This window comes from Serinicoccus sediminis (genome assembly GCF_004153545.1).
GTDB lineage: Bacteria > Actinomycetota > Actinomycetes > Actinomycetales > Dermatophilaceae > Ornithinicoccus > Ornithinicoccus sediminis_A.
Window position 1 is genome coordinate 113,959 of record NZ_SDVA01000005.1, and the last position, 102,533, is coordinate 216,491.

At 73.7% G+C, this 102,533-nt stretch carries 104 protein-coding genes, 1 tRNA gene, 1 pseudogene and 1 riboswitch (1 of these 107 running past the window's edge); of the genes and pseudogenes, 39 read left to right on the forward strand and 67 right to left on the reverse strand.

All coding sequences use genetic code 11. The features are described from left to right. From EUS26_RS06445 to EUS26_RS06460, 4 genes are all read left to right on the forward strand, one after another. On the forward strand, window positions 1-240 hold the 3' portion of the coding sequence (locus EUS26_RS06445) for a bifunctional nuclease family protein (RefSeq protein WP_130012355.1). Its footprint begins 258 nt before the window's first position; 240 of the gene's 498 nt are visible here — the last part of the coding sequence; the start codon falls outside the window, past its left edge; its stop codon occupies window positions 238-240. Between the two features lie 103 nt (window positions 241-343). Further along, the gene (locus tag EUS26_RS06450; protein ID WP_130012356.1) at window positions 344-937 is read left to right on the forward strand and encodes a MerR family transcriptional regulator; all 594 of its coding nucleotides are present in this window, start codon (window positions 344-346) and stop codon (window positions 935-937) included. A 59-nt stretch (window positions 938-996) separates the two neighbouring features. After that, window positions 997-1,092, forward strand: a riboswitch (glycine riboswitch). Window positions 1,093-1,175: 83 nt separating this feature from the next. Then, window positions 1,176-4,079 carry an aminomethyl-transferring glycine dehydrogenase gene (gene gcvP, locus EUS26_RS06455; RefSeq protein ID WP_130012357.1) on the forward strand — a complete coding sequence of 968 codons (2,904 nt, stop codon included), beginning with the start codon at window positions 1,176-1,178 and terminating at the stop codon, window positions 4,077-4,079. 115 nt (window positions 4,080-4,194) lie between these two features. After that, complete coding sequence (locus EUS26_RS06460; protein WP_130012358.1) at window positions 4,195-5,733, forward strand: glutamate-cysteine ligase family protein; 1,539 nt, start codon at window positions 4,195-4,197, stop codon at window positions 5,731-5,733. Here EUS26_RS06460 and EUS26_RS06465 read toward each other — a convergent pair. Continuing rightward, on the reverse strand, window positions 5,730-6,353 hold the full coding sequence (locus EUS26_RS06465; protein ID WP_130012359.1) for a histidine phosphatase family protein: 624 nt from the start codon (window positions 6,351-6,353) through the stop codon (window positions 5,730-5,732). The two genes, EUS26_RS06460 and EUS26_RS06465, sit on opposite strands and share 4 nt — an antisense overlap. Window positions 6,354-6,371: 18 nt before the next feature. Between EUS26_RS06465 and EUS26_RS06470 the strand changes: the two genes are divergently transcribed. Together EUS26_RS06470 and EUS26_RS06475 are read left to right on the forward strand one after the other, a co-directional pair. Next, window positions 6,372-6,803, forward strand: coding sequence for an OsmC family protein (locus EUS26_RS06470; RefSeq protein WP_130012360.1), 432 nt, complete (start codon window positions 6,372-6,374; stop codon window positions 6,801-6,803). Window positions 6,804-6,817: 14 nt separating this feature from the next. After that, window positions 6,818-8,098: an APC family permease gene (locus EUS26_RS06475; RefSeq protein WP_130012361.1), complete on the forward strand. Its 1,281-nt coding sequence runs from the start codon at window positions 6,818-6,820 to the stop codon at window positions 8,096-8,098. Here EUS26_RS06475 and EUS26_RS06480 read toward each other — a convergent pair. Beyond that, window positions 8,006-8,725 (reverse strand): DUF421 domain-containing protein, encoded by a 720-nt coding sequence (locus tag EUS26_RS06480; protein ID WP_165368525.1) that lies wholly within the window; start codon window positions 8,723-8,725, stop codon window positions 8,006-8,008. The two genes, EUS26_RS06475 and EUS26_RS06480, sit on opposite strands and share 93 nt — an antisense overlap. Window positions 8,726-8,798: 73 nt before the next feature. Between EUS26_RS06480 and EUS26_RS06485 the strand changes: the two genes are divergently transcribed. The 3 genes from EUS26_RS06485 (at window position 8,799) to EUS26_RS06495 (ending at window position 11,361) form a co-directional block, all read left to right on the forward strand. Continuing rightward, window positions 8,799-9,806, forward strand: coding sequence for a GNAT family N-acetyltransferase (locus EUS26_RS06485; protein WP_130012363.1), 1,008 nt, complete (start codon window positions 8,799-8,801; stop codon window positions 9,804-9,806). Window positions 9,807-9,861: 55 nt separating this feature from the next. Further along, window positions 9,862-10,674, forward strand: a complete 813-nt coding sequence (locus EUS26_RS06490; protein WP_130012364.1) for an alpha/beta fold hydrolase — start codon at window positions 9,862-9,864, stop codon at window positions 10,672-10,674. Window positions 10,675-10,740: 66 nt separating this feature from the next. After that, the gene (locus EUS26_RS06495; protein WP_130012365.1) at window positions 10,741-11,361 is read left to right on the forward strand and encodes an L-threonylcarbamoyladenylate synthase; all 621 of its coding nucleotides are present in this window, start codon (window positions 10,741-10,743) and stop codon (window positions 11,359-11,361) included. Window positions 11,362-11,416: 55 nt separating this feature from the next. On the opposite strand, the gene EUS26_RS06500 is transcribed toward EUS26_RS06495, so the two are convergent. After that, window positions 11,417-11,674 carry a metal-sensitive transcriptional regulator gene (locus EUS26_RS06500; protein ID WP_130012366.1) on the reverse strand — a complete coding sequence of 86 codons (258 nt, stop codon included), beginning with the start codon at window positions 11,672-11,674 and terminating at the stop codon, window positions 11,417-11,419. 133 nt (window positions 11,675-11,807) lie between these two features. On the opposite strand from EUS26_RS06500, the gene EUS26_RS06505 reads away from it, so the two are divergent. Beyond that, window positions 11,808-13,169: an MBL fold metallo-hydrolase gene (locus tag EUS26_RS06505; RefSeq protein WP_130012367.1), complete on the forward strand. Its 1,362-nt coding sequence runs from the start codon at window positions 11,808-11,810 to the stop codon at window positions 13,167-13,169. Window positions 13,170-13,290: 121 nt separating this feature from the next. Beyond that, window positions 13,291-13,914: a rhodanese-like domain-containing protein gene (locus tag EUS26_RS06510; protein ID WP_130012368.1), complete on the forward strand. Its 624-nt coding sequence runs from the start codon at window positions 13,291-13,293 to the stop codon at window positions 13,912-13,914. A gap of 73 nt (window positions 13,915-13,987) precedes the next feature. On the opposite strand, the gene EUS26_RS06515 is transcribed toward EUS26_RS06510, so the two are convergent. From EUS26_RS06515 to EUS26_RS06530, 4 genes are all read right to left on the reverse strand, one after another. Next, on the reverse strand, window positions 13,988-14,317 hold the full coding sequence (locus EUS26_RS06515) for a hypothetical protein (RefSeq protein WP_130012369.1): 330 nt from the start codon (window positions 14,315-14,317) through the stop codon (window positions 13,988-13,990). Window positions 14,318-14,395: 78 nt separating this feature from the next. Then, window positions 14,396-15,547 (reverse strand): methyltransferase domain-containing protein, encoded by a 1,152-nt coding sequence (locus EUS26_RS06520; RefSeq protein WP_130012370.1) that lies wholly within the window; start codon window positions 15,545-15,547, stop codon window positions 14,396-14,398. Between the two features lie 38 nt (window positions 15,548-15,585). After that, window positions 15,586-16,104, reverse strand: coding sequence for a hypothetical protein (locus tag EUS26_RS06525; protein WP_130012371.1), 519 nt, complete (start codon window positions 16,102-16,104; stop codon window positions 15,586-15,588). Between the two features lie 61 nt (window positions 16,105-16,165). Beyond that, on the reverse strand, window positions 16,166-16,564 hold the full coding sequence (locus tag EUS26_RS06530) for an HIT family protein (RefSeq protein WP_130012372.1): 399 nt from the start codon (window positions 16,562-16,564) through the stop codon (window positions 16,166-16,168). Between the two features lie 58 nt (window positions 16,565-16,622). On the opposite strand from EUS26_RS06530, the gene EUS26_RS06535 reads away from it, so the two are divergent. Beyond that, complete coding sequence (locus EUS26_RS06535) at window positions 16,623-17,333, forward strand: alpha/beta fold hydrolase (RefSeq protein WP_130012374.1); 711 nt, start codon at window positions 16,623-16,625, stop codon at window positions 17,331-17,333. 137 nt (window positions 17,334-17,470) lie between these two features. On the opposite strand, the gene EUS26_RS06540 is transcribed toward EUS26_RS06535, so the two are convergent. Then, window positions 17,471-17,875, reverse strand: a complete 405-nt coding sequence (locus EUS26_RS06540; protein ID WP_130012376.1) for a cupin domain-containing protein — start codon at window positions 17,873-17,875, stop codon at window positions 17,471-17,473. Between the two features lie 96 nt (window positions 17,876-17,971). Between EUS26_RS06540 and EUS26_RS06545 the strand changes: the two genes are divergently transcribed. From EUS26_RS06545 to EUS26_RS06560, 4 genes are all read left to right on the forward strand, one after another. Beyond that, complete coding sequence (locus EUS26_RS06545) at window positions 17,972-19,075, forward strand: YihY/virulence factor BrkB family protein (protein WP_238148836.1); 1,104 nt, start codon at window positions 17,972-17,974, stop codon at window positions 19,073-19,075. A gap of 9 nt (window positions 19,076-19,084) precedes the next feature. After that, a complete protein-coding gene (cls, locus tag EUS26_RS06550) occupies window positions 19,085-20,563 on the forward strand; it encodes a cardiolipin synthase (protein ID WP_130012378.1) in 1,479 nt (492 codons plus the stop codon). 80 nt (window positions 20,564-20,643) lie between these two features. After that, window positions 20,644-21,468: an aldo/keto reductase gene (locus EUS26_RS06555; RefSeq protein WP_130012380.1), complete on the forward strand. Its 825-nt coding sequence runs from the start codon at window positions 20,644-20,646 to the stop codon at window positions 21,466-21,468. 106 nt (window positions 21,469-21,574) lie between these two features. Beyond that, window positions 21,575-21,934, forward strand: a complete 360-nt coding sequence (locus EUS26_RS06560; protein WP_130012382.1) for a single-stranded DNA-binding protein — start codon at window positions 21,575-21,577, stop codon at window positions 21,932-21,934. A 1-nt stretch (window position 21,935) separates the two neighbouring features. Here EUS26_RS06560 and EUS26_RS06565 read toward each other — a convergent pair whose 3' ends face one another. Next, window positions 21,936-22,994 carry an acyltransferase gene (locus EUS26_RS06565; RefSeq protein WP_130012384.1) on the reverse strand — a complete coding sequence of 353 codons (1,059 nt, stop codon included), beginning with the start codon at window positions 22,992-22,994 and terminating at the stop codon, window positions 21,936-21,938. Between the two features lie 140 nt (window positions 22,995-23,134). Here EUS26_RS06565 and EUS26_RS06570 point away from each other — a divergent pair, with 140 nt between their 5' ends. Next, a complete protein-coding gene (locus EUS26_RS06570; protein WP_130012386.1) occupies window positions 23,135-24,016 on the forward strand; it encodes a D-hexose-6-phosphate mutarotase in 882 nt (293 codons plus the stop codon). After that, the gene (locus EUS26_RS06575; protein WP_130012388.1) at window positions 24,013-25,509 is read left to right on the forward strand and encodes an AI-2E family transporter; all 1,497 of its coding nucleotides are present in this window, start codon (window positions 24,013-24,015) and stop codon (window positions 25,507-25,509) included. The genes EUS26_RS06570 and EUS26_RS06575 overlap by 4 nt, the downstream gene beginning before the upstream one ends. 68 nt (window positions 25,510-25,577) lie before the next feature. Here the strand turns inward: EUS26_RS06575 and EUS26_RS06580 are convergent, their stop codons facing one another. Then, window positions 25,578-25,760: a CsbD family protein gene (locus tag EUS26_RS06580; RefSeq protein ID WP_130012390.1), complete on the reverse strand. Its 183-nt coding sequence runs from the start codon at window positions 25,758-25,760 to the stop codon at window positions 25,578-25,580. 120 nt (window positions 25,761-25,880) lie between these two features. Here EUS26_RS06580 and EUS26_RS06585 point away from each other — a divergent pair, with 120 nt between their 5' ends. Further along, window positions 25,881-27,269, forward strand: a complete 1,389-nt coding sequence (locus tag EUS26_RS06585; protein ID WP_130012392.1) for an MFS transporter — start codon at window positions 25,881-25,883, stop codon at window positions 27,267-27,269. Window positions 27,270-27,352: 83 nt separating this feature from the next. Here EUS26_RS06585 and EUS26_RS06590 read toward each other — a convergent pair whose 3' ends face one another. From EUS26_RS06590 to lnt, 4 genes are all read right to left on the reverse strand, one after another. After that, the gene (locus EUS26_RS06590) at window positions 27,353-27,712 is read right to left on the reverse strand and encodes an RNA polymerase-binding protein RbpA (RefSeq protein ID WP_130012394.1); all 360 of its coding nucleotides are present in this window, start codon (window positions 27,710-27,712) and stop codon (window positions 27,353-27,355) included. A 220-nt stretch (window positions 27,713-27,932) separates the two neighbouring features. Then, complete coding sequence (locus EUS26_RS06595) at window positions 27,933-28,481, reverse strand: FxsA family protein (RefSeq protein ID WP_130012396.1); 549 nt, start codon at window positions 28,479-28,481, stop codon at window positions 27,933-27,935. Continuing rightward, a complete protein-coding gene (locus tag EUS26_RS06600) occupies window positions 28,478-29,278 on the reverse strand; it encodes a polyprenol monophosphomannose synthase (protein WP_130012398.1) in 801 nt (266 codons plus the stop codon). The genes EUS26_RS06595 and EUS26_RS06600 overlap by 4 nt, the downstream gene beginning before the upstream one ends. 9 nt (window positions 29,279-29,287) lie before the next feature. Beyond that, window positions 29,288-30,808: an apolipoprotein N-acyltransferase gene (gene lnt / locus EUS26_RS06605; protein ID WP_130012400.1), complete on the reverse strand. Its 1,521-nt coding sequence runs from the start codon at window positions 30,806-30,808 to the stop codon at window positions 29,288-29,290. A 441-nt stretch (window positions 30,809-31,249) separates the two neighbouring features. Here lnt and EUS26_RS06610 point away from each other — a divergent pair, with 441 nt between their 5' ends. Both EUS26_RS06610 and ybaK read left to right on the forward strand, forming a co-directional pair. Beyond that, window positions 31,250-32,722: a KamA family radical SAM protein gene (locus tag EUS26_RS06610; RefSeq protein ID WP_130012402.1), complete on the forward strand. Its 1,473-nt coding sequence runs from the start codon at window positions 31,250-31,252 to the stop codon at window positions 32,720-32,722. Between the two features lie 123 nt (window positions 32,723-32,845). Next, window positions 32,846-33,343 (forward strand): Cys-tRNA(Pro) deacylase, encoded by a 498-nt coding sequence (gene ybaK, locus EUS26_RS06615; protein ID WP_130012404.1) that lies wholly within the window; start codon window positions 32,846-32,848, stop codon window positions 33,341-33,343. A gap of 45 nt (window positions 33,344-33,388) precedes the next feature. Here ybaK and EUS26_RS06620 read toward each other — a convergent pair whose 3' ends face one another. Next, the gene (locus EUS26_RS06620) at window positions 33,389-33,853 is read right to left on the reverse strand and encodes an Lrp/AsnC family transcriptional regulator (protein WP_130012406.1); all 465 of its coding nucleotides are present in this window, start codon (window positions 33,851-33,853) and stop codon (window positions 33,389-33,391) included. 10 nt (window positions 33,854-33,863) lie between these two features. Continuing rightward, entirely contained in the window at window positions 33,864-34,091 is a 228-nt protein-coding gene (locus EUS26_RS06625) for a hypothetical protein (protein ID WP_130012408.1), read from the reverse strand. Between the two features lie 36 nt (window positions 34,092-34,127). Here EUS26_RS06625 and EUS26_RS06630 point away from each other — a divergent pair, with 36 nt between their 5' ends. Further along, the gene (locus tag EUS26_RS06630; RefSeq protein WP_130012410.1) at window positions 34,128-35,087 is read left to right on the forward strand and encodes a 5'-3' exonuclease; all 960 of its coding nucleotides are present in this window, start codon (window positions 34,128-34,130) and stop codon (window positions 35,085-35,087) included. Between the two features lie 63 nt (window positions 35,088-35,150). Next, window positions 35,151-35,777, forward strand: coding sequence for a phosphatase PAP2 family protein (locus EUS26_RS06635; protein ID WP_130012412.1), 627 nt, complete (start codon window positions 35,151-35,153; stop codon window positions 35,775-35,777). 30 nt (window positions 35,778-35,807) lie between these two features. On the opposite strand, the gene EUS26_RS06640 is transcribed toward EUS26_RS06635, so the two are convergent. The 7 genes from EUS26_RS06640 to EUS26_RS06670 form a co-directional block, all read right to left on the reverse strand. Further along, window positions 35,808-37,013 carry an acetyl-CoA C-acetyltransferase gene (locus EUS26_RS06640; protein WP_130012414.1) on the reverse strand — a complete coding sequence of 402 codons (1,206 nt, stop codon included), beginning with the start codon at window positions 37,011-37,013 and terminating at the stop codon, window positions 35,808-35,810. Window positions 37,014-37,186: 173 nt separating this feature from the next. Then, window positions 37,187-40,138, reverse strand: a complete 2,952-nt coding sequence (locus EUS26_RS06645) for a DEAD/DEAH box helicase (protein ID WP_130012416.1) — start codon at window positions 40,136-40,138, stop codon at window positions 37,187-37,189. A 15-nt stretch (window positions 40,139-40,153) separates the two neighbouring features. Further along, on the reverse strand, window positions 40,154-41,041 hold the full coding sequence (locus tag EUS26_RS06650; protein WP_130012418.1) for a diacylglycerol/lipid kinase family protein: 888 nt from the start codon (window positions 41,039-41,041) through the stop codon (window positions 40,154-40,156). Then, window positions 41,038-41,814: a twin-arginine translocase subunit TatC gene (gene tatC / locus EUS26_RS06655; RefSeq protein ID WP_130012420.1), complete on the reverse strand. Its 777-nt coding sequence runs from the start codon at window positions 41,812-41,814 to the stop codon at window positions 41,038-41,040. The genes EUS26_RS06650 and tatC overlap by 4 nt, the downstream gene beginning before the upstream one ends. Window positions 41,815-41,892: 78 nt before the next feature. Next, window positions 41,893-42,183 carry a Sec-independent protein translocase subunit TatA gene (tatA, locus tag EUS26_RS06660; RefSeq protein ID WP_130012421.1) on the reverse strand — a complete coding sequence of 97 codons (291 nt, stop codon included), beginning with the start codon at window positions 42,181-42,183 and terminating at the stop codon, window positions 41,893-41,895. Between the two features lie 97 nt (window positions 42,184-42,280). Next, window positions 42,281-43,246, reverse strand: a complete 966-nt coding sequence (locus EUS26_RS06665; protein WP_130012423.1) for a helix-turn-helix transcriptional regulator — start codon at window positions 43,244-43,246, stop codon at window positions 42,281-42,283. Beyond that, a complete protein-coding gene (locus EUS26_RS06670; RefSeq protein WP_130012425.1) occupies window positions 43,246-44,262 on the reverse strand; it encodes a helix-turn-helix transcriptional regulator in 1,017 nt (338 codons plus the stop codon). The genes EUS26_RS06665 and EUS26_RS06670 overlap by 1 nt, the downstream gene beginning before the upstream one ends. A 57-nt stretch (window positions 44,263-44,319) precedes the next feature. Here EUS26_RS06670 and EUS26_RS06675 point away from each other — a divergent pair, with 57 nt between their 5' ends. Together EUS26_RS06675 and EUS26_RS06680 are read left to right on the forward strand one after the other, a co-directional pair. Continuing rightward, on the forward strand, window positions 44,320-45,561 hold the full coding sequence (locus EUS26_RS06675) for a DUF3866 family protein (protein ID WP_130012427.1): 1,242 nt from the start codon (window positions 44,320-44,322) through the stop codon (window positions 45,559-45,561). A 368-nt stretch (window positions 45,562-45,929) separates the two neighbouring features. Beyond that, the gene (locus EUS26_RS06680; protein WP_130012429.1) at window positions 45,930-47,282 is read left to right on the forward strand and encodes a cation:proton antiporter; all 1,353 of its coding nucleotides are present in this window, start codon (window positions 45,930-45,932) and stop codon (window positions 47,280-47,282) included. A gap of 144 nt (window positions 47,283-47,426) precedes the next feature. On the opposite strand, the gene EUS26_RS06685 is transcribed toward EUS26_RS06680, so the two are convergent. From EUS26_RS06685 to EUS26_RS06730, 10 genes are all read right to left on the reverse strand, one after another. Next, entirely contained in the window at window positions 47,427-47,825 is a 399-nt protein-coding gene (locus EUS26_RS06685; protein ID WP_130012431.1) for an FKBP-type peptidyl-prolyl cis-trans isomerase, read from the reverse strand. Window positions 47,826-48,008: 183 nt separating this feature from the next. Continuing rightward, window positions 48,009-49,055: an FKBP-type peptidyl-prolyl cis-trans isomerase gene (locus tag EUS26_RS06690; RefSeq protein WP_165368526.1), complete on the reverse strand. Its 1,047-nt coding sequence runs from the start codon at window positions 49,053-49,055 to the stop codon at window positions 48,009-48,011. A gap of 40 nt (window positions 49,056-49,095) precedes the next feature. Then, entirely contained in the window at window positions 49,096-50,487 is a 1,392-nt protein-coding gene (gene pafA, locus EUS26_RS06695) for a Pup--protein ligase (RefSeq protein ID WP_420329993.1), read from the reverse strand. A 25-nt stretch (window positions 50,488-50,512) separates the two neighbouring features. Continuing rightward, window positions 50,513-50,728, reverse strand: a complete 216-nt coding sequence (locus EUS26_RS06700; RefSeq protein ID WP_420329994.1) for a ubiquitin-like protein Pup — start codon at window positions 50,726-50,728, stop codon at window positions 50,513-50,515. Window positions 50,729-50,733: 5 nt separating this feature from the next. After that, the gene (dop, locus tag EUS26_RS06705) at window positions 50,734-52,269 is read right to left on the reverse strand and encodes a depupylase/deamidase Dop (RefSeq protein WP_130012552.1); all 1,536 of its coding nucleotides are present in this window, start codon (window positions 52,267-52,269) and stop codon (window positions 50,734-50,736) included. Between the two features lie 32 nt (window positions 52,270-52,301). Then, on the reverse strand, window positions 52,302-54,329 hold the full coding sequence (locus tag EUS26_RS06710) for an MFS transporter (protein WP_130012438.1): 2,028 nt from the start codon (window positions 54,327-54,329) through the stop codon (window positions 52,302-52,304). A gap of 3 nt (window positions 54,330-54,332) precedes the next feature. After that, window positions 54,333-54,674 carry a DUF3054 domain-containing protein gene (locus tag EUS26_RS06715; RefSeq protein WP_202865074.1) on the reverse strand — a complete coding sequence of 114 codons (342 nt, stop codon included), beginning with the start codon at window positions 54,672-54,674 and terminating at the stop codon, window positions 54,333-54,335. Window positions 54,675-54,679: 5 nt separating this feature from the next. Further along, the gene (gene arc / locus EUS26_RS06720) at window positions 54,680-56,320 is read right to left on the reverse strand and encodes a proteasome ATPase (RefSeq protein ID WP_130012441.1); all 1,641 of its coding nucleotides are present in this window, start codon (window positions 56,318-56,320) and stop codon (window positions 54,680-54,682) included. Further along, window positions 56,317-57,339: a tRNA (adenine-N1)-methyltransferase gene (locus tag EUS26_RS06725; RefSeq protein ID WP_238148837.1), complete on the reverse strand. Its 1,023-nt coding sequence runs from the start codon at window positions 57,337-57,339 to the stop codon at window positions 56,317-56,319. Before EUS26_RS06725 ends, arc begins: the two co-directional genes overlap by 4 nt. Window positions 57,340-57,348: 9 nt before the next feature. Further along, window positions 57,349-58,449 carry a site-2 protease family protein gene (locus EUS26_RS06730; RefSeq protein WP_130012443.1) on the reverse strand — a complete coding sequence of 367 codons (1,101 nt, stop codon included), beginning with the start codon at window positions 58,447-58,449 and terminating at the stop codon, window positions 57,349-57,351. A 24-nt stretch (window positions 58,450-58,473) separates the two neighbouring features. On the opposite strand from EUS26_RS06730, the gene EUS26_RS06735 reads away from it, so the two are divergent. Then, a complete protein-coding gene (locus EUS26_RS06735) occupies window positions 58,474-59,301 on the forward strand; it encodes a RecB family exonuclease (RefSeq protein WP_130012445.1) in 828 nt (275 codons plus the stop codon). On the opposite strand, the gene EUS26_RS06740 is transcribed toward EUS26_RS06735, so the two are convergent. Beyond that, window positions 59,287-60,144 carry a PAC2 family protein gene (locus EUS26_RS06740; RefSeq protein WP_130012447.1) on the reverse strand — a complete coding sequence of 286 codons (858 nt, stop codon included), beginning with the start codon at window positions 60,142-60,144 and terminating at the stop codon, window positions 59,287-59,289. The two genes, EUS26_RS06735 and EUS26_RS06740, sit on opposite strands and share 15 nt — an antisense overlap. Window positions 60,145-60,236: 92 nt before the next feature. Between EUS26_RS06740 and EUS26_RS06745 the strand changes: the two genes are divergently transcribed. Next, window positions 60,237-60,974 carry an HAD family hydrolase gene (locus EUS26_RS06745; RefSeq protein ID WP_238148838.1) on the forward strand — a complete coding sequence of 246 codons (738 nt, stop codon included), beginning with the start codon at window positions 60,237-60,239 and terminating at the stop codon, window positions 60,972-60,974. On the opposite strand, the gene mshC is transcribed toward EUS26_RS06745, so the two are convergent. From mshC to EUS26_RS16900, 6 genes are read right to left on the reverse strand one after another with little or no spacing between them, the layout of a single operon-like run. Continuing rightward, window positions 60,924-62,201: a cysteine--1-D-myo-inosityl 2-amino-2-deoxy-alpha-D-glucopyranoside ligase gene (gene mshC / locus EUS26_RS06750; protein ID WP_130012449.1), complete on the reverse strand. Its 1,278-nt coding sequence runs from the start codon at window positions 62,199-62,201 to the stop codon at window positions 60,924-60,926. The two genes, EUS26_RS06745 and mshC, sit on opposite strands and share 51 nt — an antisense overlap. A gap of 58 nt (window positions 62,202-62,259) precedes the next feature. Continuing rightward, window positions 62,260-63,084, reverse strand: coding sequence for an SCO1664 family protein (locus EUS26_RS06755; protein ID WP_130012451.1), 825 nt, complete (start codon window positions 63,082-63,084; stop codon window positions 62,260-62,262). Between the two features lies 1 nt (window position 63,085). Continuing rightward, a complete protein-coding gene (locus EUS26_RS06760; protein ID WP_130012453.1) occupies window positions 63,086-63,646 on the reverse strand; it encodes a DUF3090 family protein in 561 nt (186 codons plus the stop codon). A 5-nt stretch (window positions 63,647-63,651) separates the two neighbouring features. Next, window positions 63,652-64,389: an MSMEG_4193 family putative phosphomutase gene (locus tag EUS26_RS06765; RefSeq protein WP_130012455.1), complete on the reverse strand. Its 738-nt coding sequence runs from the start codon at window positions 64,387-64,389 to the stop codon at window positions 63,652-63,654. Further along, window positions 64,389-65,438 (reverse strand): LLM class F420-dependent oxidoreductase, encoded by a 1,050-nt coding sequence (locus tag EUS26_RS06770; protein ID WP_130012457.1) that lies wholly within the window; start codon window positions 65,436-65,438, stop codon window positions 64,389-64,391. Before EUS26_RS06770 ends, EUS26_RS06765 begins: the two co-directional genes overlap by 1 nt. A 3-nt stretch (window positions 65,439-65,441) precedes the next feature. Then, a complete protein-coding gene (locus EUS26_RS16900) occupies window positions 65,442-65,819 on the reverse strand; it encodes a hypothetical protein (protein WP_165368527.1) in 378 nt (125 codons plus the stop codon). Window positions 65,820-65,899: 80 nt separating this feature from the next. On the opposite strand from EUS26_RS16900, the gene EUS26_RS06775 reads away from it, so the two are divergent. Beyond that, window positions 65,900-66,085 carry a DUF5703 family protein gene (locus EUS26_RS06775; RefSeq protein ID WP_130012459.1) on the forward strand — a complete coding sequence of 62 codons (186 nt, stop codon included), beginning with the start codon at window positions 65,900-65,902 and terminating at the stop codon, window positions 66,083-66,085. A 75-nt stretch (window positions 66,086-66,160) separates the two neighbouring features. Here the strand turns inward: EUS26_RS06775 and EUS26_RS06780 are convergent, their stop codons facing one another. The 9 genes from EUS26_RS06780 to EUS26_RS06820 form a co-directional block, all read right to left on the reverse strand. After that, a complete protein-coding gene (locus EUS26_RS06780) occupies window positions 66,161-67,513 on the reverse strand; it encodes a M20/M25/M40 family metallo-hydrolase (protein ID WP_130012460.1) in 1,353 nt (450 codons plus the stop codon). Window positions 67,514-67,597: 84 nt separating this feature from the next. Beyond that, window positions 67,598-68,068, reverse strand: a complete 471-nt coding sequence (locus tag EUS26_RS06785) for a YdeI/OmpD-associated family protein (protein ID WP_130012462.1) — start codon at window positions 68,066-68,068, stop codon at window positions 67,598-67,600. Continuing rightward, window positions 68,065-68,394: a hypothetical protein gene (locus EUS26_RS06790; RefSeq protein ID WP_130012464.1), complete on the reverse strand. Its 330-nt coding sequence runs from the start codon at window positions 68,392-68,394 to the stop codon at window positions 68,065-68,067. The genes EUS26_RS06785 and EUS26_RS06790 overlap by 4 nt, the downstream gene beginning before the upstream one ends. Then, window positions 68,391-68,840, reverse strand: a complete 450-nt coding sequence (locus tag EUS26_RS06795; RefSeq protein ID WP_238148839.1) for an SRPBCC family protein — start codon at window positions 68,838-68,840, stop codon at window positions 68,391-68,393. The genes EUS26_RS06790 and EUS26_RS06795 overlap by 4 nt, the downstream gene beginning before the upstream one ends. Before the next feature lie 3 nt (window positions 68,841-68,843). After that, complete coding sequence (locus tag EUS26_RS06800) at window positions 68,844-69,698, reverse strand: FAD binding domain-containing protein (protein WP_130012466.1); 855 nt, start codon at window positions 69,696-69,698, stop codon at window positions 68,844-68,846. Then, the gene (locus tag EUS26_RS06805; protein ID WP_130012468.1) at window positions 69,695-72,211 is read right to left on the reverse strand and encodes a xanthine dehydrogenase family protein molybdopterin-binding subunit; all 2,517 of its coding nucleotides are present in this window, start codon (window positions 72,209-72,211) and stop codon (window positions 69,695-69,697) included. Before EUS26_RS06805 ends, EUS26_RS06800 begins: the two co-directional genes overlap by 4 nt. Beyond that, window positions 72,208-72,690, reverse strand: a complete 483-nt coding sequence (locus EUS26_RS06810) for a (2Fe-2S)-binding protein (RefSeq protein ID WP_130012470.1) — start codon at window positions 72,688-72,690, stop codon at window positions 72,208-72,210. Before EUS26_RS06810 ends, EUS26_RS06805 begins: the two co-directional genes overlap by 4 nt. Before the next feature lie 111 nt (window positions 72,691-72,801). Next, window positions 72,802-73,938: an XdhC family protein gene (locus EUS26_RS06815; RefSeq protein WP_130012472.1), complete on the reverse strand. Its 1,137-nt coding sequence runs from the start codon at window positions 73,936-73,938 to the stop codon at window positions 72,802-72,804. Between the two features lie 32 nt (window positions 73,939-73,970). After that, window positions 73,971-74,477 (reverse strand): DUF6328 family protein, encoded by a 507-nt coding sequence (locus EUS26_RS06820; RefSeq protein ID WP_130012474.1) that lies wholly within the window; start codon window positions 74,475-74,477, stop codon window positions 73,971-73,973. A gap of 264 nt (window positions 74,478-74,741) precedes the next feature. Here EUS26_RS06820 and EUS26_RS06825 point away from each other — a divergent pair, with 264 nt between their 5' ends. Beyond that, complete coding sequence (locus EUS26_RS06825; protein ID WP_130012476.1) at window positions 74,742-76,388, forward strand: M48 family metalloprotease; 1,647 nt, start codon at window positions 74,742-74,744, stop codon at window positions 76,386-76,388. A 2-nt stretch (window positions 76,389-76,390) separates the two neighbouring features. Here EUS26_RS06825 and EUS26_RS06830 read toward each other — a convergent pair whose 3' ends face one another. Then, window positions 76,391-77,506: a vWA domain-containing protein gene (locus EUS26_RS06830; RefSeq protein WP_130012478.1), complete on the reverse strand. Its 1,116-nt coding sequence runs from the start codon at window positions 77,504-77,506 to the stop codon at window positions 76,391-76,393. A 10-nt stretch (window positions 77,507-77,516) separates the two neighbouring features. Then, complete coding sequence (locus EUS26_RS06835; RefSeq protein WP_130012480.1) at window positions 77,517-78,413, reverse strand: AAA family ATPase; 897 nt, start codon at window positions 78,411-78,413, stop codon at window positions 77,517-77,519. A 68-nt stretch (window positions 78,414-78,481) separates the two neighbouring features. On the opposite strand from EUS26_RS06835, the gene EUS26_RS06840 reads away from it, so the two are divergent. Then, window positions 78,482-78,835: a GntR family transcriptional regulator gene (locus tag EUS26_RS06840; RefSeq protein WP_130012482.1), complete on the forward strand. Its 354-nt coding sequence runs from the start codon at window positions 78,482-78,484 to the stop codon at window positions 78,833-78,835. Between the two features lie 46 nt (window positions 78,836-78,881). Here the strand turns inward: EUS26_RS06840 and EUS26_RS06845 are convergent, their stop codons facing one another. Together EUS26_RS06845 and EUS26_RS06850 are read right to left on the reverse strand one after the other, a co-directional pair. Next, window positions 78,882-79,379 (reverse strand): GNAT family N-acetyltransferase, encoded by a 498-nt coding sequence (locus EUS26_RS06845; protein ID WP_130012484.1) that lies wholly within the window; start codon window positions 79,377-79,379, stop codon window positions 78,882-78,884. After that, entirely contained in the window at window positions 79,376-79,981 is a 606-nt protein-coding gene (locus EUS26_RS06850; RefSeq protein ID WP_130012486.1) for a nucleotidyltransferase family protein, read from the reverse strand. The genes EUS26_RS06845 and EUS26_RS06850 overlap by 4 nt, the downstream gene beginning before the upstream one ends. A 39-nt stretch (window positions 79,982-80,020) precedes the next feature. Between EUS26_RS06850 and EUS26_RS06855 the strand changes: the two genes are divergently transcribed. From EUS26_RS06855 to EUS26_RS06865, 3 genes are read left to right on the forward strand one after another with little or no spacing between them, the layout of a single operon-like run. Beyond that, on the forward strand, window positions 80,021-80,389 hold the full coding sequence (locus tag EUS26_RS06855; RefSeq protein ID WP_130012487.1) for a pyridoxamine 5'-phosphate oxidase family protein: 369 nt from the start codon (window positions 80,021-80,023) through the stop codon (window positions 80,387-80,389). After that, window positions 80,386-80,991 (forward strand): pentapeptide repeat-containing protein, encoded by a 606-nt coding sequence (locus EUS26_RS06860; protein ID WP_130012488.1) that lies wholly within the window; start codon window positions 80,386-80,388, stop codon window positions 80,989-80,991. The genes EUS26_RS06855 and EUS26_RS06860 overlap by 4 nt, the downstream gene beginning before the upstream one ends. A 54-nt stretch (window positions 80,992-81,045) precedes the next feature. Then, window positions 81,046-81,828 (forward strand): alpha/beta hydrolase, encoded by a 783-nt coding sequence (locus tag EUS26_RS06865; RefSeq protein WP_130012489.1) that lies wholly within the window; start codon window positions 81,046-81,048, stop codon window positions 81,826-81,828. 76 nt (window positions 81,829-81,904) lie between these two features. Here the strand turns inward: EUS26_RS06865 and EUS26_RS06870 are convergent, their stop codons facing one another. Further along, window positions 81,905-83,593 carry an ABC1 kinase family protein gene (locus EUS26_RS06870; protein WP_130012491.1) on the reverse strand — a complete coding sequence of 563 codons (1,689 nt, stop codon included), beginning with the start codon at window positions 83,591-83,593 and terminating at the stop codon, window positions 81,905-81,907. Window positions 83,594-83,802: 209 nt separating this feature from the next. Between EUS26_RS06870 and EUS26_RS06875 the strand changes: the two genes are divergently transcribed. Continuing rightward, on the forward strand, window positions 83,803-84,171 hold the full coding sequence (locus EUS26_RS06875) for a VOC family protein (RefSeq protein WP_130012493.1): 369 nt from the start codon (window positions 83,803-83,805) through the stop codon (window positions 84,169-84,171). Window positions 84,172-84,204: 33 nt separating this feature from the next. Here the strand turns inward: EUS26_RS06875 and EUS26_RS06880 are convergent, their stop codons facing one another. The 7 genes from EUS26_RS06880 to EUS26_RS06910 all read right to left on the reverse strand — a co-directional run bounded on the left by EUS26_RS06880 (window position 84,205) and on the right by EUS26_RS06910 (window position 92,238). Then, a complete protein-coding gene (locus EUS26_RS06880) occupies window positions 84,205-84,666 on the reverse strand; it encodes a response regulator (protein ID WP_130012495.1) in 462 nt (153 codons plus the stop codon). Between the two features lie 54 nt (window positions 84,667-84,720). Next, window positions 84,721-86,067 carry a sensor histidine kinase gene (locus EUS26_RS06885; protein ID WP_130012497.1) on the reverse strand — a complete coding sequence of 449 codons (1,347 nt, stop codon included), beginning with the start codon at window positions 86,065-86,067 and terminating at the stop codon, window positions 84,721-84,723. Then, on the reverse strand, window positions 86,064-86,747 hold the full coding sequence (locus tag EUS26_RS06890) for a response regulator transcription factor (protein WP_130012499.1): 684 nt from the start codon (window positions 86,745-86,747) through the stop codon (window positions 86,064-86,066). Before EUS26_RS06890 ends, EUS26_RS06885 begins: the two co-directional genes overlap by 4 nt. After that, window positions 86,708-87,622 (reverse strand): AfsR/SARP family transcriptional regulator, encoded by a 915-nt coding sequence (locus tag EUS26_RS06895; protein WP_165368528.1) that lies wholly within the window; start codon window positions 87,620-87,622, stop codon window positions 86,708-86,710. Before EUS26_RS06895 ends, EUS26_RS06890 begins: the two co-directional genes overlap by 40 nt. Window positions 87,623-87,849: 227 nt before the next feature. Further along, complete coding sequence (locus EUS26_RS06900; protein ID WP_130012503.1) at window positions 87,850-90,012, reverse strand: PKD domain-containing protein; 2,163 nt, start codon at window positions 90,010-90,012, stop codon at window positions 87,850-87,852. 70 nt (window positions 90,013-90,082) lie between these two features. Beyond that, entirely contained in the window at window positions 90,083-90,610 is a 528-nt protein-coding gene (gene lepB / locus EUS26_RS06905) for a signal peptidase I (protein ID WP_130012504.1), read from the reverse strand. Next, a complete protein-coding gene (locus EUS26_RS06910) occupies window positions 90,607-92,238 on the reverse strand; it encodes a multicopper oxidase family protein (RefSeq protein ID WP_238148840.1) in 1,632 nt (543 codons plus the stop codon). Before EUS26_RS06910 ends, lepB begins: the two co-directional genes overlap by 4 nt. 256 nt (window positions 92,239-92,494) lie before the next feature. Between EUS26_RS06910 and EUS26_RS06915 the strand changes: the two genes are divergently transcribed. After that, on the forward strand, window positions 92,495-94,552 hold the full coding sequence (locus EUS26_RS06915) for a bifunctional copper resistance protein CopD/cytochrome c oxidase assembly protein (RefSeq protein WP_165368530.1): 2,058 nt from the start codon (window positions 92,495-92,497) through the stop codon (window positions 94,550-94,552). Here the strand turns inward: EUS26_RS06915 and EUS26_RS06920 are convergent. Both EUS26_RS06920 and EUS26_RS06925 read right to left on the reverse strand, forming a co-directional pair. Beyond that, window positions 94,534-94,617: transfer RNA gene (locus EUS26_RS06920), tRNA-Leu, on the reverse strand. The two genes, EUS26_RS06915 and EUS26_RS06920, sit on opposite strands and share 19 nt — an antisense overlap. 98 nt (window positions 94,618-94,715) lie before the next feature. Next, window positions 94,716-96,125, reverse strand: coding sequence for a DNA polymerase IV (locus EUS26_RS06925; protein ID WP_130012511.1), 1,410 nt, complete (start codon window positions 96,123-96,125; stop codon window positions 94,716-94,718). Window positions 96,126-96,203: 78 nt separating this feature from the next. Here EUS26_RS06925 and EUS26_RS06930 point away from each other — a divergent pair, with 78 nt between their 5' ends. The 3 genes from EUS26_RS06930 (at window position 96,204) to EUS26_RS06940 (ending at window position 98,442) form a co-directional block, all read left to right on the forward strand. Beyond that, window positions 96,204-96,734: a YbhB/YbcL family Raf kinase inhibitor-like protein gene (locus EUS26_RS06930; protein WP_130012513.1), complete on the forward strand. Its 531-nt coding sequence runs from the start codon at window positions 96,204-96,206 to the stop codon at window positions 96,732-96,734. Beyond that, a complete protein-coding gene (locus tag EUS26_RS06935; protein WP_238148841.1) occupies window positions 96,731-97,279 on the forward strand; it encodes a YbaK/EbsC family protein in 549 nt (182 codons plus the stop codon). Before EUS26_RS06930 ends, EUS26_RS06935 begins: the two co-directional genes overlap by 4 nt. A 194-nt stretch (window positions 97,280-97,473) precedes the next feature. Then, entirely contained in the window at window positions 97,474-98,442 is a 969-nt protein-coding gene (locus EUS26_RS06940; protein ID WP_130012515.1) for a bile acid:sodium symporter family protein, read from the forward strand. 241 nt (window positions 98,443-98,683) lie between these two features. On the opposite strand, the gene EUS26_RS06945 is transcribed toward EUS26_RS06940, so the two are convergent. The 4 genes from EUS26_RS06945 to EUS26_RS06960 form a co-directional block, all read right to left on the reverse strand. Next, window positions 98,684-99,409, reverse strand: a complete 726-nt coding sequence (locus tag EUS26_RS06945; protein ID WP_130012517.1) for an NYN domain-containing protein — start codon at window positions 99,407-99,409, stop codon at window positions 98,684-98,686. A gap of 89 nt (window positions 99,410-99,498) precedes the next feature. Further along, window positions 99,499-100,338 carry a TrmH family RNA methyltransferase gene (locus EUS26_RS06950; RefSeq protein ID WP_130012519.1) on the reverse strand — a complete coding sequence of 280 codons (840 nt, stop codon included), beginning with the start codon at window positions 100,336-100,338 and terminating at the stop codon, window positions 99,499-99,501. Beyond that, window positions 100,335-101,099: a sulfite exporter TauE/SafE family protein gene (locus EUS26_RS06955; RefSeq protein WP_130012521.1), complete on the reverse strand. Its 765-nt coding sequence runs from the start codon at window positions 101,097-101,099 to the stop codon at window positions 100,335-100,337. Before EUS26_RS06955 ends, EUS26_RS06950 begins: the two co-directional genes overlap by 4 nt. Further along, complete coding sequence (locus EUS26_RS06960; protein ID WP_238148842.1) at window positions 101,096-101,956, reverse strand: ABC transporter ATP-binding protein; 861 nt, start codon at window positions 101,954-101,956, stop codon at window positions 101,096-101,098. Before EUS26_RS06960 ends, EUS26_RS06955 begins: the two co-directional genes overlap by 4 nt. 44 nt (window positions 101,957-102,000) lie before the next feature. Between EUS26_RS06960 and EUS26_RS06965 the strand changes: the two are divergent. After that, a pseudogene (locus tag EUS26_RS06965) lies at window positions 102,001-102,533 on the forward strand (hypothetical protein); the annotation flags it as partial.

A 102,533-nucleotide genomic window follows, 5' to 3' on the forward strand; every position in this document is an offset into this window, starting at 1 on the left:
GCCGAGCTGCACTTCGACGGTGAGACCGTGCTGTCCGCCCGACCTTCCGACGCCATCGCGCTGGCGCTGCGGTCCGCCACCCCGATCCTGACCACCGAGGAGCTGCTCGATGACGTCGGCGTGACGATGGCGGTCGAGGAGGAGGACGAGGTCGAGCGGTTCCGCGAGTTCCTCGACGAGGTGTCGGCCGAGGACTTCGAGTCGCCGGGGGAGTCGGGACCGGACGAGGGTCAGGCCTGATGTCCCGGCGTGGCGTCGTTGACCGGGGGACCCCCTGCGCATACCGTCGACCCGTGCCCACGCGGCACGTCAGTCACACGAGCCACACACGCGAGGAGGACCGGTGAACGCTGGAGCAGACGCGCCGGGCGGGTCGAGCGGACGTCCGGCAGAGCAGTCGGTCGCCTCGCAGGGTCTGCTGTTCACCGAGGACACCGCCGCGCTGGACGACGGCATCGGCTACCGCGGGCCCACGGTGTGCGGCGCCGCCGGCGTCACCTACCGCCAGCTGGACTACTGGGCCCGCACCGGGCTCCTGGAGCCCTCGGTGCGCAACCCCTCCGGCTCGGGCACCCAGCGGCTCTACAGCTTCCGCGACATCCTCGTGCTCAAGATCATCAAGCGGCTGCTCGACACCGGGGTCTCGCTGCAGCAGATCCGGGTCGCGGTCACGGCCCTGCGGGAGCGGGGCGTCCAGGACCTGGCGCACATCACCCTCATGAGTGACGGCGCCAGCGTCTACGAGTGCACCAGCGACGACGAGGTCATCGACCTGGTCCGTGGCGGCCAGGGCGTCTTCGGGATCGCCGTCGGCAGCGTCTGGCGGGAGGTCGAGGGCCAGCTCGCGCAGCTGCCCAGCGAGCGGGCCGACGTCGTGGTCGGGGAGCACCCGGACGACGAGCTCTCGGCGCGGCGCAAGGCCCGCAAGACCTCCTGACGGCACGGCCGCTCCGAGGCGTCGTGGCCGCGCCCACCCTGCTAGATTGAGGCTGCTGACGACGTCGCGTGGGAGAGTCCTCTCCGCACTGCGGTGAGGCGCCGAAGGGGCATACTCCCCACCAAGCTCTCAGGCGCCGGGACCACGCGGAGCAGGCGACTCTGGAACGTCCCGTCCCGCGGGGCCGGCAGAGGGGGAGGTGCCAGCGCAGGCCCGAGCCCGAAGGAGCCGTCCGTCCATGAGCCACCACTCGCCCGACTTCGTCGCCCGTCACGTCGGTCCCCGCCCCGAGGACGTCGAGCGCATGCTCGAGGTCGTCGGCTACGACAGCCTCCAGGCCCTGGTCGAGGCGGCCACCCCCGAGGGGATCCGCGGGGCGGCGCCCCTCGCGATCGAGGCGGCACCCAGCGAGCAGGCGGTCATCGCCGAGCTGCGCGACCTGGCGAGCCGGAACACCGTGGTCACCCCGATGATCGGCCTCGGCTACTACGGCACCCAGACCCCGCCGGTGGTCCTGCGCAACATCCTGGAGAACCCGGCGTGGTACACCGCCTACACCCCGTACCAGCCGGAGATCTCCCAGGGCCGGCTGGAGGCGCTGCTCAACTTCCAGACCGTGGTCACCGACCTGACCGGCCTGGCCGTGGCCGGCGCGTCGATGCTCGACGAGGGCACGGCCGCCGCCGAGGCCATGGCGCTCATGCGCCGGTCCAGCAAGGCGGCCAAGGACGCGGTGCTGCTGCTCGACGAGCACGTCTTCCCGCAGACCGAGGCGGTGGTCCGGGCCCGCGCCGAGGCCATCGGGTGGACGGTCGTCACGGCCGACGTGACCGGCATCGAGGACGTCGAGGGCCTACGCTCGGCGGCCGGCGGCCAGGAGGTCTTCGGGCTGCTGGTGCAGTACCCCGGCGCCGACGGCCAGGTCCGGGACGTCGCGGCCGCGGCCGCAGCGGCGCACGAGGCCGGGGCGCTGGTCACCGCGGCCGCCGACCTGCTCGCCCTCACCCTGCTGGCGCCGCCCTCCCGCTGGGGCGCCGACGTGGCCGTCGGCAGCACCCAGCGGCTCGGGGTGCCGCTGGGCTTCGGTGGACCGCACGCCGGCTACCTCGCCGTCCGGGAGGGACTGGAGCGCACGCTGCCGGGTCGCCTCGTCGGGGTGTCCAAGGACGTCGACGGCAAGCCGGCCTACCGCCTCGCCCTGCAGACCCGTGAGCAGCACATCCGGCGGGAGAAGGCCACGTCCAACATCTGCACCGCGCAGGTGCTCCTCGCCGTCATGGCGTCGATGTATGCGGTGTGGCACGGCCCGGAGGGGCTGCGGCGGATCGCGCGACGCGTGCACGCCCAGGCGACCGCCCTCGCCGGGGTGCTGACCGAGGCCGGCCACGAGCTCGCCGGGGACCGCTTCTTCGACACCCTGCAGGTGCGCGTCCCGGGCCGGGCCACGGACGTGCTCGCGGCCGCGCTGGAGCGCGGCATCAACCTGTGGCGGGTCGACGACGACACCGTGCTGCTGTCCGTCGACGAGCTCACCACGACCGACGACCTGCGCGCGGTGGCCGAGGCCTTCGGCGCCGACCCGGGGTCGCTGCCGGACGGTGCCGGCTTCGACGACGACGCCGACGACGCCGACGAGCAGCTGTTCGGCGACCTCTCCCGGACCGGGGACGAGGCATACCTCACCCACCCGGTGTTCTCCCGCCACCGCAGCGAGACCGCCCTGCTGCGCTACCTGCGCACGCTCTCGGACAAGGACTACGCCCTGGACCGGGGCATGATCCCGCTGGGCTCGTGCACCATGAAGCTCAACCCGACCACGGCCATGGAGTCCGTCACCTGGCCGGAGTTCGGCTCGCTGCACCCCTTCGCCCCGGCCGACCAGAGCGCGGGCTACCGCGAGCTCATCGACCAGCTGTGCGGCTGGCTGGAGGAGATCACCGGCTACGACCGGGTGTCCCTGCAGCCCAACGCCGGCGCCCAGGGCGAGTTCGCCGGGCTGCTCGCCATCCGGCAGTACCACCTGGCCAACGGCGACGACCAGCGCACGGTCTGCCTCATCCCGGCCAGCGCGCACGGCACCAACGCGGCCAGCGCGGTCATGGCCGGCCTCAAGGTGGTGGTCGTCAAGAGCACCGACACCGGCGAGATCGACCTCGAGGACCTGCGCGCCAAGATCGAGACCCACCGGGACCAGCTCGCCGGCATCATGGTGACCTACCCCTCGACGCACGGCGTCTACGAGGACACCATCACCGAGCTCTGCGAGCTGGTGCACGAGGCGGGGGGCCAGGTCTACGTCGACGGGGCCAACCTCAACGCGCTCCTGGGCATCGCCAAGCCGGGCGAGTTCGGCGGCGACGTCAGCCACCTCAACCTGCACAAGACCTTCACCATCCCGCACGGCGGCGGCGGTCCCGGGGTCGGTCCGGTCGCGGTGCGCGAGCACCTGGCGCCCTACCTGCCCAACCACCCCTTCGACGCCCAGGCCGGCCCGGAGAGCGGCCCCGGGCCGATCTCCGCGGCGCCCTTCGGCTCGGCCGGCATCCTGCAGATCCCGTGGGCCTACATCCGGCTCATGGGTGGCGAGGGGCTCACCCGGTCCGGGCAGGTGGCGGTGCTGTCGGCCAACTACGTCGCCCGACGGCTCGACGAGCACTTCCCCGTGCTCTACACCGGCGACCACGGGCTGGTGGCGCACGAGTGCATCCTCGACCTGCGCGGGCTGACCAAGTCCACCGGCGTCACCGTCGACGACGTCGCCAAGCGGCTCATCGACTACGGCTTCCACGCCCCCACGATGTCCTTCCCCGTCGCGGGCACCCTCATGGTGGAGCCGACCGAGTCCGAGGACCTCGCCGAGATCGACCGCTTCGTCGACGCCATGATCGCCATCCGGCGCGAGATGGACGAGGCGGCGCGGTCCGAGGGCGGCGTCGAGGCCAGCGCGCTGCGCGGGGCCCCGCACACCGCGCTGTCGCTGGCGGGGGAGTGGGACGCCTCCTACGACCGGATGACCGCCGCCTACCCGGAGGGCGTCGACCCCGACCGCAAGTACTGGCCGCCGGTGCGCCGCATCGACGGCGTCTACGGCGACCGCAACCTGGTGTGCTCGTGCCCGCCGCCGGAGGACTTCGAGGCCTGAGCCGCAGGGGGCTGCGCCCCCGGGCACCCCGTCGGGGCCACGCCCCGGACCCGGCCACCCGCGCGGTCGTCGCTGGTGGTGGTCATGCGCGCCCCGGTGTGTGAGGATTCAGCGCATGGGCCAAGAGGTGAGTCACAGCGAGTTCACGCGGGAGCAGCGGCTGGCGTTCCGGGCCAAGGTCCGCGACGACCTGGACTGCTTCGAGCAGATGCTGGAGGGCAGCCGGTTCGACTTCACCCGTCCGCAGATGGGGCTGGAGATCGAGCTGAACCTCGTCGACGACACCTCGCTGGACCCGGCTCTGCGCAACCGGGAGGTGCTGGCCGACATCGGCGAGGGCGACTTCCAGACCGAGGTGGGCCGCTACAACATCGAGCTCAACGTCCCGCCCCGGCCGATGGCCGGCGACCAGGCCGTGCGCCTGGAGCGCTGGCTGTCCCAGTCGCTGCGGCGCGCGGGTGACGCGGCCCGCGGTCACGACTGCCGGGTCGCCTCGGTGGGCATCGTCCCCACGCTGGAGGCCGAGCTCTTCGACCAGCCGTGGCTGTCCGACGGGGTGCGCTACACCGCGCTCAACGACTCCCTCATCCGGGAGCGGGGCGAGGGCCTCGAGCTGGAGATCGAGGGCCCCACGGGGGAGCGCGTGGACAGCTACCACGACACCATCGGCCCGCTGTCCGGGTGCACCTCGGTGCAGCTGCACCAGCAGGTGACGCCGCTCGACTTCCCCGTCTACTGGAACGCCGCGACGGTCATCAGCAGCCTGCAGATCGCGGTCGGCGCCAACTCGCCCTACCTCTTCGGGCGCCGGCTGTGGGCCGAGACCCGGATCCCGTTGTTCACCCAGATGACTGACACCCGGTCCATCGAGCTCAAGCACCAGGGGGTCCGGCCGCGCGCCTACTTCGGCCGCAACTGGATCACCTCGATCTTCGACCTGTTCGAGGAGAACGTCCGCTCCTTCCCGGCGCTGCTGCCGGAGAGGTCGGACGAGGACGCCAAGGCGGTGCTCGCCGCCGGCGGGGTGCCGCACCTGTCCGACCTCAAGCTGCACAACGGCACGGTATGGCGCTGGAACCGGCCCATCTACGACACCACCCAGGGTGTCCCGCACCTGCGGGTGGAGAACCGGGTGCTGCCGGCCGGCCCCACCGCGGTCGACACGGTGGCCAACGCCTGCTTCTACTACGGGCTGCTGGAGTCCTTCACGACCAGCGGCCGGCCGATCTGGACCAAGATGTCCTTCGCCGACGCCGACCGCAACTTCCGTGAGGCCGCCAAGCACGGCATCTCCGCCACCCAGGTCTGGCCGGGTCTGGGCACCATGCGAGCGGTCGACCTCGTCGCCGACCACCTGCTGTCGGTCGCCGACGACGGACTGGCCGCGCTGGGCCTGCGCCGTGAGGTCCGCAGCCACTACCTGTCGATCATCGAGGGCCGCTGCCGGGCCCAGACCAACGGCGCCAGCTGGCAGGTGGCCGTCACCCAGGCGTACGAGGCCGCAGGCCACTCCCGGCGGGAGGCGCTGCACGCCATGTTCGGCCACTACCTGGACCACTCCGAGGAGAACACCCCGGTCCACACCTGGGAGGTGCCCGAGGTGGAGGCGCGATCGGTCGACGACCTGGAGGACGCTGCCGGGCGCTCCGCCTAACGGCGGTTCCAGGCCTCCACGGTCGGCTGCTCACGGTGGTGACCCAGGATGGCCAGCGACCCGACCTCGAAGGTGAGGTGCTGGCCGAACCGCGGGGCCTGACGCAGGTAGACGCTGGTGAGGATGCGCAGCGCGTGCCCGTGGCCCACCAGGGCCACGTCGCCGTCGAAGAGGTGGGGCCACACCCGCTCCAGGACCACGCTGGCCCGCCCGGCGACCTGCTCCACGGTCTCGCCGGGGGTGTCGCCGGGGACGACGCCGTGGTGGAAGACGTTCCACCGGTAGCCCAGCTCCCGGCGGATGTCCGGGGTGCTGCGCCCCTCGTAGCCGCCGTAGTCCCACTCCTTGAGGTCCTCGTCGATCTCGTCGACGCGGAGGCCGGCCAGCTCGGCGGTGTGCCGTGCGCGCTGCAGCGGTGAGCAGCGGACGTGGGCGAAGGTGAGCCCGGCCAGCACCTTCTGCAGCCCCGCGGCGGCCTGCTCGCCCTCCGGGAGCAGGGGCAGGTCGGTGAGGCCGGTGTGCTGCCCGGAGCGGGACCACTCGGTCTCCCCGTGCCGGATGAGCACGAGGCGGTGCGGAGGGATGGCAGGGCCGGGGATCTCGCTGGTGGGGTCGTCCATTCCTGGCACACTACCCACATGCCTGACGACGCATACCGCTCCGTGTCCCTCACCCGCACCGGTCCCGGCCAGTTCGAGGCGGTGAACGCCCGGGGCGGCTCGATCCCGGTGGGGATGGGCGCCGGTGAGGACGGCACGGCGTTCTCCCCGGTCGAGCTGCTCCTCGTCGCGGTGGCCGGGTGCTCGGGGATCGACATCGACCTGCTGACCTCTCGCAAGGCCGAGCCCACGGCGTTCGCGGTGACGGCCGGGGCGGAGAAGCTGCGGGACGAGGAGGGCAACCACCTCGGCCCGGTCACGGTGACCGTGGAGGTCACCTTCCCGGAGGGGGAGGACGGGCAGGCAGCCCGGGACCGGCTGCCGGACGCGGTCGCGAAGTCCCGGGACCGGCTGTGCACCGTCTCCCGGACGGTCGCCCTGCCGACCCGGGTCGACTTCGAGATCCGCTGAGCGCGACCGGCGGGATGCCGACGCCCCGTCCCGGGCCCGAGGCCCCAGGTGGCCCGGACCGGCTGCTGCGGACGCTGACGGCGGGCGACGCGGTCACCGTCGGCCTCGGCGCCATGCTGGGGGCCGGGGTCTTCGCCGTGTGGGGCCCGGCGGCACAGGCCGCCGGGCCGGCGCTGCTGCTCGCCGTGCTGCTGGCCGGTGGGGTCGCCGCCTGCAACGCCCTGTCCTCCGCGGCCCTCGCGGCGCGCCACCCCGCGGCGGGCGGCGCCTACGTCTACGGGCGGGAGCGGCTGGGCCCGCTGTGGGGCTACCTCGCCGGGTGGTCGTTCGTCGTGGGCAAGACCGCCTCGTGCGCCGCCATGGCGATGACCGCGGCCGCCTACCTCGCCCCGGGGCGCGAGCGGCTCGCGGCGGTCGGTGCCGTCCTCACGGTCACCGCGCTCAACCTGGCCGGGGTGCAGCGCTCGGCCCGGGTGACCAGGGTCCTGGTGGCCGTGGTGCTGGCCACCCTGCTGGTGGTCGTCGCCGCCACCCTCGCCCGGCCCGGGTCGACGGTCCAGGCGGGGGTCCCTCCGGCGGTGGGCGGCGACCTCCTCGGCCTGCTGCAGGGGGCCGGACTGTTCTTCTTCGCCTTCGCCGGGTATGCCCGCATCGCCACCCTGGGGGAGGAGGTGCGGGACCCGGCGCGCACCATCCCCCGGGCGGTCGTGGTGTCGCTGTCGGTGGTGCTGCTGACCTACCTGCTCGTCGCGGTGGCCCTGCTGCACGGGCTCGGCCTGCCGGCGCTGTCCGGGGCGACGGCACCCCTGGCCGAGCTGGCCGCCGCGATCGTGCCCGGGCAGGGGTCGTGGGTCGTGCGGGTGGTCGCCGGTCTGGCCGCGCTCGGGGCCCTGCTCAACCTGCTGCTCGGCATCTCGCGCACCACGGTGGCGATGGCGAGGGACGGCCACCTGCCGCGGCCGCTGGCCCGGCTGTCGGGTCCGCGCCGGGTGCCGCGGGCCGCGGAGCTCGCGGTCGGCGGGGTGCTCGTCGTGGTGGTCCTCGTCGCCGACCTGCGCGGTGCCATCGCCTTCTCCAGCTTCGGGGTCCTGCTCTACTACGCGGTGGCCAACGCCAGCGCCCTCACGCTGCGGGGGCGCTGGCGCGGGGCGCCGTGGGTGCCCGCGCTCGGCCTCGCGGGCTGCCTCACCCTGGCCAGCGCGCTACCGGGAGCCGCCGTCGCCGGAGGGCTGGCCGTCCTCGCCCTGGGGCTGGTCGGCTACGCCCTGACCCGGCGACGGGACGCTGCGCGGTGAGGAGCCCGTGGTGGGCTCGGAGGGGTGCGCGGCCCGAGGCTGCTCGGCCGGCCCGGTGTGCAGGTGGCCGGCGCTGCGCAGGTGCTCCTGCACGCGGTGGGCGCCCTTGACGCCGAGCAGCGCCCTGGGGTGGATCGCCTGGCCCGCCCGCACCACGGAGATCTGCCCGTTGGGCTCGAGGACGACGAGGGCGACCTGGGTGAGGTGGCTGACCCCGGCCTGGCGCAGGGCGCTCCACAGCATGGGGGTCGTCAGCCCGTAGGTGCGCATCGTGTCGGTCTGCACCTTGCCGGCGACGACGAGCACGGCGGCGCGCGCGCGGGACTGCTCGTCGAGCTGGGGGAGCGGCAGCCGGCGCAGGTTGCGGAAGAGCACCTCCAGGGTGGCCAGGGTGCCGAGCGCGATGAGCCCGCCGGTGAGAGTGGGCACGTGGCCCATGGTGGAGCGGCCCACGATGGCGCCGAGGACGGTGACGATGGCGAGGTCGAGGCTGCGCGGGCTGGAGTAGAGCCGCTGGCCCCAGAGCCGGAGCACCGCGCCGAAGACGAAGTAGATCGTCACCGTGCTGAGCACCACGGCGATCGCCCCGGCGGGGGTGATGCCGATGTAGTGCCACAGGTCGCGCATGGCACACATCGTGGCAGACGGTGTCCCGACAAACCGGTGGAGGTCGGTCGGCGCCGTCGGGCAGGCTAGGACCATGGACGAGCGCACCGAGCCGGGCACGGCATACCGATGGAGCAGGCTGACCGAGGACGACGCCCCGGCCTGGTCCGACCTGGTCAACCACCTGGCCGTGGTCGACGGCACCGAGGAGTTCCTGTCCGCGGAGGACCTGGTCGAGGAGCTGCGCTCACCCGGTCACGACCCGGCCACGGACTCCTGGGCGGTCTGGCAGGAGGACGCCATGGTCGCCTACGGCGTCGCCCTGGCGCCGCCGACCACCGACCACGAGGGCACGGCCCGGGGCATCGTGAGCGGGGGCGTCCACGCCGATCACCGGGGCCGGGGGCTCGGGAGCGCCCTGCTGGACCGGCTGGAGCCGCGCGCCACCGAGCTGGTGGGGGAGCGGCACCCGGGCGCACCGGCCTACCTCACCGCCTCCGGTGGGCGGCAGGGCTCCACCTCCCAGCAGCTGCTCAGCGACCGCGGGTATGCCGTGGTCCGCTGGTTCAACCTGCTGGGGCGGCCGGTGACCGACGGCCCGGCGGTGCCGCAGCTCGAGGGCGTGGAGCTGCGTGCCCCCCGACCCGAGGACGAGGAGGCGGTGCGGCTGGCGCACAACGCGGCCTTCCGCGACCACTGGGGGTCCGGCCCGTCGGCCCCCGAGCACTGGCACGAGCACTGGACCTCGCGCAGCGCGCGTCCCGCCGTCTCGACCCTGGTCTGGGGCCGGGGCGGGGAGCTCGACGGTCAGGTGCTGGCCTACGTCATGGTCGGGCAGTGGGTGGAGCGGGAGGCCTACGTCACCATCCTCGGCACCGTCCCGCAGGCCCGGGGGCGGGGCATCGCCGCTGCCGCGCTGGCCCGGACCATCGCGGAGGCCGAGCGCAGCGGCGACTTCGACGTCATCGAGCTCGACGTCGACTCCGACAGCCTCACCGGGGCCACCCGCCTCTACGAGCGGCTCGGCTTCGTGCAGAAGCACAGCACCTGCGCGATGCGCCGGACCGTGCCGCAGACCGTGGAGCGGCGCCAGGCGGGGTGATCGGCCGGGCGGAGGTGCCGACCGGCCCGGGGGGCGGGCGGCCTAGGCTGGTGTGGTGAGCTCCGCACCCGTCGCCTCCCCCGGCCCGCTCGCCCAGACCGTCGTCGGCGAGAGCGGCCCGACGGTGGTCTTCTGCCACGGGCTGCTCGGCCGTGGGCGCAACTTCACCGGCATCGCCAAGGCGCTGCAGCCGGACTTCCGGTGCGTCCTGCTCGACATGCCCGACCACGGCCGGTCCCCGTGGACCGAGCGCATCGACTACGCCACCGCGGCGGCGATGCTGGTCGAGCAGCTGCAGGTGCTGGCCGCCGACGGTCCGGTGCACCTCGTCGGTCACTCGATGGGGGGCAAGACCGCGATGACCGCCGCCCTCAGCTCACCCGAGCTCGTCGACCGGCTCGTGGTGGTCGACATCAGCCCCACCGGGGCGGGCGAGGTGAGCGAGTTCGAGCACCTCATCTCCTCCCTGCTGGCCATCGACCTGGGGTCGATCTCCTCGCACGGGCAGGCGGACGCCGAGCTGGCCGAGGCGGTCGACTCGCGCATGCTGCGCGGCTTCCTGCTGCAGAACCTGCGCCGCGACCCGCAGACCCACGCCTTCGGGTGGCAGCCGAACCTCGAGGTGCTCCTGCGTGACCTCGGCAGCATCACCGGGGACGTCCCGCACGAGGGCCGCACCTTCGACGGGCCGGTGCTGTGGGTCGGCGGGAGCGAGTCCCCCTACATCAGCAGCGAGCAGGAGGGGCCGATGCGCGCGCTCTTCCCGCGCACCGTCCAGGTCACCATCAAGGGCGCCGGGCACTGGGTGCACTCCGAGCAGCCGCAGGCGTTCACGGCCACGCTGCGGCACTTCCTGCGCGCCGGCTGACGGCCGACGCCGGCCGGTGGCACCGAGGGGCTGCCGCGCAGGCCTTTAGGTGGCTAGAGTCGGACGATGGCACGCTTCCTCGACATCCACCCGGTCGACCCGCAGCCCCGCCTCGTCCGGCAGGTGGCCCAGGTGCTGAACGAGGGCGGGCTCGTCGCCTTCCCCACCGACGCCTGCTACAGCCTCGGCGCCCGCCTGGACGACCCGGACGCCAAGGCGCGGATCGTCTCCGTCCGCCAGCTCGACGACCGCCACCACTTCACCCTGATGTGCGCGGACTTCTCCCACCTGGGCCAGTTCGTGCAGCTGGACAACACCGTCTTCCGGGCGGTGAAGGCGGCCACCCCGGGGTGCTACACCTTCATCCTGCCGGCGACCAAGGAGGTCCCCCGGCGGCTCCTGCACCCCAAGAAGAAGACGGTCGGGGTCCGCATCCCCGACCACCCCATCTGCCGTGCCCTGCTCTCGGAGATGGGGGAGCCGTTGCTCACCAGCACCCTGCTCATGCCCGGCGAGGACGAGCCGTTGGGCTACGGCTGGGAGGTCAAGGAGCGACTGGACCACCAGGTGGACGTCGTCATCGACGGCGACCAGACCGGCTGCGAGCCGACCACGGTGGTCGACCTGTCCGAGGGCGGCGCCGAGGTGCTCCGCGTGGGCTCGGGGGACCCCACGCCGTTCCGGTGAGCGGGGTGCGGTGCGTCGTGCCGGGCACCGGCCCGCCGCGGCCGCACCCGCGGCGTCAGGCCAGGGAGAGGAAGAGCTTCTCCATCTTCTGGGTGTCGACCTCGCCGTCCTCCTCGACGAGGCACTGGCGCAGGCCGCTGGCGATGATGCTGTAGCCCGCGCGGTCCAGAGCCTTGCTCACCGCGGCGAGCTGGGTGACGACGTCCTCGCAGTCCCGGCCCTCTTCCAGCATGCGGATGACGGCCGCCAGCTGCCCGTGGGCGCGGCGCAGGCGGGTGATCGACGGCTTGACGGTCTCGGGCGCAAGTTCCACCTTCTCAGGGTACCCCTGGGGGCATGCGGGCGTCACATGCTATACCCTGGGGGGTATGCAGTCGTCGACGCCGGCATTTCCGTGCCACGACGACGCCTGCGCGACCACGAGCAGCCACGAGCAAGGAGCAGCGATGCCCACCCCCACGGTTCTTCCGATCGAGACCGCCTCCCTCGGTGACCGCAGCTACCTCGTCCACGACGGCGCGGTGGCCTTCGTCGTCGACCCGCAGCGCGACATCGACCGCGTGCTCGACCTCGCCGAGAGCGAGGGGGTGCGGGTCACCCACGTCTTCGAGACGCACATCCACAACGACTACGTCACCGGTGGCTACCAGCTCGCCCGGCGCACGGGTGCGGCCTACCACGTCAACGGGGACGACCCGGTGGGCTTCGAGCGGGCCCCCATCGGGGACGGCGACCTCGTGGAGGTCTCGCCGACGCTGCGGGTCCGGGCCATCCACACGCCCGGGCACACCTTCACCCACCTGTCCTACGCCCTCGAGGGCGAGGACCCCTACGTCTTCACCGGCGGCTCGCTGCTGTTCGGGTCCACCGGGCGTCCGGACCTGCTCGGCGACGACCACGCCGAGACCCTCGCGCGCCACCAGCACGCCTCGGCCCGCCGGCTGGCGTCGGAGCTGCCCGAGCAGGCCCAGGTCATGCCCACGCACGGCTTCGGCTCGTTCTGCTCGGCCACCCAGGCGCAGGGGGACGCGTCGACCATCGGGCAGGAGCTCGCCCAGAACCCGGTCCTGCGCCAGGACGTGGAGGACTACGTCCGCGAGACCCTCGACGGTCTCGACCTGTTCCCCGCCTACTACGCCCACATGGGGCCGGCCAACGCCAAGGGCCCGGAGGAGGTCAGCCTGGAGCTGCCCGCGCGCGCCGACAAGGAGGTGCTCCGCCAGCGGCTGGAGGCGGGGGAGTGGGTCGTCGACCTGCGCCACCGCCGGGCGTTCTCCGCGGGCCACGTCCCCGGCACCCTCAACATCGGCCTGGACGGCCAGTTCTCGACCTGGCTGGGGTGGATGATCCCGTGGGGGACCCCGCTCACGCTGCTCGGGGACGACGCCGAGCAGGTCGCCCAGGCGCAGCGCGAGCTGGTGCGGATCGGCATCGACGAGCTGGCCGGGCAGAGCACCGGGGAGCCCCGCGACTGGACCGACGCGCCGCTGGCCACGCTGCGGCAGGCGACCTTCGCCGACCTCGCGCAGGTGCGCCACCACCGTCCGGTGGCCGTCCTGGACGTCCGCAACCCCAAGGAGTACGCCGCCGGCCACGTCGACGGAGCGGTCAACATCCCGCTGGGCCAGCTGGCCCGACGTCTCGCCGAGGTGCCGGAGGGCGAGGTCTGGGTGCACTGCGCCGGCGGCTACCGTGCCTCCGTCGGGGCCTCGGTCGTCGCCGCCTCCGGACGCCCGACCGTGGCGATCGACGACGCCTTCGACCAGGCCCGGACCTGCGGGCTGCCCGTCACCGAGGCGGACGCCTGAGCCGACCCCGGGCCGGCTCGCCGGTCCGCCGGCACCACCCCTGTCCCACCACCGTGGCCGACACGGCCGCCCGCAGCACGTCCATGTCCCGCACGACCACCGACCTCAGAGGAGACTCTCCATGACCAGCACGCCCACGCGTACCCCCGCCCACCCCGTCGAGATCGGCGCCGCCGAGCTGCGGGCCTGGCTCGCGGGCGGGTCCGCCCCCCGCGTCCTCGACGTCCGCACCCCCGGCGAGTTCGCCGCCGGGCACGTGCCGGGCTCCTACAACATCCCGCTCGCCACGCTGACCGAGCACGCGCGGTCGGTCGCCGACCACCTCGACCAGGACGTCGTCCTGGTCTGCCGGTCGGGAGCCCGCGCCTCCGCGGCCGCCCAGGCGCTGGCGGGCACCGGCAGCGAGGGGATGCACGTGCTGACCGGGGGGATGCAGGCGTGGAGCGGTGCCGGCGGCGAGGTCGCCGAGACCTCCGGCCCCTGGGACCTGGAGCGTCAGGTGCGCCTCGTCGCCGGAGGCGTCGTGCTGACCTCGGTCCTCGCCAGCACCCTGGTGCCCGGGGCCAAGTGGGTCGCCGCCGGCATCGGCGGGGGGCTGACGTTCGCGGCGCTCAGCAACACCTGCGCCATGGGCCAGGCCCTCATGCGGATGCCGTGGAACCGCGGCGGTCGCCGCCAGCTCGAGGGTGCCCTGCGCGGGTTGTCCGAGCGGTCGAACGCCTCCGTCGGCGCTCCGCAGGGCTGACGGGACGCGGACCGGGCCCCGGGCCGGCCGGCCGTGGGCCGACCGGGCGCCCGCCCGTCGTGCCCGCGGACGGTCAGTCGCGGTCCCAGGTGAGGCTGTCGGCCCCGTCGCCGAGCTCGACCTCGACCTCGCCCTCGATGTAGGTGCGGCGCTCCTCGGTCGGCGCATCGACCTCGAACAGCAGCCCGGCGGCCTGCTCGCCCTCGCCCTCGCGCACCGTGATGCGGACCTGGCCGCCGTCCCGGAACGGGACGGTGTAGCCGTCCTGCTCGCGCAGCGACCCCCGGTGCATCTGCGAGCGCTCCATGTAGTCCTCCAGCCGCTGCTCCGGCTGCTCGACCGCGAGGAAGGCCGCGCTGCGCTCGTGGCCGGAGGGGGAGACGGCCTCAAAGGTGTTCGGCATCGGTCTGGCACTTCCTCGTCGTCGGGGGATGTCGCGGGTGACCATCATGGCAGAGGAGGGTCACGCGCGCCGGGACCCTCAGCGGCGGCGCTGCAGCAGCAGCGCGACCTCGTGGTGCCGGGTCTGGGGGAACATGTCGAACAGCCGGGCGTGCCGCACCGCGTAGGACGGCATCCGCGCCAGGTCCCGGGCCAGGCTGGACGCCGCGCAGCTGGAGTAGACGAGGTGCGGGACCCCGGAGGACTCCACCCAGTCCGCCAGGTCGGGGCCGATGCCGCGCCGGGGCGGGTTGACCACGAGCACGTCCGGCCGGTCGGCCGGTCCGGAGGCCCGGGCATACCGGGTCGCGTCGGCGGTGACGAAGGTGGTGTCCTCGGCCCGGCCCTGCAGGGCGGGGTCCTCCCGGCTGCGCCGGGCGCTGCGGACGGCCTCGGCGGACTGCTCGACCCCGACGACCGCACGCCCCGGGGCCGAGGTGTGCAGCGCGAAGCCGCCCACGCCGCAGTAGAGGTCCCAGACCCGCCCGGGACGCAGCCCGTCGACCCAGGCGGCGACCTGCCGGTAGAGCTCGGCGGCGACCTGGGTGTTGGTCTGGAAGAAGCTGCGGGTGCCCAGGTGCAGGGTCAGCCCGGCCACCGGCATGGGCAGGGTGGCGTCCGCCGTCAGCACCTCCTCGGCCTCGCCCTCGAGCACGGCCTTGTGCTCGGGCTGCAGGTTGACGCTCGCCACCCGCAGCCGAGGGCCGGTCCGCCCGCCCAGCCCGTCGACGAGGTCGCCGACGCGTCGCCGCTGGCCGGGGGAGCGGAGCACGAACCGGGCCATCAGCTCGCCCGCGGGGGAGTGGGTGAGGAGCACGTGCTTGAGCTCGCCCTGCCGCGTCGGCACGTCGTAGGGCGTGAGCCCGGACGCCGGCAGCCGGTCGGCGAGGTCCAGGACGGCGGCGTGCAGCCCCTGCTCGTAGAGGCCGCAGTGGCGCAGGTCCACGCCTCGCCCGGCGGCGTCGAGGATGCCGACGGTCGGTGCCCCCTTGCGGCCGCCGACGACCAGCTTCGCCTTGTTGCGGAACCCGGACTCCCGGCTGGGTGCCGCGTCGGACCAGCACCCGGGTGCGACCCAGGGCGCGAGGGTGGCGGCCACGGCGTCCTGCTTGCCGGCCAGCTGGGCGGCGTAGGGCTCGCCCATGAGGGTGCAGGAGCGGCAGACGCCGGCGTCGTAGTAGTCGCACTGCACCGCGCCAGCCTAGGGGAGCGGCGCGGCGGCGGTGCCCGTCAGGGACGACCGGCGGTGCGCAGGCTGTCCACCGAGAGGCGGCCGGCGCCGGTGAAGGCCAGCGGCAGGGTGAGCCCGACGAAGAGGAGGGCGCTCTGCGCCGTGAGGTGCTCCCCGTCGACGAGCAGGGCCCGGTCGGTCCCGAGGAAGACGGCCAGCGCCCACACCGTGGCCAGGAGCGCGGCGAGCAGGAAACCGGCGGGGCGGGTGAAGAGGCCGACCACGACGAGCACGGGGAGCGCGACCAGGCCGACCATGACGCCCCAGGCCACGACGTCGGGCGCCGCGGAGCCCACCAGGCTGTCCGAGACCTGCGCGGTGAAGGCACCCATGTCGGTGGCCGCGCGGGCCCCGAGCAGGACGAGGGGCAGGGTGGCCAGCCGCAGCAGCAGCAGCCCGAAGTCCAGCCCGCGCCCGTGCGCCTCGACCGGACCGGTGAGGGCGTAGTCCTCGTCCCACGGGTCGTCCACCTCGCGGTGGTAGTCGCCGGCGGGGTCGTGCTCGGCCGGTCCGGTCATCTGCCCACTGTGTCAGGCGAGGGGGAGGCTCAGGTGTGTGCCGGCGGCGTGTCCCCGGAACTCAGCGGCGGGCGAGCGCCTCGCGCAGCGACGCGGCGTCGGCGGCGAGGTCCTCCTGGGCGCGGGGTCCCTTGCGGCCGAGGTCGAAGTCGGCGGGGTCGGAGGTGGGGAAGACGTGCACGTGGGCGTGGGGCACCTCGAAGCCCTGCACGATGACGCCCACGCGCTCGGCTCCGAACACCTGCCGCTGCGCCCGCCCGATGCGCGCCGCGACCTGCATCAGGTGGCCGACGGTCTCGTCGGGCAGGTCGACCCAGTGGTCGACCTCGGCGCGGGGCACGACGAGCGCGTGCCCGGGTGTCAGGGGCTCGATGTCGAGGAAGACGGCGCACACCTCGTCGGTCCAGACGACGTGCCCGGGGATCTCGCCCTCGATGATCTGGCTGAAGACCGTGCTCATGCCCCCACCCTAGGCTCGCGGACGGCGCCTGTCCGGGGCACGCGGCATACTCGCTGCCATGACGACGCAGATGGTGCTGGTGCCCGGGTTCTGGTTGGGGGAGTGGGCGTGGGAGGAGGTGGCGCGCTCCCTCGCCGGTCGGGGGTATGCCGTGGACGCGCTGACCCTGCCCGGCCAGGGGTTCGAGGACCCGAACCGGACGGTGGTGACCCCGCAGGACCAGGCCGACGCCATCATCGCCGCGCTCGACCCGTCGGCGCGGCGCCGCGTGCTGGCGGTGCACAGCGGGGCGGCCATCCCCGGGACCCTGGTCCTCGACCAGCGGCCCGACCTCGTCGACCACATGGTCTGGGTCGACACCGCGCCCTCGGCCGACGGCACGGCCATGGACGCTGACTTCTCCGCCGACGTCCTGCGGCTGGAGGACCGCTGGGACGACGAGCTCGCGGGCGGGTCGATGCGTGACCTCACCGACGAGCAGCTCGCCACCTTCCGGGAGCGTGCGGTGCCCGAGCCGGGGCTGGTGGTCAGCACCCCGGTGCGGCTGACCGACGACGCCCGCCACGACGTGCCGTCCACGGTCGTCTGCACCTCGTTCCCGGCCAGCGACTTCCGGTCCTACGCCGAGCAGGGCGTCGACTTCCTCAAGGCGCTGCCCGACTACCGGGCGCTCACCTACGTCGACCTGCCCACCGGGCACTGGCCGATGTGGTCGCGCCCGGAGGAGCTGGCGGACCTGCTGGACGAGGTCGGCCGCGGCGACCGTTGAGCGGACACCGCAGCGGGTCTGGGGAGCCCGGTGCGGATGCCGTGGCACGGGCTGCACGACGCTGACTTGACATAATGTGACTTATCGGCGTTTCTCACGGAAGTCGAGAGAGGCAGGCGAGGGCGGCCGGTCGGTGCTCAGGGACGCCCTGCCGCGGGCCCGTCGACGTTGACCGTCGGTGACCCGGTGCCGCACCGCACGACCACCGCGCGCGACGGCTCGTCACCGGGGTTGGACTCGCGGTGCACGGCGCCGGCGGGCACCCGCACGAAGTCGCCCGGGCCGGCCTCGACGACGTCCCGGCCGTCGGGCCCGGACTCCAGCCGGAAGGTGCCCGCGACGATGTAGAGCGTCGTCTCGTGCTCGCCGTGGTGGTGCCAGCCGGTGACCGCGCCCGGCTCGGTGTCCACCGTGCCGGTCCACATCCCGTCGGCGTGCTCGGCCATCCGCCGGCTCATCCCCGGCGTGGGGTCGGCGGGTCGCAGCGCGCTGTCGACGATGTGGCGGCACGGCTCGGCGGAACGGTCCTCCTGCTGGCGCATGGTGCCATTCGACCCGGCCGGCGGCCCGCTGTCCACCCAGGGTGCGCGGTATACCGTGTGGTCCCGCAGGTGCGGACGGGCAGCGAGGAGCGACGGGTGGCGGAGGTCCAGGAGGACGGCGTCGAGCGCAACCTCTTCTGGCGCGCCATCCACCGGGTCGACACCTCCCGGCCGGTCCGGGCCTTCGTCCGCTACCTGCTGGTGCGGGGCAACCTGTCCGCCGGCGGGGTCACCATCTCCGCGCTGGTCTCCCTCACCGCGCTGGTGACGATCGGGGTCAACGGGTTCCGCGCGGTCCTGGGGCGTCAGCCCGAGCTCTTCGACCGGGTGGTCATGGCCATCAACACCGCCTTCCCCGGGCTCGTGGACGACGGCAGCAACGGCGGCATCATCGACCCGGACCGGCTCGTCCTGGAACGGTCGCTCACCCTGGCCACCCTCGTCTCCATCCCGGTCCTGCTGTGGACCGCCACCAATGTCATGACCGGGCTGCGCAACAGCATCCGGTCCATGTTCGGGCTGACCGGGGCCCCGCTGCGCCCGTTCCGCGGCAAGGGCTGGGACGCGGTGGGCATCCTGCTGCTGAGCCTGGCGGTGCTGCTCTCCTCGGCCCTGCTCAGCGGGTCCGCGGTGCTGGCCCGGGCGGTGCTCGGCGAGCTCGAGGTCAGTCGCGGGACGAGCGGGTTCCTCATCCGGGTGGCGGCGGTCCTCGTGGCCTTCCTGGTGGACGCGGTGGTGTTCTACCTCCTCTTCCGGGTGACCGCCAAGGTGCGGATGCCCTCCCCCGACTGGTGGAAGGGGGCGCTGCTGGGGGCGGCCGGCTGGGGCGTCCTGCGGCTGGCCGGCACCCAGGTCATCGGCGCCTGGGACAACCCGATCTTCGCCTCCTTCGCCGTCCTGGCCACCCTCATCGTGTGGATCAACCTCGGGCTGCGCTGGGTGCTGTTCACGGCCGCGTGGACCGCCAACCCCCCGCACACCAACCTGCCGGTCGTGCCCACCGAGGTGCACGCGCGGGAGACGCCGAACTACGTCACCCAGACCGCTCCGCACACCCTGGACTGGCCGCACCACGAGGTCACCGGCACCCTCATCCCGCACAACGGGATCGCCGGGGACGTCGCCGGCGTCGAGGCGGACGCCGAGCCGTCGGGACAACCACCGGCCACGCTCCAGCGGGACGCAGCCGACACCCCCTAGACTCCGGCCATGGACGGGCCCACCGCCACGGCGTACACGATCTCCGCGGTCCTCCTGGTCGTGGAGTACGGCCTGAAGATCTGGGCCATCGGCACCGTGCCGGAGAACCGGCGCCCGGGCGCGTCGTCGGCGTGGCTGCTGCTCATCCTCTTCATCCCGGTCCTCGGGTTCCCGCTCTACTTCCTCATCGGCAGCAAGGTCGTCGCCGGGCGCCGCCACGACATCCAACGGCGGGCCAACCAGCTCCTGGCCGACCACGCCGACACCCTGCCGGACCTTCCCCAGATCCAGCCCGAGGAGGACCTCGCCTCGATCGTCCGGATGAACCGGCGGCTGACCGGGCTGTCCTGCGTCAGCGGGTCGTGCGACGGGGTCTACCCGGGCACCGCGGACTTCTTCGCCGCGATGGCGGCCGCGGTGGACGAGGCCCGGGACTTCGTCTTCGTCGAGTTCTACATCGTCGCGTGGGACGAGAGCACCGACGTCCTGTTCGCCGCGCTGGAGCGGGCCGCCGGGCGCGGGGTCGAGGTCCGGCTGCTGCTGGACCAGCTCGGCTCGCGCAAGTACCCCGGTCGCCGACAGCTGGGCGCCCGGATGGAGGCCGCGGGCATCACCTGGCACTACATGATGCCGCTGAACCTCTGGCGCGGTCAGTGGCAGCGCCCGGACCTGCGCAACCACCGCAAGCTGCTCGTCGTCGACGGGCGGGTCGGGTTCGTCGGCTCCCACAACCTCATCGACCCGGCCTACGGCAGCGAGAAGAACGCGCGGATGGGTCGGGCCTGGAGCGACGTGTCGGTCCAGGTCAGCGGTGACGTGGTGCAGCAGGTCTCCGCCGTCTTCATCACCGACTGGTTCACCGAGACCGGGGAGAACCTCAGCCTGGACCGGGACCGCTACCTGCCCGACCAGCCCGACCTCGTGCCCGGCGGGGCGGCCCACGCCATGCAGCTCGTACCGTCCGGGCCCGGCTTCCCCACCGAGCCCAACTGGCGCCAGTTCGTGTCCCTCATCCACATGGCGCGCGAGCGGGTGGCCATCACCAGCCCCTACTTCGTCCCGGACGAGGCCCTGCTGGCGGCGATCACCAGCGCGGTCTACCGGGGCGTGCGGGTGGAGCTGTTCGTCGGCGAGGAGGCCGACCAGTTCCTCGTCGGGCACGCCCAGCGCTCCTACTACCAGGTGCTGCTCGAGGCGGGTGTCGTCATCCACCTCTACCCGGCCCCCACGGTGCTGCACGGCAAGTACCTCACCGTGGACGACCGGGTGGCCGTCATCGGCTCCAGCAACATGGACTTCCGGTCGTTCGCGCTGACCTACGAGGTCATGCTGCTCGCCTTCGGCGGCGACCTCGTCCACCGGCTGCAGGAGGTCGACGAGGTCTACCGGGCGGCCTCCCGGGTGCTCACCCTCGAGGAGTGGTCGGGGCGGTCGTGGCGCCAGCGCTACGTCGACAACGTCTGCCGGCTCACCTCGGCGCTCATGTGACCCCGGGCGGGCCCGCACCACGCGGCGCTCCCCCGGCCCCACCGGCTGCGGGCCGGCGCCGGGACGCCTAGCGTGAGGGGATGCATACCCTCCCTGACGGCAGCACGCTCCCCCACGTCGGTTTCGGCACCTACCCCCTGCGCGGCGAGGAGGGCATCCAGGCGATGGTCTCGGCCCTCGAGGCCGGGTACCGCTACCTCGACACGGCGGTCAACTACGAGAACGAGCGCGAGGTCGGGGAGGCGCTGCGGCGCAGCGGGGTGCCCCGCGCGGAGGTCCTCGTCGCCACGAAGATCCCCGGCCGGGCGCACGAGCACGACGCGGCGGTCACCTCGGTCGAGCAGTCGCTGGAGCGGCTCGGGCTGGAGCAGGTCGACGTCGCGCTGGTGCACTGGCCCAACCCGTCGCAGGGCCGCTACGTCGAGGCCGTGCAGGCCCTGGTGGAGTGCCGGGACCGTGGGCTGGTCCGGTGGGTCGGCACCAGCAACTACACGGCCGCCCACCTGCACGAGGTCATCGACGCCACCGGGGAGGCGCCGGTGCTCAACCAGGTGGAGTGCCACCCCCTCTTCCCGCAGTCCGACCTGCTGGCGGTGCACGAGGAGCTCGGCGTCCTCACCCAGGCGTGGAGCCCGCTGGGCAAGCGGCAGGCGCAGTACGACGCGGAGGCGGTGGCCGGCCCCGCCGGACGGCTCGGCGTCTCCCCCGCCCAGGTCATCCTGCGGTGGCACCTGCAGCGCGGGGTGATGCCGTTGCCGAAGTCCGGCACGCCCGAGCGTCAGCGGGCCAACCTGGACGTGCTCGACCTCGAGCTCACCGAGCAGGAGGTCGAGGCGATCACCGCGCTGGGCCGCCCGGACGGGCGGCTCTTCGGCGGCGACCCGGAGGTCCACGAGGAGATGTGAGGCGGCGGGCCCCGCCCGCGTCCACACCCTCCCGTCGGGAGCCGGTCCGTCCACAGATCGGTCGCGGCCCCTCCCCCACGGGCCTGCGGCCGCCCAGGGTGGTCCCATGACGACCGAAGCGGCGGCACCGGCCAACGAGGTGCACCTGCGCGGACGCGTCAGCGGTGTCCCCACCGAGCGCGAGCTGCCGAGCGGCGACGTCCTGGTGCAGCTGCGGGTCGTCGTCCCGCGGCCGCGGCGACGCGGCCGAGGGGGCGCGGCGGGGTCGGCGCAGCGGGTCGACACCATCGAGGTGTCCTGCTGGACCGCCCGGACCAGGGCGGCCGCGTTGCGCCTCACGGACGGCGTCGGCGTCGAGGTGACCGGTGCCCTGCGCCGGCGCTTCTTCCGGACCGGCGCGGGGGCCGCCTCCCGCTACGACGTGGAGGCGGCCGCCCTGCGTGGGGTACGGGTGCCGGAGCCGTGACTCACAGCACCCGCCGGACCACCGGGACCCGCCGCCCGGCCAGCACCAGCCCGGTCGTCACGACCGCCACCGTGAGGAAGCGCCCCACGAGGACCGGCCACGGCGCCACGGGAGGGCCGAGCACGCCGGTGTCGGTGCCGACGAGCAGGACGAGGAAGTGCAGGGCGAAGATGCCCAGGGTGGCCCGCCCCACCGGGTCCACCACGGCCATGACGCGGCTCGACGACAGCGGTGACAGGGGCCCCCCGGGAGCGAGGAGGGCCTGCGCCAGCAGGTAGACCGCGACGGACAGCAGCGCCACCGAGGGCGAGTAGTAGTGCGCCCCCGCCCAGTCCTGCAGCCAGCCCGGAGCCGCCGGGTTCTCCCACTGCCAGGTCAGCAGCACCGACAGGGCGGCCACCAGGAGCACCAGGACGGGGACGACGCGAGGGGGCACCCGCACGCCGCGCAGGCCCCAGCCGAGCAGGTAGGCACCCAGGTAGGGCAGCCACCACGTCCACGCGGAGTGGGTCACCCCGACCGCTTCGCCACCGGGCCCCAGCGGCCAGAGGGACAGGAGGGGCACGGCATACGCCGCGGCCCCGGCCACGATCCACGAGCGCCGCCCGGTCCGCCCCAGCCACGGCACGAGGAGGGGCGTCAGCAGCGACAGGCCGAGGACGATCCACAGGAAGTACAGGTGCGGGGCGACCTCTCCCGTCAGGGCGCGGTGCACGGCGTCGACCGGCCCCTGCCACGACCCGCGACGGGTGAGCGCGAGGTAGGCCACGTAGACGAGGTTCCACACCACGACCGCGGGCAGCAGCCGCGCGACGCGTCGGCGCAGGAACTCCCTGTCCCCCGGGTACCGGCCCGGGTCCAGCGCCAGCGCCCCCGACACCATGACGAAGACCGGCACCACCCACAGCAGCGGCAGGTCCAGGGCCCGGGCGACCCACCCGTCTACCGGGTCCACCTCGCCCCGTGCCCCGGCGGTCGCGGTCGCCCCGACGGTGTGGATGAGGACCACGCCGTAGACCGCGGCGCACCGCAGCCAGCTGATCCACGCCGTGTCCTCCACGGGGCCACCCTCTCACCGCGGCACGGGCGGACCCCGCGGGCGAGCGGCGGGCCGCGCCGCCCGGCGTCGCGTCCCGGCGTTGGCCCGGCCCTGGCGGACCGTGGGGCACCGCGCCCGTGCCGCGCCGTAGCCTGTGGGGTATGCCTCCCCCCATGTCGCCGGACCCGAGGACCGCCGAGCGGGGCGCCTCCCGACTGGTCGCCCACGACGTCGGTGCGCACCTCGCGACCTGGGACGTCGACGGACGGCCGGTCGTCTGGTGCAGCGACCGTGCCGTCCTGGACGGCAGCCGGCCGATCCGGGGCGGGGTGCCGGTGTGCTTCCCCTGGTTCGCCTCCGGACCCGACGGGGACCTCTCCCCCAGCCACGGCGTCGCGCGGACCGCGACCTGGCGCCAGGCTGACGCCCACGGCACCGAGGTGTGGGCCTGGACGCTGACCGACGAGGACGTCGCCGGTGACCCCGGCACGGAGCACCTGCCGGGCCCGTTCCGGCTGCGGTATGCCGTGTCCCTGCCGACCGACGCGGCGCACCCGAGCCTGCGGCTGGCCCTGGAGGTGGCCAACCCCGCCGAGCAGCCGCTGCCGGTGGAGGTCGCGCTGCACACCTACCTCGCCGTGCAGGACGTCCGCCGGGTCGAGGTGGTCGGCCTCGACGGTGCGGACTACCTCGACAAGACGACCGGTAGGCGCCGGCGCCAGGACGGGCCGCTGCGGGTCGACGGTCCGACCGACGCCGTGCTCGACTCCCCCGGCCGACCCCACGTCGAGGTCGTCGACTCAGGCCGGCGGCTGGTGGTGCAGGCCGAGGGCTCCACGCAGACCGTGGTGTGGAACCCCGGGCCTGAGCAGGCCGCGACCATGGACGACCTGCGGGACGACGCCTGGCGCGAGTTCGTCTGCGTCGAGACCGCGGCGACCGGCGACCGTCGGCTGCGCCTGGAGCCGGGCGCCACGCACACGCTGGCGTGCACCCTCACGGTCCTCGACGGGGCACCGCCCGTCGGGAGGACGGGACGATGACCCAGGACCCCGGGACCCCCGCCGAGGACGCGCCCTCCCTCGACGCCGACCCGGGCGCCCATCCGGACCAGGACGGTCCCGCGGCGGAGGGCCCCGCGGCCGACCCACTCGCAGCGGCCGGACCCGCCGGAGGGGCGCGCGAGGAGGTACCGGAGGCACCGCCGACGGTCGACCGGGGTGACCTCATCCTCCAGGGGCTGCGCAGCGCGGCGGCCTGGTCCTGGCGGTTCCTGCTGGTCGTGGCGGCCCTCGCGGTCATCCTCTACCTGCTCGGCCGGGTGTGGGTGGGCGTGCTGCCGATCATCCTCGCGCTCATCGTCAGCTCGGTGCTGTGGCCGCTCGTCCGCTGGCTGCGCCGGCACCGCTGGCCGGCCGGGCTGGCCGCCGCCACCGTGCTCATCACGGCGCTGGGCATCTTCGGCGGGATCGTCGCGGCCATCGCGCCCGGGGTCGGCAGCCAGCTCCGGCAGGTCGTTGACAACGTCACCGCCGGTGCCGACATCGTCCTGGAGTGGCTCTCCGGGCCTCCGGTGAACCTGCAGAGCGAGCAGCTGGACGACTACGTCGCCCGCGCCACGGAGTGGATGGAGTCCCGGGCGAGCACCCTCGCCGAGGGCGCCTTGTCGACGCTCACGACCGTCGGGTCGATCCTGGTCACCACCGTGCTCGTGCTCGTGCTCACCTTCTTCTTCCTCAAGGACGGGCACCGCTTCCTGCCCTGGCTGCGCAAGTCGGTCGGGCGCACGGCCGGCCTCTACCTCACCGAGGCGCTGGCGCGGGTGTGGGTCACCCTCGGCGGCTTCCTCCGGGCGCAGGCCGTCGTCGCCGCCGTCGACTCGGTCTTCATCGGCCTCGGTCTCGTCCTGCTCCAGGTGCCGCTGGCCTTCGCCCTGGCGGTCATCACCTTCTTCCTGGCGTTCATCCCCATCGTCGGCGCCTTCGTCGCCGGTGGCCTGGCGGTGCTCGTCGCGCTGGTGTCGCAGGGCTGGGTCACCGCCCTGTGGGTGCTCGTCATCGTCGTCGTCGTCCAGCAGGCCGAGAGCACGTTCGTAGCGCCGCTCATGCACAGCCGCGTCATGTCCATGCACCCGGTCGTCGTGCTGCTGGGCGTCGCCGCCGGCGGCACGCTGTGGGGGGTGCTCGGCGCGTTCCTGGCGGTGCCCGTGCTGGCCTCCGCGCTCACCCTCATCAGGTACGGCAGCGAGCACCTGGACCTGCGCACCGGCGAGCTGCACACCGACGACCTGCGCAACATCACCGAGCAGGGCCGCGCGGCGGCCCAGCGGGCCGAGCGCGCGGCGCCGCTGTTCCAGCTGCGCGCGCGCCGGGCCTACCTGCAGGCCCAGGGCGAGCAGGGCGCTGCCCGGGTCGCGCTGCTGGACCGCACGAGCGAGATCGCCGCGTCGCTGCGCGACCGGCTCCTGCCTCCCATCCTGCGCCGCGACCGCGAGGACCGGGACGGCCCGGAGGACGTCGACCCACCCCGGACGTGACGACGCCCCCGGCCGTGTGACCGGGGGCGTCGTGAGCTCGTGGACCCGAGTGGTCCACGTGGAGGGGACTACCGGGTGGCGTCGTTCCAGGCGTCCTTGGCGTTCTCGCCGGCCTGCTTGACGTTGGCGCCGGCCTGGTCGGCGCGACCCTCCGCCTCCATCTGCTCGTTGTCGGTGGCGTCGCCGACGCCCTCCTTGGTCTTGCCCTTGAGCTCGTCGGCCTTGTTCGAGATCTTGTCTCCGAGACCCATGGTCTGCTCCTTTCCTCGGCAACCACCCCAGCCTCGCCCCCGGGCGGGTGCTTCGCAAGCCGAACCGCCCCGGGCCCGCGCCTGCCCGCTCACGCGCCTGCGGGTCCCTACGATGGCCCCATGACAGCTCCCCCGGTGACCCGGGCCGACCCCGCGTCCGAACGCACCCGGGCCCACCAGCGCGCCTTCGGGTGGTACGACTGGGCGAACTCCGCCTACGTGACGACCACCGGCACGGTCCTCATCGCGCCCTACCTCACCGCGCTGGCGCGGGCCGACGCGTGCCCGGACCTGGCCGAGGGCGAGACCTGCGACCAGATGCTGTCGGTACTGGGGGTCCCGGTGGCGGTGGGGTCGGTCGCGCCCTACACGATCACCGTGGCCACCCTGGTCTCGGCCGTGGTGCTCCTCTTCGTCGGCGCGGTCGCCGACCGTCACCCCCGGCCCACCTGGCTCCTCGGCGGTCTCGCCTGGGTGGGGGCCGCCGCCGCGGCCTCCATGTTCTTCCTGGACGGCAGCAACTGGGAGCTGGGCGTGCTCCTCGTGGTGGTGGCGAACCTGTGCCTGGGCGCCTCCACCGTCGTCTACGACGCGCTGCTCGTCCGGGTCGCCGCCCCCGACGACCGCGACCGGGTGTCGTCGCGGGCCTGGGCGCTGGGCTACCTGGGCGGAGGTGTGCTCCTGGCGCTCAACCTGGGCCTCATGACGGTCCACGAGTCGCTGGGCATCTCCTACACCATGGCCGTCCGGCTCAACCTGCTGTCGGCGGGGCTGTGGTGGGCCGCCTTCACCCTCATCCCGGTCATCGGGCTGCGGCGCATCCGCGGCACGACCGCCACCCCGGTCGAGCGGTCGGCGGGGGTGCTGGGCGGCACGGTGAGCCAGCTGCGCGACACCTTCGGCGACCTGCGCGGCTACCCGCACACCCTGCTCTTCCTGCTGGCCTACCTCTTCTTCAACGACGGCATCCAGACGGTCATCTCCTCGGCCAGCCTCTACGGCAGCGAGGCCCTGGGCTTCGACACCAGCCAGCTCATCATCACCATCCTGCTCGTCCAGTTCGTCGCCTTCGGCGGGGCGCTGGTCTTCGGGGCGATCGCCGGCCGGGTCGGGGCCAAGCGCACCGTCCTGGGCGGCCTGGTCATGTGGACCCTGGTGGTGGCCTTCGCCTACTTCGTGCCCACTGGCGCGTTCACGATCTGGCTGGTCTGCGCGGTCTTCATCGGCACCGTCATGGGCGGCACCCAGGCGCTGTCCCGCTCGCTCTACTCCCAGCTGGTCCCCACCGGCAAGGAGTCGGAGTACTTCAGCTTCTACCAGGCGATGGAGCGCGGCACGAGCTGGTTCGGGACCCTCGCCTTCGGGCTCACCTACCAGCTCACCGGCTCCTACCGCCCCGCGATCCTCGTGACCATCGCCTTCTTCGTCGTCGGCGGGCTCATCCTCACCCGGGTGGACATGCGCCGCGGCATCGAGATGGCCGGCAACGAGCAGCCACGCAAGGTCTGAGTGCCTCCACGGACCCTGTACACACGACGAGGGCGTGGCACGCTGTTGCGTGCCACGCCCTCGTCGGTGTCGTGCGGTGCGCCTCAGGCGCTGCGCTTGCGCCGCGGCTTCTCGCCGCGCATCTCACGGAGCAGGCTCAGGCGCTCCTCCAGCAGCTCCTCGAGCTCCGGGACGGAGCGCCGCTCGAGCAGCATGTCCCAGTGGGTGCGCTGCGGCTTGGTGGCCTTGAGCTCGGGCTCGGGGCCGTTCTCCAGCCGGGCGTCCAGGCCGCACCGGCACTCCCAGATCGGCGGCACCTCCGCCTCCACCGAGAAGGGCAGCTCGCTGACGTGCCCGTCCGGGCAGACGTAGCGGCTGATCTCGCGGTCGCTGAAGGTGACGCCCTCGTCGCTCTCGAAGGAGAGCCAGCTGAGGTTGGTGCCGCGCAGGGACCTCTCTGCCATGTGTGTTCCACTCCCATCGTGTCTTCGGACACGCGTGATCGTTCGCTGTCGCTGTGGTGCGGGCCGGGACCGGCGGCGCACTGCTGACTGTTGTCAACGCTGGACGACCACCCCGTGTTCCCCGTCTGCTCGCCGTCTCCGGGTGCGCCGGAGCCCGGGTATGCGTCGGGGGCAGACGTCCAGCATACCGGCGGACGGGCGGCGCTGACCAGTCGGCGCGTCAGCGGCCCAGCGGTGGTCGCGGGTCGTCCTCCCAGGGCGGCGGCCGCTCGTCAAGGATCTCGCCGTCGATGACCGTCCCGGCACCGGGGGGGCGACCACCGCGCCGGGGCCCCTGGCCCACCGGGCCGCCGACCACCGTCAGCGTCCGGCTGGCCACGACGGCCTGCAGCAGGCGGCGCGCCGCCGGACGGGTGAAGGGCAGCACGAGGAGCAGCGCCAACACGTCGCTCACGAAACCCGGGAGCAGCAGCAGCAGGCCGCCGACCATGAGCAGGATCGCGTCGGTGACCTCGTCGGTCGGCATCCGCCCCGAGCTCAGCGCCTGCTGCAGGGCCCGGTAGGTGCGGCTGCTCTCGCGCCGCGCCAGCCAGGTGCCGAGGACGGCGACGACGACGATGAGCAGCAGGGTCCACCACAGGCCGATGCTGCGGCCGACGGCGACGAGGACGGCGATCTCCACGAGGGGCAGCAGCACCAGCGCGAGGAGCACCCAGCGCAGCACCGGTCTGCGTGGGGTGCGGTTGCCCGAAGGTGTCGTCGTGCTCACGTGGCCTCCTCGAGGTGGTGCCAACGAGAACGGCCCCGGGCTGCCAGGTGTTCCCCGAGCTGCCGCGTCCGACGCTCGAGGGCCCAGACGCCCACCCGCACCACGGCCTCGCGGACGATGCTGCCGGTCATCTTGGAGGTGCCCTCGACCCGCTCGACGAAGGCGATGGGGACCTCGACGACGCGCAGACCGGCGTCGACCGCCCGCCGGGTCAGGTCGACCTGGAAGCAGTAGCCCTGGGAGGCGACCGTCCCGGCGACGAGCTCGGTGAGCTGCGGCAACCGGTAGACCCGGAACCCGGCCGTCGCGTCGTGGACGCTCAGGCCGAGGGCGAGGCGGGTGTAGGTGTTGGCTCCCACGGACAGGACCCTGCGGTGCCAGGGCCACCGGTGCACCGAGCCCCCGGGGACCCAGCGGGAGCCGATGACCACGTCGGCGCCCTCTCCCTGCTCCGCGGCGGCGAGCAGCGACGGGAGCTCCTCGGGCTGGTGCGAGCCGTCGGCGTCCATCTCGACGACGGCGTCGAAGCCGCGCCGGGCGGCCCACGCGAAACCGGCGAGGTAGGCCGGGCCCAGCCCCTCCTTGCCGGGCCGGTGCAGCACGTGCACGTGCGGGTCCCGGGCGGCGGCCTGCTCGGCCAGCTCGCCGGTGCCGTCCGGGCTGGCGTCGTCGATGACCAGCACCTGGGCGTGCGGGACGGACGCCCGGACCCGTCGCAGCACCTCGGGGAGGGAGTCCCGCTCCTGGTAGGTCGGGATGCACACGCAGACGTGGCGCAACGGGCCTCGGGAGGTCATCGGGTCACCCTAACCAGCGTGCTCGCGCCTCCCGACCAGGAGCCCGACGAGCACGACCACGGCCGCGACGGGCACGACCCAGGGCCCGGCGCTGAAGGCGGGGGTCTGCTCGGACCGCAGCGGCAGCTCCCCCCGCAGCAGGGCCTGGGTGAACAGCTCCGTGGGCTCGTGCACGGTCCCGTCGGGGCTGATGAGGCCGGAGATCCCGACATTGCTGATGTGCACGACGGACCGCCCGTACTCGACCGCCCGGACCCGTGAGGCCGCGATGTGCTGGGCTGCCTGGTCGCCCTCCCCGAACCAGGCGTTGCTCGTCGGCACCACCAGCAGCTCCGCTCCCCCGGCCACCACGTCCCGCACCGCCGGGTCGACGACGATCTCGAAGCAGATGCCGAGCCCCAGCCGGACGTCCCTGCCGTCGGCCAGCCGCACGTCCATGACGCCGGGCTCGGTGCCGGCCTCCCAGTCAGGGATCCGGTCCACCCACTCCGACAGGTGCCGCACCAGGGGACGCAGCGGCATCCGCTCCCCGAACGGCGCCAGGTAGACCTTCTGGTAGGTGTCGTCGACACCCTCGCCCGGCTGCAGCTCCAGCACCATGTTGCGGGGCACCTCGCCGTCGCCGTACGACACCGCACCCAGCACGACGGGCACCCCCAGTGCGTCGACGCCGGTCATCATCCGGTCGACGGTGGCGGGCCCGCCGGCCGGAGCGAGCGGGTCCTGGTCGCTCGCACCCTCGGGCCAGATGACGAGGTCGGGTCGCTCCTTCGAGCCGGAGGAGACGTCGGCGGCCAGCTCCTCGGTCATCGACGTGTAGCGCTCGAGCATGGTGCCGCGCTCGGCGCTCAGGGTGCGGGTGAACTCCGCGGGCAGGTCGCCCTGGACGGCGGCCACGTCGAGCGGTGCTCCGTCGGTGGGCCGCGGGAGCGCCGCCGGGGCCAGGGTCAGCACGACCGCGGTGGCCGCGAGCAGCGCGGCACGGGGCAGGCTGCGCGTCGACCTGGGGGCCAGCCCGAGCTGAGCGGCCCGGGCCAGCAGCCCGCCGACCAGGGCGACCGCGAAGCCGAGGCCGGTGACCGCGACGAGGCCGGCGACGCCCAGCAGCGGGCTGTCGGCCTGGCTGAACCCGAGCCGGGCCCAGGGGAACCCGCCGAACGGGGTGACCGAGCGCGCATACTCCATGAGGACCCAGGCGGCCGCGCCCACGACCGGTCGCACTGCCCCCGACCGCTGCAGCAGCGCGAGCAGGCCGCCCAGGGCGGCGGGGTAGAGGGCAGAGGCGACGCTCATGGCGAGCCACGGCATGACCCCGGCGTAGGTGCCCGCCCAGACGAACATGGGGGTGTACCACGCGAGGCCCAGCAGGAACCCGGCGACGAGCCCGACCCACACCCGGGCGCCCGCCGTGGCGAGGGCCAGCGCCCCGACCCCGACGGGGGCCAGCGGCCAGAGGTCATGGCCGGGGAACGCGAGCCACAGGGCGACGCCACCGAGAAGCGCGAGGGTGAGTCGGAGCGTCCAGGGCACGCGCCCAGCCTACGGAAGCCCCCGGACATGGCCGGACCCCGGCACCTTTGGGGCCGGTCCGTACGCGGCTGGCGGCCGGCACGGTCCCGTTGTCTACTCGGTGCTCGGGGCCCTGGCTCTCCCCCGACGGGCCGCACGGGCCCGAGGGACAGCACTAGAACGTAGGTCGCGGCTCCGGGAGTGTCAACATCGCGCTGACCTGCACCATCCTGGGAAAGCGCAGGTCAGCGGGCCTTCCACGGTCCCGGCTTGACGAGAATTTTACCCGTGACCCGGCGTGTCGGCGCGGACACGCCGGTGGGCTCTGTGTATGCCCGCAGCGGGCACGGCGTCTGCGCTTGGCGCGCCTTGCGGCTGAGATCGTCCTGTCAAACGGCATACACGCAAGAAATCATCCTGCAGATGGTGGATTCGACCGGATGTTGTCCGTAGCATGACGGCATGAGCGCACAGATCGAGCAGCCCTACGTCTACCGCCGCCGCGAGCTGGTGGAGCCCGACTGGACCCGCTTCCCCGGGTGGGCCGACGTCACCCGGCAGCAGTGGGAGGACGTGCAGTGGCAGCGGGTCAACTGCGTCAAGAACATCGCGCAGCTGCGCACCGTGATGGGGCCCCTGCTCGACGACGGGTTCTACGACGACCTGCAGCGCGACCAGGAGCAGCGCGCGACCATGTCCATGCTGCTGCCGCCGCAGATGCTCAACACCATGGTCAGCGAGCCGACCTGGGCCGACGGCCGGATGCCCGCGGCGGGCGCCGACTTCACCGCCGCGTTCCTGGCCGACCCCGTGCGGCGCTACATGCTGCCGGTCTTCTCCGACCGTCGCACCGACTGGTCGAGCCACCCGTACGCCACCCGCGACAGCCTGCACGAGCACGACATGTGGGTGGCCGAGGGCCTCACCCACCGCTACCCCACCAAGGTGCTCGCGGAGATGCTCCCGACGTGCCCGCAGTACTGCGGCCACTGCACCCGGATGGACCTCGTGGGCAACTCGACCCCCACCGTCACCAAGCTCAAGCTGGCCGGCAAGCCGGTGGACCGCCACACCGCCATCCTCGACTACCTGCGTGCCACCCCGGGCGTGCGCGACGTCGTGGTCTCCGGCGGCGACGTCGCCAACATGCCGTGGAAGAACCTCGAGGCCTGGCTCGACCAGCTCCTCGACATCGAGTCCATCCGCGACGTGCGGCTGGCGACCAAGGCGCTCATGGGGATGCCGCAGCACTGGCTGGCCCCGGACACCGTCGAGGGCGTCGGCCGGGTGGCCCGCAAGGCCCGCGAGCGCGGGGTCGGGCTGGCCATCCACACGCACATCAACGCCGCGCAGTCGGTGACCCCGCTGGTGGCCGAGGCGAGCACGGCGATGCTGGACGCGGGCATCCGTGACGTCCGCAACCAGGGCGTCCTCATGCGGGGTGTCAACGACACCTCGGCCCAGCTGCTGGACCTGTGCTTCGCCATGTCGGACGAGGCCATGATCACGCCGTACTACTTCTACATGTGCGACATGATCCCCTTCAGCGAGCACTGGCGGGTCTCCCTCGGGCACGCCCAGCACCTGCAGCACTCGATGCTGGGCTACCTCCCGGGCTTCGCCACGCCGCGCATCGTCTGCGACGTGCCCTTCGTCGGCAAGCGGTGGGTCCACCAGGTCGACACCTACGACACCGAGCGCGGGATCTCCTACTGGCGCAAGAACTACCGGACCTCGATCGAGGGCGAGGACGTCGACGTCACCAGTGCGGAGTACGTCTACTACGACCCCATCGACACCCTGCCGGCGAGCGGTCAGGACTGGTGGCGCCGTGAGGCCGCCGAGGTGCACGGGACCGACGAGGCGGGCCAGCAGGAGAAGGCCGAGGTGGCCGCGGCCGCTTCCCGACGGGCCTCGGTGGACCAGCTCGCCTGACCCGACCGGGCGTCGCGAGTGGTTGTCTCCCGAGCCACCGGGCGTCGCGAATGGTTGTCTCCCGAGCCACCGGGCGTCGTGAATGGTTGTCTCCCGGGCGGCGCGACGGCATACCCTCGGTGGGTGGCCAGGAAGAAGACGGGTGGCGGCACCCCGGCGACCCTCGCGCTCGACCGGGCCGGGGTGCCCTACGCGGTGCGGGCGTACGAGCACGACCCGACGGCGGAGTCGTACGGCTTGGAGGCGGCGCAGGCGCTGGGCGTGGAGCCCGAGCGCGTCCTCAAGACGCTGCTGGTCGAGGGCGAGGCCGGGCTGGGCGTCGGCATCGTGCCCGTGGTCGCCCAGCTCGACCTCAAGGCGATGGCCACCGCGCTCGGGACGAAGAAGGTGTCGATGGCCGACCCCCGGGTCGCCGAGCGCACGACCGGCTACGTCGTCGGCGGGATCAGCCCGCTGGGTCAGAAGAGGCGGCTGCCGACGGTCCTCGACGCGTCCGCGCTGGGGTATGCCGCGGTGCTGGTGAGCGGTGGCAAGCGCGGCCTGGACCTGGAGCTCTCCCCGGAGGACCTCGTCGCGGCGACCGACGCGCAGGTCGCCGCGATCGCGCGGGCGCACCGCTGAAGCGGACGCACCGCCGGACGCGGGCGGAGCCCGGCCCGACCGGTGTCAGGGGGTGGTGGGCAGCTCGAGCGGGAGGGCTCCGAGGCGGTCCTCCCACGGGGTGGAGAGCACGATCGTCGTGTTGGTGGAGCACGAGCCCTCCTGGCGGATGCGGCCGAGCAGCTCCTCCAGGTCCTGCGGGCGCGGCACCCGGATGAGCAGCACGTAGTTCTCGTCGCCGGCGACCGACCAGCAGGCCACGATCTCCTCGATGTGGGCCAGCCGCTCCGGGATGTCGTCGTCGTCCGAGGGGTCGAACGGGGTGACCGACATGAGCGCGGTGAGCGGGAGCCCGACCGAGGCGTAGTCGACGACGGCGCGGTAGCCGGTGATGATCCCGCGCTCCTCCAGCCTCTTGACCCGCTGGTGCACGGCCGACGTGGACAGCCCCACCTGCCGACCGAGGTCGGCGAAGCTGATGCGCCCGTCCTGCGCCAGGACGGTGACGATGTGGCGATCCAGCGGCTCCATGGGGGCAACCCTAGTGCCGCCCACCGCCCTCCCTGCGCGAGGTGAGGAGCACCACACCGACCGTCGCCGCGACCAGCAGGGTGGGCAGGCTGAGCCGCAGCACCGCGCCGTAGTCCGGGCCCGGCGGACGGGTGAGCGGGTTCTCGCCCGCAGCCGTGTCCCACCACGGCCCGAGGAGCAGGACCGCCGACACCAGCAGCACGCCCAGGAGCAGCGCGAGGGCCAGGCGTCGAGGCATACCTCACGCTAACCCACCCGCACTAGGGTGGAGCCCATGACGACGACCTCCCCGGGCACCGCTGTCGCGCCGCCGCAGCTGCTGCTGCTCGACACCGCCTCGCTCTACTTCCGGGCGTTCTACGGCGTCAAGGACCTGCGGGAGGCCCCGGACGGCACCCCGACCAACGCGGTCCGGGGGCTGCTCGACATGGTCGCCACACTCCTCGCGCGCTTCTCCCCCAGCGAGCTCGCCTGCTGCTGGGACGACGACTGGCGCCCCGACTTCCGGGTGGAGGCGATCCCGTCCTACAAGTCTCATCGTCTGGTCGAGGGTTCGCAGGACAAGGAGGAGGCTCCACCTGAGCTCGAGGTCCAGGTGCCCATCCTCCGGCGCGCCCTGGAGGCGGCCGGGATCCCCGTGCTGGGGGCGCCGGGCTACGAGGCCGACGACGTCATCGGCACCCTCACGGCGCGGCACCGGGACCGGCTCCCGGTGGGGGTGGTCACCGGCGACCGTGACCTCTTCCAGCTCGTCGACGACGCGGCCGGCGTCACCGTCGTCTACACCGCCAAGCAGGGGGTGCGGGACGCGGAAGAGATCCACCAAGCCGACCTGCAGCGACGGTATGCCGTGCCGACCGGACGCGCGTACGCCGAGATGTCCATGCTGCGCGGCGACACCTCGGACGGGCTGCCCGGGGTGAAGGGCATCGGTGAGAAGACCGCGGCCGCGCTCATCGAGGAGTACGGCACCCTCGCCGCGCTGCGCGAGGCCGTCGACGGCGGCGACCCGGCCATCAAGGGTGCCCGGCGCAGCAACCTCGAGGCGGGTGCGGCATACCTGGACGCGGCCCCGCGGGTGGTCCTCGTCGCGCAGGACGCACCGGTGGCCGACGTGCCGCTCACCCTCCCCCGGGAGCCCGCCGACCCGGGGACCCTGCAGCAGCTCGTGGAGACCTACGACCTCGGCAGCCCGGTGGGGCGCCTCCTGGCCGCCCTGGGCATCCAGCCCTGACGCCGCACGGCCACGGCCCAGGTGCGACCCAGGTCGGCGTCCTAGCCTCGGAGGATGACGACCGTGACCAGACCCGACACGGCGCCACCGCCGGCCGCCGACCGGCCGCGGTCCGCCGCGTGGCCGGTCGTCCTCGTGCTGGTCGGGGGTCTGGGCTTCGTGGCCGTCTACGTGGCCGCGGTGCTCAGCACGCGTGGCCAAGGGCTGGACACGGGCGCCATGGACGCGGTGACCGTGAGCGGTGCCCGGCACGACCTGCTCGACAGCCTCCTGCCCAACCCCTACCTGCTCCTCGCCGTCGCCCTGGGCGTGGGCGTGCTGGCGCTGCTGCGCCACCTCCGCACCGGCCTGGCCGTGCTGGTCTCGGTCCCGTTGCTCGTGGCCTCGACGCAGGTGCTCAAGGACGTGCTGCCGCGGCCGCAGCTCGCCGACCCGTGGGTGATGACCAACTCGCTGCCCAGCGGCCACACGGGCGCGGCGCTCGGGCTGGCGCTCGCCCTGCTGCTGGTGAGCACGCGCCGGCTGCTGCCGCTGGCCCTGCTGGTGGGCGGCGCGGTCACCGTCTGGATGGGAACGCTCGTCGTATTGCTCGGTTATCACCGGCCCAGCGACGTGGTGGCGTCGGTGCTGCTGGCCGTGGGTGCCGGTGGCCTCGGGCTGCTCGTCCGCGGCGACCGACCACGCACCTGACCACGATGCGCCGGAGCGTGCGCGACCGGCTCAGGCCACCCGCTCGAAGACCGCCGCCAGGCCCTGGCCACCGCCGATGCACATCGTCTCGAGGGCGTACCGGCCCTCGCGCCGACCCAGCTCGTGCGCGAGGGTCGCGAGGATGCGCGCCCCCGTCGCACCGACCGGGTGCCCCAACGAGATGCCGGACCCGTTGACGTTGAGCCGGTCCCAGGTGGACGGGTCGCTCATGCCCCATGCCTCGAGCACGGCGAGGGCCTGCGCGGCGAAGGCCTCGTTGAGCTCGACCAGGTCGAGGTCGTCGAGGGTCAGGCCCGCACGGTCCAGCGCCGCCGCGGTGGCCGGCACCGGGCCGATGCCCATCGTCTCGGGTGCCACCCCGGCGACGGCCCAGGAGCGCAGGGCGAGCATCGGGGTGAGGCCGAGCTCGTCGGCACGGTCGCGGGTGGTGACGACGCACAGGGCGGCGGCGTCGTTCTGGCCGCTGGCGTTGCCGGCGGTCACCGTGGCGTCGGGGTCCTGACGGCCCATGATTGGGCGGAGCCCGGCGAGGGTGTCGAGGGTGGTGTCGGGGCGGATGTGCTCGTCGGTGTCGACCGTCGTGCTGCCCTTGCGGCCGGGGACCTCCACCGGCACGAGCTCGTCGACGAACCGGCCCTCGCGCTGGGCCGCGGCGGCCGCCTGGTGGGAGCGGTGGGCCAACGCGTCCTGCGCCTCCCGGGTGATGGTGTGCTCCCGTCGGAGGTTCTCCGCCGTCTCGATCATGCCGCCCGGGATCGGGTGGTGCTCGCCGCCCGCGGTGGCCCGGGCCCGGGCGAGCCGGTCGGCGAGCTGGACGTCGGCGCGCACCCCCTGCCGCAGCAGCGCGTAGTGCTCCACCTGGCTCATCGACTCCGCTCCCCCGGCCACGACGAGCCGGCTGCCACCGGTGGCCACCTGCGCCGCCGCCGTGAGGACCGCCTGCAGGCCGGAGCCGCAGCGCCGGTCGAGCTGCATACCCGGGGCGGAGTCCAGCCCGGTGTTGAGGGCGAGGATGCGACCCAGCGCGGGGATCTCTCCGGAGGGGTTGGCGTTGCCGACGATGACGTCGTCGACCTGGCCGTCCTGCAGGCCGGTGCGCTCGAGCAGCGTCGTCAGCAGCTGGGTGCCGAGGTCGGCGGCGGACAGCGGTGCCAGGCTGCCGAGGAACCCCCCGACCGGGGTGCGCAGGGGCGAGCAGATGACGATCTCGGGCATGGCCGCACTCTAGCCGCGCGCCCGGAGCACGCGGACGGCGCGTCCGGAGCACCCGGAGGGCGCGTCCGGTGTGGTCGGAGGGCGCGTCCGGTGTGGTCGGAGGGCGCGTCCGGTGCGGTCGGAGCGCGCGTCCGGTGCGCTCGGAGGGCGCGTCCGGTGCGTCGGCGCGTGCGTCAGTCGAGACGGTCGGCGGCGACGACCCCGCGCAGCATGGCGGCGGAGGCGCGGCGGGCGGTGGCGGCGACGTCCTCGTCGGCGGCGTGGGTGATCTGACCGAGCAGGTCGACGACCTGCTTGGCGCGGCGGACGAAGTCGCCCGCCGACAGGTCGCCGGAGCGCAGCACCTCCTCCAGCCCGCGGCCGGAGGCCCAGCGGTGCACCATCCAGGTGATGCCGGGGTCCATCTCCCGGTCGCCGGTGAGGTTGTGGGCGAGCTTGCCGGCCTGCACCTCGGTCCAGATCGAGCCCATCTCGCCCAGCGCCTCGGCCACCTCCACGCTGGGCGTCGGCGGGTCGCCCGGCTCGTCGCCGCGCGACTCGTGCACCAGCGCGGAGACGACGGAGGCGAGGTCGGCCGGGGTGAGCCGGCGCCACGTCCCCCTGCGCAGCGCCTCGGCCGCGACGAGATCGAGCTCGGTATAGATCCGGCGCAGCCGCTGCCCCTCCCCGGTGACCTCCTGGCCGTCCTCGCTGAGGTAGCCCATGGCCGACAGCAGGTCGCAGATCCGCTCGAAGGTCGCCGCCAGGGTGTTCGTGCGGTGGGTCACCCGTCGCTGCAGGTCGTCGGTCTCCTTGCGCAGCGTCCACCACCGTGCCGCCCACCGCGCGTGGTCCTCGCGCTCGGGGCAGCTGTGGCAGGGGTGCGCGGCCAGGGCGGCCCGCAGCTCGTCGACCTGCGCCTGCGTCCCCTCCGGTATGCCGTCCCGCCCGCGCCCTGACGACGTGCGCCCGGGCACCGGCTCGTGGACGGTGGAGCGCAGCGCCGCGGCCAGGTCCTTGCGCGCCTTGGGGCTGCGCTCGTTGAAGTGCTTGGGCACCGTGAGGGTGCCGACGACCTCGGGCACGTCCCGGAAGCCCGGGATCGTCAGCCGCTGCACCCGACCGCTGGACGTGACGACCGTCGGCTCCGGGCCGGCGCCGCGGGCGCCCCGGACGACCACCGCCATGGTGCCGTGCCGCCCTCCGTCGAGCTGGATCACCTGGCCGCGCTCGAGCTCCTCCAGCGCCTGGCCGATGTCGCTGCGCCGCTGGGCCTGGCGGGTGCGGGCGGCCTTCTTCTCGACCTCGGAGAGCTGGTGCCGCAGCCTTCCGTACTCGCGGAAGTCGCCACGGTCGCAGACCATGGACTCGGCATACCCCTCCAGCGCCTCGGTGTTGTAGCGGATCTGGGTGGTGAGGCCGACGACGGACCGGTCGGCCTGGAACTGCGCGAAGCTGGCCTGCAGCAGCTCGTGCGCGCGGTCGCGGCCGTACTGCGCGACGAGGTTGACGGCCATGTTGGAGCTCGGCCGGAAGGAGCTGCGCAGCGGGTAGGTGCGGGTCGAGGCCAGCCCGGCGACGTCCATCGGGTCGGTGCCGCGCCGCCAGAGCACCACGGCGTGGCCCTCGACGTCGATGCCCCGCCGCCCGGCGCGGCCGGTGAGCTGGGTGTACTCCGCCGGGGTGACCGGCGCGTGCTCCTCGCCGTTGAACTTCACCAGCTTCTCCAGCACCACGGTGCGGGCCGGCATGTTGATGCCGAGCGCGAGCGTCTCGGTCGCGAAGACTGAGCGCACCTGCCCGGCGGTGAAGAGCTCCTCGACGATCTCCCGGAACAGCGGCAGCATCCCGGCGTGGTGCGCGGCGTAGCCGCGGGAGAGCCCCTCGACGAAGTCGTGGTAGCCCAGCACCCCGAGGTCGGCCGGGTCGACCTCGGCGACCCGCTCGGCGACCAGGGCCCTGATGGTCTGGCCCTGCTCCTCGGGGATGAGCCGGGTGCCGCGGCCGAGCAGCTGCTGCACCGCCCCGTCGCAGCCGGCCCGGCTGAAGATGAAGGTGATGGCCGGCAGCAGCCCGTCGCGGTCGAGCCGGTCGATGACCTGCGCCCGGCTCGCCACGCCCCCGGGCAGCGACCCGCGGGAGAAGCCCCCGTCTCCACCGCCGCCACCGGTGCCGCGGGCGTCGTCGTAGCGGCGGGACTGCCCGGTGTGCCGAGACCCCCGCTGGTCGCGGCGGTCGCCCCCGCGCCCGCCGGAGCGTCCCCCGCCCGGGCGTCCACCCCCTGAGCGACCGCGCCCGCGCGGCTCGCCCCGTCGGCCCCGCGGGCCACCGGGGTCGTCGCGTCGCCACCCGCCGTCGGCCCGCGCCGAGCGCTCGGCCGCCGAGATGCCCTGCAGGAGCTCGGGGTTGACCCGGGTGGTGCCGTCCACCCCGGGTGCGGCGCGCAGCCCGTCGGTGACGAAGAGGTCGTAGAGCCGCTGCCCGACCATCATGTGCTGCCAGAGCGGCACCGGCCGGTGCTCGGAGACGATGACCCGCAGCGAGTCGGCGTCCCCGCGCCCGCGCACCTGCCGCAGCCAGTCGCCGAACTCCTCGGCGTTGCTCACCGTCGCCGACAGGGAGATGACCTGCACCGACTCGGGCAGGTGGATGATGACCTCCTCCCAGACGGCGCCGCGCCACCGGTCGGCGAGGTAGTGCACCTCGTCCATGATGACGAAGCCGAGCCCGGTGAGGGTCGGGGACGCGGCATACATCATGTTGCGCAGCACCTCGGTGGTCATGACGACCACCGGTGCCTCGCCGTTGATCGAGGCGTCCCCGGTGAGCAGCCCGACGTTGGCGGACCCGTGCCGCGCGACGAGGTCGTGGTACTTCTGGTTCGACAGCGCCTTGATGGGGGTCGTGTAGAACGCCTTGCGCCCGGTCTCCAGGGCGAGCGCGACCGCGAACTCCCCGACGACGGTCTTGCCGGCTCCGGTCGGCGCCGCGACGAGCACGCCGGCGCCGTCCTGGACGGCGTCGATGGCCTCGCGCTGGAAGTCGTCGAGCTCCAGGCCGAGGGTCTCGGTGAACCGTCCCGCGGGGGTGGCGGCACGCGCGGCCCGGGCGCGCGAGGCGGCGTAGCGTTCGGCGGGGCTGGGCATGCCACCCAGGCTACGTCAGCCCGGGACGAGCACCCGCAGGCTGGCGGCGTCGACCCGCACGGTCAGCGGCAGGCTCCCGAGCGGCTCGCCGTCGCCGTGCGCGACGACGTCGGCCGGTCCCTCGACCGTCACCTCGCGCGCGCGGCTCACCTCCACCGCCGGGTGCCCGGTATGCCGTCCCGCTCGCAACGCGCGCAGCACGCCCAGGGCCTGGGCCGGGGTGACGGGGTGGACGAGCACGAGGTCGAGCTCGCCGTCGGCCGGGTCCGCCGCGGGCGCGACGGGCAGGCCGCCGCCGAAGAACGGCATGGACGCGGCGACCACGACGAGCGCGTCGAGCTCGCGGGTCCGGCCGTCGACGGTGAGCCGGTAGTGCAGGGGCGGTTGCCGGCGCAGCACCGCGATCTCCACGAGCGCGGAAAGCGTGTAGGACGCGGCGCCCAGCCGCCGCGGCATCCCGTTGGCGCGAGCGTTGATCCGGGCCTCCAGCGCCCCGCACACCGATCCCAGCACCCGCCGGCCCAGGTCGGGCAGGAGCAGGGTGTCGACGGTGCGGGTCCGGCCGGCCAGCAGCACGTCGACGCACCGGGCCGGGTCCCGCGGCAGCCCCAGGCTGCGGGCGTTGTCGTTGCCGGTGCCCGCCGGGAGGATCCCGAGCGCCGTCGGAGTGCCTGCACAGACGTCGGCCCCGAGGCTCACCAGCCCGTCCCCACCCGCGACGACCAGGACGTCGACCCCGTCGCCGACGAGGGCGGCGCACGCGGCGCGCGCCTGCTCCAGCGTGCCGGCCGTCACCTGGACGACCTCGTGCCCGGCCGAGCGCAGGGCGCCGGTCGCCGCCTCCCCCACCGCGGCCGCCCCGCCACGGCCGGACCGGCGGCCGTGCACGAGGGCATACCTCATGTCAGCGGGGTCGCCTCGTCCGGGGACAGACCGGCATACCGGTCCGGGTTCCTCTTCGCCCGGCGGCGCTCCATGAGGAACGCGACCCCCACCGCGCACCAGTAGAGGACGAAGACCGGGCTGGCCATCGCGAGCATCGTCCACGCGCTGGGGTCCGGCGTCATGAAGGCGGAGAAGACGAGGATGCAGAAGAGCACGATGCGCCAGCTGCGCAGCATGTTGCGGGCCGACAGGATGCCGATCTGGTTGAGCGCGACGAGCACCACGGGCAGCAGGAAGGCCAGCCCGAAGGCGAGCATGAAGTAGAGCCACAGGGTGAGAAACTCGCTCGCGCCGGGCAGGTTGGCGATGCCGTCCGGGGTGAAGCCGAGCAGGATCGCGACGAGGCGCGGGAAGGTGAAGGCCGCGAGCGCGGCCCCGGCGAAGAACAGCGGGATGGAGACGAAGAAGTAGGACAGGGCGATCTTCTTCTCGGGGCGGGTCAGACCGGGGAGCAGGAAGCCCCAGATGTTCCACAGCCAGATCGGGCTGGCGAGCAGGATGCCGCTGAAGATCGCCACCCGCAGCTGCATCGCGAACGGCTCGGTGATGTTCTGGAAGCGCAGCGAGACGGCCTCGTCCCCGCGCTCGGCGGCCACGGCGTCGATGGGGGCGGTGACGACCGCGATGATCTCGTCGTACCAGTACCACCCGACGACCGAGAGCACCCCGATCGCCAGGACGCTGATGGTCAGCCGGTTGCGCAGCTCACGGAAGTGGTCCCCGAGGGACATCCTCCCCTCGGGGTCCTTCGCGCGTCGGGCGCGGGCCGCTCGGGTCACCGTCGGGTATGCCGTGTCGCGCGCGGTCGGTCAGGCGCCGGTCGTGCCGGTACCGGACCCGCCCTCGCGCCGCTTCATCGTGTCGTACTCCTCGCGGGCGGTGTCGGCGTCGTGACCCTTGCGGTCGTCGAGCGCGGGGCGCTCGGCGTCCTTCTCGGTCTTGCGCGCCTCGCCCTCGTCCTTCATCTGGTCGACCTCGGACTTGAAGACGCGCAGGGATTCACCGACCGACCGAGCCATGCTGGGCAGGTTCTTCCAGCCGAAGAGGATCACGAAAGCGATGATGAGCACGACGATGTGCCAGAGCTTGAGGCCAGCCATGAGAAGTCTCCCTAGAGTTCGCGCTACCAGGCGTAGAGCCTGCTTCAGTCTACGCCGTGGCGGCGCACCGGGTGCGTGGTCAGTCTAACGCCGGGCCTCACGACAGGTTCCCGGACAGGGCCGTGCGGGCGGCCTCGCGCACCGCGTCGACGAGGGCCGCCGGCTCGACGACCCGGACTCCCCCGCCCTCGCGCAGCACGAGCCGCAGGAGCCAGCGGGGGTCGGCGACCCGCAGCACCATCCGCACGGAGCCGTCGTCGCGCGTCTCGACCTCCTCGGCCGGGATCTGCTCGGCGACCCACGCAGAGCCGGTGTCGAGGTCGAGGGTGACGGCCTGGTCCTCAGGGTCCGGGCGGTAGACCCCGGTGCCGACGGCACGCTCGGGCAGGTCCTCCGGAGGGGTGGCCGGCACGTCGAGCACCTCGGCGGCCTCGATCCGGTCGAGCCGGAAGAGGCGCACGCCCTGGGCGCGGTGGCACCAGCCCTCGAGGTACCACCGGCCGTCCACCGACAGCGCCCGCAGCGGGTCGACGTCGCGCTCGGTGGTCTCGTCGCGGCTCCCGGAGGTGTAGCGCAGGTGCAGCCGGCGCCGCTCGGTGAGCCCGGCGCGGATGGTCGCCGCGATGCCGTCGTCGGCGGGCTGCTCGAGGTCGACGCGCACCGCGGCCGCCGCCCGCGCGGTCTCACCGGCGGCGGTCTCCAGCTTGGCCAGTGCCCGGTCGATGGCGTCCCGCTCGGCCAGGCCCGGGGTGTCGGCGAGCGCGCGGAGCGCCACGATGAGCGCCAGGGCCTCGTCGCGCCCCAGGCGCAGCGGCCGGGCGATGGTGTCGGCGTTGCCCACGAAGACCCGACCGCCCTCCCAGGACGCCTCGATGAGGTCGTCCGGGTAGTGACCGGGCAGGCCGCAGAGGAAGAGCACCTGCAGGTCCTCCACGACCTGGCTCTCGCTCACCCCGAGCTCCGCGGCGGCCGTGGCCAGGTCGATGCCCTGGCGGTGCAGCAGCCACGGCACCATGGTCAGCATCCGGGCCACCCGGGAGGTGGCGCTCTCGTAGGTCGCCATCAGGCCGCTCCCCCCCCGTGCGCAGCGAGCACCGCGCGCAGCCGCCCGGCGACCCGCTCGGCCAGCTCGGCGGGTGCCTCGACGCGCACGTCCGGTCCGGCGGCGCAGACCTCGCGGGCCAGTGGCGCGAGCGAGGCCACGTCGAGCTCCAGCCGCGACCAGCCCTCGGGGACGTCGGCGCCCTCCGTGCTCTCGCGGCCCCGCCGCCGCAGCGAGGCGGCCGCGCCGTCGCGCACCAGCAGGCGGACGGTCGTCGACCGCTCGCCGTCCTCCCCGGCGCTGCGCCGGATCATGGCGAGCGCGTCGAGGTCGTCGGGCACGGCATACCCCCCGGGCCGGCCGGAGCGCTCCGGGATGCCGACGACCCGGTCCAGCCGGAAGACGCGGGGTGCCTCGCGGTCGAGGTCGTGGGCGGTGAGGTACCACCGGCCGTGCCAGCTCGTGAGCCCCCACGGCTGCACCCGGCGCCGTGCGAGGTCCCCGGAGCCGCCGCGGTAGTCGAAGCTGATCGCGCACCGCTCCAGCACCGCGTCGCGGACCGGCTCGAAGGCGGGGTCGGGGGTGTGCAGCAGCGGCTCGATCCCGGCGACCGAGGACTCGTCGCGCACCACCCCGGCGGCGTCCAGCTTGCGCAGCGCCTGCGCGGCCGGGCCGGCGAGGCTCGCCTGGCCCCAGGCCCGCGCCGCCAGCCCGAGCACCGCGAGCTCGTCCGGGGCGAAGTCGATCTCGGGCAGCGCGTACTCGCGCTGGTCGATGCGGTATCCCGGCTCGTCGTCGAAGAAGGCGTCGATCGGCTCGGTGCGCAGCGGGATCCCCAGGGCGCGCAGCTCGTCCTTGTCGCGCTCGAACATCCGCTCGAAGGCCTCGGGGCTGCTCCGGGCGTAGTCCGGGACCGCCTGGCGCAGCTTGGCCCGGCTCAGCGGCTGCCGGGTGTGCAGGAGGGCGATGACGAGGTTGAGCAGCCGCTCCGTCTTCGCCGCGGCCGGGCTCGGACCCGCGCCTGTGCTCTTCGCCATGCGGTGCAGGCTACCGTCCGACCTCCCCCGGTCCGGGCATCGATAGGCTCACCCGTCGTGATCACGTGGCGCGAGGGCGAGGTGCGCGAGCTGCTGCCGGGGTGGGCCGGCGTGCAGGTCCTCGGTGTCGACGTCGCGGGCGGTCGGCTGCGGGCGCTGGGCTACCCCGACCTCGTCGGCACCGCCCGGGTCGGCGACCGGGTCCTGCTCAACGTCACCGCCCTGGAGCGGGGCCTCGGCACGGGAGGGTATGCCCTGGTCGTCGCCCTCCCCGACCGGCCGGACTCCTGGCCGGTCCGGGCGGGCGCCGAGGACGAGCCGGGGCACCTGGTCAAGGGCCGCTACTCCCCGCTGCAGCCGATGGTGCTGGGCGTGGACGACCCCGAGGGCGAGCACCACGCGACGCTCGCCCAGGCCGACGACCTGGGGGGTATGCCGGTGCTCGCCACCGACCTGCACTCCGCGCTCCCCGCGGTGCTGGCCGGGGTCCGGGCGCAGCGGCCCGGGGCCCGGGTCGCCTACGTCATGACCGACGGGGCCGCCCTCCCCCTGGCGTGGTCACGGACCGTCGCCGGGCTGCGCGACGCCGGGTGGCTGGCCAGCACGATCACGGCCGGGCAGGCGTTCGGCGGGGACCTCGAGGCGGTCACCGTCCACACCGCGCTGCTCGCGGCCCGGCACGTCGTGGGTGCCGACCTGACCGTCGTCGTCCAGGGGCCGGGCAACCTCGGCACCGTCACCCGGTGGGGCTTCTCGGGGGTGGCCGCGGGCGAGGCGCTCAACGCGGCTGCCGTGCTCGGCGGGCGGCCGGTGGCCGGGCTGCGGGTGTCCCAGGCGGATGCCCGCGAGCGCCACCGCGGCCTGTCGCACCACAGCGCCACCGCCTTCGGCCGGGTCCTCGCCCACCCCGCCGACCTGCCGGTCCCCGTGCTCGGGTCCGACGCCCCGGGTCAGGGGGCCGACCTGCCCCTCCCCCGCACGGGGGGCGCGCCCGACGCGTCCTCCCCCCGCACCGGAGACGCACCGGACGCGCCCTCCGGGCACACCGGACGCGTGGGAGACAGCGTCGCGCTGCGCGAGTGCCTGGCACTCGTCCACCGGCAGGCGCGCGACCTGGTCGCCACGGCCCCGCACCTCGCACTGGTCGAGGTCGCCACGGAGGGCCTGGCCGAGGCCTTGGCGGAGGTGCCGGTCCCCTTGTCGACGATGGGCCGCGGGCTGCAGGACGACCCCGCCGCGTTCCTCACCGCCGCGGCGGCCGGCCGGCACGCCGCACGGCTCCTCGACCCCGCGGACTGAGCCCGCCTGCCGCACCACGCCGGCCGGCCCGGGCTCCTTCGTCACACCAGCACCGGTGGCCACCTGGTGCGGGGAGATGTACGGAAGGCGGCGACATCACCCTGGCCCGGGTGCACGTCCCCGCACGTGGTGACAGGCGTGACCAGAGGGACCGGTGCGATGACCGGACCAGCCGACCCGTCCGCGTCCCGGAGCACCTCCGACCGGGCGATCGTCACGTCGTCCTGGGCGCCGTCGTCGCCGGTGCGACGGGACCTCGCCGGTCACCTACAGTGAGCGCCATGACCCTGCCCGTGCTCACGGCATACCGAGACTCCACCTGTCCCACGACGCTCGCGCGCGCTGCTCGCGCCGGCTGAGGCGCGGGTATGTCGTCCGACCTGCTCTTCCTCCTGGGCGGCGGGGTGCTGCTCCTCGCCGTCGCGCTGCCCAGCCTGCTGACCCGTGCCTGGCTCTCGGCGCCGGTCATCCTCATCCTCGTCGGGGCGGTCATCGGGTGGCTGCCCATCGCCTCCGGTCTCGGCTTCGACCCCACGGACCAGCGCGAGACGATCGAGCACGTCACCGAGATCACCGTCCTCGTCGCGCTCATGGGCGTCGGGCTCGCCCTCGACCGGCCGCTCTCCCTGCGCAACCTGCGCTCCTGGCGCACCTGGTCGGCGACCTGGAAGCTGCTCGGCATCGCCATGCCGCTCAGCATCGCCGGCGTCTTCCTCCTCGGCTGGTGGGGGCTCGGCCTCGGCGCCGCCCCCGCGCTGCTGCTCGGCGCCGTGCTGGCCCCGACCGACCCGGTCCTCGCCGGGGACGTCCAGGTCGGCGGGCCGGTCATCACGCGTCGTGAGGCCGACAGCGAGGAGTCCATGGCCGACCAGCTGCACGACGACGAGATCAGCGACGACGACGAGGTCCGGTTCGCGCTCACGTCCGAGGCCGGCCTCAACGACGCCCTCGCCTTCCCCTTCGTCTACGCGGCGATCTTCCTCATGACCATGGGGTCGCCGCTGGACTGGGGGCTGCGCTGGCTGGCCTTCGAGCTGGTCGGCAAGATCGTCATCGGGCTGCTCGTCGGGATGGCCGTCGGCTGGGTCCTGGCCTACGTCGCCTTCCGCACCCGGCAGCAGGCGCTGCGGCTGGCCGAGCAGGGCGAGTCGCTCCTGGCGCTCGCGGCCATGGTGCTGGCCTACGGCGTGGCCGAGGTCGCCCAGGGCTACGGCTTCCTCGCGGTCTTCGTGTGCGCCATGACCATGCGCGCACGGGCGCGGCGGCACGAGTTCCACGAGCACATGCACGGGGTGGTCGAACGGCTGGAGCGGCTGCTCACCCTCCTCGTGCTGCTCTTCGTCGGGATCGCGCTCACCGACGGTGCCCTGGAGTCCCTCGACTGGCGCGGGGTGGTCGTGGGCGTGTCACTCGTCCTCGTCATCCGCCCGCTGGCCGGCTGGGTCGCGCTGCGGCCCGGGCGCTGGCGCATGTGCGACGAGAGGCTGCGTCCGCTGGCCCGGCGCGAGCAGCTCATCACCGCCTTCTTCGGCATCCGCGGCGTGGGCACGCTGTTCTACATCGCCTACGCCCTGTCCGAGACGACCTGGACCGGTGAGCGCTGGCTCTGGGCCACCTGCGTGTTCACCATCGTCTTCTCGGTCGTCCTGCACGGGGTCCTGGTGACGCCGATGATGACGAAGCTCGAGCGCGACCGGGAGCGCCTCCTCCGGGCGACCTGACGCGGCCGACGACACGCCCGTCCTGACCGGCTCAGCCACGCAGGTGAACGCCTGGGCCGGCGACACGGCCACAGCAGTCGGCCCAGCCGTTCACGGGAACGGCTGGGCCGGTGGCGGTGCGCCGGAACGGCGCCTGCGGTCGCGTCAGCGGACGTCGACGAGGTCGACGACGAAGATGAGCGTCTCGCCGCCCTTGATGGCAGCACCGGCGCCGCGGTCGCCATACCCCAGGTGCGGCGGGATGACGATGCGGCGACGACCGCCGACCTTCATCCCGAGGAGGCCCTGGTCCCAGCCCTGGATGACCTGGCCGACGCCCGCGGTGAAGGTGAGCGGCTCGCCGCGGTTCCACGAGGCGTCGAACTCCTCGCCGGTCGACCAGGACACGCCGACGTAGTGCGCGGAGATGGTCGAGCCGGCGGTGGCCTCGGCGCCCTTGCCGACCTCGATGTCCTCGACCTCGAGCTCGGTGGGCGGCTCGTCGCCGGGGAAGTCGATCTCGGGCTTGGCCTTCTGGACGCGGCCGAAGGGGGACTCGGTCATGATGTGCTCCTTCTCGTTCGGGGTCAGGTATGCCGTGCGCCGGCAACCATCGGCGGCGCCCGGTGGGTCGTCAGGCCACCACGGGCGGCGCCCGGTGGGCTGTCAGCCCACCATTCGCGGCGCTCGGTGGGCTGTCAGCCCACCATCGGCGGCGCTCGGTGGGTGTCAGGGGTGACGGTCGGATCAGGAGGCGCCGAGGATGTCGACGACGAACACGAGGTCCTCGCCGGCCAGCTCGTTGCCGGGGGCCGCGGTCTCGCCCTCGGTCTCCTCCGGCGCGGGGCCGTAGGCCTCCTCGGCCGGGATGACGAGCAGCACGCGCGAGCCGACGGTCTGGCCGACGAGCCCCTCGTCCCAGCCGGGGATGACGCTGCCGAGGCCGATGTGGAACTCGGTGGGCTCGCCGCGCTCCCAGGAGCTGTCGAAGACCTCGCCGTCCGAGGGCTTCGCCCCGGTGTAGTGCACCCGGATGGTCTGCCCGGCGACGACCTCGGGGCCCTCGCCGCGGATGAGCGGCTGGGTGATGAGCTGGTCGGGTGCCTCGACGCCCTCGACGTCGATCTCCGGACCGGCGTCGCCCATGGTCACGGTGGGCAGGCCCTCCTCGGGCTCGACCTCCTCGCCCTGCGCCTCGGTGAGCGGCTCGCCGGTGCCCTCGACGACCATGTAGAAGAGCATGGTGTCGGTGGGGCCGACCCCGAGCTGCTCGTTGCCGACCTCGCCGAAGGCGTCGGCCGCCGGGATGGCCATGAGCAGCTCGTCGCCGACCATGGCGCCGGGCAGGTTCTCGCGGAAGGCCGGGAAGAGGTTCTCGTCGGCCAGCTCCAGGGTGACCGCCTCGTCGTTCTCGAAGGTCGACACCAGCTGCTCGCCGTTCGAGCCGTTGACGGTGAGGTACTTCACCCGCACCTCGTCGCCCTCGGCGACCTCGTCGCCGTCGCCCTCGGTGAGGGTGCGGGTCTCGGTCGACCCGGCCACGAACGGCAGGTCCCCGTCGGCGAACGGCTCGCCGTCCCAGGTCAGCGCGGGCGCGTCGCCCTCGGTGTCGACACCGATGTCCGCCAGGTCACCGTTGGGCGCGGCCGAGGTCGCGGCCGCGTCGTCACCGGGTGAGCTGGTCGCCGCGGCGTCGTCGCTCGAGCCCTCGTCGGCCGACTCGGGGCTGCAGCCGGCCAGGAAGATCAGGGGCGCGGCGGCGGCCGCGAGGTAGCGCAGGCGGGAAGAGCGCACAGGTGCGTCCTTTGCAGATCGGGGAAGCGTCCGGGCCAGCCTAACCCGGCGACCCTGGGCCTTTCGTGGGAGCACCGCTGGTCGCCCGGATGTGCTCGAGCAGGGCGTCGACCCGCTCGTCCTGGGCGGCGAACGGGTCCTTGCAGATCACCGTGCGCTGCGCCGCGTCGTTGAGCTTGAGGTGCACCCAGTCGACGGTGAAGTCGCGCCGGTGCTCGGAGGCCGTCCGGACGAAGTCGCCGCGCAGCCGCGCCCGGGTGTCCGGCGGGACGGTCGTCGCGGCCTGCACGCGCGCCTCGTCGACGACGGTCCGCGCGGCCCCGGAGCGCTCGAGGATGCGCACCAGCCCCCGGGTGGGGTGGATGTCGTGCCAGGCGAGGTCGAGCTGCTGCAGCCTCGGGTCCCACGGCTGCAGTCCGTGCCGCTGCGCGTAGGAGTCGAGCAGCTTCTTCTTCATCACCCACTCGATCTCGGTGTCGACCAGGTGCAGCCGGTCGGTCTCGATGGCGTCCAGCCCGCGTTCCCACAGCTCGAGGACGTCGCGGTATGCCGGGTGCTCGGTCAGCCCGGCGCCGCGGGCATACCCGGTGGTGAGGTCGAGCAGCTCGCGCTGCAGCTCCAGGGCGGTGATGGTGCCGCCCCGGCGCAGCGCCAGCGGGGTGCGCCCGGTGCGGTCCCGGCTCACCTCGCGGATCGCCTGCATGGGGTTGGCCAGCACGAGGTCGGGCACGACCGTGCCGGCCTCCAGCATCTTGAGCACCAGGTCGGTCGTGCCCAGCCGCAGCATCGTCGTGGTCTGGCTCATCGTGGAGTCGCCGACGATGACGTGGAGCCGGCGGTGCCGCTCGGGGTCGGCGTGCGGCTCGTCCCGGGTGTTGATGATGGGCCGGGACCGGGTGGTGGCCGAGGAGAGGTCCTCCCACATGTGGTCGGCGCGCTGCGACACGAGGTAGGTGGCCCGCTGCTCCACGACGTGCAGCCGGCCCGCCCCGGTGACGAGCTGGCGGGTGACGAGGAAGGGGACGAGGGTGTCGGTGAGGCGCTCCATCCGGGTGCGCCGCTCGATGAGGTAGTTCTCGTGCGAGCCGTAGGAGTTGCCGCGCGAGTCGACGTTGTTCTTCAGCACGTAGACCGTGGCCGCGAACCCCTCCGTCGCGAGCCGCTCCTCGGCGTCGTGCGCGAGGTCCTGGACGATGAGCTCGCCGGCCCGGTCCTGGGCGACGAGGTCGAGCAGGTCGGTACACTCGGCGGTGGCGTACTCGGGGTGGGAGCCGACGTCGAGGTAGAGCCGGGAGCCGTTGCCGAGGAAGACGTTGGAGGAGCGTCCCCAGGCCACGACCTTGCGGAAGAGGTAGCGGGAGACCTCCTCCGGGGAGAGCCGGGAGCCGCCGGAGAAGGTGGCGTTGACGCCGAACTCGGTCTCGACGCCCATGATGCGGCTCAGCACGGCGGCACCGTCACTGGCCGCCCTTCTGCACGAAGCCGTGCACGAACTCCGTCGCGTTGGTCTCCAGCACCCCGTCGATCTCGTCGAGCAGGGAGTCCAGCGCCTCGTCCCGCTGGGCGTGCTGCGCGGCCGGGGCCGTGGGGGGCGGGGTGGCGTCCGGCTCCGGGCCGTCCCCGGCGCCGCTGTCCCGTCGGCGGTCGAACTGCTGCTGCGACATGACCCCGATCCTAGTCAGACGTCCTCGCTGCTGAGCTCGGAGAGGAGCCCGGCGGCGTCGGTATGCCGGTCCAGCAGGTCGGCCACGGTGTCCCGGCGTCCGCCCGTCGGCTCCTCGACGCGGACCCGTCGCAGCCGGCCGCGCCCGTCGACGAGGACCACGGAGTCCCACGAGGCGGCCCGCACTCCTCCGCCGGCGCCGTAGCGGCGGACCACCTCGCCGCGGAACCACGCCCGGGTGTCCTCGGGCGGGTGGGCGACGGCGTGCGCGATCTCGTCGTCGCCGACGAGGCGGTCGAGCCTCCCCGCGGCCCGCAGCCGGCGGGCGAGACCGCGGTCGGGGTCGAGGTCGTGCCACTGGATGTCCATGGCCGCCAGCCGGGGGTCGTCCCAGCCGGCCCCGGAGCGCTCGGAGAAGCGCTGCAGGAGCTGGTGCTTGGCCACCCACTCCACCTGCCCCGCCGCCTCGGAGGGGTCGCGGCGCAGGGTGTCGAGGACCTCGCGCCAGCGGCGCAGCACCGGCCCCGTCGGCTCCTCGGCCGGGTCGCCCCACGCCTCGTGCCCGGACACCGCCGCCTGCTCGGCCGCGTCCAGGTGCGCCTCGAGCAGGTCCAGCCCGGTGAGGTGGCGTCCGTCGGCCAGCTCGACGGTGGCCCGCAGGGTCGGGTCGTGGCTCACCTGCTGCGCGGCCGCGACGGGCCGGGCCAGCGCGAGGCCGTCGAGCAGGTGCGGGTGGGTCTCGACCACGCGCAGCACCGCCGAGAGCGACCCCAGCGCGAGGTAGGTCGTGACGTCGGCCATGGTCGCGTCGCCGACGATGACGTGCAGCCGCCGGTGCAGGTGCGGCGTGGCGTGCGGCTCGTCGCGGGTGTTGACGATGGGGCGGCGCAGGGTGGTCTCGAGACCGATCTCCGCCTCGAGGTAGTCGGCGCGCTGCGAGAGCTGGAAGCCGGGCCGCTCGCTGGCCTGACCCAGCCCCACCCGGCCGGCCCCGGCGATGACCGGGCGGGCCACGAGGAAGGGGATGAGCGCGGCCGCCAGCCGGTCGAAGGGCACCGACCGCGGCACGAGGTAGTTCTCGTGGGTGCCGTAGGACGCTCCCTTGCCGTCCACGTTGTTCTTGTAGAGGCGGACCTCGAGGCCCTCCTCGGCCAGGGTGCGGACCGCCGCGAGCGCGACCTCCTCCCCCGCCCGGTCCCAGCGCACCGCCGCGAGCGGGCTCGTGACCTCGGGGCTGGAGTACTCCGGGTGGGCGTGGTCGACGTAGAACCGGGCCCCGTTGGAGAGCACCGAGGTGGCGATCGTCGGGTCCTCGACATCGGTGAGCTGGGAGCGGTGCGCCAGCGCGCGGGCCATCTCGAAGCCGCGCGCGTCGCGGAGGGGGGTCTCGTCGGCGTAGTCCCAGCCCGCGGCAGCGGGCAGCGCCGCCCCGGCGGGCGCGCCCGCGGCATACGCCCGGACCACCTGCCCCGAGAGCACCATGGGCGTGACCGGCTGCCCGGCGGCGTCCCGCTGGGTGCTGGTGATGCCGAGCTCGGTCTCGATCCCCATGACCCGCCCGACGCCCACGGGGGCGCTGCCGCTCACGCGTCGACCCTCGGGCGCGGGACGCCGGTGACCATGTCGAGGTCGAGCGTCGTCGAGGTGGCCAGCACGGTGAGCGCGCGGGACCGGGTGCGGCCGGCGTCGTGGTCGACGGCGGTGAGCACGTAGCGGCCCGGGGGCGGCAGCCCGACCTCGTAGGCGCCGTCGGCGTCGGTGTGGGCGGTGGCGACGTACTCCCCGGAGTGCTTGATGAGCGAGACGAGCACGCCGCCGAGCGGGCGGCCGTCGTCCAGGACGTGCCCCGAGAGCAGCAGCCGCCGGGTCATCGTCACGTCCTCCTCGTGCCCGACGGCCAGGTCGACGAGGCACGACTGCGGCGCCCAGCCGTCCGCGGACACGACGAGCAGGTAGGCCCCCGGCTCGGGCAGCGCGAGGGTGTAGCGCCCGTCGTTGTCGGTGCGGCCCCAGTCGATGTGGGTGCCGTCGGGGCGCAGCACCGTGGTGACGGCCTGGCGCAGCGGCCGGCCCTGGGGCCCCACGACGCGCCCCCGCACGAGCAGCTCGGGCAGGTCACCCATCCCCGCGTGCTTGACCTCGGTGCGCTCCCCGGTCGCGGCCGCAGCGACGCCGGGCTCCTCGACCCGCACCCGCTGCGGACGCCGGATGAAGGCGGCGATGAGCCCGCCGCCGAGCGCGGCGGCGGCGCCGGCCCAGAAGACGAGCTGGTATGCCGCGAACGAGGGCGCCGGCACGCCGCTGGCGGTGGCGGTCATCGAGGCGGCGAAGACGGCCGCGACGAGCGCGGACGCCGAGGACGTGCCGATGGAGCGCAGCAGGGTGTTGAGCCCGTTGGCCGACGCGGTCTCGGTGATGGGCACCGCCCGCATGATGAGCGTGGGCATGGCCGCGAAGGCCAGGGCGGTGCCGAGCGAGGCGACGCTCGCGGTGACGACCACCTCGAGGACGCTGCCGTGCAGCAGCGAGCGTCCGACGAAGCCCAGGGCGATGGTCACCGCGCCGGCGATGAGGACGGCCCGGGCGCCGTGCCGGCGGATGAGGCCGGCGGACACCGGCGACATCGCCACCATGAGCAGCCCGCCGGGCAGCAGGACCAGGCCGGTGGACACCACGGACAGGCCGAAGCCGTAGCCGGTGTCGGCCGGCATCTGCACCTGCTGGGCGGAGGTGAGGAAGTTGGCGAACATCGCGAAGCCGACGAGGACCGAGGCCGCGTTGGTGAGCAGCACCGTGCGCCGCATCGACGTGCGGATGTCGACCAGCGGCTGCCCGGTGCGCAGCTCCCAGGGGACCCACGCGGCGAGCACCAGCCCCGCCCCGGTCAGCAGGCTCAGGGTCAGCGGCGACCCCCACCCCCAGGTGCCGGCCTTGCTCACCGCCAGCAGGAAGCAGGTGAGCGCCACCGACAGCAGCGCGGCGCCGGCGTAGTCGAAGCGGCCCCGCGTCCTGACCGTCGACTCCGGCACGACGAGGTAGACCGCGACGAGCATGACCACGGCGAACCCGCCGGAGACGTAGAACAGGGCGTGCCAGTCGAGGTTGTCGTAGATGACGCCGGCCAGCGGCATACCGATCGCCCCACCGATGCCCAGCGTCGCCGACATGAGCGCGACGCCGGACCCGACCCGGTCGGCCGGCAGGTGGTCGCGCATGATGCTGATCCCCACGGGCACCAGGCAGGCGCCGAGACCGCTCAGCCCGCGGCCGAGCACCACCAGCGCGAACTCCGAGCTCAGCGCCGAGACCACCGACCCGGCGATGACGGCCCACATGCAGACGATGAGCAGCAGCCGCTTGCCGAACATGTCGGCCAGGCGGGACACGATGGGGGTGCCGACGGCGGCGGTGAGCAGCGTCACCGTCACCAGCCAGGAGGCGTTGTCGCTGGTCGTCCCGAGGATCTCCGGGAAGACCGGCAGCAGCGGCAGGACGAGCGTCTGCTGCAGCGAGACGAGGGTGCCGCAGAGCGACAGGACGACGATGATCGCCGTGGTGGGGGTGCCGGGTGCGGACGCCGTCGTGGTCTTCTCGTCCGCCCCAGCCGTCATGCCTCAGACCCTACGCCTGCCCACCGACAGCGCTTGCACGAGCGCCCGCCACCCCAGGGCGCCGCCCACGAGGACGACCGCGGCCACGACGACGAAGGCCGGCGCCGTGCCGGCCCCGGTCAGGACCCGCAGCAGCATCCCCACCGCCAGCGCGAGCCCGCCGACCGCCAGACCCTCCACCCACCAGCGCCGCGCGCGCCAGGTGAGCATCCACCCCACGGCCATGCCGACGGCGAAGGGCCACGCGGTCTGCAGCACCCCGAGCGGCGTGAGGCCCAGCTCGTGGCTGGACCGCCCGGCCACCGCGAAGACGAGGAGCAGCAGCAGGTCGCCGAGGCGGTGCACGCCGCTCAGCGCTCCCCGAGGTCGACCGAGCGGCCCGGCTGGGTGCCGGAGGCGTCCCCCACGAGGGTGCGGATGTAGGTGATCCGCTCCCCCTTCTTGCCCGACACCCGGGCCCAGTCGTCCGGGTTGGTGGTGTTGGGCAGGTCCTCGTTCTCCTTGAACTCGTCGAGGTAGGCCTGCTCCAGGTGCCGCTCGCGCAGCCCGTGCTCCCCGAGCGTCAGGGAGTCCTTGATCGCGAGCTTCTTGGCGCGGTCGACGATGTTGTGCACCATCGCCCCGGAGGCGAAGTCGCGGAAGTAGAGCACCTCCCGGTCCCCCCCGGCGTAGGTGACCTCGAGGAAGGCGTTGGCCGGGGACACGGCATACATCCGCTCGACGACGCCGTCGATGAGGGCGGCGACGGTCGCGGCGCGGTCGCCGTCGTGCGCCTGCAGCGCGGTGTCGTGCAGCGGTATGCCGGGGGTGAGGTACTTGGAGAAGATGTCGCGGGCGCCCTGCGCGTCGGGCCGCTCGATCTTGATCTTCACGTCGAGGCGGCCCGGTCGCAGGATGGCCGGGTCGATCATGTCCTCGCGGTTGGACGCACCGATGACGATGACGTTGTCCAGCCGCTCCACCCCGTCGATCTCGGCGAGCAGCTGCGGCACGATCGTGGTCTCGACGTCCGAGGACACCCCGGAGCCGCGGGTGCGGAAGAGCGACTCCATCTCGTCGAAGAACACGACCACCGGGTCGCCCTCGGCCGACTTCTCCCGCGCCCGCTGGAAGATGAGCCGGATGTGCCGCTCGGTCTCACCGACGTACTTGTTGAGCAGCTCGGGGCCCTTGATGTTGAGGAAGTAGCTGCGCGCGCTCCCGGGCGCCAGGCCCCGCTGCTCGGCCGCCTGCCGGGCCAGCGAGGCGGCCACCGCCTTGGCGATGAGCGTCTTCCCGCACCCGGGCGGCCCGTAGAGCAGCACCCCCTTGGGCGGCCGCAGGTCGTGGGCGGCGTAGAGGTCGGCGTGCAGGAACGGCAGCTCGACGGCGTCCCGGATCTGCTCGATCTGGCCCGTGAGGCCGCCGATGTCGGCGTAGGAGATGTCCGGCACCTCCTCGAGCATGAGCTCGGTGACCTCGGGCCGCTCGATGCGCTCGGTGACGAAGCCGCTGCGCGGGTCCAGCAGCAGCGCGTCGCCCACCCGGACCGCGGCGTCGGCGAGCGAGCCGGCGCGCCGGGCGATGCGCTCGTCCTCGCCCCGCACGAGCACGCTGAGCCGGCCGTCCTCGAGCACCTCCTTGCAGGTGACGACGTCCCCGGCCCGCTCGTAGTCGGCCACCCCGACGATGGCCTGCGCCTCGTTGAGGAGCACCTCCCGGCCGGGCCGGAGGTCGCCGGTGTCGACCTCCGAGGAGATCTGGGTGCGGATGCGCCGCCCGGACAGGGAGACGTCCGCGGTGCCGTCACCGACGACCCGGAGCACCTGGCCCATGGCCAGCGGCGGCGACGCGAGGGCGTCGAGGTCCTCGCGGAGCCCGACGATCTGCTGCTTGGCGCTGCGCAGCGTGGTCGTGAGCGCGTCGTTCTGCCCCTTGAGCTCGCTCACCCGGCTGCTGAGCGACTGCACCTGCTGCTCGAGGTGACGCTCGCGCGAGGACGTCTCGGTCATCCCTGCTCCTCCGGGTCGGGTCCGTCACCGGTCACCCGGTCGGCGGTGCTCTGCGCGTCGCGGCGGGTGCGCCGCAGCTTCTTGTCCGAGACCGGGCGCTCCCCCAGGTCCGCCGGGGTCCACTCCCCGCTGGCCGGCTCGTAGTCCTCGCCGTAGGCGCCGGGGGCGGGACGCGTGCGGCGCAGGTGCGCCTGGGTGTCCGGCGCGAGCCGGCGCAGCGTCACCAGGAAGCCGGTGTGCCCGTGCATCCGGTGCTCGGGGCGCACCGCCAGGCCCTCCAGGTGCCAGCCGCGGTTCATCGACTCCCACGCCTGCGGCGGCGTCCAGCCGCCGGCGGCCTTGGCCGCCTCGGCCACCCGGGACAGCTGGGTGGTGGTGGCGACGTAGCAGATGAGCACGCCCCCGGGGGCGAGCGCGTCGGCCACCACCCCGAGGCAGTCCCACGGCGCCAGCATGTCGAGGACGACCCGGTCGACGGTGCCCGGCTCGACCGCCTCCGGCAGCGCGTCGACGAGGTCGCCGACGGTGACCGTCCAGGCCGGGTGGTCCAGCCCGAAGAACGCCCGGGCGTTCGCGCGGGCGATGTCGGCGAAGTCCTCGCGGCGCTCGAAGCTCAGCAGCCGGCCCTGCTCCCCCACCGCGCGGAGCAGCGACAGCGACAGCGCGCCCGAGCCGACCCCGGCCTCGACGACGGTCGCGCCCGGGAAGATGTCGGCGTAGGTGACGATCTGGCCGGCGTCCTTGGGGTAGACGACCTGCGCCCCCCGGGGCATCGACAGGACGAAGTCGGACAGCAGCGGCCGCAGCGCGAGGTAGTCGGTGCCCGAGGTGTGCCGGACCACCGAGCCGTCGGCCGCGCCGATGAGGTCGTCGTGCCGCAGGTGCCCGCGGTGGGTGTGGAACTCCTTGCCCGGCTCCAGGGTGATGGTGTGCAGGCGGCCCTTGGGGTCGGTCAGCTGCACGCGGTCGCCCGCCCGGAAGGGTCCGCGCCGCATGTCGGCGCCCGTCGGCCTGCTCATCGGGTCAGTCTACGAGCGGCTGCCGGTGAGGTCGTGGGTGCTCACCACGCCCCACGGCCGACCGTGCTCGTCCAGCAGCGCGACCACGCCGGAGCCGCTGCGGCGCATCACCTCGATGACCTGGTCGAGCCGGGCCTGCGGCGACATCGGCACCGCCCAGCCGTCCGGCAGCCGGACGGCCACCGCGGCGGCGGGGGTGGTCGTCCACGCCTCCCGGGGGACCTGCCGCAGCGCGGGCGGGTCCACCAGACCGTCCGGGCGGCCGTCGGCGTCGAGCACCACCCACACCGGGTGCTCGGCCCACGGCACGGTGTGCAGCGGCGCGTCCACGCCGACGAGACCCGGGCGGTGCGCGGTGTCGGCGACGGTGCGCCGCGAGGCGCGCATCCCCTGACGGCCCATGCGGGTGGCCTGGCTGGCGCCCTGCCACAGGAAGAGCCCGATGAGGGCCACCCAGGCCACCCGGGTCCAGGGCACCTGGTCGCCCGCCAGCAGCGGGGGCAGCAGCAGCACGACCGCCACGAGCACGACGACCAGCCGCCCCGACCACCCGGCCACCATCGTGCCGAGGTGCCGGTTGCCGGTCACGCCCCAGACCAGCGCCTCCAGCAGGTACCCGCCGTCCAGGGGCAGGCCCGGGACGAGGTTGAAGACCGCCACGAACGAGTTGGCCCAGGTGAAGGCATACGCCAGCAGCAGGGGGACGCCTGTGCCGTCCAGGACGCCCATGGCCCACCACCCGAGCAGGGCGAGCAGCCCGTTGGCGAGCGGCCCCACGACGGCCACCGCGGCACTGCGGGCGGGGGTGCCGCCGGCGCCGTCGTGCGCGGTGTGGCCACCCCAGAAGTCCGCGACGATGCGCGAGACCCCGAAGCCGACGCCCTGCGCGACGAGCGCGTGCGCCGCCTCGTGCACCAGCACCGACACCAGCAGGAGGAGCACGAAGGCCAACGCCACCGCGTAGCTCCAGGCGCCCAGGCCGGGCAGGGTGCGGTCCACCGTCGGCCCGAACAGCGCGATCATGAGCACGGCCACGAGCACCCAGCTGCGGCCGAGGTAGATCGGGATGCCGGACAGGGTGCCGACCTGCCAGCCGGGTGCTCGCTCCATGCCCCCGAGCGTAGAGTGCGGCCCATGGAGGCGGTCACCGAGCACCACGCCCGGGCCCTGTCCCCCTCGCGGGCCGCGGACTTCATGGCGTGCCCGCTGCTCTACCGCTTCCGGGTCGTCGACCGGCTCCCGGAACCGCCGAGCGCCGCCGCGGCCCGCGGCAGCCTGGTGCACGCCGTGCTGGACCGCCTCTTCGACCTGCCGCCCGGCCACCGCACCCTGGCGGCGGCGACCGACCTCGTGCCGGGTGAGTGGGAGCGCCTGCGCTCGGCCGACCCGGGCCTGGCCGGGCTGCTCGAGGAGGAGGCCTGCGGCGGCGCCGACGAGCTGCTGCGCAGCTGGTTCGCGCTGGAGGACCCCACCCGGCTGCACCCGGCCGAGCGTGAGCTCTACGTCGAGGCCGACCTCGACGGCCTGGTCATCCGCGGCTACGTGGACCGGCTCGACGAGGCCCCCGACGGGCGCCTGCGGGTGGTCGACTACAAGACCGGGCGGGCCCCGTCGGAGACCTTCGAGGGACGGGCGCTCTTCCAGCTGAAGTTCTACGCCCTGGCGCTGTGGCGCAGCCGGGGGGTCATGCCCACCCGCCTGCAGCTGGTCTACCTGCGGGACCGGACCGTGCTGTGGATCGACCCGACGGAGGCCGAGCTGCTCGCCACCGAGCGCAAGATCCAGGCGCTCTGGGCCGCCATCGAGCAGGTGGCGACCACCGGCGACTGGCGCCCACGTCCGGGACGCGCGTGCTCGTGGTGCGCCCACCGGCCGGTCTGCCCGGCCTGGGGCGGCACTCCCCCGCCGCTGCCGGAAGGGGCCACCGCGCTCGCCCTGGACCCGCGCTCAGCCGCGGGGTGAGCCGTCGTCGCGGCGACGCAGGTAGCGCTCGAACTCCTTGGCGATCGCGTCCCCCGAGGCCTCCGGCAGCTCGGCCGTGTCCTGGGCCTCCTCCAGCTGGCGGACGTAGTCGGCGACCTCCTCGTCGGTGGAGGCCAGGTCGTCCACCCCGCGCTCCCAGGCCCGGGCCGCCTCGGTCAGCGCGCTGTCGTCGATGACGCAGTCGAGGAGCTCCTCGAGCTGGCCGAGCAGCGCCAGGGACGCCTTCGGCGAGGGCGGGCCGCCGGCGTAGTGCGGGACCGCCGCCCAGCAGGACAGGGTCGGCAGGTCCTGCTGGCGCCCCTCGTCGGACAGCACCCCCACGATGCCGGTGGGGCCCTCGTAGGTGCTGCGCTCGATCTCCTCGTTGCCCTCCAGCAGCACGGTGTCCTCGGAGCTGATGCTCACCGGGATGGGCCGGGTGTGCGGCACGTCGGCCAGCAGACCGGCGAGCACCACGAGCAGCTGGGCGTCCCGGGCCAGCAGGTAGTCGAGCAGGTCGCCGGCGAAGGTGCGCCACCGCACCGAGGGCTCGATGCCGAGCACCAGGAGGACGTCGCGGCCCAGCGGGGTGTTGCGGGCCAGCAGCACCCGGGTGGTGGGCCAGCGGATCGTCCGGCGCCCGTCGACGGTGAGCACCTGGGGCCGGTTGACCTGGAAGTCGTAGTAGTCCTCCGGATCGACGGCCGCCACCACCTCGGCCTCCCACACCTGGGCGAGGTGCTGCACCACGCTCGAGGCGCTCTCGCCGGCGTCGTTCCACCCCTCGAAGGCGGCGATGACGATCGGGTCACGCAGCTCACCGGTGTCCTGCAGCTCGATCACGGGCCTCACCCTCTCGCTCGGAAGCAACGCGCCTGGCTCGGAGGCATCGCGCCGTTCTCCCACCCTAGTCCGCGTCCTCTAGCGTGGTGCGGGTGACGCGCCAACCCGCCCGCCCGGGCCACCCCGACCTGCCCGCCGCCGTGCTCTGGGACATGGACGGCACCATCGTGGACACCGAGCCGTCGTGGATCGCCGAGGAGTACGTCCTGGTCGAGGAGGCGGGCGGCACCTGGACCGACGCCGACGCCCACGACCTCGTCGGGCAGGACCTCCTGACCTCGGCCGGCATCATCCTCGAGCGCACGCCGGTGCGGGGCCGGCCCGAGCAGGTGGTGCGCCGCCTGCTCGCCGGCGTGGTCCGGCGCACCCGCGCCCACGTCCCCTGGCGCCCCGGTGCCCGGGAGCTGCTGGCCGACCTGCGCGGGCACGGGGTGCCCTGCGCCCTCGTGACCATGTCCTGGACCGAGCTGGCCGAGGTCCTCGTGGAGCAGCTGCCGCCCGGGACCTTCGACGCCGTCGTGACCGGCGACCAGGTCAGCCGGGGCAAGCCGCACCCGGAGGCCTACCTCGAGGCGGCGGCCCGGCTGGGCGTGGACCCGGCCCAGGCGCTGGCGGTGGAGGACTCCCCCACCGGGGCCACCGCGTCGACGGCCGCCGGGGTGCCCACTCTCGTCGTGCCGCACACCGTGGCGGTGCCCGCTCTCCGGGGCAGCCTGCAGGTGCCGAGCCTCGAGGGCCTGACCCCGGCCGACCTCGGGGCGGTGGCCCGCTCGCTCAGCTCAGACCTGCACCCCGAGCAGCGCGTCGACGGCGTCCGCGACCAGGCGTGAGGCGGGCTCGCCCGCGGCCACCGTCGTCGCCCAGTCGTCCACGGCGTCCAGGGCCCCCGGGGTGTCGAGGTCGTCGGCGATCCGCTCCCGCACGCGCCGCACGGTGGAGGCGTCCGGCTCGGTGACCGAGTCGTGCGCCGCCATGTCGGCGGCCCGGCGCCACAGGTCCAGCCGCTCGCCCGCCTCGCGCAGGATCTGGTCGGTCCAGCTCCACTCGGTGCGGTAGTGCTGGGCGAGCAGGGCCAGCCGGATGGCCATCGGGTCGACCCCGGTGGCGCGCAGCCGGGAGACGAGGACGAGGTTGCCCTTGCTCTTGCTCATCTTCTCGCCGTCCAGACCGACCATGGCCTGGTGGACGTAGGCGCGGGCGAAGCAGTCGTCGCCGCACAGCGCCGCGGCCTGCACGGCGCTCATCTCGTGGTGGGGGAAGACGAGGTCGGTCCCGCCGCCCTGCACGTCGAAGGCGGGGCCGAGGTAGCGCTGCGCGATGGTGGAGCACTCGATGTGCCAGCCGGGGCGTCCGCGCCCGAGCGAGCCGCCCTCCCAGTGCGGCTCGCCCTGCCGCGCGGACCGCCACAGCAGGGGGTCGAGCGGGTCCCGCTTCCCGGCCCGCTGCGGGTCGCCACCACGGTCGGCGAAGACCTCGAGCATCTGCTCCCGGGTCCACCCGGAGACCGCCCCGAAGCTGTCCTGCGTCGACAGGTCGAGGTAGACGTCGGCGCCGCCGGCGCCCTCGGCCGACGCCTCGGCCTGCGGCACCGGCACCCGGTATGCCGTGCCGGCCGCCAGCAGCCGCTCCACGGCGCTCACGTCGTCGGGGATGCCTTCGACGGCCCCGACGTAGTGGTCCGGCGGGAGCACCCGCAGCGCCTCCATGTCGGCGAAGAACAGGTCGATCTCGCGCCGGGCGAGGTCCTGCCACGCGATCCCGTCGCGCTCGGCCCGCTCCAGGAGCGGCTCGTCCACGTCGGTGACGTTCTGGACGTAGGTGACCTGGAGCCCCGCGTCCCGCCACGCGCGCTGCAGGACGTCGAAGGTCACGTAGGTGGCCGCGTGACCGAGGTGGGTGGCGTCGTAGGGGGTGATGCCGCAGACGTAGAGGCGGGCCCGGCCGTCGGTGCCCCCGACCTCGACCGGCCGGTCGCCCGCGGTGTCGTGCACCCGGACGGGTGCACCGTCGTGCTCGATCGGCAGCCGGGGCAGGGTGGTGGTGGACCAGGTCTTCACCTGCGGGAGCCTAGCCGTCCGGACGGGCGTCTCCGGCACCGACCCGGGGGGACGCCACCTACCAGAGGGGCCAGGGCAACGGGTACCGGTCGGTGGGCGGAGCCGGGAACGTCGCGTCCTCCCGCAGCCGCCGCACACGGGCCGCCAGCGCCTCCCGCTCGACGCCGGACAGCAGCGTCCGCAGCCCGGTCGCGAGCGGCCCGTCCGCGTCGTCCAGCGCCACCTGGAGGGCCTCCAGCCGGGCCAGGTCCTCGGGCGCGACCGGTTCGTCGGCGAAGCCCCACAGCACCGTGCGCAGCTTGTCCTCGGTGTGCAGGCTGACGCCGTGGTCGAAGCCGCGCAGCCGGTCCTGCGTGTCCCGGGTGAGGTGGGCCGCCTTGCGGTCGGCGTTGTTGAGCACCAGGTCCAGGACCGCCATGCTGCGCAGGTCCGGGTGGTCGGCGTGGGCGACGACGAGCGCGCGGCCGTGCTCGTCCTCTGCCTGGACGACCGGGCACCAGCCCTCGGGCAGGTCCTCGGGCACGACGACGTCGACGAGGCCCGCGGCCGGGTCGGCCAGCCGATCCGGGTCCTGCTCGACCCACCACTGCACGGAGCCCGGCCCGAGCGGGCCGTCGCACAGCACCGTGGGCGGGACGAGGTCGAACCCCCCGGCCCGGCTGAGGAGGTAGGCGGCGACCTCGCGCCGGGCGAGCGACGCGGGCGGGAAGTCGTGCAGCGGCCGCTCGCCCTTGACCGGCTTGTAGACGGCGCGGTGCCCGCTGGGCTCGCCCTGGGCGTCGGCGAGGTCCACGAGCAGGGTGAGGTTGGACGCCTGGGTGAGCACGCCGACCGGTTCCACGGTCAGGGTGCGCAGCAGCTCCAGGGCCGCGTCGTCGTCCACGTCAGCGGCGGTACCCGTTGGCGCGGGGGCAGATGTGACCGGTGGGGTCCAGCGGCTGGCCGCAGAACGGGCAGGACGGGCGGCCTCCCTCGATGGAGGCGGTGCACCGCATCGCGAAGGCGCGGGCCCGACCCGGCTCCAGGACGACCTTGAGGGACTGCGGGGGCAGCCCGGCCCACGGCAGGTCCGGGCCCTCGTCGTCACCCTCCAGCTCGGCGACGTCCTCGGCGCTGGGCCGGTCGTACGCCTCCAGGACCACCCGGCGCTGACCGGCCTCCCACGCCACCGACAGCCGCTGCACGCGGAAGTCGTCCTCGATGGGCGTGTCGAGGGGCGCGTTGTCGACATACGCCTCGCCGGCCTCCTCGGTGCCCTCCGGCCCGGCGACGTCGTCGAGCATCTCGGCCAGCGACTCCCCCAGCAGCCGGACCTGCTCCTTCTCCAGGGAGACGGTCATCACCCGCTGGGAGTCGCTGGCCTGCAGGAAGAAGGTCCGCCCTCCGGGGGGTCCGACGCTGCCGGCGACGCACCGCTCGGGCGGGTCGAAGACGTGCTCAGCCATGGGGGTCAGCCTACGTCCTTGCTGCCGGCGCCCCCACCCACCTCTGCGTCACCGCTGGCACCCTGCGCGGCGAGCCGGGTCACCAGGCCGGACAGGTCCACCGGGTCGCTCCCGGTGTCGTTGGTGCGCAGGACGAACGGGCGCCCGGGCGTGCGGTGGACGAGGCTCAGCGAGGCCGGGTCGACGACGATGCGTTGGAAGTCGTCCAGCGCGGTCGCGAGCGCGTCGGCGAGGATCGCCTTGATCACGTCGCCGTGGCTCACCGCCACCCACACCGCGCCCGCGCCGTGCTCGCCCTCGATCCGGGCGTCCCACTCGGTGACCGCCTCGACGGCCCGGGCCGCCATCTGCGCCATCGACTCGTGCGCGAACGCCTCGTCCGCCGGGAACGTCACGCCCGACGGGTGGTCCTGCACCTCGCGCCAGAGCGGCTCCTCGGCCAGTTCCTTGAGCGGCCGGCCCGTCCACGCGCCGTAGCGCGCCTCCCCCAGGCGCTCCTCGGTGTGCCGCTGCACCGCCCGGTCCGCGGGCTGGGCCGCGAGCACCGCGGCCGCCGTCTCCTGGCAGCGCTGCAGGGGGCTGGCCACGACCGCGGCGAGGGGCGTGGCGGCCAGCCGGGACCCGGCGGCCCGGGCCTGGCCCGCGCCCGTGTCGTCCAGGCCGAGGCCGGGCGTCCACCCGGCGAGGACACCGTCCGCGTTGGCCTGGGTCCGGCCGTGCCGCAGCAGGATGCAGATGGCCATCAGACCTCCGCCTCGAGCCGGCCGTGCGCCTCGACCGCCGCCTCGAGGGCGTCCATCCGCGCGCGGAGGTCGGCCCCCCACGGGGCCACGGTCAGCGTGGTGATCCCGGCGGACCGGTAACGACGCATCCGCTCGGTGATCCGGTCGACGTCGCCCAGCAGGCTGGTGTCGTCGACGAACTGCGCGGGCAGCGCCCGGGCCGCCTCGCCGTAGCGCCGCGAGAGGTAGAGCTCCTGCACCTCGTCGGCCTCCTTCTCGTAGCCCATCCGGCAGGCCAGCTGGTGGTAGAAGTTCTGCTCACGGCTGCCCATGCCCCCGACGTAGAGCGCCGGGTAGGGGCTGACCGTGCGGGCGCAGGCCTCCAGGTCCTCCCCCACGGCCAGGGCGACGGTGGCGTCGGTCTCGAACGGCCGCTCCGACGGCGTCTGCCGTCGGGCGATGCCGGCGTGCAGGTGCTCCCGCTGCTCGGCGAAGAAGTCGGGGGCGACGAAGACCCCGAGCCACCCGTCGGCGATCTCGCCCGCCAGCTCGAGGTTCCTGGGCCCGACCGCGGCGAGGTAGAGCGGGATGTGTGGGCGGTGCAGGTGGGTCAGCCGCAGCGCCTTGCCGGGGCCGTCGGGCAGCGGCAGGGTGAAGAACTCCCCGTCGTAGCTGACGGTCCGGTGCGCGAGCGCGGTGCGGACGATCTCGACATACTCCCGGGTCCGCGCCAGCGGCTTGGCGAACCGCACCCCGTGCCAGCCCTCCGACACCTGGGGTCCGCTGACCCCGAGCCCGAGCCGGAACCGCCCCCCGGACAGGCTGTCCAGGCTGACCGCCGACATCGCCGTGGCGGCGGGGGTGCGGGCCGGGATCTGCATGACGCCGGCGCCCAGCCCGATCCGGGTCGTGCGGGCGGCGAGGAAGGACAGGATGCTCACCGCGTCCGGCCCGTAGACCTCGGCCACCCACGCGACGTCGACACCGAGCTCGTCGGCGCGGCGCACCAGCGCGAGGTGGTCCTCGTCGCGGCCCTGCCCCCAGAACCCGCAGCTCAGCCCGAGACGCACCCCTCAGCCCCGCGGCGTCTCGTCGACGTCGTAGTCCTCGTCGTCGAGCCCGGAGTACTCGTCGTCGTCCTCGTCCTCCCCCGGTTCCTCGAGCTCGTCGTCGTCCTCGTCGTCGTCGTCGTCGTCGTCGTCCTCGTCGTCCTCGTCGTCGTCCTCGTCGTCGTCGTCACCGGCGAGGTCCTCGTCGTAGACCTCCAGCGGGGTGACCTCCCCGTAGGCGTCCATGAGGGCGTCGTCGTAGGCGGTGAACGCCTCGGCCACGCGCTCGTACGCCTCGACCACGGCGGGGTCGTCGTCACCACGGCTGACGGCAGCGGTCTCCAGGTGCGTCTCGAGGGCGGCGACGAGGGCGGTCAGGGCGGCGCGCGGGTCATCGGTCATGAGGCGACGGTAGCGCGAAATGGCTCCTGACGGGCGGGTATGTCTCCACGCCGGTGCGGTGGGTGCCTATGCTGGGGGCGATGGTCGAGTACGAGTACCGAGAGCTCACCTTCCACCGTGACCAGGGGCGCGGTGAGGTGCGGCAGGCGCTGACCGAGCACGCGGAGTACGGCGCGTGGGAGCTGGCACGCGTCCGTGTCTACCTCGGTGGCGCGCGCCGCGTGCTGCTGCGCCGCAAGATCATCCGGGTGCGCCGCACCGCCTGACGGCCGTGGATGCCTTCGGGGGTCCGGTGATGCCCGGTGCCGGACCTCACCACACGGCGTCCCGGGCTCCCCGTCCTAGCAGTCGGCGACCAGCTGACCGAGCACCCGGGTGCCGAACCTGATGGCGTCCACCGGCACCCGCTCGTCGACACCGTGGAACATCCCGACGAAGTCCAGCTCCTCCGGCAGCCGGAGGGGGGCGAAGCCGTAGCCGGTGATCCCCAGGCGGGACAGGTGCTTGTTGTCGGTGCCGCCGGACAGGCAGTAGGGAAGGACGTGCGCGCCCGGATCCTCCTTGAGCAGGGCTCGCTTCATCGAGTCGACGAGCTCACCGCTGCTGGGGGCCTCGAGGGCGACGTCCTTGTGCTCGATCTCCACCTCGACGTGCTCGCCCGCCAGCTCGCGGATGGTGCCGAGCAGCTCGTCCTCGTGCCCGGGCAGGAAGCGGCAGTCCAGCGAGGCCGAGGCGCTCTGCGGGATGACGTTCATCTTGTACCCCGAGTCGAGCATGGAGAAGTTCGAGGTGTCCTGCAGGGTGCCCTCGACGAACCGGCGCGCGCCGCCGAGGCGGGCGAGCATGTCCTCGACGCCCTCCTCGCTCCACGTCTCCCCGGTGACCCGGGAGACGCCGTCGAAGAGCTCGCGGACCGAGGCGATGTAGGTCCGTGGCCACGGGTGGGCGTCGATCCGGGCGATGGCCTCGGCGAGGCGCACGATGGCGTTCTCCTGGTTGGGGACCGAGCCGTGGCCGGCCCGCCCGCGGGCGTGCAGCCGCAACCAGGCGATGCCCTTCTCCGCGGTCTGCAGGAGGTAGGCGCGGGTCGGTGCCCCGGTCGCCTTGTCCGGAAGGGTGATGGAGAAGCCGCCGACCTCGCTGATCGCCTCGGTGCACCCCTCGAACCACTCGGGGTGCTCGGCGACGACGTGGCCCGCGCCCTGGGTGCCACCGGCCTCCTCGTCGGCGAAGAAGGCCCAGACGATGTCGCGCGGCGGCTTCTCGCCGGAGCGGGCCAGCTGGCGCAGGGTCGCCAGCAGCATGGCGTCCATGTCCTTCATGTCGACCGCGCCGCGGCCCCAGATCATGCCGTCCTTCTCCTCCGCCGAGAACGGGTCGACCGTCCAGTCGGTGGCCTCGGCCGGGACGACGTCGAGGTGCCCGTGCAGCACGAGACCCGGTCGGGAGCTGTCCCGGCCCGGGGTGCGCACCACGACGCTCACCCGCTCGGGCTGGTCCGCCGGCGCCGTGACCTGCGGGTCGAGACCGACCTCGCGGAGCAGCTCCACGACATACTCCGCGGCGGCCCGCTCCCCCGGCCCGCTGCCGTCGCCGTAGTTGCTGGTGTCGATCCGGATGAGCTCCTTGCAGATCCGGACCGCCTCCTCCTCGGCGGTGCTGGACGGGGTCAGGTCGTCAGGGGTGGACGTCATACCGGCCACCCTAGCCACGGACCTCCGGCCCGGCGCGGACCGGATCCCCCGGCACCACGCGTCCTGCCTGCGCGACGGTCGCCGCTACGGCGACCCGCCCCCGAGCTCACGCACCAGCCGGGCCACCCGGCGCGCCCGGGTGTCGGGCCGGACCGCCTCGACGACCGGCTGCAGCAGCCGGCGGCGGGCGGCCGGGCGCAGCTCCTCCCACGGGTCGGCCATCCCTGCGCCGGCCAGCGCCGCGGCCACGTCGTCCGGCACGGGCACGAGGTCGGGGTCGACCGGGCGCAGCTCGCACCGCAGCGGCTCGCCCACCTCGGCCCGCACCCGGCGCAGGAGAGCGGGCCCGGCGTAGACGAACGGGTCGTCGAGCACCGGGGCCCGGTTGAGGCCGACGTTGACCTCGACGCCGTCCATCGTGCCGGCCACCCGTCGGGTCCCCTCGGTGGCCGCGTCGGCGGCGAGCGCGGCCGGGACCCGGATGACGGTGTAGGTGGTGCCACCCCACACCAGCTCCTCGGCCGCGGCCGTGAAGCGGTGCGGGGAGGAGGTCACTCGTGCTCCTCCGCGAACAGCTCGAGGTGGCGGCACTCGCGGCACCGGAAGGCACGGACGGGGTGCCGAGCGGCGTGGTCCACGGCAGCGAAGCCGAAGATCTCGGTCGAGGGAGGATCGCCGACCCACTCCACGTGGCCCGTCATCCCGGGACCTCGACTGGTGAGGAGTCCCTCGTCCACGAGGTCGACGCTGCCGCAGGCCGTGCACGTGGTGCGCGCCCGGTGCCACGCGTCATCCTCGCCGACACCCCCGGTCACGAGCCGGTGCATGCCGTCGGCACGCACCGGCCCGGTCCCGGGCTGCTCGCCCACCGGTTCGCTCACGAGGTGAGCTTGCCCTCGATGCAGTCGACGAACTGGCCGAGCAGCTTGTCCGAGACCGACTGCATGACCCCGCGGCCGAACTGCGCCGGCTTGCCGGTGATGGTGAGCGAGGTGGCGACGTCGGCCTTGGTCCCGGAACCGTCGGGCTCGAGCTGCAGCACCACCTTGGCGGAGGCGTTGCCCAGGCCGCGCAGGCCCTTGCCGAGCCCCTCGATGACGGCGCGGTGGGCCTCGTCGTCCCGCTCGACGAACCGGCCCTCGCCCTGGTAGGTCACCCCGATGGGGCCGAGCTTGACCTTGACGTTGCCGGTGAACTCCTCCTGGGTGGCCGAGGTGACGGTGGCCCCGGGGAAGCAGCCACCGACCTGCTCGAGATCGGTGAGCAGAGCCCACGTGGCCTCAGGAGGGGCGTCGACGGTGAAGGTGTGGTGCAGCTCCATCGCCATCCGTCAGGCTCCCGCCGCCGCCAGCACGGCGCGCCGGGTGAGGACCCCGGCGACGTGCTTGCGGTAGTCCGCCTGGCCGTTGAGGTCCGAGGGCGGGTCGGTGCCCTCGGCGACCTGGGCGCACGCCTGCGCGACGGCCTCCTCGGTGGCCTCCTGGCCGACGAGGGCCTCCTCGACCGCGCGCGCTCGCAACGGGGTCGCGCCCATGTTGGTCAGGCCGACCCGGGCCTCGGCGATGGTGCCTCCCTCGGTGCGCACGGCGGCGGCGATGCCGATGATGGCCCACTGGTGGGAGACCCGCACGAACTTCTCGTAGTGCGCGCCCCAGCCGGTGTGCTTGGGGATCTCCACGGCGGTGAGCAGCTCGCCCTCACCGACGGCGGTCTCGAAGAGGTCGACGAAGAAGTCGGCGCCGTCGACCGTCCGCTCGCCGTCCGGCCCCTGGATGACCATGCGGCCCTCGAGCGCCAGCACGGGGGCACCCACGTCGCCCGCCGGGTCGGCGTGCGCCAGGGCCCCGCACACGGTGCCGCGGTGGCGGATCTGCTCGTCGGCGACCTCCTGGAGGGCGGTGTGCAGCAGGGCGAGGTGCTCCTGGACGAGCGAGGAGTCGAGCACGTCCTGGTAGGTCGCCCCGGCGCCGATGCGGATCGCGTCACCCACCTCGGTGACGCCCTTGAGCTCCTCGATCCGGGAGATGTCGACGATGATGCCCGGGGCGTTGAGCCGCATCCGCAGCACCGGCAGCAACGACTGCCCGCCGGAGAGCACCTTGGCGTCGTCTCCGTGCTCGGCGAGCAGCTCCAGCGCCTCGGCCACCGTGGCCGGGGCGGCGTAGTCGAACTGCGGGGGGATCATGCCTGACCGCCTTCCTGGGTCGTGCCGCCGACGGGGCTGGCGGCGGTTCCGGGCGGGTCCTGGTTGGGCTCGCCCTCGGCGAAGTGGCCCGCGGCCGCCCCCGCCGTCTCGCTCATGGCACCGGCCGTGCCGTCCTGGATGGCCCGCCACACCCGTTCCGGGGTGCACGGCATGACGATGTCCTTGACGCCGAACTGCCGGATGGCGTCGAGGACCGCGTTGACCACGGCCGGGGTGGACGCGATGCAGCCGGCCTCGCCGACCCCCTTGACCCCGAGGTCGTTGGAGGTGGCCGGCGAGGTGGTCCGGTCGGTGACGAAGTTGATCGTGTCCGCCGTGGTCGGGAGCGTGTAGTCGACGAACGAGCCGGACACGAGGGTCCCCTGGTCGTCGTAGACCGCCTCCTCCCACAGCGCCTGCGCGATGCCCTGGACCAGCCCGCCGTGGATCTGACCCTCGACGATGAGCGGGTTGACGACGTTGCCGATGTCGTCGACGCACACGTAGGACCGCATCGTCGTGGCCCCGGTCTCGGTGTCGACCTCCATCGCGCACAGGTGGGTGCCGTGCGGGAAGGAGAAGTTCACCGGGTCGAAGGTGGCGTCGGCGTCCAGGCTCGGCTCCATCCCCTCGGGGAGGTCGTGGGCGGTGAACACGGCGAGCGCGAGCCCGGCGAGCCCGATGCCCTCCTGGTCGGCCCCTGCGCCCTTGACAGTGAACTTCCCGTCGCTGAACTCCAGGTCGTCCACGTTGGCCTCGAGCTGGTACGCGGCGAGCGGCTTGGCCTTCTCGATGACCTTCTTGGCGGCGTTGATGACCGCCTGGCCGCCGACGACGAGCGAGCGCGAGCCGTAGGTGTCCAGGCCCTTGTGGCTGATCTGGGTGTCCCCGTGCAGCACCTCGACGTCCTCGAAGGGCACGCCCAGCTGGTCGGCCACGATCTGGCTCCAGGCCGTCTCGTGGCCCTGGCCGTGCGCCGAGGAGCCGGTGATGACCTCGACCTTGCCGGTGGGCAGCATCCGCACCGACGCGTGCTCCCAGCCACCGGCCCCGTAGTTGAGCGAGCCGAGGACCCGGGACGGGGCCAGCCCGCACATCTCGGTGAAGGTGGAGATGCCCAGCCCCAGCTGCACCCGGTCGCCGCTCTCCCGGCGCCGCTGCTGCTCGGCCCGCAGCTCGTCATACCCGAACAGCTCCTTGGCGCGCTCGGTGGCGGCCTCGTAGTTGCCCGAGTCGTACTCGAGCCCGCAGACGGTGGTGAACGGGAACTCCTCGTGGGTGATCCAGTTCTGCTCGCGCACCTCCATGGGGTCGCGACCCAGCTCGAGGGCGAGCTCGTCCATGATGCGCTCGATGGCGAAGGTCGCCTCCGGGCGCCCGGCGCCGCGGTAGGCGTCGGTCCACGTCTTGTTGGTGAAGACGTTGGTGCAGGAGAAGTGGTAGGCGGGGAACTTGTAGATGGAGTTGTACATGAACGCGCCGAGGATCGGCACGCCCGGCGTGACGAGCCCCAGGTAGGCGCCCATGTCGGCGAGCAGCTCGACCTTGAGGCCGGTGACGGTGCCGTCGGCCTTGGCCGCCAGGGTGAGCTTCTGCCACTGGTCGCGGCCGTGGTGCGCGGAGAGGAGCGACTCGCTGCGGGTCTCGGTCCACTTGCAGGGCTTGCCGGTGTGCCGCGCCACCAGGAAGGTGATGATCTCCTCCGGGGTGACCTGCAGCTTGCCGCCGAAGCCGCCGCCCACATCCGGGGCGATGACGCGCACCTTGCCCTCGTCGACGCCGAGGGTCATGGCGAGCATGAGCCGCAGGATGTGCGGCACCTGCGTGGCCGACCACATGACGAACTGCTCGCCGGTCGGGTCCACCACGGTGGATCGCGGCTCCATGAAGGCCGGGATGAGGCGCTGCTGGCGGAACTCGCGCTCGACGACCACGTCGGCCTCGGCGATGGCGTCGTCGACGCTGGAGCCGGTGCCGGCCTCGGCGGAGTCGAAGACCCAGGTCGCCGAGCGGTTGGTGCCGAGGTCGGGGTGCGCCAGGGTCTCGTCCTGGGCGGCGGCCCGCAGGTCGAGCGCCGCCGGCAGGTCCTCGTAGTCGACGTCCACGAGCTCGGCGGCGTCCCGGGCCGCCGCGGAGGAGCGCGCGGCGACGACGGCGACGACCTCGCCGGAGAAGGCGACCCGGTCGACCGCGATGGCCGGGTGCGGCGGGGCCTTCTGGTCCTCGGTGATGGGCCAGGCGCAGGGCAGTGATCCCTGCAGGTCCTTGACGTCCTGGCCGGTGAGCACGGCCACGACGCCCGGCGACTGCTGCGCCGCGGTGGTGTCGACGCCGGTGATGCGGGCGTGCGCCACCGGGCTGCGCACCATGGCCAGGTGCAGCATGCCCGGGAGCACGTGGTTGTCGGTCCACCGGGTGCGCCCGGTGATGAGGCGCTGGTCCTCCTTGCGCCGGCGGTCGCGGCCGACCTCCTGGGTGCTGCCGGCCTGGGGCCGGTCGTCGACAGCGGTCACGACTGCTCACCTCCGCTCGAGGCGGCCTGGCCGGAGGCCTGCAGGACCGCCTTGACGATGTTGTGGTAGCCCGTGCACCGGCAGAGGTTGCCCTCCATGCCGTGCCGGACCTCGTCCTCGGTGGGACTGGGGTTGCTGCTGAGCAGGTCGGTGGCCTGCATGATCATGCCCGGGGTGCAGAAGCCGCACTGCAGGGCGTGGCAGTCGCGGAAGGCCTCCTGCACCGGGGTGAGCGTCTCGCCGTCGGCGAGCCCCTCGATGGTGGTCACCTCGTGGCCGTCGGCCTGGACGGCGAGCACGTTGCAGGACTTGACGCTGCGACCGTCCAGCAGCACCGTGCAGGCGCCGCAGTTGCTGGTGTCGCACCCCACCACGGTGCCGGTCTTCCCCAGCGCCTCGCGCAGGTGGTAGACGAGCAGCGTGCGCGGCTCGACCTCGTCGGTGTACGTCGTGCCGTCCACTGTCACGGTGATCTTCATACGGCTCTCCCGTCCGGGGGCTGAGGGGACATCCTTGTCCCTGCTGATCCTGCCCCGACGGGGGGTGCTGCGCAAGAGATACCCGGTGGTCAGACGGTATGCCGTGCCCGCTCAGCCCGGGTGGCGGTGGATCGCGCCCTCGGTCTCCCGCAGCGGCTCGCCGCGACCGCCCCAGCGCAGCGCGATGATCTCGCTCGCGATGCTCACCGCCGTCTCCTCGGGGGTGCGGGCGCCGAGGTCGAGACCGATGGGGCTGCGCAGCCGGGCCAGCTGCTCCTCCCGCAGCCCGGCCTCGCGCAGCCGGGCCAGGCGGTCCTCGTGGGTGCGACGCGAGCCCATGGCGCCGATGTAGGCCAGCTCCGGCGCGCCCTCCCCCAGCAGCACCTCCAGCAGCGGCACGTCGAACTTCGGGTCGTGGGTGAGGACGCAGGCGACCGTGCGCGCGTCGAGGGCGTCGTGCGCGACCTGCGCCTCGACATACCGGTGCGGCCAGGAGACCACGACCTCGTCGGCGTCCGGGAAGCGGCTGCGGGTCGCGAAGACCGGCCGGGCGTCGCAGACCGTGACCCGGTAGCCGAGGAAGGTGCCCATCCGGGCGACCGCGGAAGCGAAGTCGATGGCGCCGAAGACGAGCATGCGCGGGCGGGGTGCGTAGGACGCGACGAACACCCGCATCCCCTCCCCCCGGCGCTCGCCGTCCGGGCCGTACTCCAGGGTCGCGGTCCGGCCCTGCGCGAGCATGCCCCGGGCGTCGTCGAGCACCGCGGCGTCCGCGCGGGCGCTGCCGAGGGTGCCCACCACCGGCGCGGGCTCGGGCCGCACCACGAGCCGTCGGCCCAGGTGCTCCGCCTCCGGGTGCGCCACGACCGTGGCCACGGCGACGGGCCGGCCCGCCTCGATGTCGGCGGCCACCTCCCCCAGCTCGGGGAAGTCCGCCGGCGAGACCCGCTCGACGTAGATGTCGAGGATGCCGCCGCACGTCAGCCCGACCCCCATGGCCTCGTCGTCGGACACGCCGTAGCGCTGCAGCACCGGGGTGCCGGTGCCGATGACCTGCTCCCCCAGCTCGTAGACCGCGCCCTCCACGCACCCGCCGGAGACCGAGCCTACGGCCTCGCCGTCCGCGCCGACGAGCATGGCGGCCCCCGGCTGGCGAGGCGCCGACCTCCAGGTGCCGACGACGGTCGCCAGGGCGACCTGCTGGTCGTCCTCCCACCACGGGAGCAGCCGGTCCAGGACGTCACGCATGTGCTGATCGTGCCACGGCGCGGCCGGGCGGACTACGCGTCGCCGGCGGCGGCCCTGCGCACGGCGTACGGCACGGCTCCCCACACCCCGCCGAAGAGGGCCACGGCCACGACCGCCGCGACCACCCCGGCGGTGTCGCCGACGACGACGCTGACGATGAGGGCGAGCACGGTGGCCATGGTGAGGCCCATGAGCACCAGCCCCACCCGCGTGAGCCGGTGCGACACGGTGACGAGCTGCGCCTTCAGGTGGTGCCGGAAGAGCACCCGGTGCGCGCTGACCGGGGCGACCAGCACGGCCGTGGTGGCCACCGCGAGGCACACGGCGACGAGGAACAGGCCGCGCTGGTAGCCGTCCAGGTCGGCGAACCGCGCCTGGAAGGGCAGCGTCAGCAGGAAGCCGGCGAGGATCTGGGTGCCGGTCTGCAGCACCCGCAGCTCCTGCAGGAGGTCGACGAAGTTGCGGTCCATCCGCTCGTCCGTCGTCTCCGTGCGACCGAGCCGCTCGTCGTCCCCCGCGTCGGGGTGGGGCGTGCTCATCGCGACGTCCGGCTGTCGTGGAGCTCGTGCATGGGCAGGACGGTAGGGCATGCGGACCCACCCGGCGACCGTGATCGGCCACGGCCGCGGCGTCACGGTCCCGTGGGAGTCGGCACCCTCCCCGACTCCCACGGGACGCTCGTGGCGGCCGAGGTGACCGGTGGGCACGGCTGACGGCGACGCCGCAGGTCAGACCTGGTACTACTCTCCGGTATGCCATCACACCGTCGTGCGGGTCCGCGCGACTTCACGCCCACGCCACTGGTGACCACCGTCCTGCGGTCCGTCGTCCTGGCGCTCGTCCTCCTGGTCGCGCAGCCCGTCGGGCCGGCCCACGCCACGCACGACGACTACGGGCCGGGTGAGGTCGTCCTGCACGACGAGCCCGGCAGCCGCGACCGGGTCACGGTCGTCTTCCCCGAGGAGCTCTCGCACGCGGACGCCGAGGCGCGGGTGCGCGAGCATGCCGCCGCCCGTGAGCTGAACATCCAGGACCTGGAGGTCGTCGACAACCACGGGCCCGACACCGTGCGCGTCCAGGTCACGACGCCGGTCGGCGAGGCCAGCGGCCTGCGCTCCACCGTGCCGGCGGCCGCGGCGGAGCTCTGGGGCGACCTGTCCGAGAGCGGCGAGGTGCATCTGTCGCTGCCGCGCGGCGCGACGGTCGACGGTGCTCCGCAGCGCCAGGCGGGTGACCTCCACATGAAGGGCGAGGACGTCACCTGGTCCCTGCCCTGGTGGGTCGCGGCACTGCCTGTCCTGACCGCCCTGGGGCTGCCCCTCCTGGTCTACCTGCTCCTGCGGACGTATGCCCGCCGGCAGGTGTCGAGTGCGGAGGACCGGACCGCGCGGGTGCACCGGCTCCGCGTCGCGGCGACGGTGGCGATGCTGGCCGCGGTCGGGGGTGCGGTCGCCGGGTCGCTCCTCGGCGGTCGTGACGGGGCGGTGCTGCTGCTGGCTCTCGTCGCGCCGGGCGCCCCTGCCTGGCTGGGGGTCGTCGCGGGCGTGGCCCTCACGCTCCTGCCGTTCGTCCTGGTGGTCGTGGCGATCCTCCTCGCCGTGGTCCCGGCCGACCGTGAGCTGCGCGACACCGAGCAGACCACGAGCGGAGCCTTCCGCGAGACCGGCCGGGCGCTGCTCGTGTTCGGCGTGCTGGGAGCCGTGGTGGGGGGCCTCGGCGGGACGGTCATGGCCTGGGACGCCCGGGCCTACCTCGTCTTCCTGCCGGTGATGATCCTGGCCATCGGCATCGTCGGCCCGATGCTCACGAGCCGGATGATGCGGACCCGCCAGCTGCCCGAGCCGCAGCACTCGATGCTGCGCACCTGGCTCGAGCAGCACGACCTCCGGGTGCGGGACCTGCGCCTCATCGACACCCGCGGCGGCAAGGTGGTCAACGCCGCCATCAGCGGGGTGCTGCCGCGGCTGCGCTACGTCTTCGTCACCGACCACGCCCTGGAGGTGCTGAGCGAGCAGGAGCTCGAGGCGGTGATCGCCCACGAGGCGGGCCATGGCAAGGGCCACCACCTGCTCCTCAAGGCCGCGGTGATCGCGCTGCCGGTCGTCGCGGTGCTGGCGGCGGCATGGCTGGGTCGGGACCACCTCGAGAGCGTGCTCGAGGCGGTTCCGCTGTGGGCGGTCCTGGCCGTGGTGTGCGCCGTGCCCCCGCTGCTCGTCCTCGTCCTGCAGGGGGTCGTCGGCATCGCCCTGGAGAAGCGGGCGGACGACTACGCCGCGCGGACCGTCGGGGCCGAGCAGCTGGCCGCTGCGCTGGAGACCATGGCCGAGGCCAACGTGATGAAGCGTCGGACCGGCTGGCTGTGGAACCTGCTGCAGCAGCACCCGGGACTGGAGGGCCGGATCGAACGCCTCCGGGCCGCCGCGACGACCCGGGCTGGCACCGGGAGCTGACGTCAGGAGCGGGCCAGCAGGTCCAGCAGCTCCTGGAAGGCGGCGAGGGAGTGCCCGGCGACCAGGTCGTCCACGTGCGGGAGCGCCGCGACGATGCCCGCCTGGACCGGGGCGTACCCGTCCTTGCCGCGGTGCGGGTTGACCCACACGACGCGGTGCGCCAGCGAGCGCAGGCGCCGCAGCTGCTCGCCGAGCAGCTCGGGGGACTGCCGCTCCCACCCGTCGCTCAGGACGACGACGACCGCGCCGCGGGCCATGCCGCGCCTCCCCCAGCGCCGCAGGAAGACGTCGACCGCCTCGCCCAGCCGGGTGCCGCCCGACCAGTCCGGGACCGCCTCACCGGCCGCGAGCAGGGCCCGGTCCGGGTCCCGCTCGCGCAGCGCGCGGGTGACGTGGGTGAGACGGGTCCCAACGGTGAAGACCTCGGTGGTGTGCGGCGCCGCCTGCACGACGCGGTGGGCGAGGCGCAGCAGGCTGTCGGCGTAGGAGGTCATCGAGCCCGAGACGTCGACGAGGAGGACGACCCGTCGGCGACGGATCGCCCTGTCACGCAGCCGGATGCGGGTCGGCTCGCCGAGGTTGCGCAGATGCGCCCGCACGGTCGCGCGCCCGTCGACCTCACCCCGTCGCGACCGGGTATGCCGTCGTGCCGGCCGGGTGGGCGGCCGCGCCGTCAGCGTGGAGAACTGCCGGCGCACGGCGGCCCGGTCCGCCGGTGACAGACCGGCGACGTCCCGGTGCCGCAGCACCTCCTGCGCCGACGCGGTGACCCGCACGACGTCGTCCCGCGTCTGCTCCTCCCCCTGCCCCGAGGGCTCCTCCAGCGAGGCCTGCACCGTCGTCGGCGCGGGGGGCTCGTCCCGGCTGACGGCGTGCATCGGCCGGCCGCCGAACCAGCCGTCGAAGACCCGGTCGAACGGCTCCAGGTCGGCCGGAGAGGCCGTCAGCGTCGACCGCCCGGCCCAGTAGATCCGCTCCCTGCTCCCCAGACCCGTTGCCGCACAGGCGGACAAGAAGGTCCGCTCACGATCCGCGGTGACCGGCAGGCCAGCCGCTCGGCACGCCCGGGCGAAACCGCCGAGCGTCTGCCCGGCGCTCCACCCCTCGACCTGGGTCACGGCATACCCCTCAGCGGGTGAGCATCCGGTCCAGCGCGACCCGGACCCGCTCGGCGTCCTCGCGGTACTTCACCGCGGCGCCCATCGTGGCGGCGGCGACCTCGGGGTCGAGACGGCTGCGGCCGAGCGCGGTCAGCGCCCGCGCCCAGTCCAGCGTCTCGGCCACGCCGGGCGGCTTGACCATGGCGTCGTCGGCCCGCAGCTGCTGCACCAGGGTGACCACCTCCCGGGCCAGCGTCCCCTCCACCTCGGGCAGCCGGGCGCGGACGATCTCCAGCTCGCGCTCCAGCCCGGGGTGCTCGATCCAGTGGTAGAGGCAGCGCCGCTTGAGCGCGTCGTGCAGCTCGCGGGTGCGGTTGGAGGTGAGCACGACGAAGGGCGGGGTGTCCGCGGCGACCACCCCCAGCTCGGGGATGCTGACCGACCAGGTCGAGAGGACCTCGAGCAGGAAGGCCTCGAACTCGTCGTCCGCCCGGTCGATCTCGTCCACCAGGAGCACGCACGGGGCCTCGCGCAGGGCTCTCAGCACCGGCCGCGCCTGCAGGAAGCGCTCGTCGAAGAGCTCGGCCTCCAGCGCCTCCACCCCGGCACCGTCCGACGCGTCCCGGGCGAGCGCCTCCACGGCCCGCAGGTGCAGGATCTGGCGCGGGAAGTCCCAGTCGTAGAGCGCCTGGCTCGCCTCGATCCCCTCGTAGCACTGCAGCCGGACCACCGGCACCCCCTGCAGCTGCGCGACGGCCTCGGCCAGCGCCGTCTTGCCGGTGCCGGGCTCCCCCTCCAGCAGCAGCGGCCGCTGCAGGGTGTGCGCCAGCCATGTCACCGTGGCCAGCCCCTCGTCCGCGAGGTATGCCGTCTCCGCCAGGGCGGCGCGCAGGGTGTCCGGGCTGGCCAGGGCGGGGTGCGGCATACGGGCAGCATCCCTGACGGGCCCGGTGTTGTCCACGGCGGGGCGTGGACGCGGCGTACCCTGCTGGCGTGAGCCTCCGCATCGTGCTCGACCCCGGGTCCGCCGCCCCCGTCTTCGAGCAGGTCGTCGACCAGGTCGTGGCGGCGATCCAGGACGCAACCCTGGTGCCCGGCGACCGGCTGCCGCCGGTGCGCCAGCTCGCCGCCGACCTGCACATCGCCCCCAACACGGTGGCGAAGGCCTACCGCCGGCTCGAGGAGGAGGGCCACGTCGAGACCCGCGGCCGCGGCGGCACGCTGGTGCGGGGCGACCTCGAGCCGGGCACCCCGGTCCGGGAGGCGGCCGACGAGCTGGCGCACCAGGCGCGCTCGGCGGGCCTGGACCTGTCGCAGGCGATCGGCCTGCTGCGCCGCAGCTGGTGACGACGCCGGTGGGTGACCTGCCCCTCTCGGCCCGGCTGGTGCGCACCTAGAGGTCGGGCAGGTGGAGCCACTCCTGCCAGGTGATGTCCCGACCGACGAGGCGCGGGCTGGACAGGGGCCAGTCCTGCTCCAGCCACCGCGGGACGAACGCGTCGAGCGCGCTCTCCTCCGCCGTCCCCACCCACGGGTCGGCCACCCACCAGGACACCTCGGCGTCGGCCCCCGCCTTCTCCGGCGGGTCGACGTAGACGCAGCCCACGATCTGGGTCTCCCCCTCGTCGAGGACGGCGTAGTTGAACGACTCGTGCCGCTCCATCTCCTCGGCGTGCCGCTGCAGGTCGGCGCGGTCCTGCTCGGCCGTCATGTCGGGCGGTGGCCAGCCCCAGGCGGGCCCGAAGATGGCGAAGAGCCGTTCCTGGCTCCCCATGACGGCGACCATGTCGATCTCGGTGTCGTCCGGGCTGATGGGCCGCAGGTGCAGGTGGGTCCCCGGGAGGTCGACCCTCCCCGGGTGCCGGAAGTCCGCCGGTAGCCAGTCGCTCATCGCTGCTCCTCGGGTCGGTCGACGTCGGTGCCCTGCGCCAGGTCTCCGCACTCGACGAGCTCGGGACGGGCCCTGCGCAGGTAGGCCCGGGCGCCCTGGTCGCCCCGCGCGCCGGTGAGCACATCCTGCCAGTGCTCCTGCCCGAGGAGCACCGGATGACCCGCGACCCCCTGGTATGCCGCGCGCGCCAGGGCCGAGGGCCGCGCCCCGGACGCGAGCAGCCGGCGGACGACGTCGCTGCCCACGTCGGGGAGGTCCACGAGGTGGACGACCGCGACCAGCGGCACGGTGCGGCCGCGGGAGACGAGGGACATGAGGCCGGCGCGCAGCGACTCGCCCATGCCCTGCTCCCAGGTGCCGCAGGAGGTGGCGCGCACCCGCGGGTCGCCCCCGAAGGCGTCGGCGAGGCGCTGCTCGACCTGTCCCGCCTCCGCGCCGGTCACCACGAGCACGTCGCCGCAGCCGCCGTCGAGCAACGTCCTGGTCGAGCTGACCACCCACGGGTCCCCGTCGGTGCTCGCCAGCGCCTTCGGCCCGCCGAACCGCCGGCCGGCCCCCCCGGCGAGCAGCAGACCGGTGACGCGTGCCGTCGGGGTACCCATGCGGGCCAGTGTGTCAGGGGGCCGGGGCATGATGGGTGCATGAGCATCGTGGTCGACCTGGCCGAGCTGGCGGAGGCGCTGGGGCGGCACCCCACGGCCTACCTGCTGCTGGCCGGTGACGAGCGGCCGCACGTCGGCGAGGTGGAGGTATCGATGCGGGGGGACGTCCTCGTCGTCGCCGCCCCGGGCCGCACGGCGCGCCGGGTGCTCCCCCAGCGCCCGTCGGTGACGCTGCTGCTCCCGCCGACCGAGTCGGGGGGATACGCCCTCGTCGTGGACGGCGAGGCGACCCTGGCCGGTGACGAGCTGCATGTCGAGCCCAGCCACGCCGTCCTGCACCGGCGACCGCGCCCCGGCTCGCCGCCGTCGGCGACCGGGTGCGGCAACGACTGCCAGCCGCTCTCGTGAGCGCGGCGCCGACCGAGGTCGTGGGTGCGACGTTCCTCGACGAGGACTGGTACGCCGTCGAGCTGAGCGGCCGCTCCTGGCGGGACTGCGTGTTCCGCGAGGTCGACCTCACCGAGGCGGTGACCTCGGGCTGCCGCTTCGTCGACTGCACCTTCGACCGGTGCCGGCTCAACGCCTCGGTGCACCGGCACACGTCGTTCACCGCGTGCACCTTCACCGACACCTCGCTCTTCGACGCCACCCTGGAGGGCTGCCGGCTCGACGGCAGCAGCTTCTCCGGGTGCGACCTGCGGCCGCTGACCGTGACGGGCGGCTCGTGGTGGGGGGTGACGCTGCGGGGTGCGGACCTGCGCGACCAGGATCTCTCCGGGCTCCGGCTCACCGAGGCCGACCTCGCCGGCGCCGACCTGCGCACCGCCTCGCTGCGCGGAGCCGACCTGTCCGGCGCGGTCCTGCGGGGCGCCCGGGCCGAGGGAGCCGACCTGCGCGAGGCGAACCTCCTCGGGGCCGACCTCTCCGACGCGACGCTGCGCGGCGCCCGGATCGACCTGGCCGGCGCCCTCGCCGTGGCCGAGTCCCTCGGCGCGGTCGTCGAGACCTGACCACCCCTTCCCTGCGACCGACCCCACGGCATACCCGGACCCCAGGAGCGACCTATGGCCCTCATCCGCTGCGACTTCTTCTCCGACGCGCTCGAGCTGTCGACGTCGATGTCGGTGATCCTGCCGCAACGGGTGCGGACCCGGATCGGCACCGACGAGCCGCCGCCCAGCGACGAGGCGCCGCCGGTGCTCTACCTGCTGCACGGGCTGAGCGACGACGACACCATCTGGTCGCGGCGCACCTCGATCGAGCGGTATGCCGAGGCCCTCGGGCTCGCGGTCGTCATGCCCGCGGTGCACCGCAGCTTCTACACCGACATGCGGCACGGCGGGCGCTACTGGACCTTCGTCTCCGAGGAGCTGCCGGAGATCGTCGCCCAGCTGTTCCGGGTGTCCACCGACCGGGAGCGCACCTTCGTCGCGGGGCTGTCGATGGGCGGCTACGGCGCGCTGCAGCTGGCGCTGCGCCGGCCCGAACGGTTCGCCGCGGCGGCCTCGCTGTCCGGTGCGCTGGACCTCGACGCCCTGCGGGCGCGCGGAGACCGCGACGAGACGCTGCGCCTGGTCCTGGGTGACGAGCCGGTCCGGGGCACGCAGGGCGACCTGTCCCACCTGCTGGCCGAGGCGGACGTCGACGCCCTGCCGCGGCTGTTCGTGGCCTGCGGCACCCAGGACGTGCTCGTCGGCCAGTCCCACCGGTTCGTCGAGCAGGCCACCGCCCGGGGCGTCGCCGTGACCCAGAGCTACGCGTCCGCCGACCACACCTGGGACTACTGGGACGAGGTCGTCCAGGAGGTGCTGGCCTGGCTGCCGCTCGACAGCGGCACCGCGGCCTGAGCCACGTCTCGACCACCGCGGGGACGTGAGGGGCCCCGACGGGATTCATCCGTCCCCTCCCCCGAGGGGCCCTGGGTCATGACGGCCCGCGACGGGCGCCGTTGACGAACGACCAGCCGAGAGGCAGGAGCGACGCTGCCATCAGGAGCCGTCCGATCACCTCGTCGGAGGAGTGCAGGATGGCCCCGGCGAGGAGGAGGGCGGTGAAGACGACCACCGACGTCAGCCGCGTCACCGACCGTTCTACCCGGGCCACCTGCGCGGTCAGCGCCGGGGTCCGGACTGCCAGCTCGCCACGCTCGGCCCGGGTCAGGAACCGGTCCACCCGCCCCGGCAGCACCAGCGCCAGCCGGCCGAGGGCCAAGGCCTCCTCGACCACGGTCTGGGGCAGGCCCTGCCGTTCCTCCTCCAGCAGCCGACGCGCGTAGGGGGTGATGGTGCCCCAGGCGTCGAACTCGGGGTCCAGTCCGGTGCAGATGCCGGACAGGATGCCCATCGACCTGCCCAGCAGCAGGAGGTTCTCCGGAACCTGGAACGGCAGCTCGCGCAGCAGCTCTCGGAACTGCAGGCCGAAGCGCACCAGGTCCTCCGGCGGGATCTGCTGGAGCTCGTCGATCCGCAGGCCACCGAAGCGGTCGAAGACCTGTTCGGCGGCGGACTCGACGAGGGAGAGGTCGGCCCCGGGGAGCAGCAGGTCCAGCCGGGTCAACCCGGCGACGAAGCGGGTCGCGTCCCGCAGGCCCACCGCGACCAGGATCTCGCGCAGTCCGGCGCGCAGCTCCTCGGGGATGTGACCGACCATGCCGAAGTCGATGAACGTCAGGGTCCATTCGGGGGCGTCGTCCGGCGCGGCGCTGCGCCGGGGGGTGACGAAGAGGTTCCCGGGGTGCGGATCGGCATGGAAGAAGGCGTCGGTGAAGATCTGCTGCAGAAAGGTCTGCGCCAGCACCTGGGCCACCTCGCTGCGGTCGATCCCCGCCGCAGAGATGGCGGCGGTGTCCGCCAGCTTGATGGCCGAGACGTCCTCCAGGGTGAGCACCCGGCGGCTGCTGAGCTCCCACACCACGACGGGCACGCGCACCCTGGGGTCGGACGCGAAGTTGTCGGCGAAAGTCTCTGCGTTGAGCGCCTCGGCGACGTAGTCGACCTCCTGCAGGGTGGTGGTGGCGAACTCCTCGACCAGCGCCGTCACGTCCGCACGCCGCCGGATGGGCCGGTAGCGTGCCATCCAGCCACCGACCCGCCGCAGCGCCGCCAGGTCGACCTCGATGACCTGCTGGATGTGCGGGCGCTGCACCTTGACCACGACGTCCTCGAAACCCAGGTCCGCGGCCTCGGCCGGCCGTAGCCGAGCCCGGTGCACCTGCCCCAGCGAGGCCGCGGCCAGCGGCGTCTCCTCGAACCACGCGAAGCGCTCGTCGACCGGCCGGTTCAGCCCGGACCCGGCCACGGCCTTGACGGCGGCTACGTCCTCGGCAGGGACCTCGTCCTGCAGCCCCGCCAGCTCCTGGGTCACCTCGGGAGGAAGCACGTCCAGCCGCGCCGACAAGAACTGCCCGACCTTGATCATGAGGCCGCCCATGGACACGGCCAACGCCCGGAACCGCACGGCCGCGCGACGTGCCCGCTCGATCCGGGTGCGATCGGAGAGCCGGCCCAGGCCCACGCGACGTAGCACGATCTCCCACCAGACGAAGCCCAGCGTCACCCGCCCGAAGAAGAAGACGATGCGCCAGTACCGGGCACGTAGGTCTGCTGTCCTCATCGGGCCTCCGGGCGGGTCGGGGGACGGTGTGCGCCGGCGGCGACCATCTCAGCCTGCCCCACCGCCGCGGCCCGCGCGCGCCGGGGTCCTCCGGGAATCATCCGACCCGGTGAGTCCCTGGGCCATCTCGGGCCGACATCGAGGACGTCGTGCGACGGATATCCGCCGCCCGGCGATGAGTCCGGGGCGTGGACCGGGTCAGGACCTGCATGAGCATCGTCGAAGACCTCTACTCCGTCACCGTCGTCGTCGAGGACCAGGACCGCGCCCTGGCGTTCTACCGCGATGTCCTGGGCTGCCGGGTACGCATGGACGTCGAGCCGTTCCCCGGTTCCCGGCTGCTCGAGGTGGTGCCGCCGGGATCCGCGGTCGGCATCGCGCTCCTGACCCGTGACGGCGGACTCCCCCTGGGCGTGCGCTACTGGACCGACGACGCCGACCGTGCGCACCAGGAGCTGCGCGCGGTCGGCGTCGAGCCCAGCGGCGACGTGCTGCGCCTGGACGGCATGCCGCCGATGTTCACCCTCACCGACCCCGACGGCAACACCGTCGTCGTGCTGGAACGGGAGCCTCAGTAGGACGTCGTCGCGCCAGGCCGACGGCGCCCGAGCTCAGCGCCGCATGGGGAGGTGGCTCATCTCCTCGCCCACCGGGAGGATGCCGCGCATCGCGCGACGGACCGCGCAGACGACGGACTGAGGGTCGGCGTCCTTGAGCACGAACCCGAAGGCACCGGCGGCCATGGCGGCCTTGACCAGACGCTGCTCGGCGAAGGCGGTGAGCATGACCACCCTGGCCTCGGGCCAGTCCGACAGGATGTGCCGGGTGGCCTCGACGCCGTCCATGAGCGGCATCGCGATGTCCATGAGGACGATGTCCGGCCGCTGCTGCAGCACCACCTCCGCCCCGACCACGCCGTCCGATCCCTCGCCGCACACCTGCAGGTCCGGCTCCGCACCCAGGGCGGCCGACAGCCCCGCCCGGATCATCGGGTGGTCGTCGACGAGGACGATCCGCGCCGCCGGTCCGACCAGCGGTGCGCAGGCTCCTCGTGCGATGACCTCAGCGTCCATACCTCAGCCTAGGCGTGGCGGCCTTGCGCGGACCTTGCGCGGACCACCTCGGCCTCAGGACAGCACACGATCAGGCCGGAACCGGACGACGAGCTCCGCTCCTCCAGCGGGCGCGTCCTGCAGGTGAAGGTCGCCGTCGACGTCGGAGACGGCCTCCCCCAGGAGCGACAGCCCGAAGTGCTGGTCCTGGGAGCCATCCGACCGGTGGACGCCTGCACCCCGTCCGAGACCGATCCCGTCGTCGCGCACGGTCACGCGGACGTACGGCGGCTCCTCGGCGACCTCGATGACGGCGTGGTGGGCGTGGCTGTGCCGGAGCACGTTGCGTGCCCCCTCGCGAGCGACCCGGTAGACCAGTGAACGGGCCGAGAGGCTGAGGTGCTCCAGCTGCGGATCGAGGCGCACCTCGGTAGGCACGTCCTGGTCCTCCATCCGGGCGGCGAGGGCTTCCAGCGCCTCCAGCAGACCCTCGCCGCGCAGGTCGACCGGCCTGATGTCGGCGATCATGTCGCGGATGGTCGCGATGTTCCGCTGCACGGCCGACTGGATCTGGGCCAGCATCCCTCGGGCGTGCTCGTTCTCGGGCATCTCCCGGCCGAGCATCGGCAGGAGGTAGCCGACGCCGGACAGGTCCTGGACGACGCTGTCGTGCATGACCTCGCTGAGCCGGCGTCGCTCGATCCGTGAGGCCTGCAGGGCGTGTCGGGTCAGGCGTGCGCGATCGCGCTCGACCCGTCTCGCCGTCGACAGGGTGAGGGGCAGGATGAGCGCGGCGAAGAGCAGCAGCGAGCCCAGCGTCGTCGGCAGCAGCATGCGCATGACCTGTGCCTGGCTGTCGCGCAGATGGGCCGTGGGCCAGTACCACTCCATGACGAACGCGTCCCCGTCCGCGCCCCGGCCCGAGGCGTAGACCTCGAGCACCAGCTCTCCCTGCTCCCCCCCGGCGTGGGTCTCGCGGGAGAAGTGCGAGACGGCCTCGTCCCCGCCGACGATGGCGCGCACGTCGGCGTCGAGGGTCTCGGTCCTCCCGACGGCGTCGGGGTCCGCCGACCAGAGGACGCGCCCGGCCGGGTCGTACACCACGGCATGGCTGATCGAGTCGTCGAGCAACCGGTTCCCGAGGTCCTGCACCACCGCGCTGTCGCTCATGTCAGCCATCGTGGAGCTGTCCATCGCGGGCGCGGCGATGACCCGGGTGAAGGTGAGCGTGCGGACCTCGGCCTCCCGGGTGGCGATCGCCCTGGCCACGGCGTTGGACGTCACCACCGTCAGGAGCGAGACCACGACGAGGGTGATACCACCCAGCAGGAGGAAGCGGGTCATCGCCTGCCGGACCACCGACCGGTCACCGTCCGAGGCTCCCGTGGCTCCCGAGGCGGCACGCGGAGGGTGCCGGCTCACCGCGGGCCCACCCGCAGCAGTCCACGCTCCACGGCCGCCGAGACGGCGGTGCGTGGGGAGTCAGCCCCGAGGGCCTCGAGCACCGACCGCACCCGCCGCCGTGCGCGGTCCTGGTCCAGGCGCAGCTCGCGCGCCACGCCCTCCTCGTCGAGACCGGCCGCGAGGAGCCGCAGCACCTCGGCATCCTGCGGGTCGAGACCTGCCGCGGCCAGACGGTCCGCCGGCTGCCGCACCGTCGGGATGCCCGGCCCGCTGACGAAGGAGCCACGGACCGCACTGCGGATCAGGTCGAGGAGGACCTCGACCTGGCCGTCCTTGGCGACGAGCCCACTGGCCCCGGCGTCCGCGGCGCGTCGGGCCAGCCGGGAGTCGGCGAAGGCGGTCAGGACGATGACCCGCGTGCGGGGGAGCTCGGCGAGCAGCTCGCGCGCCACCCCGATGCCGTCGCCGTCGCCGAGACGCACGTCCATGACGACCACGTCGGGGATCGTCTCGCGGGCCGTGCGCAGGGCGGTGGCGGCGTCGTGGGCGACCCCCACGCACACGAGGTCCGGTTCGGCGGAGACGGACGAGGCGAGCAGCTGTGCGACGAGCTGGTGGTCGTCGCACAGCAGCACCGTCTGCTCCCCCCGGCCCATGGTCAGCCCCGCGACCCGGCCGGCACCCCGGGTCGGCCCCACCGGGTCAGCGCTGCCGAGGCGGCCGCTGCCAGCTCGGCGTCGAGCGTGGGGGCCCGCACCCCCGGTGCCAGGTCCAGCGCCTGGCGCAGCAGCTGCAGCAGCAGACGGAGGTGCTCCGCGTCCGTCCCGTCGTCGCCCGTCAGGCCTTCGTCCCGCAGGATGGTGAGGTAGAGCTCGCGCGCCTCCGGGCCGGGCCGCTCCCCGAGCTCGTCCAGGAGCAGGTCCTGCAGCCGCAGGAACTCACGGATCGCCTCGGCGCGCCGCCCCGCCCACCAGTAGGCCCGCATCAGCTGCACCGCCGCCTCCTCCGAGACCGGCCGCGCGGTGAGGGCGCGGTTGGCGGCGGTCACGCCGAGCGCGGTGTCGCCTACGACCAGGGCGGCCCGGGACGCCCGGAGACAGAGGTCGTACTCCGTGCGTGCCCATTCCTGACGGGCGTCCTCGGCCCATGGGGCGTAGGGCTCGTCCACCAGCAGCGGGGCGGACGCGAGGTCGAGTGCGGCGGTGGCGCTGGCCACGGCTGCCGCGGCGGGCTCCTCGGCCGACCGGGCGGCCAGGTCGCGCGCCACCTGAAGGTCGACGCTGACCCGGGCAGGGTCCAGCACGTAGCCGGACGGTGTGGTCCCCAGCGCCGACGACCGTCCGGGGCCGAGCCCGGCCCGGCGGCGGAGCACGCAGACGTCGCTGTCGAGGGTCTGCTGGAAGGTGCGCGGTGGGTGGCCCTCCCAGAGCGTCTCGGCGAGCCGGTCCTTGGCCACCGGTCTCCCGGGATGCAGGGCCAGGAGGGCGAGGATGCGGCCATGCTTGCCCGGCAGGTGCACCCGCGCGCCGTCCGCCGCGACGACCCGGGTGGGTCCGAACACCCTGATGCTCACCACCGCCGTCATCGGCAGCTCCCTCCTGCTGGCTGCACGTCACGGGTGCAGGTAAAGAAAGAGTAAAGGTCCTGCGGGGCGCCCGTACAGGACTTCTCCCCCAGAGAGAGCAGGGCGGGGCCAGATACCTCCGGGCGCATGCCGTTCTCGAGGCAGGGCGAGGGCCGTGGTCCGACCACCGACGGACCACGGCCCTCTTCAGCCCGGGAGCTGGGCTGCTCTGGCTGCTACTGCCGCTGGAAGGTCGCGACCGTCGAGCCACCGCGGGTCGACTGGACGAGGACCTGGGTCGCGGTCCCCGGGTTGACCCCGCCGCGGACCCGCACCGACCAGTCACCCGGGGCGCCCGCGGTGACCGGTGCGCTGACCAGGCTCTCACCGACGAGGGCACCACGGCTGCCGTCGGCGTTGCGCAGGTAGACCCTCACCGTGTTGACCGAGGTGACCGATGCCGTGCCCTCGACCCGCCACTCGGCCTTCCCGGCGCGGTACTGAGCCGAGGAGACCGTCAGGACGTCGGCGACCTGGCTGACGCTGACCTGCGTGGTCGCCGTGGCCCCGTCGGCGTTGGCCACCGTCAGCTCGAAGGTGAGCGGCTCGGTGGTGGAGGGCATGGTGAAGGAGAAGGACGACGCCGACGGGTCGAGGCTCACCGGTGTGCCGCCGGTCTGGGTCCAGGCGTAGCTGGTGGCGTTCTGGCTCCCCGTCCCCGAGACGGTCACCCGTTGCCCGACCATGGCCGAGGTGGGTGTCGCGGTGGCGGTGGCCACCGGGGCCGGAGCGGGCGGGTGCTCGGTGAGCAGCTCGATGACGAAGGGCTCGGTGGTGCTGCTCTGGCCGGCGGGGCCGGTCGCGGTGAGGGTGAACGTCAGCGTGCCGCCCTCCTCCGGGGCCGTGAAGGAGACCTCCTGCGACGAGGAGCCGGTGACGCCGACGTCGACCCCGTCGGTCTGCTCCCAGTGCAGGCTCGCGGCGTTCAGCGAGGCGCTGGTCAGGGTGACCTCGTCACCCGAGACCACCTGGGTCGGGCCGGAGATGGCCGCGATCGTGGGCGCGCGCTCCCCCGCCGGACCACCCCTCACCGACACGCCAGCGGTGTCCTCACCGCCACCGGTGGAGCTGACCCGCACGGTGACCGGTGGAGCGCTGGTCTCCACGGTCGCCCTGCCGTCCGACAGCTCGACCGGGTCGCCGAGCCCGGTGAGCGTCAGCGTGGGCGGGTCCACCTCGTCGGTCGAGAAGGCCTCGACGGTCAGGGTGTCCGAGTCGGTGTCGTAGACCGCGTCGGTGATCACGACGCCGTCGGTGACCGGCAGCGACCGGGACGCATCCGGTTCGTCGGTCTCGTTCGTGAAGGTGACGGTGCGGGGCACCGACGTCCCCAGCGGGACCCGGCCGAAGTAGCGGCCACCGTCGCCGTCGAGCGTGGTCCTGGTCAGGCCGTTGCCGGAGAGGGTCACCGACGCGAAGGCGGCGGTGCCGGCGTGGACGTCGAGGTAGCTGCCGTCCTCGGTCTCCACCAGGATCGCCGCCTGAGGGTCGATACCGGTGTTCGTCGACACCTTGCCCATGACCGTGAACTGGTCGGTCGAGGCCACCTCGACCCTCTCCCCCGTGTCGAGCACCTGCTCGACCCGGAAGTAGTTGGTGTCGTAGGGGCTGCCCGTGACGGAGGTCAGCGCGCCGGGGTCACCGACGTAGGTGCCCTGGTCGGTCGTCACCAGCCCGCCGGTCGAGACGAGGAAGGGGTTGATGCGTGACCGCAGCGCCAGGCCGAAGTTGCCGGGTGAGGGGGTGATGTCCTCGACGTAGCGGAAGTCGTCGAAGTCGGACGAGGTCACCGTGAAGGTGTCCTCGCCGTAGGGGTGGGTCACGACGTAGGTGCCCGGCCCCGGGAAGTCGATGTCGAAGCGCTGCCGGCCGAAGACCACCTGGTCACCGTCGACCGCCGACTCGCCGGCCATCGTCGCCTCCAGGCCGCTCGTCAGGATCGCGCTGCCTCCCCCCGGCATGTCCAGGCTCGCGCCGGCCAGGAAGTAGAAGGACTCCAGCGGCCAGTTGTCCGGGAAGCTGACCGGGGCGTCTGGGTCGGGCATCTCCCCGCGCAGGAACGCAGGGTCGCAGTAGGGGTCCTCGATGTCGAGACACTGCTGCAGGCGCAGACCGGTGCTGTCCTCGTAGTAGGTCGGGTATCCGTGCTCGCCGCTGATCGGGCCGAAGGCGTCGAGCTGGGTGGGGTTGGGCCGCGTCACCTCGGCGATGGCGGCACCGGCGCCGGTGGCCAGCAAGGCGGTCGCGGCCACCGCCGAGACGAGGCGTCGACGCCCCTCACGAGGGGCACGGGGCAGTCGCCGGGTCTGCGGCGACGGCGGGACTGGGTGGGTGGTCATGGTCGGTCTCCTTCGAGGGATGACGGGTGGTGCCAGGTCGATGAGGTCGCGCCTGCGGCGGCGGGGGCGTTCAGGGGGCGATCACCCGCCCCCTGACGGCGTCGACGGGGATCGGTCCGTAGGTCCGGGAGTCGATCGAGTCGAAGCGGTTGTCACCCAGGACGAACAGCTGGTCCTCCCCGACGACCACCGGCCCGAAGAAGACCCCGTCGAGGGTCGCGAGGTCGACGTAGGGCTCGTGCACGGGCTCGCCGTTCACCTGCAGGACCGCGTCCTCGATGCGCACGGTGTCGCCCTCGGTCCCGACCACCCGCTTGATGACCGGACCGTCCGCGCTGTCGAAGAGCACGAGGTCCTGGCGGCCGGGGTCCTGCCACGTCAGGGAGACCCGCTCCACCAGGACGGTGGACCCCTCGGGAAGAGTCGGCGCCATCGAGTCGGACACCACCTCGAACGGCGTCACCACCCAGGTGCGCACCGCCAGGACGGCCGTCAGGACGCCCAGGAAGGCCAGGGCCCACCGCAGACTCGGACGAGACGTACGTGGACGGGGCTGAGGGGGCGCACCGGCCCCGGTGGTCGTCGGGAGGACGCTCACAGCTGCTCCGGGAAGGTGTCCAGGGCCGGCCGTGCCGCCGTGATGGGGTCGTGCGGGTCAGGTGCCCCCGCGGCCAGGCCTACCCGGAACTGGCCCATCATGTCGTGGTCCTCGTGCGGCAGGTTGTGGCAGTGGACCATGTAGCGGCCCGGGCGGTCGAAGCGCATGAGCACCCGCACCTTCTCGTCCGGTCCGACGTAGGCGACGTCCTTCGGGCCGCGCTCCCAGGCGTACGGAGCCTTGCCGTTGCGGCTGACGATCTGGAAGTCGACCAGGTGGATGTGCAGGGGGTGGAACCACCCACCGGAGCTGGTGTGCAGGTCCCACATCTCCACCGCGTGCAGGCCCGGATCGGCCAGCACCGAGGTGTAGCCGCTGGCGACGACGTCCTGCCACGTCGTGCCGTTGATGTTCCAGACATTGGTGAGGTCGCTCTTCTTGAGCTCCAGGTACCTCGTCCTGACGCTCTGCGCGGGGGTCAGGCTCATCGTGTCGCTCGGCACCAGGGTGGTCGGGATCGTCCTCCACGTGGGGTCACTGGTGTCGACGGGGTCGTCGACCACCTTGAAGGCCATGATCTTGCCGGTGTGGTCGAAGTCGACGTTCTTGGGGTTGGAGGAGTTGAGGAGGTTGACCTGCGTGCCCGCGGCATACCGGCTGAAGTCGACGAGGAACTCGTAGCGCTCCGCCGGCGCGTGCCGCCATGTCGTCACCGACTGGGTCCTCGGCATCAGACCGCCGTCGGTGGCGACCATGTGCACCGCGTCACCGGTGCTCAGGTAGGGCCGGTACGAGCGGGAGATGGACGCGTTGAGCACCCGGAAGCGGTAGACGCGCCGCTTGACCTTCATCACCGGCCAGGGCTGTCCGTTGACGAGGACGATGTCACCCCACAGCCCGGAGTGGTCCTTGTCGTCGAAGCGGGCCGTTCCGTCGGCCTCGAACATGATGTCGCTGAGCGTCATGGGCACGTCGAACTCGCCCTGCGGGAGCAGCGCCCGCTCCGCCTCGTCCTTGATGTGGTACTGCGCGGCCAGACCGGAGTAGACGTTGCGGGTCGTCAGGTGGGTGGCGTGGTCGTGGTACCAGATGGTCCGGGCCGGCTGGTCGTTCTCGTAGACGTAGTCCTTGTAGTAGCCGGGGATCGTCCTGTCGTCGGCGTAGCCGTCGTACTCCGGCAACGACGCGTGACCGTGCAGGTGGGTCGACAGCACGAGCCCGCTCGGGTGCGAGTGCTCCTGGTCCTCCGGGTGCTGCACGCCGTAGAGCTTGTTGCGCACCCGCAGGTGCACCCGGGTGCCACGCTCGACCGAGATGGTGGGGCCGGGCACGGAGCCGTCGTAGCCGATGACCGGTGTCGTCAGGGTGGGCAGGATCTGCGCGGTGCCGACGCGGGCCGACACGGCGTACCTCTCCACCCGGACGCCGTCCTCCACGGCGACCTCGTAGGGCGCCAGCGTCGGCAACGGCCGGAAGGTCGCGCGGTAGGGGCGGGGGAAGTTGCGGTCCGACAGGCCGCTCGCGCTCTTGGTCAGCACCTCGTTGCCGAGGGGGCGGGTCAGCCCGGTGTAGCCCATGACTCCCAGCGCGCCGAGCCCGGTGGCCGTCAGGACGCTTCGTCGTGTCATGTCCATGATGTCTCTTCCTCTGTCGTGCTCAGGGTCGGCTGCTGGTGTCGCGTCCGGGCAGCGACAGGGGGTCACGGGCCCGTCACCGGCAGGACACCCTCGACTGTGTCGCGAGGCCCTTGCGCCAACCTTGTGCAGCGGGCGAGACCGCCCCGAGAAGGGCCTCGTGCCCCTCGACCCCGGCCGTCCGACCGCCCTACGATGCGGCTGTCAGGTCGGCCCTCCCGGGCCGGCCGCCTTCACCGCGGAGGGTCCCGTGGACCGACGTGCGCCAGCTCTCGCACCGCCCCGGCCGGACGGGGGGGATGCCGTCCTGCCCCGGGTCCGGGTCCTGGGAGGGACGGCTCTCGCCGTCCTGGTGGGCGCGGTGGTGACGGCGGTCTGGGTCACGGGTGCCTCCCGGCCCCCCGCTCTCGCCGACCCCGGTGCGGTGGTCCGCTGGGGCCTGCCGGCGGTCACCGGCCTGAGCCGGGGCGCTGCCGCTCTGACCGTAGGTGCCTTGCTCCTGTGCGTGGCGGTGGTGTCTCCCGGCGCCCACCCCACGGTGTGGCGCCGGCTGCGGCGGCTCGCCGTCGTGGCCGCGAGCCTCTGGACGGCGCTGCAGGCGGCACTGCTGGTCCTCACCTTCAGCGACGTGCTGGGCGGTGCCCGCCTGGTCGCTCCGGCCGAGCAGATCCCGGCCTTCCTGGACCTGGGCACCACCCGGTCCCTGGTCGCGGCGACGGTCCTCACGGCCCTGGTCGCCGTCGCCGCGCTGGTGGCCCGCCACCCCGGGGAGACGATGGTCGGTCTGCTGCTGGCCGCAGCCGCCCTGCTCCAGCTGGCCGGGGTCGGGCACACCGGCGGCTCGTCCGCCCACGGAGCCGCCGTGCTCGGCCTGTGGCTGCACACGCTCGCCGCGTGCGTCTGGGTGGGCGGCCTCACCGTCCTGCTTCTCGTCGTGGCCCCTGGACTCCGGCACGAGGAGGTCACCGACGACGGTGGTGACGGGTCGAGGACGGGCCTGGCGACCGCCGCCCACCGGTACTCCACCGTGGCGGCCTGGGCCTTCACGGTGCTCGTCCTCTCCGGCGCGCTCAGCCTGCTGCTGCGTCTCGACGCGCCGGCCGAGGTCCTCACGACCCCCTGGGGGCGGTTGGTCGCCGTCAAGGTGGTGCTGCTCGCGCTGCTGGGGCTCATGGGTGCCGCGCATCGACGGCATACCCTGCCCCGGCTGTCCCACGGCAGGCCGGGCGCCTTCGGTCGGCTCGCGGCCGCGGAGCTGCTCCTCATGGCCTGCGTGCTCGGGCTGTCGTCCGCCCTGGCTCGTACCCGGCCGCCGCACGCCGACACCGCGACGAGCGACCCGGCCGTCGCGCTGACCGGGTATGCCGCGCCTCCCGCCCCCTCGGTCCTCGCCGCGGTGACCGAGGTCCGGCTGGAACCGGTGACCCTGCTGCTCGCCGGTGCGGCGCTCCTGGTCTACCTCCGGTGGGTCCGGCGGTCGTCCAGGCTGGGGGTCTCCTGGCCGCGGCACCGGACCGTCGCAGCCCTGGTCGGCGCCACCGGCTTCGTCTGGGCCACCAACGGTGGTCTGGCGGTCTACGGGTCGGTGCAGCTCAGCGTCCAGCTGGCCCAGCAGCTGACCCTCCTCGCGGTCCTCCCGATGTCCTACGTCGTCGCCGCCCCGGTGACGCTGGGTCTCCTGGTGCTGCCCAGGCGCACCGACGGCTCGCTCGGACCCCGCGAGTGGCTGGATCGGGTGAGGACGAGCCCCGCCACCGAGCTCCTCACCCGCCCGGGCGTGGCCGGCCTGCACGCGGGCGCCACCCTCGCCGTCCTCACTCTCACCCGGGTGCGGCAGCTGGTGCTCACCAGCGATGTCGCCGACGTCCTCGCGCTGCTCTACCTGAGCGCCGTCGGCACCCTCCTCGCGGTGGCGCTGACCAGGTCGGAGGCCGGCAAGGCGACCCGGCCACGGACCCGCATCCTGCTGGTCCTGCTGCCCTTCCTGGCGGTGTGCCTGCTGCTCGGGGTCCGGCTGCGCACCAGCGTCGTCCTGGTCGAACCCTGGTTCTACGCCCGCCTCGCCCTGCCCTGGGTGGCCAACCCGCTCGTCGACCAGCGGGCCGCGGGCACCGTCGTCCTGGTCCTGGCAGCAGGCTCCGCCCTCCTGCTGTGCTGGTTCGCCGCGGCCCGGGCCGGGGCCGCCCGGTCCACGGTGCCCGAGCGTCGGTCGGCGGGCGACCCCCAGGACACCGAAGACCCCCCGGACCGTGGGGTCCGGGGGGTCTCGAGGTCCGTCGAAGGACGACGTGTCCGGAGGGGGACTTGAACCCCCACGCCCGTTAAGGGCACTAGCACCTCAAGCTAGCGCGTCTGCCATTCCGCCACCCGGACAAGGGTGTTGTTGCGACACCTGTGGGAAGTGCGCAACGACCGTCAAGGCTAGCACGCTCCCGGGGCGCACCACGCCATCCGGGGGCGGGGCCGCACGCTCAGGAAGGAGCCTCCCGCCAGTCCGGCGGATCCGCCTGGTGCAGGGCCGGGTCGTCCTCCCGGAAGCTGCGGACCGGCCCCGGCGGGGTGCGCGGGCCCTCGAACCGGACGGTCACCACGCCACGCCCGCTCCCCCACACCCAGCCCGGGCCGTGCTCGTCGTGCCGCACGTCCTGACCGGTCCGCCATCCCGGCTGCAGGCGACCGGCGACCGGCCGGTCGTCGTCGGCGGCGGCCTCTGCTCCACGGGGCTCCGCCACGAGCCCGGCGTCCGGCACGCCGACCGCGTCGGGGAGCTCGGCGCCACCGGCCGACGGGTATGCCGTGTCCAGCATGAGCTCCTCCTGCGCGTGCGCGGTGAGGCCGGCGACGCCGAGCCCCAGCAGCCGGAGGCCGCTCGTGACGTCGACCGAACCCAGCAGCCGCCTGCCCTCGCGCAGGATGACCGCGGCGTCGCCCGTCGCGAAGGGCAGTGTGCCCGAGCGCGTCTGGGTGGTGAAGTCGTGCTGGCGGGCCTTCACCGTGATGGTGCGGGCGAACACACCGGCCTTCTCGAGCCGTCGGGCCAGCCCCTGCGCCATGCGGTCCAGCTCGGACTCCAGCTCGGCCCGGTCGACCACGTCCTTCTCGAAGGTCTCCTCGTTGGAGATCGACTTCGCCTCGCGCTCGACGACGACCGGGCGGTCGTCCTCGGCCTGCGCGAGCCGGTGCAGGGCGGCGCCCTGGGCGGTCCCGAAGATCGAGACCAGGTCCGGCTCGGACATCCGGGCGAGGTCGGCGACCGTGTCGACGCCGAACCCGTGCAGCCGAGCGCCGGTCGCCGGGCCGATGCCGGGGATCGCCCGCACCGACAGGGCGTGCAGCACCGCGAGCTCCTCCCCCGGCCGCACCACGGTCACCCCGCCCGGCTTGTCCATCTCGCTGGCCAGCTTGGCCATCATCTTGCTGGGCGCCAGACCGACCGAGGCGGTCAGCCCGCCCGTCTCCGCGGTGATCTCGGCGAGGAGGTCACGGCACCACCCCCCGAGGTCCGGGTCCTCCCAGCCGATCGGGCCCGCCGGCGGAGTGAGATCGACATACGCCTCGTCGACCGACACCTGCTCCACGAGCGCCGAGCGGCTGCGCAGCAGGCCCATGACGACCTCCGACGACGCGCGGTAAGCCGTGAACCGCCCGGAGAGGAACGCCGTGCCGGCAGGGCAGCGGCGTCGGGCCTCGATGGTCGGCATCGCAGAGCGGGCACCGTAGCGGCGCGCCTCGTAGGACGCGGTGGCCACCACGCCCCGGCCGCCGAGCCCGCCGACGATGACCGGGCGCCCGCGCAGCGAGGGCTTGTCGCGCTGCTCCACGGCCGCGAAGAACGCGTCGAGGTCGAGGTGCATGATGCACCGACGTCCCTCGCTCGCCATGGTGTCCACTGTGCCACGGGCGGACAGCGCCACCGGGCACCGCGTGCGGGCCTCCGGTGGTGGCGTTAGGTTCGGGGCATGACCTTGGAGCGCACACCTGCCCAGCACCCGATCGACATCCTCCCGGCCGCGCCGGCCGAGCTGGTGGTGACCAGCGAGGACTTCACCGACGGCTCAGCGCTGCCGGAGTCCGCCGGCTACGGCCAGGGCAACACCTCGCCGCAGCTGTCCTGGTCCGGGGCGCCCGAGGGCACCCGGTCCTACCTCCTCGTCTGCCACGACCCGGACGCCCCCGTCGTCGGAGGGTTCTCCCACTGGGCGGTCCTCGGCCTCCCCGCCGACGTCACCTCGCTGCCCACCGGCGCGGGTGAGGAGGGCCGCGAGCTGGGCGAGGGCGCGATGACGCTGGCCAACGACTTCGGCAGCCACGACTGGGCGGGGTGCGCCCCGCCCGAGGGGGACGTGCCGCACCGCTACGTCTTCACCGTCTGGGCGCTGGACACCGACGACACCGGCCTCGATGCCTCCAGCTCCATCGCCAAGGCCCAGTTCATGACGCTCGGCAACGTCCTGGCCCGCGGCTCGATCACCGGCACCTACCAGCTGTGACGCCCACCTGGACCTCTGCGCTGGACCGCCCCGACCTGCTGGCCGACCCTGTCCGGCAGGCGCTGGAGCGCATGGCCGCTGACGGGGCCGACGTGGCCGCGGTGGAGGTGGCCGAGATCGACCCGGACCAGGCCGACACGGCCGTGCTGGTGGAGGCCACGGGGTGGGACATGCGCGACATGGCCAACTGCATCGTCATCGCCGGGGCGCGCGCCGGTGAGGAGCGCGTGTGCGCGGCGCTGGTGCTCGGGCATACCCGCGCCGATGTCAACACGGTGGTCCGCAAGCGGCTCGACGTCCGCAAGTGCTCGTTCATGCCGATGGACGACGCCGTCGGGCGCAGCGGGATGGAGTACGGCGGCATCACCCCTGTCGGGCTGCCGTCGGACTGGCCGGTGCTGGTCGACGCCCGGGTCGTGCAGCGCGAGCAGATCGTCATCGGGTCCGGGGTGCGGCGCAGCAAGCTGAGGCTGCCCGGGGCGCTGGCCGCCGAGCTGCCGGGCGCCGAGGTCGTCGACGGCCTGGCCGTGGAGATCCCGGCCTGACGGACGGCGTCCCGTGAGAGTCGGGCAGGGTCCCGGCTCCCACGGGACACTCTGCCAGGCAGGCAGCCCGCCTCACTCACGGCACCCTGCATCCTCTGGACCGGGGCTGTCACCTGGTGCCCTCATGACCGGCCCCTGCGGTCGTCTCCCGCGCGCCTCGCACGGCATACCGGATCGTGGGCCACGCTGTCCCGGTGAGCATCGTCGCCGGCCCGACGCCGGACACCCAGGCCGAGGACCGCAGCGCCTACCGCGCGGTCACCATCTTCCCGCTGCTGGTGCTGGTGGCCGGCGCCGTCGGCTACGTCCTCGCCGGGCCGGTCTCCGGTGGCGCCGCGCTCATCACGCCCCTCCTGGGGGTCATCATGTTCGGGATGGGGCTGACCCTGACGCTCCCGGACTTCGCCCTGGTGGTGCGCCGGCCGCTGCCGGTCCTGCTCGGGGTGACGGCGCAGTACGCCGTCATGCCGCTCGTCGGCCTGCTCGTCGTGACGGTGCTGCGGCTGCCGGACGAGATCGCCGCGGGGGTCATCCTCGTCGGCTGCGTCCCGGGCGGCACGGCCAGCAACGTCGTGGCCTACCTCGCCCGGGCCGACACCGCCCTGTCGGTCACCATGACCTCGGTGTCCACCCTGCTGTCACCGCTGCTGACGCCCCTGCTCACCCTGTGGCTGGTCGGTGAGCGGTTGCCCGTGGACGGGCTGGGCATGGCTCGGACCATCGTCGTCATCGTGCTGGTGCCGGTCGTCCTGGGGCTGCTCGTCCGCCTGCTCCTGCCCAGGCTGGTGCAGCGGGTGCTGCCGGTGATGCCCTGGTTCTCCGTGCTGGTCATCTGCGTGGTGGTCGCCCTCGTCGTGTCGCTGTCCGCCGACCGCCTCGTCGAGGCCGGGCTGCTCGTGACCGCGGCCGTCATCCTGCACAACCTGCTCGGGCTCGGCATCGGGTATGCCGTCGGCCGCCTCACCGGGGTCGGCGAGCGGTCGGCGCGCACCATGGCCATCGAGGTCGGGATGCAGAACTCCGGGCTCGCCTCCGGGCTGGCCGCGGCCTTCTTCACGCCGGTCGCGGCGCTGCCGGGGGCGGTGTTCTCGGTCTGGCACAACCTGTCCGGGGCGGTGCTGGCCGGCCTGTTCCGCCGCCGCGACGCCCGCCAGGGCGGCTGACCGGGCTCGGCTCCGTCCCGTCGGGCCGGCCATCGGGCCCTGACAGCCCCGGCCGTCCGCCTGCCTCCCGTCACGGGTCCTCCCCTGCTGTGCGCGGTCGTGGCCCTCGGGGGGCCACAGGTGCCCACGACCTCGCCGCCACCTCACGTCCCCGGCCGCCACGGCTTTGAGCGAAGGTCCGGCTGACCGGCCCCGGCCGCGCCGGTCCCGGACGCCCGGACGGTCTGCGGACCACCCGCGACTACGGGGCCGCGACCGCCCTGGGGTCCCGCACGTGGACCACGCCGTTCGTCCGACGGATCTCGAAGAGCTCGGTCGCCTCGAGCAGCCCGCTGAGCTTGGCGTAGCCGTGGTTGCGCTCGTCGAAGGACGACTGGTTGCGGATGACGGCCCCCACCGCGCCGAGGTGGGCCCAGCCGTCCTCCTGCGCGCTCGCGGCGACAGCACCGCGCAGGAGCTTGACGAGGGCGGTGTCGCCGCGCAGCTGGTTCCGGGTCCGGCGACCCTGCGGCGCCGCCGGTGTCTCTTCCTCCCCGAGCTCCTCGAGGTAGAGGAAGGCGGTGCAGGCGCTGACCAGGGCACCGGCCGCCTTGCGTTCGCCGAAGCCCAGCACCTGCATACCCGAGTGCCGCAGCCGCATGACCAGCGGCGTGAAGTCGGCGTCGCTCGAGACCACGGCGAAGCCGTCGGCCTGCCCGGCGTGCAGGATGTCCATCGCGTCGATCACCATCGAGATGTCGGCGGCGTTCTTGCCCTTGGCGTAGGCGAACTGCTGCACCGGGTGCAGGGCGTGCGGCGCCAGCGCCTCCCGCCACGGCCCGAGCTGCGCTGCGGTCCAGTCGCCGTAGGCCCGCCGGATGGTGCAGGAGCCGTGCCGGGCCACCTCCGCCAGGATGTCCTGGATCTTCGCCGCCGGGGCGTTCTCGGCGTCGATGAGCAGGGCGATGCGGTGACTCCTGGTGGCCATGCGCCGAGGTTACCGCCCAGTCACCTCGAGTCCTCGTGCTCGGACACTCCTGCTGCCACCAGCAGTCGCAGGTCGGCCCGCCCTCGGCCTCAGCGCGGCCGGACCGCCCAGAAGGCCACGGCCGAGGCAGCTGCCACGTTGAGGCTGTCCACTCCCCCGCCCATGGGGATCCGCACGACGAGGTCGGCCTCCTCGACGGTCCGCCGGGAGAGCCCGTCGCCCTCCGTGCCGAGGACCAGCGCCAGCCGCTCCGGGGGCCGGGCCTCCAGCTCGTCGAGGTCCACCGCGTCCGCGGCGAGGGCCAGGGCCGCCACGGTGAAGCCGGCCTCGCGGAGCAGGCTCACACCGCCGGGCCACGGGTCGATCCTCGTCCACGGCACCTGGAAGACGGTGCCCATCGACACCCGGACCGCCCGGCGGTAGAGCGGGTCCGCGCAGCGCGGCGTCACCAGCACGGCGTCCACCCCCAGCGCGGCGGCCGACCGGAAGGCCGCGCCCACGTTGGTGTGGTCCACGACGTCCTCCAGCACCGCGACCCGCTGCGCCCGCGCCACGACCTCGTCGACGGTGGGCAGGGTGGGCCGGTGCATGGCGGCGATGGCGCCCCGGTGCAGGTGGAAGCCGGTCATCTGCTCGATGACGCCGGGACTCCCGACGTACACCGGTATGCCGTCCGCCAGGGCCGGTCCGACGAGGCCGCCGAGCTCGGTGGCCCAGCGCGGTGTGAGCAGCAGCGAGCGCATCCGGTGCCCGGAGGCCAGGGCGCGGCGGATGACCTTCTCCGACTCGGCGAGGTAGAGGCCCTGCTCGGGCTCCAGCACCCGCCGGAGCGCGACATCGGTGAGCTGGAAGTAGTCCCGCACCCGCTCGTCGCGGGGGTCCTCGACCCAGGTCGTGCCCTGCGGCAGGCCCTCCGGCGCACCGCTCATGTCAGCAGCAGGTTGACGATCGCCACCGTGCCGATGACGACGATGACCCCCCGCAGCACGGCCGGTGGCAGCCGGCGACCGACCCGGGCCCCGATGAGGCCGCCGAGGATGGAGCCGACGCCGATGAGCAGGACCACCGTCCAGTCCACGAGGTCCGGGGCGACCACGAGGAAGACGAGCGCCGCCACGAGGTTGGCGATGGTGGCCAGGACGTTCTTGATCCCGTTGATCTGCTGCAGACCCAGCGGCAGCAGGATGCTCATGATGCCCAGCAGCAGCACCCCCTGCGCGGCACCGAAGTAGCCGCCGTAGACCCCGGACAGCAGGATCCCCAGGACGAGCGCGACCCATCGCCCTGGGGTGAGGTGGTCGGCGTGCCGACGGGCCGCCCACCGCTGCAGCCGCGGCCCGAACACCACGAGCAGCAGCGCCACCAGGATGAGCACGGGGACGATGGTCTCGAACGCCTCGGCCGGCAGCACGAGCAGGAGCAGCGCGCCGATGACGGACCCCACGAGGCTGGCCGGCCCCAGGCGCCACAGCATCGGGCCCAGCGTGCGCAGCTCGTGCCGGTAGCCCCACGTCCCCGCCACCCCGCCGGGCACGAGCCCGAGCGAGTTGGAGATGTTGGCCGACACCGGGGCATACCCGAAGAGCAGCAGCACGGGGAACGTCACGAGGGTCCCCGAGCCGACGATGGTGTTGATGGTGCCCGCCGCCAGGCCGGCCAGGACGATGGCCAGGACCTCGAGGACGCTCACGCGGTGGTGCCGGGTGCGGCGCCGGCCGCAGTGGCGCCGGCCGCGGTGGTGCCGGTCGACGGCCCGTCCGACGTCACCGCGGCCCGGGCGGCCCAACGGTCACCGTGCCGGTCGACGACGAGAGGTATGCCGAAGGTCGCCGAGAGGTTCTCGGCCGTCAGCGTGAGCTCGATGGGGCCGGCGGCCACGACCTTGCCCTCACGGAGCATGAGGATGTCGGTGAAGCCCGGCGGGATCTCCTCGACGTGGTGGGTGACGAGCACCAGGGCCGGCGCGTCGAGGTCCTCGGCGAGGACGCTGAGCCGCCCCACGAGGTCCTCCCGGCCCCGGAGGTCCAGGCCGGCGGCCGGCTCGTCCAGCAGCATGAGCTCGGGGTCGGTCATGAGCGCCCGGGCGATCTGGACCCGCTTGCGCTCGCCCTCCGACAGGGTCCCGAAGCGGCGCGTGGCCAGGTGGGCGACCCCCAGCGCCTCGAGCAGCTCGGCGGCCCGCATGTCGTCGGTCTCGTCGTACTGCTCGCGCCACCGGCCGACCACGCCGTAGGCGGCCGTGACGACGACGTCGCTGACCCGCTCCTCGTCCGGGATCCGGTCGGCGACGGCGGCGCTGGAGACCCCGATGCGGGGTCGCAGCTCGAAGACGTCGACGGCGCCCAGCACCTCGCCCAGCACCCCGGCCACGCCGGTGGTGGGGTGCATGCGGCCGGAGGCCAGCTGGAGCAGGGTCGTCTTGCCGGCCCCGTTGGGTCCGATGACCACCCAGCGCTCGCCCTCCTCGACCGACCAGTCGACCTCGCTGAGCAGGTCGGTCGTGCCACGTCGGACGCCGACACCGGCGAATTCGAGGACATCGCTCATGGCGGGCCACTCTAGTCGGGGGCGGGGTGTCTACCATCGCCCCCATGCCTGATCACGAGCTGCCGGCGAGCGTGCGGGTGGCGCTGTGGGCCACCGCGGCCTTCGCGGGCCGCGTCGACGTGTCCCTGGTCGCCGCGCGGGCGCTGCCGGACGTCGACCACGTCGAGGGTCTCGCCGAGCCGCTGGCGATGTGGCAGAGCCTGGGCGAGCGGGCGGTCCTCGTCGCGCTCCCCCGCCCCGGCGATCTCACCGGTATGCCGCGGGGCTCGGCCGACCTGCTCGCCGCCGCCAGCGAGGCGGCCGAGTGCGTCTTCATCCCCGGCCTGGGCGGCGCGCTCGTGCCGGACCTGGAGCAGTTCGGTCCGGAGGGCGACCAGGGCTGGTCGGCCCGGTGGAGCCTGCACGGGGCGGACCCCTACCCGACCCACCGGGTCGAGGCGCTCGACCTGGGCCAGGTGGAGCTGGGCCTGCGGACCGAGCTCGCCGCGCACACCGAGGCGCTCGTCGCCGCCGGCGGGGCCCCGTTCGGGCCGGCGGCGCAGGAGCGGCTCGCGGGGGTGCGCCGGCTGTCGGAGGC

What these genes read in the sequence shown, in the direction of transcription:
- EUS26_RS06730 (WP_130012443.1), bottom strand. Translation starts at nt 58,449, where the DNA reads ATGGAGCGAGCACCCGGCTGGCAGGTCGGCACCCTGTCCGGCATCCCG.
- EUS26_RS06575 (WP_130012388.1), top strand. Translation starts at nt 24,013, where the DNA reads ATGACCCAGGACCCCGGGACCCCCGCCGAGGACGCGCCCTCCCTCGAC.
- EUS26_RS06535 (WP_130012374.1), top strand. Translation starts at nt 16,623, where the DNA reads ATGACGACGCAGATGGTGCTGGTGCCCGGGTTCTGGTTGGGGGAGTGG.
- EUS26_RS06900 (WP_130012503.1), bottom strand. Translation starts at nt 90,012, where the DNA reads ATGACCACCCACCCAGTCCCGCCGTCGCCGCAGACCCGGCGACTGCCC.
- EUS26_RS06465 (WP_130012359.1), bottom strand. Translation starts at nt 6,353, where the DNA reads ATGGACGACCCCACCAGCGAGATCCCCGGCCCTGCCATCCCTCCGCAC.
- EUS26_RS06530 (WP_130012372.1), bottom strand. Translation starts at nt 16,564, where the DNA reads ATGAGCACGGTCTTCAGCCAGATCATCGAGGGCGAGATCCCCGGGCAC.
- EUS26_RS06710 (WP_130012438.1), bottom strand. Translation starts at nt 54,329, where the DNA reads ATGACGGCTGGGGCGGACGAGAAGACCACGACGGCGTCCGCACCCGGC.
- EUS26_RS06880 (WP_130012495.1), bottom strand. Translation starts at nt 84,666, where the DNA reads ATGGACGCTGAGGTCATCGCACGAGGAGCCTGCGCACCGCTGGTCGGA.
- arc (WP_130012441.1), bottom strand. Translation starts at nt 56,320, where the DNA reads ATGACCGAGACGTCCTCGCGCGAGCGTCACCTCGAGCAGCAGGTGCAG.
- EUS26_RS06795 (WP_238148839.1), bottom strand. Translation starts at nt 68,840, where the DNA reads ATGGCGATGGAGCTGCACCACACCTTCACCGTCGACGCCCCTCCTGAG.
- EUS26_RS06640 (WP_130012414.1), bottom strand. Translation starts at nt 37,013, where the DNA reads ATGCCCGAGATCGTCATCTGCTCGCCCCTGCGCACCCCGGTCGGGGGG.
- EUS26_RS06930 (WP_130012513.1), top strand. Translation starts at nt 96,204, where the DNA reads ATGACCTTGGAGCGCACACCTGCCCAGCACCCGATCGACATCCTCCCG.
- EUS26_RS06570 (WP_130012386.1), top strand. Translation starts at nt 23,135, where the DNA reads ATGCCTCCCCCCATGTCGCCGGACCCGAGGACCGCCGAGCGGGGCGCC.
- EUS26_RS06580 (WP_130012390.1), bottom strand. Translation starts at nt 25,760, where the DNA reads ATGGGTCTCGGAGACAAGATCTCGAACAAGGCCGACGAGCTCAAGGGC.
- EUS26_RS06870 (WP_130012491.1), bottom strand. Translation starts at nt 83,593, where the DNA reads ATGAGGACAGCAGACCTACGTGCCCGGTACTGGCGCATCGTCTTCTTC.
- EUS26_RS06910 (WP_238148840.1), bottom strand. Translation starts at nt 92,238, where the DNA reads ATGACACGACGAAGCGTCCTGACGGCCACCGGGCTCGGCGCGCTGGGA.
- EUS26_RS06645 (WP_130012416.1), bottom strand. Translation starts at nt 40,138, where the DNA reads ATGCCCAGCCCCGCCGAACGCTACGCCGCCTCGCGCGCCCGGGCCGCG.
- EUS26_RS06480 (WP_165368525.1), bottom strand. Translation starts at nt 8,725, where the DNA reads ATGCGCGACCTGTGGCACTACATCGGCATCACCCCCGCCGGGGCGATC.
- EUS26_RS06470 (WP_130012360.1), top strand. Translation starts at nt 6,372, where the DNA reads ATGCCTGACGACGCATACCGCTCCGTGTCCCTCACCCGCACCGGTCCC.
- EUS26_RS06495 (WP_130012365.1), top strand. Translation starts at nt 10,741, where the DNA reads ATGGCACGCTTCCTCGACATCCACCCGGTCGACCCGCAGCCCCGCCTC.
- EUS26_RS06560 (WP_130012382.1), top strand. Translation starts at nt 21,575, where the DNA reads ATGACGACCGAAGCGGCGGCACCGGCCAACGAGGTGCACCTGCGCGGA.
- EUS26_RS06815 (WP_130012472.1), bottom strand. Translation starts at nt 73,938, where the DNA reads ATGCGTGACGTCCTGGACCGGCTGCTCCCGTGGTGGGAGGACGACCAG.
- tatA (WP_130012421.1), bottom strand. Translation starts at nt 42,183, where the DNA reads ATGGCTGGCCTCAAGCTCTGGCACATCGTCGTGCTCATCATCGCTTTC.
- EUS26_RS06670 (WP_130012425.1), bottom strand. Translation starts at nt 44,262, where the DNA reads ATGGCGAAGAGCACAGGCGCGGGTCCGAGCCCGGCCGCGGCGAAGACG.
- EUS26_RS06845 (WP_130012484.1), bottom strand. Translation starts at nt 79,379, where the DNA reads ATGAGCGACTGGCTACCGGCGGACTTCCGGCACCCGGGGAGGGTCGAC.
- EUS26_RS06665 (WP_130012423.1), bottom strand. Translation starts at nt 43,246, where the DNA reads ATGGCGACCTACGAGAGCGCCACCTCCCGGGTGGCCCGGATGCTGACC.
- EUS26_RS06810 (WP_130012470.1), bottom strand. Translation starts at nt 72,690, where the DNA reads ATGAAGATCACCGTGACAGTGGACGGCACGACGTACACCGACGAGGTC.
- EUS26_RS06630 (WP_130012410.1), top strand. Translation starts at nt 34,128, where the DNA reads ATGACGACGACCTCCCCGGGCACCGCTGTCGCGCCGCCGCAGCTGCTG.
- EUS26_RS06865 (WP_130012489.1), top strand. Translation starts at nt 81,046, where the DNA reads ATGGCCCTCATCCGCTGCGACTTCTTCTCCGACGCGCTCGAGCTGTCG.
- EUS26_RS06590 (WP_130012394.1), bottom strand. Translation starts at nt 27,712, where the DNA reads ATGGCAGAGAGGTCCCTGCGCGGCACCAACCTCAGCTGGCTCTCCTTC.
- EUS26_RS06780 (WP_130012460.1), bottom strand. Translation starts at nt 67,513, where the DNA reads ATGACGTCCACCCCTGACGACCTGACCCCGTCCAGCACCGCCGAGGAG.
- EUS26_RS06620 (WP_130012406.1), bottom strand. Translation starts at nt 33,853, where the DNA reads ATGGAGCCGCTGGATCGCCACATCGTCACCGTCCTGGCGCAGGACGGG.
- EUS26_RS06625 (WP_130012408.1), bottom strand. Translation starts at nt 34,091, where the DNA reads ATGCCTCGACGCCTGGCCCTCGCGCTGCTCCTGGGCGTGCTGCTGGTG.
- EUS26_RS06475 (WP_130012361.1), top strand. Translation starts at nt 6,818, where the DNA reads ATGCCGACGCCCCGTCCCGGGCCCGAGGCCCCAGGTGGCCCGGACCGG.
- EUS26_RS06460 (WP_130012358.1), top strand. Translation starts at nt 4,195, where the DNA reads ATGGGCCAAGAGGTGAGTCACAGCGAGTTCACGCGGGAGCAGCGGCTG.
- EUS26_RS06820 (WP_130012474.1), bottom strand. Translation starts at nt 74,477, where the DNA reads ATGAGCACGCCCCACCCCGACGCGGGGGACGACGAGCGGCTCGGTCGC.
- EUS26_RS06685 (WP_130012431.1), bottom strand. Translation starts at nt 47,825, where the DNA reads ATGACCGAGTCCCCCTTCGGCCGCGTCCAGAAGGCCAAGCCCGAGATC.
- EUS26_RS06775 (WP_130012459.1), top strand. Translation starts at nt 65,900, where the DNA reads ATGGTCGAGTACGAGTACCGAGAGCTCACCTTCCACCGTGACCAGGGG.
- cls (WP_130012378.1), top strand. Translation starts at nt 19,085, where the DNA reads ATGGACGGGCCCACCGCCACGGCGTACACGATCTCCGCGGTCCTCCTG.
- EUS26_RS06485 (WP_130012363.1), top strand. Translation starts at nt 8,799, where the DNA reads ATGGACGAGCGCACCGAGCCGGGCACGGCATACCGATGGAGCAGGCTG.
- EUS26_RS16900 (WP_165368527.1), bottom strand. Translation starts at nt 65,819, where the DNA reads ATGACCGATGACCCGCGCGCCGCCCTGACCGCCCTCGTCGCCGCCCTC.
- EUS26_RS06510 (WP_130012368.1), top strand. Translation starts at nt 13,291, where the DNA reads ATGACCAGCACGCCCACGCGTACCCCCGCCCACCCCGTCGAGATCGGC.
- EUS26_RS06800 (WP_130012466.1), bottom strand. Translation starts at nt 69,698, where the DNA reads ATGATCCCCCCGCAGTTCGACTACGCCGCCCCGGCCACGGTGGCCGAG.
- EUS26_RS06540 (WP_130012376.1), bottom strand. Translation starts at nt 17,875, where the DNA reads ATGCGCCAGCAGGAGGACCGTTCCGCCGAGCCGTGCCGCCACATCGTC.
- pafA (WP_420329993.1), bottom strand. Translation starts at nt 50,487, where the DNA reads ATGGGCGTCGAGACCGAGTTCGGCGTCAACGCCACCTTCTCCGGCGGC.
- EUS26_RS06925 (WP_130012511.1), bottom strand. Translation starts at nt 96,125, where the DNA reads ATGGCGAGCGAGGGACGTCGGTGCATCATGCACCTCGACCTCGACGCG.
- EUS26_RS06555 (WP_130012380.1), top strand. Translation starts at nt 20,644, where the DNA reads ATGCATACCCTCCCTGACGGCAGCACGCTCCCCCACGTCGGTTTCGGC.
- EUS26_RS06945 (WP_130012517.1), bottom strand. Translation starts at nt 99,409, where the DNA reads ATGGCCACCAGGAGTCACCGCATCGCCCTGCTCATCGACGCCGAGAAC.
- EUS26_RS06585 (WP_130012392.1), top strand. Translation starts at nt 25,881, where the DNA reads ATGACAGCTCCCCCGGTGACCCGGGCCGACCCCGCGTCCGAACGCACC.
- EUS26_RS06600 (WP_130012398.1), bottom strand. Translation starts at nt 29,278, where the DNA reads ATGACCTCCCGAGGCCCGTTGCGCCACGTCTGCGTGTGCATCCCGACC.
- EUS26_RS06855 (WP_130012487.1), top strand. Translation starts at nt 80,021, where the DNA reads ATGAGCATCGTGGTCGACCTGGCCGAGCTGGCGGAGGCGCTGGGGCGG.
- gcvP (WP_130012357.1), top strand. Translation starts at nt 1,176, where the DNA reads ATGAGCCACCACTCGCCCGACTTCGTCGCCCGTCACGTCGGTCCCCGC.
- EUS26_RS06765 (WP_130012455.1), bottom strand. Translation starts at nt 64,389, where the DNA reads ATGGCCATCTGCATCCTGCTGCGGCACGGCCGGACCCAGGCCAACGCG.
- EUS26_RS06835 (WP_130012480.1), bottom strand. Translation starts at nt 78,413, where the DNA reads ATGCCGCACCCCGCCCTGGCCAGCCCGGACACCCTGCGCGCCGCCCTG.
- EUS26_RS06505 (WP_130012367.1), top strand. Translation starts at nt 11,808, where the DNA reads ATGCCCACCCCCACGGTTCTTCCGATCGAGACCGCCTCCCTCGGTGAC.
- EUS26_RS06950 (WP_130012519.1), bottom strand. Translation starts at nt 100,338, where the DNA reads ATGAGCGGTGCGCCGGAGGGCCTGCCGCAGGGCACGACCTGGGTCGAG.
- EUS26_RS06610 (WP_130012402.1), top strand. Translation starts at nt 31,250, where the DNA reads ATGAGCGCACAGATCGAGCAGCCCTACGTCTACCGCCGCCGCGAGCTG.
- EUS26_RS06875 (WP_130012493.1), top strand. Translation starts at nt 83,803, where the DNA reads ATGAGCATCGTCGAAGACCTCTACTCCGTCACCGTCGTCGTCGAGGAC.
- EUS26_RS06650 (WP_130012418.1), bottom strand. Translation starts at nt 41,041, where the DNA reads ATGAGGTATGCCCTCGTGCACGGCCGCCGGTCCGGCCGTGGCGGGGCG.
- EUS26_RS06525 (WP_130012371.1), bottom strand. Translation starts at nt 16,104, where the DNA reads ATGACCGGACCGGCCGAGCACGACCCCGCCGGCGACTACCACCGCGAG.
- EUS26_RS06760 (WP_130012453.1), bottom strand. Translation starts at nt 63,646, where the DNA reads ATGGCTGAGCACGTCTTCGACCCGCCCGAGCGGTGCGTCGCCGGCAGC.
- dop (WP_130012552.1), bottom strand. Translation starts at nt 52,269, where the DNA reads ATGGGGATCGAGACCGAGCTCGGCATCACCAGCACCCAGCGGGACGCC.
- tatC (WP_130012420.1), bottom strand. Translation starts at nt 41,814, where the DNA reads ATGTCCCTCGGGGACCACTTCCGTGAGCTGCGCAACCGGCTGACCATC.
- EUS26_RS06850 (WP_130012486.1), bottom strand. Translation starts at nt 79,981, where the DNA reads ATGGGTACCCCGACGGCACGCGTCACCGGTCTGCTGCTCGCCGGGGGG.
- EUS26_RS06515 (WP_130012369.1), bottom strand. Translation starts at nt 14,317, where the DNA reads ATGCCGAACACCTTTGAGGCCGTCTCCCCCTCCGGCCACGAGCGCAGC.
- EUS26_RS06680 (WP_130012429.1), top strand. Translation starts at nt 45,930, where the DNA reads ATGTCGTCCGACCTGCTCTTCCTCCTGGGCGGCGGGGTGCTGCTCCTC.
- EUS26_RS06735 (WP_130012445.1), top strand. Translation starts at nt 58,474, where the DNA reads ATGGAGGCGGTCACCGAGCACCACGCCCGGGCCCTGTCCCCCTCGCGG.
- EUS26_RS06725 (WP_238148837.1), bottom strand. Translation starts at nt 57,339, where the DNA reads ATGAGCAGGCCGACGGGCGCCGACATGCGGCGCGGACCCTTCCGGGCG.
- EUS26_RS06960 (WP_238148842.1), bottom strand. Translation starts at nt 101,956, where the DNA reads ATGAGCGATGTCCTCGAATTCGCCGGTGTCGGCGTCCGACGTGGCACG.